The organism is Pseudarthrobacter sp. MDT1-56, assembly GCF_059383555.1.
This window is the reverse complement of record NZ_JBWZCK010000011.1, coordinates 54,488-168,049: the sequence shown is the minus strand read 5'-3', so window position 1 is coordinate 168,049 and position 113,562 is coordinate 54,488. Positions and strand designations below refer to the sequence as shown.

Here is a 113,562-nt window from a genome sequence, read left to right as displayed (position 1 = left end):
ACTCGACGCCGCACCACTTGACGACGCCGGAGCGGCCGGCGCCGCACCCGCGGACGCCGGAGCGGACGGCGGTGCCGCCGCGGCGCAGCCGGTACACAGCACGACGCCCAGCAGAAGAGCCCCAATCTTGAACATCGCCCCAGCGTAGCCGGACCCCTGCCCGGTGTGAGTCATTTCACGCGTAACCGGGGACCGGCCCCTGCCGGGCCGCCGCTAGACTGGATGGTGAACGTAGAAGTTCTGCCGCCGGGTCTGCGTTCGCAACCGGTGGCTTTTCTTTGCTCGACACAGGCGCCCGGGGTGGACCGAATCCCCGCCGGCGCCGAGGTTCCGGACACCCTCCGGCAGCCGACTTCCGCATACGACGCCGTATGTGGTGGATTCTAGGAAGGTATTTCTGTGAGCCAGACATCAGATTCTTGTCTTGATACGTGGATGGGCCGGGAGGCGCTCGCCGAGGCCATGATCCCGGTGATCGGCCGGCTGTACCGTGAGAACAACGTGGTCACGTCCATCCACGGCCGCAGCCTGATCAACAAGTCCACCATGAACATCCTCAAGGCACACCGCTTCGCCCGCCGGATGAGCAAGGAAGAACTGCGGCTCGAAGAGACCGCCCCGCTGCTGGATGCCCTGACCAAACTCGAGCTCGGCGCCGCGGCCATCGACATTGCCCGTCTCACCGAGAAGTACCGCGTCGAGGGCAACGGTGCCACCCTGGATGAGTTCCTGCGCAGGGAACTCGCGGAGGTTGTTGGCAAGCGCGGCGGCGACGACCGCACCAGCACCGACGTCGTCCTCTACGGCTTCGGACGCATCGGCCGGCTCCTGGCCCGCCTTCTGATCGAAAAGGCCGGCGGCGGGCATGGCCTGCGGCTGCGCGCCATCGTGGTCCGCCGCGGTTCCGACAACGACCTCACGAAGCGCGCCAGCCTGCTGCGCCGCGACTCGGTCCACGGCTCGTTCGAAGGCACCATCAAGGTGGACCTCGAGAACGACACCATCACCGCCAACGGCGTCCAGGTCCAGGTCATCTACTCGGACAACCCCGCGACGGTCGACTACACCGCCTACGGCATCCACGACGCCCTCGTCGTCGACAACACGGGACGCTGGCGCGACGCCGAGGGCCTGTCCCAGCACCTCCAGAGCAAGGGCGTTTCCCGGGTGCTGCTCACAGCCCCGGGCAAGGGCGACCTGAAGAACATCGTGCACGGCATCAACCACGGCACCATCACCGACTCGGACAAGATCGTCTCCGCGGCCTCCTGCACCACCAACGCCATCACCCCGGTGCTCAAGGCGATCAACGACCGCTACGGCGTGGTGCACGGGCACGTCGAGACGGTCCACTCCTTCACCAACGACCAGAACCTGATCGACAACTTCCACAAGGGCGACCGCCGCGGCCGTTCCGCCGCGCTGAACATGGTCATCACCGAGACCGGTGCCGCCAAGGCCGTGGCCAAGGCCCTGCCGGAACTGCTGGGCAAGCTCACCGGCAGCTCCATCCGCGTCCCCACTCCGGACGTGTCCTTGGCCATCCTGAACCTGAGCCTGGCAAACGGCACCACCAGGGACGAGGTCAACGATTACCTGCGGGAAATGTCGCTGCACTCGGAACTGCGCAAGCAGGTCGACTACATCGATTCGCCCGAGGTTGTCTCCACGGACTTCGTCGGCTCGCGCCGCGCAGGGATCGTCGACGGCCTGGCCACCATCTCCAACGACAAGAACCTCGTGCTCTACGTCTGGTACGACAACGAGTTCGGCTACAGCTGCCAGGTGGTCCGCGTGATGGAGGAAATGGCCGGCGTCAACCCGCCGTCGTTCCCCGCCAAGGACGCAGCAGCCACCCTGGAGGCGGCCGGCCTGCCCGTCGAGGTCACGGCCTGACGCCACCTCCTTGAATCTGTTCCACGTTTCCCGGCCAATCCTCTGGAATCGGCCGGGAAACGGCACCACAATGGTGCAATGGAACAGAACTCGGCTGTGGAGCACGAAACCACCTTGGAACACGCCCTGGACGTCGCGCGGCGGAACGTCAAGGAAGCCAAACGGCTCCTCGACGATGCCCGCGCCAAACACGCGGCCGGTGAGGTCGACGAGGTACGGGTCCGGCAACTCGAATCGCTCATGGCCCTCGCCAACGAAGACCTGGTCCGCGTGACCCGGGAGAACTAGCCGGGCACCTGTCCTCCACACTGTGGACAACGCCTCCAGCGCCGGAGGCCGGGCCTAGGCTTCAGGGGTGCAAAGAATCCGCCCCGCACCGGGACGCACCGGACCCCGGCTCACTTCCCGGGGGCAGGCTTGACGCTCTCGTGGCCGGAGTTCCGGCGGGAACGACGGCGGTCCCGCCAGGCGTGGGCCCTGCTGGCCGCCGCCGCCCTCGCCGTCGTCGCCGGTCTCGGCTGGTTTTTTACGAACGGGCAGTTTGCCGCCGTCGAGCCGCCCACGGACGGACCCCGCGAGGCGCCGGTGCTGGCCGCCGGCTGGATGAATCCCGTCCCTGCGGTGCGCCCCGTTCCACGTGGCGCCGCGGCGGCGCTGCTGGACACGCTCCCGGTCAAGGGCCGGGCGGCCCAAGACAACTACGAGCGCAGCGCCTTCGGCCAGGCCTGGCTGGACGTGGACCGCAACGGCTGCGATACCCGCAACGACATCCTCCGCCGCGACCTCTCCGGGGCCGAGTTCACCGGGAACTCCACCTGCCGGGTGGCCAGCGGAACGTTCCGGGAACCGTACACCGGCCGGCAGCTCACGTTCCGCAGGGGAGCCGGCAGCAGCAAGGCGGTGCAGATCGACCACGTTGTCGCGCTGGGGGATGCCTGGCAGAAGGGTGCCCAGCAGTTGACCGCCGGACAACGCATGTCCCTGGCGAACGATCCGCTGAACCTGATCGCCGTCGACGGCCCGGCGAACCAGGACAAGAGCGCCTCCGACGCCGCCACCTGGCTTCCGCCGAACAAGGCCTTCCGCTGCCACTATGTTGCGCGGCAGATCTCCGTCAAGGCCGCCTACCGGCTGTGGGTCACTCCGGCGGAGAAGGACGCGATGCGCCGGATCCTCGCCTCCTGCCCCGGGCAGCGGACGATTGTCGCGGCCGCTCAGTAGACTTCAGCCATGGTTTGCGGGTCGATTCCCGGCGCGCCGGACCGAGGACCAGGCAGGTGTGCCGATGACCAGTGAACCCATTGCCACCTACGGCATGCTCTCTGATTGCCGCTCCGCCGCGCTCGTGAGCGCCGCCGGGTCGGTGGATTGGTTGTGTTTGCCGCGTTTTGACAGCCCCTCGGTCTTCGGCCGGGTCCTGGGCGAGGATGCGGGGTTCTGGTCGATCCGGCCGGTGGGCGGGCACTCCTCGACCCGGCGCTACCTGGGCCCCACGATGGTGCTCGAGACGGTCCACACCACGGCCGGAGGCACCGTAGCGGTCACCGACGCCCTGGTGCTGGGGGAGGGGAACCGGGGCCACGAGCTCGGTGCCGGCGCCCCCGGAACCCTGCTGCGGCAGGTGGCATGCCTCGAAGGAGAGGTTGACGTCGAGATCATTCTCGAGCCCAGGCCGGAATACGGCCTGATCGTTCCTCTGCTCCACGGAACCGCAGAGGGGATCCTGGTCAGCGGCGGAGCCGACGTGCTGGCTTTCTCCACGCCGGTTCCGTTCGAGCTTGTCGGCGATGCCGCACGTGCCAGAGTGGTGCTCCGCGCCGGTGACGTTCTCGGGTTCGCCCTGCACCACCAGCACAGTTGGCGGGGGGAACCGTCATTCTGGAGCCAGGAGGAGATCGCCCGTCGGCTTGAGGACACGCTGGAGGGCTGGGGCAGCTGGTCACGGATGCACCAGAAGTACGTGGGTCCGTGGCAGGACCTGGTCGCGACCAGCGGCCGGATCCTGCAGGCGCTGACCTTTTATCCGACGGGCGCGATCGTCGCCGCCCCGACCACGTCCCTGCCCGAGGTGGCCGGCGGCACCCGGAACTGGGATTACCGGTACACGTGGATCCGGGACGCCAGCATGACCCTACAGGCGCTGTGGGTGGCCGCGTGCCCGGACGAGGCCGGCAAATTCTTCCAGTTCCTCGCGAGGGCGGCCGCCAGCCGGCTCAGCACCGGTGCCGAGCTGCAGATCATGTACGGCATCGGCGGTGAACGGGACCTGTCAGAACGCGAACTGGGCCACCTCCCGGGCTGGCGCCACAGCAGGCCGGTGCGGGTCGGCAACGGCGCCTGGAACCAGCGGCAGCTTGACGTCTACGGCGAACTCCTCGACGCTGCCGCCACCCTCCCGGATTATCTCAACGACATGGAACCCGGTACGCGGGTGTTCCTGGCCGACGCAGCTGACACCGCCGCATCGCGCTGGCAGTCCCAGGATCAAGGCATCTGGGAAGTTCGTGGCGCACCCCGGCACTACCTGCACTCAAAGCTGATGTGCTGGGTGGCCGTGGACCGGGCCATCGGCCTGGCCGGCGTCCTGGAAGCCAAAGACAGGGTTCCACACTGGACTCAGGCCCGGGCGCAGCTGGCCGAATCGATCCGGACGAACGGCTGGAACGACACCGCCGGCGCCTATACCCAGGCCTACGGCTCCGAGGACCTGGACGCGTCCGCGCTGATGCTTTCCATCGCCGGATGTATCCCGGCCGATGATCCCCGCATGCTGGCAACGATCGACGCCATCGAACACCGGCTCACCGACAGCCGGGGACTGGTGTACCGGTACCAGACCGACGACGGCCTTAGCGGGGAGGAGGGAACGTTCCTGCTGTGCACCTTCTGGCTGGCCCATGCCCTGGCCCTATCCGGACAGACCCGGCGCGCCCGCACCGTCTTCGAACGGGCCGCGGGATTCGCCACCGATCTGGGCCTGCTGGCCGAAGAAGTCGCCCCGGACAGCAGCGAGCTGCTCGGCAACTTCCCGCAGGCCTTCAGCCACATCGGCCTCGTCAACGCCGCCTGGGCAATCCGCACGGCCGAGGACAAGGGCCGGCCCCCTGGCGCCGGCGACGAGGACTCACCGTGACGGGTCCGGTTCCGGTGCGGCCAGCGCCGCGGGTAGTTCGGTCAGGGCGGTGATAGTGAACTCCGGAGCCTCGAAGTAACCCGGGTAAGCCGCTCCCGTCCGGTTCAGCCATGCCGTGCGCAACCCGGCACGGGCGGCGCCGTGGATGTCCCACGGATGGACGGCGACCAGCAGCAGGCCGGCCGGGTCTGCCCCGGAAGCGGCGGCGGCATATTCGTAGGATGCCCGGGCAGGCTTCCAGACGGGCGCGTCGTCAACCGAAAGCAACATCTCCAACTCGTCACGGATCCCCGCTTCGCGGAACAGCTTTTCCGCGATCTGGGCCGAGCCGTTGCTGAGTGTCATCAGCCGGAACCCGGCGGCGGAGAGTGCGCGGACCCCGGCCGGGACGTCCGGATGCACCCCGAGGCCAGCCAGGCCGGACATGACATGGTCGATCGCTGCGTCCAGAGGGCGGTCAATCTTCATCCCGGTCAGAAGCTGCCGGAGTACGTCCGCTCCGATGGCGGCGAATGATCCGTTATCCCCGCTGGCCGTGAGCGCGAAACCGTCGCGCAACAGCGTCGCGAACCACAGCTTCGCCAGTCCAGCCGGCGCTCCGATCTCGCTGAAGCGTTCCCCCATGGGGGACATATCGGAGAGGGTCTCGTTAACATCAAAGACAATGATGGGCAAAGCGGTGGTCATAGGTTCTCCCGGTGTCGGTGTGCAGGTCTCCCGTCCCAGTCTGCCGCCTCCGGCGGGGGCAGTATGTCGTCCCCCGGGAACCGGAACCGTGCCCGCTTAGATGACGAGCCTGACGGGGCCGGCGGTCTCCGGGCCGCCGCAGGCCTCGCTGCCACCCACCCGGGTCCAGCGCAGCTCCACTTCGCGCCGGGCCAGGACGCTTCCGTCGGCTGAATACGCCTTGATGGTCGCCGTCTTCGGGGACCTCATCATCAGGCTGACCTGCCACGTGCGGTCGTCGACCCGGGCCACGGTGAAGGGACTGTAGGGCCGCCCCGGGGGAGCCGGCTCAGCGGTGACCGCCAGGGTTGTGGCCGGCGCAGGCACGGCGCCCGGGCTGACCGAGGTCTCAGGAACGCGCACCGGGCCATCCGCGCGGACCGAGCAGACGCTTTCCGCGCAAAACTCGACCAGGCTGACCTGCTCAACGGCGCCGTCAAGCGAAACCGTGAGGGAGTTGAACCACGCAATGGCAGGGCAGGCGATGGGTACGGAACCGGAACAGCCCGCGGTTGACACTGCCAGCAGCAGCGCAACAGCCAGCCTGGCCGGTACCGCCTTCACCGTCCGGCACCCTCGTCCAGGGCCTGGGCCGTGAGCTGCGCTTCCAGCCGCTCCACGTCCTCGCGGTGGCAGAGCTCGGTGGCCAGGGTCGTCACCGTGGCGCTTCCGGCGGCGACGGCGGCCCGGAGCGCCTCTTCGAGGGTGCGGCCCTGGGCCATGCGGAGCACGAAGGCGGCCAGGAAGCTGTCGCCGGCTCCGACGGTGCTTCGTACCTGTACCTGCGGTACGGCCAGCCGCATAATCCCGGAGTTCGAGGCGAGCACGGCACCTTCCCCGCCCAGGGTCAGGGCGACATGTTCCGCGGAGCCGTCCGCAACCAGCGCGGCGGCGGCCTCGACCTGGCTTTCATCGCTCTCCAGAGTCGTCCCAAAGTGCAGCCCCAGCTCCCGTCGGCTCGGCTTCACCAGGAACACCCCTTCGGCGAGGGCCTCGGACAGTGCCGGCCCGGAGGCATCCACGATGCAGCGCGCATCATGGAGCCGTGCCAGCCGGGCCACCTGGGCGTAGAAGTCCTCCGGAACCCCCGGCGGAAGGCTTCCGCTGGCCACAACGTACCCGCCCACCGGAATCGAATCCGCTACCAGCGCCAGGCACAAACGCCACTCAGGCTCACTCAGCTCGGGGCCCTGGAGCACGAAGCGGAACTGCTTGCCCGTCGACGTCTCATCGACCGTGAAGTCCTCTCGGGTACTCCCTTGGATCGGCACGGCCAGGGTGGGCACGCGTTCGGCCTCGATGAGCCGGCGGTACGCTTCGCCGGTGGGTCCACCGGCGGTGTAGACCGCCAGGGTCCGGCCACCGAGTCGCTGCACCACCCGTGACACGTTGACTCCTCCGCCGCCCGGGTCGAGGCGGCTGGTGCCGCAGCGCAGCTTGTGGCCGCTGATGACCTGCTCGGTTGCGGTGCTGACGTCCAGGGCGGGGTTTACGGTGAGCGTAAGGATGGGCTGCATCGCCATCGGTCTGGGGGCTTCCATGGCCCAAGCATAGGAGCATGGCGTTGCCGGTGTCCCCGGGCAGGACGTCCCCTTGTCTGCAGTCGGCCGCTCCGCAAGAATGGGCGCGGCAGGACTGGCGACACGAATGTCCGCCGCTACGAGTGGAACGGGAACCATGGCACATCGCAAGGACGGCGCCGGCAAGGACGGCGCCGGCAAGGACGGCGCCGGCAAGGTAAAGACAGGCCGGAAGGGCGGCAAGGGGCGCGCCTCGAGACGCCCAGGGCGGTTGCCCCTGAGCGTTTACGAGGCCGAACTCTTCCGGCTCCAGGCCGAGCTCGTCGCGCTGCAGGAATGGGTCCGCAGCACGGGGGCGCGGGTGCTGGTGATCTTTGAGGGACGCGATGCCGCCGGCAAGGGCAGTGCGATCAAGAGGCTCACGGAGTACCTGAATCCGCGCGTCGCCCGCATCGTCGCGTTGCCGTCCCCGACGGAGCGGCAGCGGGGTGAATGGTATTTCCAGCGCTACGTGCAGCATCTGCCCGCTGCGGGGGAGATCGTGCTGATGGACCGCTCCTGGTACAACCGGGCCGGCGTCGAACATGTGATGGGCTTCTGCACACCCGCGGAGCACAAGCGCTTCATGGCCCAGTGCCCGGTCTTTGAGCGCCTCCTGGTCCAGGACGGCATCCTGCTCTTCAAATACTGGTTCTCGATCAGCCACGCGGAACAGGAACGGCGCTTCAAGTCCCGGCTGGATGATCCGATGCGGCAATGGAAACTTTCGCCGATGGACCGGGAAGCGATCCTCCGCTGGGAGGACTACTCCCGGGCCAAGGACGACATGTTTATGCAGACCGATACAGCCGAATCGCCCTGGTACGTGGTTGAGGCGGAGGACAAACGACGGGCCCGGATCAACATGATCGCCCATCTGCTCTCCAGCATCGACTACACCGAAGTCCGGACGGAGCAGGTGACTTTGCCGGAACGGCCCAAGGCCGTCAACTACACGCGCCCGCCGCGGGAGTTGTTCCGGTACGTCCCGGATCACGCCTCGATCCTGCAGAAATCCAGCGACGAATAGCCCGGCGGGCGAAAAATCCTCTGCCGGAGCGGTGCCGCCCGCGGTCCGGGCGGGTAGGGTACCGGCATGGACATCATCCTGGTTCCCGGATTCTGGTTGGACGCCTCCTCGTGGGAGGAGGTGACTCCGCCGCTCGCCGCCGCCGGGCATCAGGTCCACCCGCTGACCCTGCCCGGGCTGGAATCGGCCCACGCGCCCCGGGCCGGCATTGGCCTGCGCACCCACATCGACGCCGTCGTGGCCAAGATCGACACGTTCGATGACCCGGTGGTCCTGGTCGGCCATTCGGGCGGCGGTGCCGTCATTCATGGCGCCGTCGACGCCCGCCCGGACCGGGTGGCCCGGGCCATCTACGTTGACAGCGGTCCGCTCGGCGAGGGCGGCGTCATCAACGACGAACTTCCGGAGGACGGCGACGACGTGCCGCTCCCGCCCTGGGAGCTGTTCGAGGATGAAGACCTTACCGACCTCAACGAGGAGCTGCGGGCCATGTTCAGGGCCCGCGCCGTCCCGCAGCCCAAGGGCGTGGCCCAGGACCAGCAGCGGCTGCACGACGAGGCCCGCTTCGACGTCCCGGCCACCGTCATCGCCTGCGAGTTCCCGTCCGCCATGCTGATCGAAATGATCGGGGCCGGGCACCCGTACGTCGCGGAGCTCGGCCGCGTCCGCGAGGTCGACTACGTGGACCTGCCCACCGGGCACTGGCCGCAGTTCACCAAGCCGGCCGAACTCGGGGCGGCGATCCTCGCCGCCGTCGACCGGGAGAGGTGAGCCCGGACCCTAGTGTCCGAAGGGGTCCGGGTCCACGCCCGGCATCCACGTCAGGCCGGGGACGCCCCAGCCGCTCTTCTTGGCCTGTTTCATGGCCTTGCGGCCGTAACGGTCGATCAGCCGGTTGACGTAGAGCTTGCCGTCCAAGTGGTCGGATTCGTGTTGGATCACCCGGGCGAACCAGCCCGTCGCCTCGAAATCGACCGGGTTGCCGTCCCCGTCGAAGCCCTGCACCCGGGCCCACTCCGCGCGTTTGAGCGGGTACTGCCCGCCGGGGAAGGACAGGCAGCCTTCCTCTTCCTCGTCCGGATCCGGCAGCGCCCCGGAAATCTTCGAGAGGGTCAGCACCGGGTTGACCACGACGCCGGACGGCGGGGCGCCGTCGTCGTTGTCGTATTTGTAGATAAACAGCCGTTTGCCCACCCCGACCTGGGGCGCAGCGAGACCGACGCCGTTGGCGGCGTCGTTGGTCTCGAACATGTCGGCGATCAGGGCCCGGAGCTCGTCGTCGAAGACTTCAACCTCGGCAGCCCGACGGTGCAGTACGGGCTCGCCCCAGATTGTGATGGGCAGAACGGTCATGTCAGTGAAGTTCCTCTGGTGCTGTGTTGAGCGGCGGGTCAGTCGGCGATGGTGCGGCCGACGACGTCGCGCATGATTTCGTTGGTGCCGCCGAAGATGGTCAGCAGCCGGGCCGCCAGGAAGGCCTGCGCCACGGGGTATTCCAGGATGTACCCGTAGCCGCCGTGCAGCTGGAGGCAGCGGTCCGTGACGGACTTGGCGCGCTCGGACGCCCACAGCTTGGCGCGGGCGGCGGAGGCGGCGTCGAGCTCTCCGGCGTTGAAGGCGCGGATGGCCTGGTCGACGTAGGTCTCGGTGACCTCGACCTCGGTCAGGATGTCGGCCAGTTCGAAACGGCTGTTCTGGAAGTCGATGATCCGCTCCCCGAAGGCGTTGCGGTCCTTCGTGTAGCGGACGGTCTCCTCGTAGATGGCGCGGACGACGGCAGAGCTTGCCACCGCGATCGCGAGCCGGCCCTGGGGGAGCTGCTCGGCCGCGTACTGCAGGCCTTTGCCCTCCTCGCCGACGAGGTCGGCATGCGGAACCCGGACGTTGTCGAAGAACAGTTCCGCGGTATCCGAGGCCTTGAGGCCCATCTTGTCCAGCTGCTTGCCGGTGTTGTAGCCCTCGCCCTTTTGGACCATGAACAGGGAGAAGGAGTTGGTGTTTCCGCGGCCGCTGCCGCCGTCGGTGCGGGCCAGGACCAGGGACGCGTCGCCGGAGATGCCGTTGCCGATGAAGGTCTTCTGGCCGCTGATCAGCCAGTCGTCACCGTCACGCACCGCCTTGGTGCGGATGCCGCGGAGGTCCGAACCCGCGCCCGGCTCGGTCCAGGCGATCGAGGTGACCTTCTCACCGGAAACCATGCCGGGAAGCCAGCGGCCCTTGAGGTCCTCTGATCCGTACGCCAGAACGTGGGGGAGGACCATGTCATCGTGCAGGTGGAAGGCCAGGCCCACCGCGAGGTGGTTGCTCCGGGCGAACTCCTCGTCCAGCACGGCGCGGAAGCGGTAGTCGTTCATGCCCATGCCGCCGAAGTCCTCCGGAACGGCCAGGCCCAGCAGGCCCTGCTCGCCGGCCGCCGTCCACAGCCCGCGGGACATCAGATGGTCCTGGTCCCACTGGGCGTAGTGCGGTGCCACGGCGCGGGTGTTGAACTCGGCAGCCATCGCACGGAACATCTCGTGGTCTTCTTCAAAAAGCGTGCGCTTCATTGCGGTTCCTTCCGCTGACGGTTCCATGGACAGACAACAAAGGCCGCACCGGATATCCGGTACGGCCTTCGTCTAAGGTCGGACAATTACTGCCGTCCTTCATGAGGGTGAGCGACGGGGGTTGAACCCGCGACCTCCTGGACCACAACCAGGCGCTCTGCCAACTGAGCTACGCCCACCATGTGCCCTGTCATGCCTTCCGGCGAACCGGCTGGCTGAAAAGGCAACGACAAATAGCTTACCTGCTCTTCGGGGCTGCTTTTGCCACTTTTCGGGTTTTCGCCAAAATTTTCCGCAAACGTGGCGCAGATTACTCCCCAAGGTCCTGCGAGGTCAGCTGCCAGGCAGCCCGGGCGCTACTGCGCCGGGGTCCCGGAGGGAGCCTCGGCCGCCGCCGGTTCGTCCGCCGTTCCCATGACTTTTTTGGCGATCCGCTGCGCCGTGGCACTGTCCGGCCCCGGTGCGGGGACAAAGACGGCCTCGCGGTAGTAGCGGAGCTCGTCGATGGAGTCCTGAATGTCGCCGAGGGCCCGGTGGCCGCCGAGCTTGGCGGGAGACTGGAAGTAGGCCCGCGCGTACCAGCGCCGGGAAAGTTCCTTGATGGTGCTCACGTCGATGACCCGGTAGTGCAGGTGCTCCACGAGTTCCGGCATGTCACGGACCAGGAAGACCCGGTCGGTTCCCACCGAGTTGCCGCCAAGTGGTGCCTTCTTGGGGTCCGGGACCCACTTCTTGATGTAGTCCAGGACGATGCTCTGGGCCTCCGCCATGGTCTTGCCGTGGGGGAGTTCCGCCAGCAGGCCGGAGCGGGTGTGCATGTCGCGGACGAAGTCGTTCATCTGCGCCAGCGCGGCGTCATCGGGCTTGATGACGACGTCGACCCCGTCGCCGAGGATATTGAGCTCCGAGTCCGTCACCAGCGCCGCCACCTCAATGAGGGCGTCGTTAATGGTGTCCAGGCCGGTCATTTCGCAGTCGATCCAGACGATGCGTTCATTAGATATAGGCACGCGCCCAGCCTACCGTTTCGTCGCCGCTGGGCGGTCCGATGCTAGGATTTCGGGTACGCGGCCGGCGATTTTTTTCGTCATCGCGGCGTGCCCCGGGCCGGTTCACACGGCCGGCAAAGGGCGGCAGAAGAGCCCCACAACAGATTGGACGATCCTGAGATGACGGTGCCTGTGCCTGTGGCGGGTAAGACGGCTGCCGGCACGTCCCCGGCGGCAACTGCTGCTGAGGTGGACAATGCCCGTTCACCGCTGCTGGCGGGATTCATCGGCTCTCTCCTGATGGCGATCGGTTCCCTCGGCGTGGGCTGGCTCGCGCCGGCCTCAGAACTCCGCCGCATCCCACTGTTCATCTGGATGCGTACCGAAGCCGTCGGCGTCGCCCTGTGCATTGTGCTGCTGGCCGTCGGCGGGATGCTGCTCGTCCGCGCCTGGCTCAGGCTCGGCCAGCGCGTGCGGGTCTGGGGAGCAGAGGCCCGCAAGGCCACCCTGCAGGCGGTTGTCCTGTGGGGGCTGCCGCTGATGTTCTCCGTGCCGCTGTTCAGCCGCGACGTCTATGCCTATATCGGGCAGGGGCGCCTGATGGTGGAGGGCTTCAACCCCTACGAGAACGGCATCTCCGCGCTGTCGAACTATTTCCAGCTTGGTGCCGACAAGATGTGGACCGAGGCGCCCGTGCCCTACGGACAGCTCTTCCTCTGGATCGAGCAGTTCGTCGTCTGGTCCACGAACGTGCACCCCGAAGCCAGCATCATGCTGTTCCGCCTCGCCGCGCTGGTGGGAATCGTGCTGTGCATCGTCTACGTGCCCAAGCTCGCCGAACTGCACGGCGTCAACCCGCACCGCGCCCTGTGGCTGACCGCCGCCAACCCGCTCTTCCTCACCAACTTCATCGCCAGCGTCCACAATGACGCCCTGATGATCGGCCTGGCCCTGGCCGGGCTGTACTACTGCGCCACCCGGCGGGTCATCCTCGGCCTGGTCCTGGTGACACTGTCCATCTCGGTTAAACCCATTACGATCGTCTTCCTGCCCTTCATCGGCCTGCTGTGGGCAGGAAAAAACGCCAGCTGGCCGCGGAAGTTCGTTTTCTGGGGGCTCACCGCCGGGATCAGCCTGGCCCTGCTCTACGCCATGAGCATGGTCAACGGTTTCGGCTTCGGCTGGATCAACGGCCTCTCCGCCCCGGGCAGCATCTGGATCTGGTACGCCCCGGTGGGGCTGCTGGGCCTGGTGGTCGCTTCCATCTTCAACGCTTTCGGACTCGACGGCTGGGGGCTGGCGAAGTGGGTGTACGACGCCGGCAAGCTGCTGGCGCTCGGCATCATCGCGTGGCAGATCTTCCGCGGCGACTACGACCGGCTGATCCGCCGTCTCACGCTGGCGTTCGCCGCCGTCGTCGTCCTGGCCCCGATGATCCAGTCCTGGTACGTCGTTTGGCTCATCCCGCTCTTCGCCGTCACCGGCATCCGGGACGACTGGCAGGTCAAGGCCCTCTACTTCATCGTGTCGTTCTTCATGGTGTACGCGATCTCGGACCAGCTGGAAGTGTTCCCCTACCTGCAGACCGCTGATCTCGGCCTGGCCCTGGCCCTGGCCCGCAACGCCGCCGCGATCATTGCCCTGCTCTTCGCCCTCTACCTGATCTTCCTCGACCCCAAGACCAAGCTGCTCTTCAGCAAGTCCGAGGAACCCGTCACCACCCGCCCGGTTATCTGAGTTTCCGCAGGGCTTCCCGGCGGGAGAGCGTACTTGGTGCCTCGCCGTGCCGCGCCGCGAAGTTCCGGACCCAGTCCGGATCCGTGGCGGCGTAGTCACGCAGGGCCCAGCCGATCGCCTTCCTGATAAAGAACTCGCTGTCGGCCAGGTTGGGTTCGATGACGGCAGCGAGCAGGGCAGGGTCCGTCGCGGACTTGGCGCCCAGCTGGGCGGTGATGGCGGCCCTCCGGATCCAGAAATCCGCGTCGGTGCTCCAGCGGCGGAGCACGGTGGACATGTCCTCCCGGTGCGCCTGCAGCAGCCCGCAGAGCCGGTGCGAGACCCCGTCCACCACGTCCCACCAGGCGCCGCTGCGGATGATCTCCTCGTACAGCGGCAGCATGCCCATCTCACCGCGTGCCAGATTCAGGCCCGTGAGGTCGATGGCCGCATAGCGTTCCTCCCGCCAGCTTGCGCCGCGCCACAGCTCCAGCACGGTGGACTGCAAGTCGTTGAGCGAACCGGGAGGCAACTCTGTGGCGGCGGCCTTGACGATCCGCCGGACCTGGGGAACCCGGACGCCCAGCGATGGCATCACGGACTTCAGGTAGGCCTGCGCCCCCGCGGCCCGGGCAGGATCGGTGGCGGCCTGCAGCCCAGACCGGATCGCGGATATCAGTTCAGCGTTGGCCATGGGGCAACTTTAGCCACGCTCCGGCTGGCCCTAGAGTTGAAGGCATGTCGATGATCAAGAGTCCCGCCGAAATTGCCCTGATGCGCGAAGCCGGCAGGGTGGTGGCAAACACGCTGGAACGTGTCCGGGCGGCCGCCGCCGTCGACGTGTCCCTGAAGGAACTGGACGAGCTGGCCGCGGCGACGATTTCCGCCGCCGGAGCGACGCCGGCCTTCCTGAACTACAAGCCGCGGTGGGCTTCGGTGCCATTTCCCGGGGTGATCTGCACGTCCGTCAATGACGCCGTGGTGCACGGCATTCCCAATGACTACCGGCTCCAGGACGGCGACCTGCTTAGCGTGGACTGCGGCGCGTTCCTCGAAGGCTGGTGCGGGGACGCAGCGATCAGCTTCATCGTGGGGACTGCCGACCCGGTGGACCAGGCCCTGATCGACGCCACCGACGCCGCGCTGGCCCGCGGCATCGAGGCTGCCCGGATCGGGAACAAGATGGGGGACCTGGGGTACGCGATCGGCGGGGCATCACGCCGCGCCGGCTACGCGCTGCTGGCGGACCACGGCGGCCACGGGATCGGCAAAACCATGCACGCCGAACCGCACGTCCCCAACGACGGCCGGCCCGGCCGCGGCATCAAGCTGACGGAGGGGCTGGTCATCGCGATCGAGCCAATGCTTATCCTGGGCGGCAAGGACGACTACTTCCACGACGACGACGAATGGACCCTCCGCTCGGCCAGCGGCCGCCGCGCGGCCCACAGTGAGCACACCGTGGCCATCACGAAGGACGGGCCGGTCATCCTGACCCTGCCGTAGGGGCCCGTGGCGGCGCCCGGCCGGACTGCGTTTGGGGGACGGCACTGAACGGACGGCACTAGGCGGACGGCTTAGTGCCGCCCTTCCGGGTCGCCGTCAGGCGGACGACGGCCCGGCCGGGCACCGCATCGCTGACCACGTCGAAGCCGGCCGCGAGCAGCGCCCGGGCCACGCCGGTGCGGCGCTGGCCGGGGGAGACCACAAAACAACTCACGGACCACACCCGGTCCGTGCCGGGATCCCGGACGGCCTCAGGAGCCGCCGCCGACAGAACCTTTGAGCGCAGGATCCTGGGATAGCAGCTGCGGGGCTCGACGGCGCACCAGCCCACCGGATTCCCGCCGCGGAAGGCCAGCACCCCCGGCGCCGAGTCGCCGCCGTCGAACTTGGCCCGCAACTGGGCCTTGCGCTGCTCCGGGGACGACGCCGCCCAGTCCGTTCCGGTCAGGGCGAAGAACCGGCACCAGCAGCGCGATGGCTCGCCCCGGACGCCGAAGAGGCGCTCGACGTCGGGCCAGTCCGCCGCGGCGGTCGTGAGGGCTGCCTGCGCCCGGGGTTCTGATTCGACCATGGCAAGAGATCAGCGCCCGCCGGCTTCAGCGCGTGCGGGTTCCGTTTCCTGCTGTCCGGCTGACGCGCTGACGATGAGCGGCGAGCCGCAGCTGAATGATGCGGGCGGCCCCGGCGATGGCGACGAGCACCCCGCCCCCGACGGCGGCGATGAACAGTGCAATGCCCAGCGGCACGGAACCTTCGAGGCCAAAGAATTTCACCAGCACATAATCCTGGTTCTGCAGGATGAAGGCGATGAGCAGGATCAGCACCACCAGTCCGCCGGCAACCGCGACCCAGACCATACCGGCACGGGTCACCTGGCGCGGCTCCGCGGCGGGCGCGGGCGTTTCTGGCGCCTCGGCACGGGGAGTTTCCTCGCCCGGCGCCGGCGCCGGCGTTGCGGCCGCCGGAGCCCTGGACACTAAATCGGTGCTGCCTACCGGGACTGCGTTCTGGTGGTCCCCCTCGGCGGACCCGGACGGGACGTCGGCCGCTCCCGGGTACTGGCCTGCCGTCCCAGGGTGCTGGGTGGGGGACGCGTCGTTGGGATCCTGGGGGTCAAATCCGCGGGGTGTCTGGGTCATGGCGGCCGTACCTTTCAGTTGCGGGCAGGGCGCACGGGATGTCCTCGGTGTCCTGCCTGTCCACTCCATACTAAGTGTGCTGACGGCTGACGGGTGGTGACGCGCGCGGAAGGTGCTGCAGCAACACTCATGACCAGGGAAAAGGTTGAGTTCGGCGGCATCCGTGCCCTTCGCGGGTCAGGCTTCGAGCCGATGCCCGTCGTGGCCGCGGCTCTGGTCTGCGGAATAATCCGGCAGACCAGAGCCGGACTCTGGTGCCCCAGGAGGGAATCGAACCCCCGACCGGCGGATTAGAAGGCCGCTGCTCTATCCCCTGAGCTACTGGGGCATACCGGCGTACCTGCCCGGCTGCTGCCGGGGGACGCCTCAAAAAGCTTACCGTGCCCTGCGGCTGTCCGGCGTCAGGAACGCCCGCCTGCCCTCCCGCGGTTGCCCGGGGCCGGTTATCCACATGGCGCACCTGGCCCGTCGCGGAAGGCCGTCCCTGACGCGAAGCTGAAAGAGCCTGCTAGGGCACGACATTTCGAGACAGGACATGAGCATGAGTGACAACATCACGGTCCGTGGCTTCGTCGCCACGGAGCCCACGAGTTCGACGACGCCCGGCGGTGTGGCGACGGCGACCTTCCGGCTGGGTTCCACCGAACGGCGCTTCGACCGCGCCACGAACGCCTGGATTGACGGGAACACTAATTGGTTCAGGGTCCAGGGCTACCGGCAATTGGCCGGAAACATCAGTTGCAGCGTCAAGAAGGGCCAGAAGGTCATCGTCGTCGGACGGCTCAAGTTGAGGAGCTGGGAACATGACGGCCGGACCTATTACGCGGCTGAAATCGAGGCCGGCTCTGTTGGCCACGACCTCAGGTGGGGTTCCGCCAATTACATCCGCACGGCCGGCAACGGGCCCCAGGCTGCTGCCAGTCCAGACGGCTCGGGAGCGGCCTCCCCGGACGGAAACCGCGAGGGGGACCAGGAGGACGAGCCGCTCCACGAGGAGCCCGACGACAACGAAGGCGACGAGCCCACAGTCCACACTGTCTTCATTGATGACATCAGCGGCGAGGCGGAGGAGCTCGACGAGGAGACGGGCGAGCTGAAAGGGGCGGCCGCCTGAGGGGCCGCGGGATTTCTGAACCGCCCGGCGTCGGCGTCGCACCTCGCGGGGCCGGCTCCGGGCCGTGGCAGGTGGTGGATGCCGACGGCAAGAATGTGAGTTATCCCGGCGGAACCACTAGATTTGTAGGCATGGCGGAATTTATCTACACAATGACCAAGGCCCGCAAGGCCGTTGGCGAAAAACTTATCCTCGACGACGTAAGCATGTCCTTCTTCCCGGGGGCCAAGATTGGCGTTGTCGGCCCGAATGGTGCAGGTAAGTCCACCATTCTCAAGATCATGGCCGGACTGGACACGCCCTCAAACGGTGAGGCCCGGCTCAGCCCCGGCTACACGGTCGGCATCCTGCTGCAGGAACCGCCGCTGAACGAGGACAAGACCGTCCTGGGCAATGTCCAGGAAGGCGTCGGTGAGATCATCGGCAAGATCCAGCGCTTCAATGAAATTTCCGAAGAGATGGCCAGCCCTGACGCTGACTACGATGTCCTCCTTGAGGAAATGGGCCAGCTGCAGGAAGCGATCGACGCCGCCGATGCCTGGGACCTCGATTCCCAGCTCGAGCAGGCCATGGACGCCCTCCGCTGCCCGCCGCCGGAAGCCGATGTCACCCTGCTCTCCGGTGGTGAGCGACGCCGCGTCGCACTCTGCAAGCTCCTGCTCCAGAAGCCGGACCTGCTGCTCCTCGACGAGCCCACCAACCACCTCGACGCCGAGAGCGTGCTTTGGCTCGAGCAGCACCTCTCCAGCTACCCGGGCGCTGTCCTCGCCGTCACCCACGACCGGTACTTCCTCGACCACGTTGCCGAGTGGATCGCCGAAGTGGACCGCGGCCACCTGTACCCGTATGAGGGCAACTACTCCACGTACCTCGAGAAGAAGCGCGCCCGCCTGGAAGTCCAGGGCAAGAAGGACGCCAAGCAGGCCAAGCGCCTCACCGAGGAACTCGAATGGGTCCGTTCCAACGCCAAGGGCCGCCAGACCAAGTCCAAGGCCCGTCTGGCCCGCTACGAGGAAATGGCTGCCGAAGCCGACCGCACCCGCAAGCTGGACTTCGAAGAGATCCAGATCCCGCCGGGACCGCGCCTGGGCGGCCTCGTCCTCGAGGCAAAGAACCTGCAGAAGGGCTTCGAGGACCGCACCCTGATCGACGGGCTGTCCTTCACCCTGCCGCGCAACGGCATCGTCGGTGTCATCGGCCCGAACGGCGTCGGCAAGACCACCTTGTTCAAGACCATCGTCGGGCTCGAGCCCCTCGACGGCGGCGAGCTCAAGATCGGTGACTCCGTCAAGATTTCCTACGCGGACCAGAGCCGCGGCGGCATCGACCCGAACAAAACCCTGTGGGAGGTTGTCTCCGACGGCCTCGACTACATCCAGGTCGGCCACGTCGAAATGCCGTCCCGTGCCTACGTCGCCGCCTTCGGCTTCAAGGGCCCAGACCAGCAGAAGAAAGCCGGGGTGCTCTCCGGTGGTGAGCGCAACCGCCTGAACCTCGCCTTGACCCTCAAACAGGGCGGAAACCTGCTGCTCCTCGATGAGCCGACTAACGACCTCGACGTCGAGACCCTCAGCAGCCTCGAAAACGCCCTGCTCGAATTCCCGGGCTGCGCCGTTGTGGTCTCGCACGACCGCTGGTTCCTGGACCGGGTGGCCACCCACATCCTCGCCTACGAAGGCGACGAGGAGAACCCCTCGAAGTGGTACTGGTTCGAGGGCAACTTCGAATCCTACGAGGAGAACAAGGTCGAGCGCCTGGGACCGGATGCCGCCAAACCGCACCGCGTGACCCACCGCCGCCTCACCCGCGACTAAGCCCGCGAGGCGCAGAGCGGAAAAGTGAAGGCCGGCTCCCCACAGGGGAGCCGGCCTTCTCGCATGTAACCAGCCACCACGCTCAAGAGCGCGGAGGATCAGCCGCGTTCGGCCTTGCGCATCTGGTGCTGCAGAACCTTGGACTGGACGGCGCCCTTGACCTTGTTCTTGAGGTCCGTCGGGACCCGGATCATGCCTTCCTGCGCCACCGTGGCCACATGCCGGCCGTCGCGTCTGAAGATCTTGCCGGTGGCCAGGCCGCGGGCGCCCTGGGCGCTCGGGGACTCCTGCACGTAGAGCAGCCACTCGTCCACCCGGACCGGCCGATGCCACCACATGGCGTGGTCCAGGCTGGCCACCGACATGCCCGGGGTAATCCAGCTCATCCCGTGCTTGCGGAGGATGGATTCGAGCAGGGTGTAGTCGCTGGCATAGGCCAGGGCGGCGCGGTGCAGGTCCGGATCGTCTGGCATGGGTCCGAAGGTCTTCATCCAGACGGCGTTTCGCGGTTCCTTGTTGCCCTTGGCCGAGACGTACAGTGCCGGGTCGACGTGCCGGATGTCGAAGGGCCGCTCGTAAGCCCAGTGGCGTGCCACGGGGTGGTCGAACTTCCCCAGCAGGTCAGCTGTGCTGGGCAGCGACTCCGGCGCGGGGATGCCGGCCGGCATCTCGGTCTGGTGTTCGATTCCCTCGTCCTCGTCCTGGAACGACGCGATCATGGACAGGATGGGCATGCCCTCCTGGTACGCGTGTACACGCCGTGCCGAGAACGAGCGGCCGTCCCGCAACCGCTGCACGCCGAAAGTGATCGGCTTGTTGGCGTCCCCCGGCCGTAGGAAATAGCCATGCATGGAATGCACACCCCGCCCCTCGGGAACCGTCCGGCTCCCGGCGATCAGCGACTGGGCGAGCACCTGGCCTCCGAACACGCGGTGCCGGGGCTGCTGCTGCGAGGGGCCCATAAAGATGTCCTCATCCGTCCGGGCGCCCTCCAGCTCACCGAGGTTCAACAATTGGAGGAGCGAGGAGGTGGGGTCCTGTGTCGGCGGCCCCTGCAATCCGGCTTCGGCTTCAGTCATGGTTCGACTCTAGACGTCCCTCCGGCACGGCCCCAAAGAGGCACAGCCGGTAGAGTCGATATTGTGTCTGACGTCCTAACCCTGCCCCTGCAGTTCACCGATCCCCGCGACCTCGCAGATCTGCGCACCTTCGCCACCCGCGCCAAGACGATCGACGACGGCGCCATCCGCCTTCAGGCCTCCGGCCCGGTGCTCGCCGCCTATGTGTGTGTGCTGCGGCCGCGGCTGCTGGGGGAGTCGACACCGACGATCCTCGGACTGCGGACCATGGCCCTGGCGCGGCCGGCGGACACCGATGTCACCGTCCCGATCTCCGCGGTGCTGGACCGGCTGGCACGTGCGGGGGAGAACGACGTCGAGCTGCCGCTGCCGCCGGTCACCGTCACCGAATCCTGGGCCGGCGTGGGCGCTCCCCGCACCGGGTGGGAGGCCGTGGTCACGCTCCCGGACGCCGGTCTGCGCCGGTCCGCCGAAGCCGGCATCACCGAGATCGCCGCGATAATCCCGGACAAACCCGGAGCCCTCATCGTCAACAACGCCCGCGCCACGGTCTGGGGACGGGAACTGCCGGGCGCCGGCGGGCTCCCGCTAGGCGCCGCCTTCGCGGCCCTCACCCTCGGCTTCCTCGCCGACGGCGAACAGCAGCTCTACCGGGCCGGCCGCTGGTTCCGGCTCAGCGGAGCCCGCGGGCACGTCCTGGCCCGCACCGGTACGGGACTCTAGATCCCGCCCAGAAGTGATGCGTTCCTTGGGTGGACGCGCCGGGTCAGCGCACGGTGGGGGGCCGTCCTCCTCGGCAACAAAGAACTTTCGACGGTCGGTATCCATCCGCACATGGGACGCTTGCAGCCCGGATACCCGACTGGGTATTATTGAGACAGAAAGACCCCGGAGACATTCCCCCAAGTGCCTCCGGGGTCTTTCCACGTGTTTCACCAGGCTCCGGAGACCCGGGCATCCGGCAACGCCCCTTCTTGACGGGCCCTGACATACTGAGCGCATGAGCGGCGCATCGTTACTGGATCCTCCGGTCGAGCGACACATCGGCTTCAACGATGCCCTGCATCCGGACTGCAGCTGGATCCGCATGCTGCGCTTCGCGGTCGGGGTTTTCGTGCTCGTCGCCCTCGCCCAAAAGACGTACGACGCGACGCAGCCCGGCAACGACGTGGATGCCTTCCAGCTCTACTCGGAGTTCACGGTCCAGTCCAACCTCGTTGTCGGGCTCGTGCTCATCGCGTCCGCCGCCCGGCCACGGACCCGGCTGCCGGAGTGGTGGGACCACCTGTTCGGGGCGCTGGTCTTCTACCTGGTGATGACCGGCATCATCTACGCGGTGCTGGTGGCCCCGCCGGACGAGCCGTGGTGGAGCTGGGACATGTACTGGCCCCAGCTCGCGCACCACCGGCTGGCTCCGCTGTTCGTCACGCTCGACTGGCTCCTCGTCACCAGGGCGGTGCGCGGCACATGGCGGCGGCCGATCGTGTGGCTCAGCTACCCCGTTGCCTTCCTCATCTTCTCGTGGGTGCGCGGCGCGATCGACGGCTGGTACGTCTACGATTTCCTTGATCCCACGCTCGGTGGAGGGTGGCCGGCCGCGCTAACGACGACGGCCCGGGTCCTCGTCGCCTTCCTCGTGATCGCTGTCCTGGTGCATGTCGCCGGCAACGGGCGCGCTGCGCTGGCCACAGGGCGCGACCGGCGCTGATCACAGGTCCATCAGGGACCCCACCGAACCCCCGGGGCCGGTCTCAGGCCCCGGACGGGCTGTTCACCATGGAGAGGGCCGCCCGCTCCATGTAGTCCCAGAGGGTCCCCTCGTACAGCGGCGGCAGCTCCAGGGCATCCACCGCGGTGCGCATGTGGAACAGCCACCGTTCCTTGGCTTCCGGGGTGACCCGGAAGGGCATGTGGCGCATCCTCAGCCGGGGGTGCCCGCGCTCCTCGCCGTACGTCGTCGGGCCGCCCCAATACTGCTCGAGGAACATCAGGAAACGCCGCTTGGCGGGGCCCAGATCCTCCTCCGGATACATCGGCCGCAGCAGCGGGTCAGTCGCCACGCCGTCGTAGAACACATCGACGAGCTTCACGAAGGTTTCGTGGCCGCCCACGGCGTCGTAAAAGTTGTCCGTGTAGCCGGGCTGGCTGAACGGATCGTTCTGGAGCAGCTGCTTGGGCTGGCGGGGTTCGCCGGCGATGGGAATCGTCATGGTTCTATTCTCCGGCCTTCTGCTGGGGTGTGCTGTCGGCCTCGTCAGCCGGCGGCGTGACAGGGGGAAGGTAGGTGCCCTGGGAGCGGTTGCCCACGCGCAGGATTTCGCCGTTGCGCAGGTACCAGATGGTGCCGTCCTCCGCCCGGACCCGGGTGATCCGCAGGTTCATGGCCTCAACCGTGCCCACCACTTCGGAGGTCTCGATGATGTCGCCGATCCCGTACTGGTCCTCCATGGTGATGAAGATGCCGGCCAGGAAATCGCGGATCAGCTGCTGGGCGCCGAAACCGATGGCGATACCGAGGATGCCGACGCTGGTCAGGATCGGCGCAACGTCGACGTTCAGGTTCTTGAGCACGTACACGCTGGTGAGGATGGACACCAGTACGCCCACCACGCTGCTGAGCAGCGCACCGACGGTGTTGGCCCGCTGGACCCGGCGCTCGTGGTCCAGGGCGCGGAAGGCGGGGGCCACCCAGCGGAAGTGCGGCTTCTTGAACAGGGTGCTGCCCGCGGCGACACGCTTGGTGATTCCGGCGATCACGAAGGACGCCACCAGCCACACGGCGACGCCGACACCCAGGCTGATGATGACACCCGGCACGTTGATGGCCGAGATGTCCGGAGGGGTGATGGGTTCGGTCGTGGTCATGCTGTACATCGGCGGGGGTACTCCTCGTTGCTGCGTTCCTGCGGCCGGCCGGTATCGCCGGGCTGGGCGTCCAGAGAGGCGGACGGCGTTCGCCGGGCGCATAACGCTCTGGTCCCATTCAACATTAGCGCCGTACCGTGGCCCCATGCGCATCCTGGTCCTCGGCGGGACGGTCTTCTGTCAGCAGAAATAGTCCGGCAGGCCCTGGCCGCGGGCCACGACGTTACGTCCCTGGCGCGCGGGACCGTTTCGCCACCCCCGGACGGCGCCACCTGGCTACGGGCGGACCGCTCGGAGGGCGCCGCCGCGTACCCGGCCGCCTGCAAGGGGGCCGCCTCCGACGGCGCGTGGGACGCCGTCGTCGACGTCTCGCGGGACCCCGGGCAGCCTTGGGGAAGCACTTGAGGCGCCGGGAATTACGGCGAAGCCAAGGCCGCCATCGAGCACTGGACCATGGAACTCGCCTGGGACAGGGCCCATATCTGCCGGGCCGGGCTCATCGGCGGCCCGGGCCTGCCGGCGCCGGCTGGGCCGTTCAGCCCGCCTGCCCCTCGAGCACCACACTCGGCTCGTGCAGCACCGGGAAGTTGACGCTCCGGGCGATGAAGCAGACCCTGTTCGCCCCGGTGTGCAGTTCCTCCATGAGTTCCTCCGCCACCGGCGCAGCGACGGTTACCCGGGGCTTGAGCGTGACCGATTCAAACTGTCCGCTGCCGTCCCGGTTGGTCCGCATCAGTCCCTCGGCCCGGTCCTCATACGCCGTGACCACCACGCCGTGCTTCACGGCCACGTGCAGGAAGGACAGCATGTGGCACTGGGACAGGGCGGCCAGCAGCAGCTGCTCCGGGTTGTAGCGGGTCCGGTCGCCGTGGAACGTGGGGTCCGCTGAACCCCGCAGGACGGGCAGCCCGGGGATCTCGACGTCGTGATCCCGTGAATAGCCGCGGTAGGACGCCGTCCCCTCGCCAAGGTTCCCGGTCCAGCGGACTGTCAGCGCATAGCGGTGCTCATCGAGGCTCATGCGGCCAGTCTAGAACGACGGAACCCCGGCGCCGCACGGGGCAGCGCCGGGGTTCCCGGAGTCCTGGGGTCAGGTGGCTACCCGACGTCGGCCTCGCGGGCCCGCAGCGCGCGTGCCACACCGTCGCGGTTCTCCAGCATCATCCGCCGGAGGGCCGCGCTGTCCTCCGGCAGCGAGGCCAGGAACTCATCCGTGCGGTCCACGGTCGCCTGGGTGGTCAGCTGCGCCGGGTAGAGCCCGACGACGATCTGCTGGGCCAGCGCGTGCGTGCGCTCCCTGACGATGCCCGGGACCGCGTCGAAGTACTTCTCGGCGTACGGCTCCAGCAGGGAGGTGTCCAGCACCCGGGTGAAGCCGCTGACGGCTGAACCCTGGAGTGCGTTGGACAGCTCGCCCTTGACCACTATCGAGTCCCAGGCCGCGGCCTTCGCCTCAGGAGTCGGAATGGCCGCCTTGGCGAGGGCTGCCGCGTTCTGCCCGGTGGCGGTGTTGTCGTGCCCGAGTTCGGCGTCGATCGTCTCCTGCCCGGCGCGGCCGCCGGCGACGAGGGAGGTGATCAATTCCCAGCGGAGGTCCTGGTCCACGGTGAGACCCTCCAGCGTCAGGCTGCCCTCCAGCAGACCGGCGACAGTGTCCAGTTGTCCGGTGCTGCGGGCCAGCAGGGCATAGGACTTGACGAACTGCAGCTGGGCGTCGGAGCCCGCCGGGACACCGGAAGCCAGCGCCCAGAGCCGGTCGGCGGCGGCAACCGCGGTGGCTTCCTTGTGTTCCGGAGCCACATAGAAATTCAGTGTCGTGGCCAGCTGGCGCAGCTGGACCAGGATCACCGAGGAGTCGGATTCCTCGGCGATGTTGGCCAGGATGAGTTCCACGTAGCCGCGGGCGGGCGTTTCGCCGTCGCGGGCCGCATCCCAGGCCGACCCCCACACCAGGGTCCGGGGAAGGCTCTGGCTGAAGTCCTTGAGGTGGGCCGTGGCCGTGGCGAGGGACTTCGGATCGAGGCGGACCTTGGCGTAGGCGAGGTCGTCGTCGTTGAGCAGGATCAGGTCCGGACGGGCCAATCCGGCCAGCGACGGAACTTCGGTGCGCCCGCCGTCGACGTCGAGCTCCTCGCGGTGGACGCGTTCCAGCTTCCCGGCGGCGGTGAGGTTGTAGAAGCCGACGGCGAGCCGGTGCGGGCGGATGGTGGGCTGGGCCTCCGTAGCGGACTGCAGGATCGCGAACGAGGAGATCGTCCCGTCCTCACCCACGGCGAGCTCGGGCTTGAGCGTGTTGACGCCGGCAGTCTCCAGCCAGAGCTGCCCCCACTGGTCCAGGTCACGGCCGCTGGCCTTCTCGAGCTCAGCCATCAGGTCGCTGAGCTCGGTGTTCCGCCAGGCATGCTTGCGGAAGTACTCGCGGACACCGGCCATGAACTCCTCCGGGCCCACCCACGCCACCAGCTGGCGGAGCACCGAGGCCCCCTTGGCATAGGTGATGCCGTCGAAGTTCACCTCGACGTCCTCCAGGTCATTGATCTCGGCGAAGATCGGGTGGGTAGTGGGGAGTTGGTCCTGGCGGTAGGCCCAGGACTTCTCCACTGAGGCGAAGGTGGTCCACGCGCGGTCGAACCGGGTGTTTTCCACGGCGGCCAGGTGGGACATGTACTCGGCGAAGGACTCGTTGAGCCAGAGGTCGTTCCACCAGCGCATCGTCACGAGGTCCCCGAACCACATGTGGGCGAGCTCGTGGAGCACGGTTATGGCACGGCGCTCCACCTGTGCGTCCGTGACCTTGCTCCGGAAGACATAGCCTTCCAGGATGGTCACGGCCCCGGCGTTTTCCATGGCTCCGGCGTTGAACTCCGGCACGAAGAGCTGGTCGTACTTCTCGAACGGGTACGGGCAGCCGAACTGCGCCTCGAAGAACTCGAAGCCCTGGCGGGTGAGTTCGAAGATGTTGTCCGCATCGAGGTACTGCATCAGGGATTTGCGCGCGAAGACCCCCAGCGGGGTGACCTTCCCGTCAGCGGAGACCACTTCACTGCGGACGCACTGGTACGGCCCCGCGATCAGGGCCGTGACGTAGGAGGAGAGCCGCGGCGTGGGGGTGAACTCCCAGACCGAGCGGGCTCCGCCGTCGGTGCCGGGGATGGTCTCGACCGGCTCCGGGGTGGGGGAATTGGACACGATGTCCCAGTGCGAGGGGGCAATCACCGTGAAGGTGAAGCTGGCCTTGAGGTCGGGCTGTTCAAACACGGCGAACACCCGCCGGGAATCCGGAACCTCGAACTGGGTGTAGAGGTACACCTCATGGTCCACCGGATCAACGAAGCGGTGCAGGCCTTCGCCCGTGTTCATGTACGGGGCCTCGGCGACGACCAGCAGCTCGTTGTCCGCCGCCAGATCCGGCAGCTGGATGCGGATGCCGTCAGACACCTCGGCCGGGTCGAGCTCGCGCCCGTTCAGGGTCACACTCTGCACGGCGTCGGTGACGGCGTCGATGAACGTCGAGGACCCCGGCTTGGCCGTGAACTTCACGGCGGTGGTGGTGCCGAAGACTTTCTCCCCGCGGGTCAGGTCAAGCTCGACCTCGTAGGAGTCGACGGCGATCAGTTCGGCGCGCTCGCGTGCTTCGGCGCGCGTCAGGTTCATTCCGGGCAAAGTTGGGCCTCCAGGGATGCGTGGGGATGGGAGAACTCGTTACTGTGAAATTATTCTTTCACTTCTGCGGCGCTTGGCAAGTTGCCTGGGTCACACCAAGGTACCTAAGGCCGAATCGCCGGGAGTAGCGTTGGGGATATGGGAAAGTTTCGGGATTCCGTTGACGTTAGGGCGCTGCGCTTCGCCGTGGGGTTTCCGCTGGTGCTGGCCGCAGCGTTTGTAGTGTGTGCCCTCCTCCTCCGGTCCGATCTGCCCGAGCCGCTGGCCGTCCGTTGGGCCGAGGGCGTTGCCGCGGACTTCGCGCCGTTCGGGGCGGTCGTTGGCGTCGGTGCGGCCATGATCGTCCTGTTCGGCGGGGCCGTGCTGGTGCAGGCCGTGCCGCTGTCCCGTCCGGCCATCATGCGCCGGATCATGATGGGCACCGGGCTGTTCGTGAGCCTGTTCATCACCACCGTCCTCGCCGCCGTGCTGGTTGGACAGCTCGGCCTGGCGGATGCGGGGGAGGCGCAGGTGGATGTCGCCGTGCTCGCCATGGGCAGCGGGGCCGCCCTGGGCCTGGGCGTGGTTATGGGCTTCGTCTTCAAAGCCGACGAACGCTGGTCCACGGACGACGACCGGGCCATGGCCGAAGCCCTGGCCCGCGAGCTCGACCCCGACCTGGCTCGGGACTCGGTTAGCCTGTGGGTCCACGCCCGCAGTTCGGTCTTTGTGATGCTCGGGATCGCCACCTTGCTTCCCGCCGCGCTCCTCACCATCGCCGTACCCTGGCTCGCTGCGCTCCTCGTCGCCGTGGCCCTGCTGGCTGCCGCGTGCCTGTTCGCCCGCATCCGGGTGGACCGGAGCGGGCTGCGGGTCTTTGCCGCCGGATTCGTCAGGGTGATGGACGTGCCGGCCGCTGCCATCGAGGCGGCGACGCCGAAAGAGGTCAAGGCAGCCGACTACGGCGGCTGGGGATACCGCAGCCACGGCACCACGACGGCGCTGCTCGTCAGCAGCGGACCGGCAGTCGTCGTCGACCGTTCCGACGGCCGGACCCTGACCGTCAGCGGCGGGAGTGCCACGACGGCGGACAACGTCGCGCAGGTGATCTCACGGGTGGCGGCTCGGGCGCACCGGCCCGGCGGGGCGGCCGGTGTGTGAAGTCGTCCCCGGCGGCCGAACAGGCCCGCCGGCCCGTGCCCTAGTAGGCTGGGAACAGCCTCTTTCTCCGCACCCGCAGGCCATGTGACTCCACTGATCTGCCGAACTGAACGGATACGCCGTGACCCCCTCTGACCTCCCGCGCGTGCACATCGCCACGGACCACGCCGGCATGGAACTCAGCGCCCACCTCGTCAGCCACCTCGGCGCGAAGGGCTACGAGGTCCTCGACCACGGACCCGACGTCTACGACGCCCTCGACGACTACCCCTCGTTCTGCATCAATGCCGCGCTCGCGGTGGTGGCGGACCAGGAAGCCGGCACCAACGCCCTTGGAATTGTCCTCGGCGGGTCCGGCAACGGCGAGCAGATCGCGGCCAACAAGGTCAAGGGCGTCCGCGCCGCGCTGGCCTGGAACCTGTCCACCGCGAAGCTGGCCCGCGAGCACAACGACGCCAACGTCGTCGCCGTCGGCGGCCGCCAGCACAGCGTCGGCGAGGCCACGGAAATCATCGAGGCCTTCCTGGCCGAGCCCTTCAGCAACGACGAGCGCCACGTCCGCCGGATCGGCAAGATTGCCGCCTACGAGCGCACCGGCGAGGTCATCGCCTAGTGCCGGAAGGGCATTCCGTCCACCGGCTGGCCCGCCAGTTCGGGGACGTCTTCACGGGGGAGAGGCTCGCCGTGTCCAGCCCGCAGGGGCGCTTCGTTCACGGCGCGGCGCTGTTGGACGGCCACACCCTCACAGGCTCCGCGGCGCACGGGAAACACCTCTTCCTGGAGTTCGAGCACGGACTGCTGCTGCACGTCCACCTGGGCCTCTACGGCGCCTGGGACTTCGGCGGCGACGCCGGCTTCCGGGGCGCGTCCAGCATCGGCGCGCCCCGCAAAGTGGGGGAGCGGGAGGTCTACGACGACGGCGCAGCGGCCGGGCCCGCCGGGTACGGGGGCCCGCCCGCCCCGATCGGTGCCGTCCGCGTCCGACTCGCCAGCGCCCACGGCTGGGCCGACCTCCGCGGCGCGACAACCTGCGAGACGGTCACGGAAGCGGAGGCGGCAGCTGTCCTGGCACGGCTCGGCCCCGACCCGCTGCGGAACCTTCCGGGCGACAGGGACTCCTTCGCCGCAGGGCTGGCCAAACGCACGCCGCTCGCGGCCCTGCTGATGGACCAGAAGGTCATTGCCGGCGTCGGCAACGTGTACCGCGCCGAGCTGCTCTTCCGCCAGGGCCTGGACCCCTGGCTGCCGGGAAAGGAGCTGTCCGCGGAGGCGGCCGGCCGGCTCTGGGACGACACCGTCGCGATGATGTCCGACGGCGTCCGCGACGGCCGGATCATCACCACACCCCCGCGCTATTGGAGCGGGCCCGACGGTGGTGCCTCGCTGGGCGGCCCATCCCGCGGCCTCCCCGCCCCGGAAGAGTCCCACTTCGTCTACCGGCGGCAGGGTCTCGACTGCCGGAACTGCGGAACGCCGGTTGCGCTGACCGAGCTCGGCGCCCGCAAGCTCTACTGGTGCCCGTCCTGCCAGGCGTGAGCGGCGCACCCACCGGCACAACAAAAGCCCCTCCGAAGAGGGGCTTTTTCGTCATATTCTGGAGGGGACGACGGGAATCGAACCCGCGTAATCAGTTTGGAAGACTGAGGCTTTACCATTAAGCTACGTCCCCGGGACTGTGCAGGAACTTTCTGCAAATCTTCCGGGCGGCTGTTGAAGCCGGATACAACTAAACCTAATTCAGGGCCCCGGTGTCAAATGTGCAAATGGGCGCAGAATGACCGTAGACTGTTCTGTGCACTTACGGGGTGTAGCTCAGCTTGGCTAGAGCACCTGCTTTGGGAGCAGGAAGTCGCAGGTTCAAATCCTGTCACCCCGACTCTGCAGGTACAGCCAGACCCTTGGCGGTGCAGAACCCCACCCCCTAAAACCAGGAGTACTTAGACTGTGAAGAGCGCTGTCGAGAACCTCACCCCCACGCGGGTCAAGCTCAATGTTGAGGTCCCCTTTGAGGAATTGAAGCCCAGCATCGCAGAGGCATACAAGACTGTTGCTTCGCAGATCCAGGTCCCCGGCTTCCGCAAGGGCAAGGTCCCCTCCAAGCTCATTGACCAGCGCGTTGGCCGTGGCTACGTGTTGGAGACCGCCATCAACGAAGGCCTCAACGGCTGGTACCAGGCAGCAGTTCAGGAAACCGGCATCCGCCCGCTGAGCCGTCCCGAGGTCGAAATCACCGAGGTTCCGGACCCGTCCGCCACCGACGGTGAACTGAAGTTCCACGCCGAGGTTGACGTCCGCCCCGAAATCGAACTGCCCGACTACGCCGGCATCAAGGTTGAGGTTGCCGCGGCTGAGTCCACCGACGCCGACGTCGACAAGGCCCTTGACGAACTCCGCGGCCGCTTCGGCACGCTGAAGTCCGTGGACCGTCCGGCCGCCGATAAGGACTTCCTGACGATCGACATCACTGCCTCCATCGACGGCGCCGAGGTTGATTCCGCCACCGGCCTGTCCTACCAGGTCGGCGCCGGCACCATGCTCGAAGGCCTCGACGAAGCAGTCGCCGGCCTCAGCGCCGACGAGGACGCCATCTTCGACACCACCCTTGTAGGTGGCGAGCACGCCGGCGAGTCCGCCCAGGTCAAGGTTGTCGTCAAGTCCGTCAAGGAGCGCGAGCTTCCCGAGGCTGACGATGACTTCGCCCAGCTGGCCTCCGAATTTGACACCCTTGCCGAACTGCGCGAGGACCTCGCCAAGCAGGCCGCAGAGTCCAAGGTCGTCGAGCAGGGCGTTGAGGCCCGCGACAAGGTCCTCGACAAGCTCGTTGAGCTCGTAGCGGTTCCCGTTCCGGAATCCGTCGTCGAAGAGCAGCTCGAGCAGCACTTCAACGCCGAGAACGCCCACGGTGAAGGCGAGCACGACACCGAGGAGCACCGCGCCGAGGTCAAGGCCAACACCGAGCGCGCCTTCCAGAACGAGATCATCCTTGACGCCATCGCCGAAAAGGAAGAAGTCAACGTCAGCCAGAACGAGCTGATCGACTACATCGTCACCACCGCCGGCCAGTACGGCATGGACCCGAACCAGTTCGCCCAGATCATTGATCAGAGCGGCCAGGTACCCATGATGGTTTCCGAGGTCCGCCGCCGCAAGGCGCTGGCCGTAGTCCTGGGCCAGGCCGAGGTCACCGACACCGAGGGCAACAAGGTTGACCTCAGCGACTTCGTCCGCCCCGGCGGCGAAGAGGCACCGGTTGAGGCAGCAGGCGAGACCGAAGCCGACGTCGAGGACGCCGCTTCCGACGAAGCAGCAGCCGAGACCGCGAAGAACGATGATCCGGCAGCAGTGAAGTTCTAAGACTTTTCTGTTCCCGCAGTTCCTGCCGCACCCCCGGATCCTCAATCCGGGGGTGCGGCCTTTTAAGCCGGGGATGAACCCTCCCGGGCAATCGTGCGCCGTCAGCGAACAGCCCGGCGCCTGAGCACACTGGTGCCGGGAAAACCGTTAGTGTCCATGTAGGAAAGTTCAGTGATGTCGTCCAGTGGCGTCACCGTCGCCAGCGAGAGGTAAGTACATATGTCACAGCAAGCAGGGGCACCCCGGATGGCTACTGTCGATCCGGCAGCCCAGGATAACTACATTTACAACCGCCTGCTGAAAGAGCGCATCATCTGGCTCGGCTCCGAGGTCCGCGACGAGAACGCCAACGCGATCTGCTCGCAGCTGCTGCTGCTCTCGGCCGAGAACCCCGAGAAGGATATCTACCTCTACATCAACTCACCGGGCGGCTCCGTCACGGCCGGCATGGCCATCTACGACACGATGCAATTCATCCCGAACGACGTCGTCACCGTCGCCACCGGCCTCGCCGCCTCGATGGGACAGTTCCTGCTCTCCTCCGGCACCAAGGGCAAGCGCTACGCCACCCCCAACGCCCGTATCCTGATGCACCAGCCCTCCGGCGGCATCGGCGGCACGGCCTCGGACATCAAGATCCAGGCCGAGCTCATCTTGCACATGAAGAAGGTCATGGCCGAACTGACGGCCGACCAGACCGGGCAGTCGGTCGAGACCATCCTCAGGGACAACGACCGCGACAAGTGGTTCACGGCCAAGGAAGCCCTTGAATACGGCTTCTTCGACAAGATCGCGGCGCACGCGGGATCCGTGGCCGGCGGCGGCGGAACCAACGCCGACTCCAATGGCTCAGTCACCGACTCAACCGACGATGCCCCCGAGAACTGACCGGCACGTAGACAGCAATGAATTCAGGAGCAATGAACATGAACTACAACTTCGGTTCGACTGCCGGTAACCTCCCGAGCAGCCGCTATGTGCTGCCGCAGTTCGAAGAGCGCACCCCCTATGGCTTCAAGCGCCAGGACCCGTACACCAAGCTGTTCGAGGATCGCATCATCTTCCTCGGCGTCCAGGTGGACGACGCGTCGGCCGATGACGTGATGGCGCAGCTGCTCGTGCTCGAGTCCACCGACCCGGACCGCGACATCACGCTCTACATCAACTCCCCGGGCGGCTCCTTCACCGCCATGACGGCGATCTACGACACCATGACGTACATCCGCCCGGAGATCCAGACCGTCTGCCTCGGCCAGGCCGCCAGTGCCGCTGCCGTGCTCCTCGCGGCCGGTACGCCGGGCAAGCGCCTGGCCTTGCCGAACGCCCGGGTCCTGATCCACCAGCCCTCGCTGTCCGGTGGCCAGGGTGGCCAGGCTTCCGACCTGGAGATCCAGGCTGCTGAGGTCATGCGCATGCGGGCCTGGCTCGAGGACACGCTGGCGAAGCACTCCGGCCGGACGCCGGAGCAGGTCAACAACGATATCGAGCGCGACAAGATCCTCACCGCCGCCGAGGCCATGCAGTACGGCCTGATTGACCAGGTGCTGGATTCCCGCAAGATGAAGCCCCAGGCAATCACCAAGTAGCAGGGCATCAGGTAACAAGCAGTACCCGACGCCGGTGCGGCCCATTTTAAGTGGCCGCACCGGCGTCGGCTTTCCACCCAACAGGCCCAAAGTGACCTAGAGTGGAACATGTCACGGCTGGCGTCTCCCAAGGCACGCCCGTGATTCCAGTAACGGGTGCAGCGCTGCGCAGGAGAAGAACACGGCCAGCAGCAAGATTCTAAAAGGGGTTCACATATGGCTCGGATTGGCGAGAGCACGGATCTGCTGAAGTGTTCTTTCTGCGGAAAGAGCCAGAAGCAGGTTCGGAAGCTCATTGCCGGGCCCGGCGTCTACATCTGCGACGAGTGCATTGAACTCTGCAACGAGATCATTGAAGAAGAACTCGCCGAAGTAGCTGACCTGGGCAGTTTCGAACTGCCCAAGCCCCGCGAGATCTTTGATTTCCTTCAGGAATATGTCATTGGCCAGGAGCCCGCCAAACGCTCGCTCGCCGTCGCGGTCTACAACCACTACAAGCGCATCCAGGCCGGGCACGCGCCCAAGAGCGGCAGCCTCGCCGAAGGCGTCCATCACGACGACGTCGAGATCGCCAAGTCCAACATCCTGCTCATCGGCCCGACCGGCTGCGGCAAGACCTACCTCGCGCAGACCCTGGCCCGCCGCCTCAACGTCCCCTTCGCCGTCGCCGACGCCACCGCGCTGACTGAAGCCGGCTATGTCGGCGAGGACGTCGAGAACATCCTGCTGAAGCTCATCCAGGCCGCCGACTACGACGTCAAGAAGGCCGAGCAGGGCATCATCTACATCGATGAGATCGACAAAATCTCGCGTAAGAGCGAGAACCCCTCCATCACCCGTGACGTCTCGGGCGAGGGGGTGCAGCAGGCCCTGCTGAAGATCCTCGAGGGCACCGTCGCCTCGGTACCGCCGCAGGGCGGCCGCAAGCACCCGCACCAGGAATTCATCCAGATCGACACCACGAATGTGCTCTTCATCGTCGCCGGCGCCTTTGCCGGCCTCGAGGAAATCATCGGTTCGCGGTCCGGGCGCAAGGGCATCGGGTTCGGCGCTCCGCTCAATGAGGTCAAAAACAACACCGATTCCTACGGCGAGGTCATGCCCGAGGACCTGCTGAAGTTCGGGCTCATTCCGGAATTCATTGGCCGCCTCCCGGTCATCACCACGGTCTCCAACCTGGACCGGGCTGCGCTCATCCAGATCCTGTCCACGCCGAAGAACGCGCTGGTAAAGCAGTACCAGAAGATGTTCCAGCTCGACGGTGTCGAGTTGGTCTTCGACGAGGAGGCGCTGAACACGATCGCGGACCAGGCGCTCGAACGCGGCACCGGCGCCCGCGGGCTCCGCGCCATCATGGAGGAAGTCCTGCTCCCGGTGATGTTCGACCTGCCCAGCCGCGACGACATCGCCACGGTCGTCATCACGGAAGACGTCGTCTCCAAGAAGGCCGCGCCGACGATGATCGCCCACGACGTCAAGCGACGCAAGTCCGCCTGATCCGGAATAAACAAGCCGCACCGTTCGCTGTCGCCTGTGACGCGTCCAGTCTTTGGGCTGGCGCCGTGCACCCTTTTCCCCCGCAGACTTCCCAAGGAGAACACCTGTGCCTGAAACCAACAAAGCTGACTTCTGGTTTGACCCGATGTGCCCGTTTGCCTGGGTGACCTCCCGCTGGATCAGCGAGGTGGAAGACGTCCGCGACATCAGCACCGAATGGCACGTCATGAGCCTGGCCATGCTCAACGACGGCCGCGAGGAGCTCCCGGAGGAGTACAAGGCGTTCCTGGTCAAGGCCTGGGCGCCGGTGCGGGTCATCACGGCTGCCGCCGAGCAGCATGGCACCGAGCACATCAAGGCCCTTTACGACGCCATGGGCACCAAGATCCACAACGAGGGCAACAAGGACATCGCCGAGGTCATCTCGAAGTCCCTCGCCGAAGTCGGCCTGCCCGCGGAACTGGCAGCAGCCGGCCAGGACGATGCCTTCGACGCCGCGCTGCGGACGAGCCACGAAGCTGGAATCTCGCTGGTGGGCCAGGACGTGGGCACACCCATCGTTGCGTTCAACGGAACCGCCTTCTTCGGTCCCGTGCTCACGCGCATCCCGCGGGGCGAGGAAGCCGGGCGCCTGTGGGATGCCTCGGTGGCCCTGGCCTCGTTCCCGTACTTCTTTGAAATCAAGCGCAGCCGCACCGAAGACCCGGTCTTCAACTAAGGCCCGGACGGGCAAGGAACGCCGCCCGGAGGGCAGCAAAGAGCCCCGGAAGAACTACTCTGATGTAGTTCTTCCGGGGCTCTTGTGCATCCGCCAGGACCGGATCACAATAGAACTTACCCACTCCGAAAGAAGCGGGACGCAGGAACCAAAGATTCAGTGACACTTTCGACGCAGCCTTCGGCAAAGTCAGATGATGGCTACCAGTGACGAGGTAGGAAGACCTGAAAATCCAAGGATTCTGCCAGATTGTCTAAGACGTCACGTGACAATCGAAAAGTCGAAGCCCCACCAACGGCAAAACGCTGATGGGGCTTCCCCTTTGCCCAAAAACCGGCCCGCTGAGCAGATCCGAAGGAACAAGCCCGGCGGCGCCGCTACGGCGGCCCTTATGCCTGGGCGGGCGCCTCCGCCGGCGCCAGGACCACGTCGCTGACGGTCAGTTCGCCGTTGCCGCCCACCAGGGTCAGCTCCCGCGCGTTGGCCGCGGCCTTGAGATCCGCCAGGCCGGCTTTCAGCTGCATGGTGAGGGAATCCGGAGCCGTGATGGTCGCGGACAGCACCTCGGTGCGCTGCTTGACCTTGGCCTCCGACTTGGCCTTGCGGATGCCGCTGAGCGCGGTCCCGACGGTGGCCAGCAGGTTGGTGTCCCCGTCGATCTCGACGGCGGCCGGCCACTGGGCGCGGTGCACCGAACCGGTGCGCCACCAGCTCCAGACTTCTTCCGTGGCGAAGGGCAGGAACGGGGCGAAGAGGCGCAGCAGCGTGTCCAGGCTCGTCGCCAGCGCCGCGAGGACGGAGGCCTGTTCGGCTTCGCCGGCGGCACCGTAGGCGCGGTCCTTGATGAGCTCCACGTAGTCATCGGTGAAGTGCCAGAAGAAGCTCTCCGTGATCTGCAGGGCCCGGGCGTAGTCGTAGTTTTCGAACGCCTTCGTGGCCTGCTGGACCACATCGGAGAGCTGCGCGAGCACGGCCCGGTCCAGGGGGTTGCCCAGCACGGACAGGTCAGCGGAAACCACCGAGTCCTCCGTGGCGCCCAGGTTCAGGACGAACTTGGAGGCGTTGAGCAGCTTGATCGCCAGCCGGCGGCCGATCTTCATCTGCGCGATCTCGTAGGCCGTGTCCGCGCCGAGCTTGGCCGAGGCCGCCCAGTAGCGGACGGCGTCGGAGCCGTACTCCTCCAGCACATCGGTGGGGACGATCACGTTGCCCTTGGACTTGGACATCTTCTTGCGGTCCGGATCCAGGATCCAGCCGGAGATGGCGGCGTGCTTCCACGGCGCGGAGTCCTGCAGGGCGTCGGCGCGCACCGCGGAGGAGAACAGCCAGGTCCGGATGATGTCGTGACCCTGCGGGCGCACATCGAAGGGATAGACCTTGGCGAAGAGCGCCTCGTCGGTGCTCCAGCCGCCCACGATCTGCGGGGTCAGCGAGGACGTGGCCCAGGTGTCGAGCACATCGGCGTCGCCGGTGAAGCCGCCGGGCACATCGCGCTGGGCTTCCTCATAACCGGGGGCCGCGTCCGCGGCGGGGTCCACCGGCAGTTGCGCGTCGGACGGGACGACGGGAGCTGCGAAGTCCGGGTTGCCGTCGGCGTCCAGCGGGTACCAGACGGGTACGGGCACGCCGAAGAACCGCTGGCGCGAAACGAGCCAGTCGCCGTTCAGCCCGGAGATCCAGTTCTCGTAGCGTGAGCGCATGAAGGCCGGGTGGAAATCGATCTCGTGGCCGCGGGCAATGAGCTGCTCACGGCGTTCCGCGTCCCGTCCGCCGTTGCGGATGTACCACTGGCGGGAGGTCACGACCTCCAGGGGCTTGTCGCCCTTTTCGAAGAAGTTCACCGGGTGCATGATCTTCTTCGGCTCCCCGTCGAGGAGGCCGGCAGCGGCCAGGAGCTCCACCACGCCTTCCTTGGCGCTGAAGACCGTCTTGCCGGCAATCGCCTCGAAACTGGCGCGGCCTTCGGCGGTGGTGATCCACTCCGGGGTCTCGCCGATGATGCGGCCGTCGCGGCCCACGATCGCGCGGGTGGGCAGCTGGAGTTCGCGCCACCAGGTGACGTCGGTGAGGTCGCCGAAGGTGCAGACCATGGCGATGCCGGAGCCCTTGTCGGCCTTGGCGAGCGGATGGGCCTTGACCTCCACCTCAACCCCGAACAGGGGGGAGGTGACCTTCTTGCCGAACAGCGGCTGGTACCGTTCGTCGTCGGGATTCGCGACCAGGGCGGCACACGCGCCCAGCAGTTCCGGGCGGGTGGTCTCGATGTAGATCTTCTCGCCGTCTTCGGTGAAGAAGGGGTAGCGGTAGTACGCGCCAGCGACCTCGCGGTCCTCGAGTTCGGCCTGGGCCACCGCCGTGCGGAAGGTGACATCCCACAGGGTGGGTGCCTCGGCCATGTAGGCGTCGCCGGCGGCGAGGTTCGCCAGGAAGGCGCGCTGGGAGATGGCGCGGGACTTGTCATCGATGGTGCGGTAGGTCAGGTCCCAGTCCACGGACAGGCCGAGCTTCTGGAACAGGTTCTCGAAGACCAACTCGTCCTCGACGGCGAGTTCCTCGCAGAGTTCGATGAAGTTCCGGCGCGAGACGACGTCGAAGTCGCGCTGGTTCTTGGCGGGCTCGGCCGGGGGCCGGTAGCCGGCGTCGTAGGCGGTGGTCGGATCGCAGCGCACACCGTAGTAGTTCTGCACCCGGCGCTCGGTGGGCAGGCCGTTGTCGTCCCAGCCCATGGGGTAGAAGACGTTCTTGCCGGTCATGCGCTGATAGCGCGCCAGGACGTCGGTCTGGGTGTACGAGAACATGTGACCGACGTGCAGTGACCCCGACGCCGTGGGCGGGGGAGTGTCGATCGAGTACACCTGCTCCCGTGTGGTGTCCGGGTTGAACTTGTAGGTCCCGGCGTCAAGCCAGCGCCGGGTGAGGGCGTCTTCCAGCCCTTCCAGGGCGGGCTTGTCCGGAACATTGATGGGGGCGGTGGTGGGCGTGTCTGTACCCTGCGTGTCTTCAGCCATGGGCCCAATTCTTTCACGGCCGGCGGACCCCGCCGCGCAGGGACGGCGGGGAGGCCGCGAACCGCACCCGCGCGGCCTCCGGGGGACCGATGCACAATTCCGTCAAAACTGCCCATGGAGGAACCCTCCAGAGCGGGGCCCCTGCGTCTGTAGGGTATTCGCTGTGTGATTGCCATCACGTCCCTTGGACGCTCTAGTAGGGATGTCTATCTACCTAGCGATGCCAGCCCAAGCCGCTTCCGACGAGATTGGCTGGCTGGCCGCCGTCGAAAACGCCGCCGATACGGTCGTCCAGCCCGTCGCCGAAATCTTTTCAAGCATTGTCTTTTTTCCCATCACCATCGGCGAGGTGAGCTTTCCGGCCGTCGTGGCCTGGCTCATCGCCGCCGGTGTGATCTTCACGATCTACTTCGGCTTCATTCAGTTCCGCGGCCTCAAGACCTCCCACGAGGTAATCCGCGGACACTACTCGTCCAAATCAGACCCCGGTGAGGTGCCGCACTTCCATGCGTTGACCTCAGCGCTGTCCGGTACGGTCGGGCTGGGCAACATCGCCGGCGTCGGCGCCGCCATGGCGCTCGGTGGCCCCGGTGCCACGTTCTGGATGATCCTGGCCGGTCTGCTCGGCATGGCCACGAAGTTCGCCGAGTGCACCCTCGGGGTGAAGTACCGGGAAGTCCACGCCGACGGGACGGTGACCGGCGGTCCGTTCAAGTACCTGCCCGTCGCGTTCAAAAAGTTCGGTCGGATCCCGGCGAAGACACTCACCGGCATCTTCGCCGTCTCCATCCTGATCTTCGGTATTGCCGGCGGCAACATGTTCCAGGCGAACCAGACGTTCGCCCAGGTGCAAAACGTCACGGGAGGCGAGGACGGTCCTCTCGGCAGCGCCGGAGCCGCGGTGATCTTCGGGGTCATCCTGGCCGCGCTCGTGGCCGCCGTGATCCTTGGCGGGATCAAGTCGATCGGTGCCACCACCAGCAAGCTCGACCCGGCCATGGGAATCATCTACGTGGCTGCCTGCCTGTTCGTTATCCTCGCCAACCTGGACCACGTGCCCGCGGCCCTGGCATCGATCATGGCCGGGGCCTTCCAGGCGGAAGGCCTGACCGGCGGCGTCGTTGGTGTCATGATCGTGGGCTTCCAGCGTGCGGCGTTCTCCAACGAGGCGGGCCTGGGTTCAGCCGCCATTGCGCACGCGGCCGTCAAGACCCACCGGCCCGTGAGCGAGGGTTTCGTGGCCATGTTCGAGCCCCTCATCGACACGTGGTCATCTGCACCATGACAGCGCTCGCGATCATCATCGCCGGTGCGCCGAGCCTGCAGGCCGGCATTGACTCAGTGCAGGCCGGGAGCGGCGCCCCCGACGGCGTCATCCTGACCTCCGATGCCTTCGCCACGGTGCTCCCGTGGTTCCCGGCGGTGCTGGCCGTGGCCGTCTCGCTGTTCGCCTTCTCCAGTGGTCGGAACCGTCCTGACCTTCACCCAGGTGTTGAGCTTCGCCGATGCGGCCCTGTTCGTCTGCGCGTTCGTGAACCTGCTCGGCGTCTACCTGCTGCTGCCGGTGATCAAACGGGAAATGCAGGAGTACCTGGCCGACCGGAAGAGCGGCAAGCTCAAGGTCCTGGGTCTCGAAGACGAGGATCTGGAACCGAGCACCCTGCCCTGATCCACTAGGGTGGTGCCATGAATGAGGGAATGCAGCACAAGGCAGCAGTAGTTACGGGCGCCAGCACCGGAATCGGCGAGGCCACCGTGCGTGCGCTCCGGACCGAAGGGTGGACCGTGTACGCCGTCGCCCGCCGCGCGGACCGGCTGGAGGCGCTCGCCGCGGAAACCGGCGCCGTCGCGCTGCCAGCCGACGTGACCGACGACGGCGATGTCGCCCGGCTCCTGGACGAGGTGACCCGTGCCGGCGGCATCGACACGCTCATCAACGTCGCCGGCGGCGCCCGCGGCGCGGACAAGGTGGCCGAGGCCAAGACCGAGGACTGGGAATGGATGTTCGAGGTCAACGTCCTGGGCACCATGAAGCTCACCCGGGCGTTCCTGCCCATGCTGCGCGCCTGCGGTGAGGGCACCGTCCTGAACCTGACGTCGACGGCGGGGCTGTCCGCCTATGAGGGCGGCGGCGGCTACAACGCGGCGAAGTTCGCGCAGCACGCGCTCACCGGCGCCCTGCGCCTCGAAGAGGCGGAGCACAACCTCCGCGTGATCGAGGTGGCTCCAGGCCTGGTCCAGACGGAGGAGTTCGCGCTGAACCGCCTCGGCGACCAGTCGGCCGCCGCCAAGGTGTACCAGGGCGTCGAGAAGCCCCTCACCGCCGCGGATGTCGCCGACGTCGTCCGGTACGCCGTTGTGGCACCGCACCACGTCAACCTGGACCAGATCGTGATCCGCCCGGTGGCGCAGGCCGCCAACTACAAGCTGATCCGCAAGGGCTAAAGGCACCGGGCCGACGGCTCAGGGCCAGGCGTTACGGGCTGGCTGCTGCACCGGCGGCCGGGACGGTCAGCGTCGCCAGGATAGCGGCGTGGTCCGTCCCGGCCACGCGGTGCACGGCGTAGTCCGCGCTGCGCACCGACGGGCTGGTCACCAGGTGGTCAATCGTGATGCCGGGGAGGAACATGTCCTCCATCGGCCAGGTGGGGACCAGGCGCGAGCCCTGGGCCAGACCCACATCCACCAGTTTCCGGCCGTCGCCCTGCAGGAACTCCCGGTACTCGGCATGGTCGTAGCTGGCGTTGAAGTCACCGGCCAGCACCATGGTCCCGGGCCGAGATGCCAGCCGGCCAAGTGCCGCGAGGTCGCTGCGCCACTTCGGCAGGCCAACGCCCACAGGCGCACGTGCGTGGACGTTGGTCACTTCGACGACGGCCCGCTGCCCGTAGGCCTCGGCGGTGAGCCGGATCACGGGCATCGGGAAATGGGAGTCGGGGACTTCACCGGTGGCCGCCAGCTCGTGGATCGAGAAGACAGCATTCCCGGTGGCGCGGCCCGCGGGATCGCTGATCCGGTTCGGCAGCAGGGTGGCCAGGCCGGCAGCAGCCAGCCGGTCTTCGAGCGACTGGGTGTACTCCTGGATCGTCAGCAGGGCGACGCGGTGCTCGCGGACCAGCCTGACGATGTCCGCGGCGTCCGCTTTGCCGAGTTTGGCGTTGATGCTCATCGTCCGCAGCGCCACAGTACCCGTGCCGGAATCCGCCACGGAATCCGGCGCGGAGCCCTCCGCGGCGACGGGCGCGGCCCGGGCGTAATCCAGCGGGACCAGCCAGAAGAGCTGCACGGCCACGAGGCCGGCTGCGGCGCCCGCCATCCATCGCCGCCGGCCCAGCACCGCGAACAGCAGCGAGGCGCTGGCAGGCAGGACCAGCCACGGTGTAAAGGACACCAGCTGGACCGCGGTGGTGGGCCATTCCCGCGGTACGGCCCGGAAGACGGAGACCACCACAACGGGTGCGGCCGCCAGCCCTGCCAGCCACCGCCAGCCGGAGGCAGCCCGGCCCGCAGGCGTTCGCGGGGCGGCGCGGCCCCGGGTCCGGAACATCATGGGATTCAGTGTAGGCATTGCGGAGCCGTCATAGTTGTTAGACTTCTGGTAGCAGCTATGACCCGGCCATCACCGGTGAGCTTCCGGAAGAACGCCCCGGCGCCACGACTTTCCTGCAACATGGTGCGCCAGGGCCGGTAGAACCGGACGGGTAAGCCCGTCACAGCAGTAATGAGCGGCCGACGCCGGTGCTTCCCCACGGGGGAGCGGTACCGGTGCCGGTAAGTGAGGTGGTACCGCGGTGCCGGTGTTGTCGACAAGACAGTGCAGGTGCCGTCCTCGCATCCTGAATGAATCCATTTGTTCACTAGCTCAACCCAGGATGTCGAGATGACTTATTACCCGAAGGCCTCCGCCGCACCCTCCGGCGCAGGCGCCACCCGCTCCGGCGTGACCGCCTCCGTGAAGTTCCCGGAGATCGAAGAACGCATCCTCAAGTACTGGGACGCGGACGGCACCTTCCAGGCCAGCATTGACCAGCGCCCCTCTGATCTTCCCGGGGGAAAGCGTGGCAGCAACGAATTCGTCTTCTACGACGGTCCCCCCTTCGCCAACGGCCTGCCGCACTACGGCCACCTGCTGACCGGCTACGCCAAGGACCTCGTGGGCCGCTACCAGACACAGCGCGGACGCCGCGTCGAGCGCCGCTTCGGCTGGGACACCCACGGGCTGCCCGCCGAGCTGGAAGCCATGAAGCAGCTGGGCATGACGGACAAGACCCAGATCGAGGCCATGGGCATCGACAAGTTCAACGACGCCTGCCGGGCCTCCGTGATGAAGTACGCCGACGAGTGGCAGAGCTACGTCACCCGCCAGGCGCGCTGGGTCGACTTCGAGAACGACTACAAGACGCTCAACGTCGAATACATGGAGTCCGTGCTCTGGGCCTTCAAGCAGCTGCATGAGAAGGGCCTCACCTACAACGGCTACCGCGTGCTGCCGTACTGCTGGAAGGACGAGACGCCGCTGTCCAACCATGAACTGCGCATGGATGACGACGTGTACAAGAACCGCCAGGACCAGACCGTCACCGTCACCTTCCCGATCACGGCAGGGGAGACGGAACTGTCCCGGCAGCTCGCCGGCGTGCAGGCGCTCGCCTGGACCACCACCCCCTGGACGCTGCCCACCAACCTGGCGCTCGCCGTCGGGCCCGCCATCACCTACGTTGTCCTGCCGGCCGGCCCCCACGGAATCAAGGCGGCCTCGGCCGAGGCACCCGTCACCGGCAGCTTCCTGCTCGCCGCGGACCTCCTGGGCGCCTACGCCAAGGACCTCGGCTATGGCGACGGCGCCGAGGGCGCAGCGGCCGCCGAAGCCGCAGTGACGTCCCGCCACACCGGCGCCGAGCTTGAGGGCCTCAGCTACGAGCCGCTCTGGGACTACTTCCACGACGTCGAAAAGTACGGAACCGAGAACGCCTGGCGTTTCCTCGCGGCCGACTACGTCACCACCACCGACGGCACCGGCATCGTCCACCAGGCCCCCGCCTACGGTGAAGACGACCAGAAGGTCTGTGAAGAAGCCGGCATCCCCGTCGTCCTCTCGGTGGACGAAGGCGCCAGGTTCCTGCCCCTGTTCGGCCATGGCGACCTCGCCGAAATCGCCGGGCTGCAGGTCTTCGATGCGAACAAGCCGATCACCCAGGTGCTCCGCGCCCAGGGCCGCCTGGTCCGCCAGGCCAGCTACGAGCACAGCTACCCGCACTGCTGGCGCTGCCGGAACCCGCTGATCTACCGCGCCGTGTCCTCCTGGTACGTCGAGGTCACCAAGTTCAAGGACCGCATGTCCGAGCTCAACCAGGACATCAACTGGATCCCGGGCAACGTCAAGGACGGCCAGTTCGGCAAGTGGCTCGCCAACGCCCGCGACTGGTCGATCAGCCGGAACCGTTACTGGGGCAGCCCCATCCCGGTCTGGCAGTCCAGCGACCCGGACTACCCGCGGACCGACGTCTACGGTTCGCTCGCCGAGATCGAGGCCGACTTCGGCCGCCTGCCGCTGAACAAGGCCGGCGAGGTGGACCTGCACCGGCCGTTCATCGACGAACTGACCCGCCCGAACCCGGACGACCCCCGCACCCCGGCGGAAGGACAGTCCGTCATGCGCCGCGTCGAGGACGTCCTGGACGTCTGGTTCGATTCGGGCTCCATGCCGTATGGCCAGGTCCACTACCCTTTCCAGAACGAGGAATGGTTCGACACGCACAACCCGGCGGACTTCATCGTCGAGTACATCGGCCAGACCCGCGGCTGGTTCTACATGCTGCACATCCTGTCCACCGCGCTGTTCGACCGGCCGGCCTTCCGGAATGTCATCAGCCACGGCATCGTCCTGGGCTCGGATGGGCAGAAGATGTCCAAGAGCCTGCGCAACTACCCGGACGTCTCCGAAGTCCTGGACCGTGACGGCTCCGACGCGATGCGCTGGTTCCTGATGTCCAGCCCGATCCTGCGCGGCGGCAACCTCGTGGTCACCGAGCAGGGAATCCGCGACGGCGTCCGCCAGGTCATCCTGCCGCTGTGGAACGTGTACAGCTTCTTCACGCTGTACACCAACGCCTCCAACGCAGTTGACGGAACAGCTGCCGGGTATGACGCGAAGCTGCGCTACGACGGCTACGCCGACACCCTGGACCAGTACCTGATGGCCAACACCGGGGACCTGGTCCGGAACATGACCGCACAGCTGGACAGCTACGACATCTCCGGCGCCTGCGATGAGCTGCGCAGCTACCTGGACATGCTCACCAACTGGTACGTCCGCCGCAGCCGCCAGCGCTTCTTCGACGAGAACGTGGACGCTTTCGACGCGCTCTACACCGCGCTGGAGACGGTCTGCCGCGTGTCGGCCTCCCTGCTGCCGCTGGTCTCCGAGGAGATCTGGCGCGGCCTCACCGGCGGGCGCTCCGTGCACCTGGCCGACTGGCCGGACGCCGAACTGTTCCCGGCCAACCCGGGCCTGGTCGAGGCCATGGACCGGGTCCAGCAGATCTGCTCCACCGGATCCTCGCTGCGCAAGGCCGCCAACCTGCGCGTCCGCCTGCCGCTGCAGGAGCTCACCGTCGTGGCACCCGGCGCGGATGCGCTGGAAGGCTTCGCCGCCGTCGTCGCCGATGAGCTGAACCTGCGCTCCGTCCGCCTGCTCGACGCCGGGAGCGCCTCCCCGGAGGAGTTCGGCATCGAGCAGAAGCTCGTGGTGAACGCCCGGGCCGCAGGCCCGCGGCTGGGCAAGAACGTCCAGCAGGCCATCAAGGGTGCCAAGTCCGGCGACTGGTCCGTGGACGAGGCCGGCACGGTCACCGCCGGCGGCCTCGAGCTCGAACCGCAGGAGTACACCCTGGAAACCGTCGTGGCGGAAGCTGCGGAGGGTGCCGGCTCACGCGCGGCGGCCGTGCTGCCCGGCGGCGGCTTCGTGGTCCTCAACACCGAGGTCACCCCGGAGCTCGAAGCCGAAGGTGCTGCCCGCGACATGGTCCGCGCCATCCAGCAGGCCCGCAAGGACGCCGGACTCAACGTCAGCGACCGGATCCGCACCACCGTCACCGCACGGCAGGACGTCGTCGACGCCCTGCTGGCCAACGCGGAGCTCGTCAAGACCGAAACCCTGACCGTCGAGCTGGAAACTGTTGCGGCAGACGTCAAGGAACCCCAGGTCAGCGTTGTTAAGACCGCCGCAGAAAAAGTAGAGGCCTAATCCATGACCGATGAATTCTCCGTTGAAAGCGTCTACGCCGAGCTGCTGGGCCGGGCGCCGGAAAACAAGATGGAACCGCGGCTGGCCCCGCTGCGCCGGGCCATGGATATTCTGGGGGAGCCGAACAAGGCCTTCCCGATCATCCATGTCACCGGCACCAACGGCAAGACCTCCACGGCCCGCATGATCGAGGCCGGGCTGCGCGCGCACGGTCTGAGCACCGGGCGGTACACGAGCCCGCACCTGTCCAAGGTCACCGAGCGGATCAGCATCGACGGTGCCCCGGTGCCGGACGAGACCTTCGTCCGGATCTGGGACGAGATCCGCCCGTACCTGGCCATCGTGGACAGCGAACTCGAAGCCGACGGCCAGCCGCGGCTGACCTACTTCGAATGCCTCACCATCCTGGGCTTCGCCGTGTTCGCGGACCAGCCGGTCAACGTCGCGGTCATCGAGGTTGGCCTCGGCGGGATCACCGACGCGACCAACGTCGGCGACGGCCAGGTTTTTGTGGTCACCCCGATCTCGCTGGACCACACGGAGCTCCTGGGCGACACCACCGAGGACATCGCGTACGAAAAGGCCGGCATCATCAAGCCCGGCGGCTTCCTGGTCAGCGCCGCACAGCCCCGCGACGCGGCCCAGGTGCTGCTGGAAAAAGCCAAGGAAACCAGCGTCCCGTTCCGCTTCGAGGGCGTCGAATTCGGCGTCGAATCCCGCACCGTGGCCGTCGGCGGCCAGATGGTCACCATCCAGGGCATCGCGGGCCGCTACGAGGACCTGCTGGTGCCGTTGCACGGCGCGCACCAGGCCGAGAACGCCGCCGTCGCGATCGCCGCGCTGGAGGCCTTCTTCGGCGCTGAAAAGCCGCTCGACGCCGGGCTCGTGCAGGAGGCCTTCGCCTCCGTCACCTCGCCCGGCCGCCTGGAGGTGGTGCGCACCGCCCCGACCATCATCGTAGACGCCGCGCACAACCCCGAAGGCATCCGGGTCTCCGCCGAGGCCATCCACGAGGCCTTCAGCTTCACCAAGCTCGTCGTGGTGGTCGGCATCCTGCGGGAAAAGGACGCCGAGGAAATCCTCCGGCAGCTCAAGGAATCCCTCGGCGACCTGGCCGCCGAGTACTGCTTTACGCAGTCCAACTCGCCCCGCGCCGTGCCGGCCGAGGACCTCGCGGAGCTCGCGGTGGAGCTCGGGTTCGGCGAGGACAACATCCATGTGTCCGAAAAGCTCGACGACGCCCTCGAATGGGCCGTGGAACGTGCCGAAGCCAACGATGACCTCGCCGGCGGCGTCCTCGTCACCGGGTCCATCACCCTCGTCGCGGAAGCCCGGATCCTGCTCGGAAAGGCGGACGCCTAGACCATGGCGAAACTCACCAAAGCCCAGCGCGAATGGCGCCCGGGCATGCCCAAGAAGCGCCGCTCCACCAAGGTCATGTTCGCCTCGACGGTGCTGCTGCTGGAGTCCTTCGTGGTGCTTTTCGGCACCCTCACCGTCTTCGGGCTGCGGCGGGATGATTTCCCGCCGGTCCTGATCTTCTCGGTCGGGATCACGCTGAGCCTCGTATACGCCTTCACCTGCGCGGTGCTGACCAGGCCGTGGGGAGTGGGACTGGGCTGGATCCTGCAGATCGTGCTGATCCTGACCGGCATCCTCGAGCCGGCCATGTTCCTGGTCGGCGGCCTCTTCGCGGTGGCCTGGTGGTACGGGATCCGCACCGGCATCCGGATCGACCGGGAGTCCGCCCAGCGGGACCGCGAACAGGCCGCCTGGGACGCAGCGCACCCCGAAGGTCAAAGCCACTAGACTTATTTCCGAATCCGACCCCCAACACATAGGAGCAGCTGTGAGCCTTGAGCGCACCCTCGTCCTGATCAAGCCCGACGGCGTCACCCGCAACCTGACCGGCAGCATCATCGCCCGCATCGAAGCCAAGGGTTACACCCTGGCCGAACTCAAGAAGGTCGACGCGAGCCGCGAGCTGCTGGAGCAGCACTACGAGGAGCACGTGGGCAAGCCGTTCTACGAGCCGCTCGTCGAGTTCATGCTCAGCGGACCGGTCGTCGCGGCGATCTTCGAGGGCCACCGCGTGATCGAGGGCTTCCGCTCGCTCGCCGGCACCACGGACCCGACGACGGCGGCTCCCGGCACCATCCGCGGCGACTTCGGCCGCGACTGGGGCCTGAAGGTGCAGCAGAACCTGGTCCACGGCTCCGACTCCGTGGAGTCCGCGGAGCGCGAGATCAATATCTGGTTCCAGGGCTAGCCCCTGCCTCACCGAGGTGACAGCTGAGGCCAATGAGCGCATGCGCTCATTGGCCTCAGCTGTCACCTCGCGGTGCTTAGCGCGGGTTCATCTGCTCAGTAGCCGGACGTCCCGATGAAGACCTGGATGAAGGCGAAGAAAATGGTGGCGATCACGGCGACGTAGAGCAGCGCCGTGATGATCCAGCCGGAGTCGCCCAGGATCCTCGTGGCGCCCGCGGGCAGGCGGATCACGCCGTGGGTCACGTTGCGGACGGTGACCCAGACGAACAGGGGAATCATCGCAGCCCAGACGACCATGCAGAACGGGCACAGGATGTGGATGGAGTACAGCGCCTGCGACCACAGCCACACCACGAACGCGAAGCCCAGGGTCACGCCGGCCTGCAGGCCCAGCCAGTACCAGCGGGCAAACGTGGCTCCCGCGAGCATGCCCATGGCCGTGGTGATGACGACCGCGAACGCCACGATGCCCATGAACATGTTCGGGAAGCCGAACACCGAACCCTGCCAGGTCTGCATGACCTGCCCGCAGGAAATCCAGGGGTTTACATCGCACACGGTCACGTGGCTGGGATCCTTGAGGACCTCTAGCTTCTCCAGCACCAGGGCCCCGGAGGCAGCCCAGCCCACGACGCCGGTGATCAGCAGGAGCCATGCGAACGGGCGGTCGCGGGTCATCGGAGGCAAGGGCCGTTCCGCGACCGACGTGCTGGAGCCTTGCTGCTGGGCGGCTGCCTCGTTGGTAGCGCTGGAAATGGTGGGCATGGAATGAAAGTCCTTCGGGTCGGGTGCTGCTAGCCCGATTCTATCGCCGGAGGCTGGATGAAGTCCGGGAAGCGTCGTGCCGTCGCCAGTGATTCGGTCCACGGTGCGGGCCGGATGCCTCGCTTACGCCTGATTTGGCGGGTCCTGTGAGACAATGATCGTGGCTGGAACCCGATCCACATCCGGATTCCGGTCCGGCGACTTTGTTCCCAAGACCGCCAATGATGAGCAGGGAGCCACGGATCCTCTGATCCCGGCTGTCCCGCAATGCCATTGGACGGCACCTGGTTGTGACGTGTAGATCAACGGGTTTCAGAACAATTCCGCCGGCCCTCCAGGGCTGCCGCACCCCACTGCCGGTGCGAACCTGAGGGTATCCAATTGACTTCTGTCAATGCCTGCGGGTGTTGACAAATATTTGCCCCAACGGGTGCCGGATGTGGCGGCACGTCAGGGGCAGGAGTGTCGCCACATATGGATAATGACCAGGTTGTAACGGTTAATGACAACGCCCTCGGCGCCGACGATTCAGCAGAAGCCGCCTCTGTGGCAACGCCGCCGAAGCGGCCCGTCCGGACCCGCCGCAAGGCCCTTCCGAAGAAGGAAGCCCCCGCGGACGCGGCGGCCGCTCCCGAGGACGCAGCAGTCCCCGCCCTCGATGCGGTCCCCGCACAGGTGACCGACGCGGCAGAGGCTCCGGCCGCCGAAGCCAAGGCCAAAGCACCCGCCCGGCGTTCCCGTGCCCGCAAGGTCGCCGAACCCCTCCCGGTTTTCGCGGATGACGCCGCCGCCCCGGCCGCCGAGGCCGTCGCAGCTCCGGCCGAGAAGCCGGTCCGGCGCCGCGCCAAGGCTGCTGCCCCTGCCGTGGAAGCCCCCTCCGCCCAGACCCCGGCAGCCGCAACCGTCGACGAGACTCCGGCCGCGGAGGACACCGTCGTCACCGCGGAGGCAGCAGCCGCCGTCTCCGCCACCGTCGAGGCACCCGCCGCAGCCCCCGTGGCAGCAGCAGAAACGCCGGCCGAGGCACCCTCCGCCGCCTCCTCGCTTTTCCTTGAGCCGGGAGCGGTCACCTCGATGATTTTCCAGGCACCCGACCTGGCCGCCGCCGTTCGCCCGGCCCCGGCGGCCGCCGCTGTGGCAGAAGCCGACGAAGAAGAGGGCGAGGACGCTGAAGGCGAGGACGCCGGAAGCCGCCGGCGCCGCCGCAGCCGCGGACGCCGTGGACGCAGCAGCCGCGGATCCGACAGCGAGGCCGGTGCCGAAAGCGAAACCGAAGACGCCGGAGAAGAAGCAGAAGAGGGCGCCGAGGAGCAGCTCGAAGACGGCGTGACCTCGCGCCGCCGCCGTCGCCGCCGCCGTGGTGACCAGGACCTGGAACTGACCGGCGGGGACGACAACGATCCGCCCAACACGGTGACCCGCGTCCGTGCACCCCGCGCAGCCACCGAGGCGCCCGTCAACAACCGCGTCACGTCCCTGAAGGGGTCCACCCGGCTTGAAGCGAAGAAGCAGCGCCGCCGCGAATCCCGCGACACCGGCCGCCGCCGCACCGTCATCACCGAGGCCGAGTTCCTGGCCCGGCGCGAATCGGTCGACCGCCAGATGATCGTCCGCCAGCGCGACGACAGAATCCAGATCGGCGTCCTCGAGGACGGCGTCCTGGCCGAGCACTTCGTGTCGAAGACCCAGCAGGATTCCCTGATCGGCAACGTCTACCTGGGCAAGGTCCAGAATGTGCTGCCGTCCATGGAAGCAGCCTTCGTCGACATTGGACGCGGCCGCAACGCCGTGCTCTACGCCGGTGAAGTCAACTGGGAATCCGTCAACCTCGAGGGCAAGCAGCGCCGGATCGAGAACGCGCTGAAGTCCGGCGACTCCGTGCTGGTCCAGGTCACCAAGGACCCGGTCGGGCACAAGGGCGCCCGCCTCACGAGCCAGATCTCGCTGCCCGGCCGCTACCTCGTGTACGTTCCCGGCGGTTCCATGACCGGAATCTCCCGCAAGCTGCCCGACGTCGAACGCAACCGACTGAAGCGGATCCTCAAGGACCGCCTGCCGGAAGATGCGGGTGTCATCGTCCGCACCGCCGCCGAGGGTGCGTCGGAGGAAGAGCTCACGCACGACATCAACCGCCTCCGCGCCCAGTGGGAGGGCATCGAGGGACAGTCGACCTCGACCAAGATCCTCGCTCCCGAACTGCTCTACGGCGAACCCGATCTGACGATCAAGGTGGTCCGTGACGTCTTCAATGAGGACTTCTCCAAGCTGATCGTCTCCGGCGAGGAAGCCTGGGACACCATCGAGGCCTACGTCACCTACGTGGCCCCGGACCTCGTGGGCCGGCTGGAGAAGTGGACCAAGGACACTGACATCTTCGCCGCGTGGCGCATCGACGAGCAGATCCACAAGGCCCTGGACCGCAAGGTCTTCCTGCCCTCCGGCGGCTCCCTCGTGATCGACCGCACCGAAGCCATGACCGTGGTGGACGTCAACACCGGCAAATTCACCGGCAGCGGCGGCAACCTCGAAGAAACCGTCACCAAGAACAACCTCGAAGCAGCCGAGGAAGTCGTGCGGCAGCTCCGGCTCCGCGACATCGGCGGCATCATCGTGATCGACTTCATCGACATGGTGCTCGAATCGAACCGCGACCTGGTGCTGCGCCGCATGGTGGAGTGCCTGGGCCGGGACCGGACCAAGCACCAGGTCGCCGAAGTGACCTCGCTGGGCCTCGTGCAGATGACGCGCAAGCGGATGGGCACCGGGCTGCTGGAAGTCTTCGGCGAACAGTGCGAAACCTGCGCCGGCCGCGGCATCGTCACCCACGACGAGCCGGTGGAGCACCGCCGCGCCAACGTCGTGGCGGCCGAGCACCACGTTCCGCGGACTGAGCACCAGCCCGCCGCCGCGCGGACCGAACGCAAGGGCCGCCGCCGCGGCAGGGGCAGCCAGGGCACGGACGAGCAGTCCGCCCCGGCAGCAGTCCACGCCGAGCCCACCGAGGCCGAGCGCCACGCCAAGGCCGAGGCCACCCGCGCCGCGCTGGCGAACATCGCCGCAGCGGCGCACGCCGCCCACCTTCATGACGGGGAAGCAGCCACCGCTGCCGACGCCGGGACCCGCCAGGCCGCCATCGAGGCAGCCGTCGAGCTGGCCGCCACGGAGGAAGCTGCCGGTCGTCCCGCCGCCGTGCTGACGTTCGGCGGCGAGCAGGTCGCCCTGCCGTTCGTGGAACACGCCGACGAGACCAGCGCGCCCGCGCTCACCCTGGACCTCCTGACCGAGGCCTTCGCCCACCTGGGTGAAGTCGAGGCAGCACCGGCAGCCACGGCTCCGGCCGCGCAGGAACCGGCCGCCCCGACCGGGAATGCGCCGGCAACGAAGGCTCCGGCAGCCCGGACCGCAACGGCCGCTCCGGCGCGCACGGGCGGAACCGGACCGGGACGCGCCCAGGCGCCTGGTTCCCAGACCGAAGCGGAAGCCGAGGCCGGCACCTCCCGGGCACGCCGCGGACGCCGCAACCGGAGCGCCAGCCGCGCCCAGGGCGCAGCCAACGAGACCTCGGTGGAACAGCGCCAGGAAACCCGGCAGTCCGCCGCCGTTTCGGTGCATGAGGCCAAGGTCCCGGCGGCCACCACGCCGGCGGCCAAGCCTGCCGCGAGCGAACCGATCATCCTCGGAGTCGGGGTTCCGGCCTCGGAGCTCTAGCACCGGAACAGTTCAGCAGGGCCGCGGGTGCGGTCCGGACGGCGTAGCAATACGACCAGGTCCGGGCCGCACCCGCGACTTCGTTAAGGGATGCGGCTAGGCTGGATCCCTGACACGGGGTGCCGCGCATCGAGCCGGCTGAGATCCAGACCCGTTGAACCTGTCCGGTTAGCACCGGCGAAGGGATGTCTCTCTTGACCACCACCTCCACGTTTCTTCCGTGTGTCCCTGCCCCTTCGGCGCCCCGGATCCCGCGGGTGCTCGCGATCGCCGGTTCCGACCCCTCCGGCGGCGCCGGGATCCAGGCCGACCTGAAAAGCATCGCCGCGCACGGCGGCTACGGCATGGCGGCCATCACCGCCCTGACCGCGCAGAACACCCGAGGCGTCAGCGCCGTCCATGTCCCGCCGGCAGCGTTCCTCACGGCACAGCTGGACGCCGTCAGCCAGGACATCGGCATCGACGCCGTTAAAATCGGGATGCTGGGGGATGCGGCCGTGATCGACGCCGTCCGCAGCTGGCTGGAGAAGGTCCGGCCCGCCGTCGTCGTCCTGGACCCGGTGATGGTGGCGACGAGCGGCGACCGGCTGCTCCAGGAGTCCGCCGAGACGGCGTTGCAGGAGCTGCTGCCGTACGCGGACCTGGTCACCCCCAACCTTGCCGAACTCGCCCTCCTGCTCCACGAGCCCGTCGCCGGGAACTGGACCGTGGCCCTGCAGCAGGGCAAACGGCTTGCGGCCCAGACCGGAGCGACGGTCCTGGTGAAGGGCGGCCACCTCGACGGCGGCAGCGGCGCCGGGGACAGCCAGGGCGATCCGGGCAACGAGGGCCATCCGGACGTCGTCTTCGGCTGTCCGGATGCGCTGGTGAACACCGGAGGACTGCTGGTCCAGGACGTCGTTGTGGTGCCGGGGGAGCGGGTGCCTACCCGCAACAGCCACGGCACCGGATGCTCGTTGTCCTCGGCGATGGCGACCGTGCAGGCCAGAATCATGGGACAAGCCGGGCCGGGGGACTGGGAGGCCGCGCTCCGCCAGGTCAAGCCCTGGCTGCAGGAGGCCCTGCGCAGCTCGGCGGACCTCGACGTCGGAACCGGCAACGGCCCGGTCCATCATTTCCACCACGTCCAGCAGCACACCCAGGACCATGGCAGGACCGGGCGCGTCCTGGCCGCGGGTACCTTCGCCGCCGCGCTCCGGGAAGCGGCCACCGGGGACCTGGCGGCGATCTACGGACTGGACTTCATCAAGGCCCTGGCCGACGGGTCGCTGCCGGAGAAGGAGTTTGCCTACTACCTCGCCCAGGACGCCCTGTACCTGAACGGCTACTCCCGCGTCCTGGCCCGCGCCGCGGCGATCGCGCCCACGGAGGCCGAGCAGCTCTTCTGGGCCCGTTCCGCACAGAACTGCCTCGAAGTCGAGTCCGAGCTGCACCGCACCTGGCTGGGCACCCGCTCGGCCGGGGTGACGCCGGGGCCGGTCACGAAGACCTATGTGGACCATCTGCTGGCGGCCTCGGTCTCCGGCAGCTACGGGGTCCTGGTGGCCGCTGTACTGCCGTGCTTCTGGCTCTACGCCGAGGTAGGGGAGACCCTGCACGCACAGTTCCTCGCCACCGGCGCCCCGGACGCGCACCCCTATGCGGCGTGGCTGCGCACCTACGCGGATGAGGAGTTCGCCGCCGCCACCCGGCAGGCGGTCGCCTACGCCGACGCGGCGGGACTGGCGGCCTCGGAGAGCGAACGGCAGGCCATGACGACGGCCTTCCGGCAGTCCGCCCGGTATGAGGTCGAATTCTTCGACGCGCCGCGGCTGCACGCCTGACCTAGGGCGCCGGGCGGAGCCTGTACGATAGGTGGGCACGGTTCCGGAAGTCGTTGCGGCAACACCCTGTCCATACAGAGTGGCGCCTACCACGTACCTCCCTTCGGAACCAGCCTCATTTGCGGCCGAAGGCAAAATTAGCGTAGTCTAGATCTTCGGTGCTTACGCCAACACTTGGGTTATGACCTTGAGGACGCTCCACTTGAATTCCGAGTGCGATTGTCCACGGGATAGCTCATGGGTCCCCCCGGGGAACCCACCGGCGTAGAGGCACAGCGTGAGCCGGACCAAAAACTTTGGACCCAGGTTCCGCACGCAAATCTAGTAATAAACGTCGAGAGAAGTGAGTTCCCCAGTGGTGTACGCGATTGTCCGCGCAGGCGGCCGCCAAGAGAAGGTTTCCGTTGGAGACTTCGTTACCCTGAACCGCGTCCCCGGTGGAGCCGGCAGCACCTTTGAGTTGCCCGCACTGCTCCTGGTAGACGGTGACAAGGTCACGTCTGCAGCTTCGGACCTGGCCAAGGTAAAGGTTACGGCTGAGATCCTTGAGGACCTTCGCGGTCCCAAGATCGTCATCCAGAAGTTCAAGAACAAGACCGGTTACAAGAAGCGCCAGGGTCACCGTCAGGAATTGACCAAGGTCAAGATCACCGGTATCAAGTAACTAATCGTTACTGTTCAGGTTTTCAGCAGATTCCCCAGAATTTTAAGGCAGGCATTTCCAAATGGCACATAAAAAAGGCGCGAGTTCCACTCGCAACGGTCGTGACTCGAACGCCCAGTACCTCGGCGTCAAGCGCTTCGGCGGCCAGGTAGTTTCCGCAGGCGAGATCATCGTCCGCCAGCGTGGCACCCACTTCCACCCGGGCGCCGGCGTTGGCCGTGGCGGCGACGACACCCTGTTCGCCCTGACCCCCGGCGCTGTCGAGTTCGGCACCCGCCGCGGTCGTCGCGTTGTGAACATTGTGGCTGCAGCAGCTGCAGAGTAACAACAAGTCTTAAGTCGGTGGGGCGGACCATTAGGTCCGCTCCACCGGTGTTTTAACCGCATTACAATCATCTTGGGAGTCTTTGGACACCCGGGGAACAGCACTGAGGAGATCCACGTGGCTAGCTTTGTAGACCGGGTAGTACTGCACGTATCCGGCGGTACCGGCGGCCACGGCTGTGTCTCCGTTCACCGCGAGAAGTTCAAGCCGCTCGGTGGTCCCGACGGCGGCAACGGCGGCAACGGCGGGGACGTCATCCTGCGCGTCGACCCCCAGACCACCACCCTGCTTGACTACCACCACGCCCCGCACCGCCACGCCACCAACGGCGGCCCCGGCATGGGCGACTGGCGCGCCGGCAAACACGGCGAAACCCTGATCCTCCCGGTCCCCGAGGGCACCGTGGTCAAGTCCAAGGACGGCACGGTCCTCGCGGACCTCGTCGGCGAAGGCACGGAATACATCGCGGCCGCCGGCGGCATAGGCGGCCTGGGCAATGCCTCGCTCTCCTCGCAGAAGCGCCGCGCCCCCGGCTTCGCGCTGCTCGGCATCGAAGGCGAATCCAGCGACGTCGTCCTGGAACTGAAGTCCATCGCCGACATCGCCCTCGTCGGCTTCCCCTCCGCCGGTAAGTCCAGCCTGATCGCCGCCATGTCCGCCGCGCGGCCCAAGATCGCCGATTACCCCTTCACCACCCTGATCCCGAACCTCGGTGTGGTCCAGGCCGGCGAGGTCCGCTTCACCATCGCCGATGTCCCGGGACTCATCGAAGGCGCCAGCGAAGGCAAGGGCCTCGGCCACCACTTCCTGCGCCACGTCGAGCGCTGCGCCGCCCTGGTGCACGTCCTGGACTGCGGCACGCTCGAATCGGACCGCGACCCGCTCTCGGACCTCGCCGTCATCGAAGCCGAGCTGGAAAAGTACGCCGTGGACATGAGCTTCGCCGGTTCCGACGGTGAAGTCGTCCCGCTGAACCACCGCCCGCGCCTGATCGCCCTGAACAAGGTGGACCTGCCCGACGGCAAGGACATGGCCGAATTCGTCCGCCCTGAACTCGAATCCCGGGGCTACAGGGTCTTCGAAATCTCGGCGACCAGCCACGAGGGCCTCCGCCAGCTTGGCTTCGCCATGGCCGAAATCGTCAAGGCCGCCCGCGACGCCGTCGCCGCCGCCCCGCCGAAGGTCCACGCCCCGGTGCTCAAGCCCCGCGCCGTCAACGAATCAGGCTTCAAGATCCGCCGCGAGGAGAAGAACCTCGAGCCGCTGTTCCGCGTCCTGGGTGACAAGCCGGTGCGTTGGGTCAAGCAGACCGACTTCACCAACGAGGAAGCCATCGGCTACCTCGCCGACCGCCTGGCCAAGCTCGGCGTCGAAAACGAACTCTTCAAGCAGGGCGCCAAGCCCGGCGACATGGTCGTCATCGGCGAGGACGACGGCGTTGTCTTCGACTGGGAGCCGACCATGATGGCCGGCGCCGAACTGCTGGCCGCGCCGCGCGGCACGGACGTGCGCTTCGCCGACATCGGCGACCGCCCCACCCGCGGACAGAAGCGCGACGAGCAGGTCGAACGCCGCGAGGCCAAGGCCGCGGCCCGCGCAGAGCTCGAAGCCGAGCGCAAGGCCGGGATCTGGACCGAGTCCGTCAGCGGACGCCGGCCCAAGCCGCTCAAGGAGAGTGGACTGGGCGAAGAAAATGGGGAGTGAACCCGCAGACGTGAGTGCCAGTTCCGCAGTACTAATCGAGGAACCCTGCGATGACAGGAGCGTGCTTGCCAGGGCGCGTCGCATCGTGGTCAAGGTGGGATCGTCCTCGCTCACCAGCATCAAGGGCGGCATTTCCGAAGAAGCGCTCATCTCACTCTCGGATGCCCTTGCCGTCAAGAGCAATGCGGGTATGGAAATCATCCTGGTGTCGTCCGGGGCCATCGCTGCCGGCCTGGCGCCGCTGGGACTGGCCAAGCGTCCCCGGGACCTGGCTACCCAGCAGGCAGCGGCCAGTGTGGGTCAGGGACTCTTGATGGCGCGCTACACGCAGGCGTTTGGAGCCCACGGCGTGACTGTCAGCCAGGTGTTGCTCACGGCCGACGACCTCATGAGGCGCAGCCACCATACGAACGCCTTTCGCGCCCTGAACAGGCTGCTTAACCTTGGGGTGGTGCCGGTGGTCAACGAAAACGACACCGTGGCCACGCACAAGATCCGCTTCGGCGACAACGATCGCCTGTCGGCCCTGGTGGCCCATCTGGTCCGTGCGGATGCGCTCGTGCTGCTGTCCGACGTTGATTCGCTCTATGACGGCCCTCCGGCGAAGGGCGCCAAGCGGATTCCCCGTGTCGACGGCCCCCAGGACCTCAAGGGCGTGACGATTGGCGCGCCCGGCAAGGCCGGAGTCGGTACCGGCGGAATGCAGACCAAGGTCGAGGCGGCCATTATGGCGGCCGACTCCGGTATCCCCGCGATGGTCACGTCGACCGCGAATGTGCTGGCAGCCTTGGCTGGCGAGGACGTTGGAACCTGGTTCACCGTGAACGGGGCACGTAAGCCGGTTCGGATGATGTGGCTCGCCCACCTCGCGCACGTGGAGGGCCGGCTGATCCTCGACGACGGCGCGGTCAAGGCCGTGCGCGACCGCCACACCTCGCTGCTCCCGGCCGGGATCTCGGCGGTTGAAGGTCATTTCGAAGCAGGCGACGCCGTCGAAATGGTCGCTGCCGACGGAACCGTCATTGCGCGCGGTCTGGTCAACTATTCAGCGGCTGAGTTGCCGCAGATGCTGGGCCGTTCCACGGTGGAGCTCGGTGAGTCCCTGGGACGTGGATTTGACCGCGAGGTTGTTCACGTTGACGATCTGGTTCTGGTTTAGCGAGCGGGCCCGCCTAGACTTGAAGGATGACTGAGGCACTGATTCCCAAAGCCGCTGAGAAATCCAACGATGCCCGGCAGGCAACCCCGAGCCCCGCAACAGAGAAGGCGCGTCCCTCGTCGGCCGACGTCGAGGCAGCCGTCCACGCCATCGCCGACCGTTCGCGCCAGGCCGCCCGCAGAATGGCCCGCGCCAACCGGGCCTGGAAGGACCGCGGACTCCGCGCCATCGCGGCCGCATTGCTGGAAAGTCAGCCCCGGATCCTCGCCGCCAACACCAAGGATGTAGCCGCCGGCAAAGCCAACGGCACCTCCGCTGCACTGCTGGACCGGCTCACCCTCACGGACGCCCGCATCCAGGGCCTCGCCGCCGCGCTGGAGAACCTCGCCACCCTGCCCGATCCTGTCGGCAACGTGGTCCGCGGACAGACCCTGCCCAACGGGCTCCGGCTGCGCCAGGTCAACGTTCCCATGGGCGTCGTCGCCGCCATTTACGAAGCCCGCCCCAACGTCACCGTGGACATCGCCGGACTGGGCCTGAAAAGCGGCAACGCCGTCATCCTGCGCGGCGGGACCGCCGCTGCGGCCACCAACGCCGCCCTCGTCGCCGTGCTCCGGGACGCCCTCGAATCGGTCGGCCTGCCCGCCGACGCCGTGCAGAGCGTCGACGAGTATGGCCGTGAAGGCGCCAACGTCCTGATGCGCGCCCGCGGCCGCGTCGACGTCCTCATTCCCCGCGGCGGACGGGAATTGATCCAGTCCGTCGTGACCAACGCCAAGGTCCCCGTGATCGAGACCGGCGAAGGCAACGTGCACATCTTCCTGGACGCCTCCGCCAACGAGGAGATGGCCGTAGAGATCCTGCTGAACGCCAAGACCCAGCGGCCCAGCGTGTGCAACACCGTGGAAACCCTGCTGGTCCACTCGGCGTCGACCGTGCTGCCCGCCGTCGCCGGGGCCCTCCGCGCCGCCGGTGTCACCCTGCACGCCGACGAACGGATCCGCGCCGCGCTGCCGGCCACGGTCGACTCGGTCCCAGCCACCGAGGAGGACTGGGCCACCGAGTACATGGACCTGGACCTCGCCGTGGCCATGGTGGACAGCCTGGACGACGCCGTCAAGCACATCCGCACCTGGTCCACCGGCCACACCGAAGCCATCCTGACCAATGACCTCGGCAACGCCGAACGATTCATCGCGGAGGTGGATTCGGCCGCCGTGATCGTCAACGCGTCCACCCGCTTCACGGACGGCGGCGAACTGGGCCTGGGCGCCGAGGTCGGCATTTCCACCCAGAAGCTGCACGCCCGCGGGCCGATGGGACTGACGGAACTGACGACCACCAAGTGGATCGTCCAGGGCGAGGGCCAGATCAGGGCCTAGCAACGCTGTAACATGGAACAGAAGTCCGGAATGGCGGGGATACCCGCCGTCGTCAAATCTTGAACTCACTAGGGGAGAACATGCTGTTGCAGCAGATCGCCACAATCGTCACCGCCGCTGGCGAATCGGGCCACGAGGAACTCGCGCCGCTCATTGCTCCGCCGCTGGTCGTTGGCGCCGTGATGTTCGCCCTGCTCATGGTCATGCTGTTCGTCACGCTGTCCTACTCCAACCTGGGCAGGCGCCACGAAGCCGTCGAGGAGCACGCGGACCCGCACCGCCAGCACCCGAACAAGCACGATCACGGCCAAGGGCACTAATATTTCCGCCATCGGGGAGCAGCGCGGCGCCAAGCGCCGCCTGCGTCTGGGTGTGATGGGCGGCACGTTCGATCCCATCCACCACGGGCACCTTGTCGCGGCCAGTGAGGTCGCGGCCAAGTTCGACTTGGACGAAGTGGTCTTCGTGCCCACGGGCCAGCCGTGGCAGAAGATGAACAAGTTGGTCAGCGAGGCCGAGCACCGCTACCTGATGACCGTCATCGCCACGGCCTCGAACCCGCGCTTCACCGTCAGCCGGGTGGACGTGGACCGGCCCGGACCCACGTACACGATCGACACGCTTCGGGACCTGCACACCCTGCGTCCGGACGCGGACCTCTTCTTCATCACCGGCGCCGACGCCCTGGCCCAGATTCTGTCCTGGAAGGACATCGACGAACTCTGGTCCCTCGCGCACTTCGTCGGCGTCACCCGGCCCGGCCATGTCCTGGACGGGATGGGCCGCAAGGACGTCAGCCTGCTCGAGGTTCCCGCCATGGCGATCTCCTCGACCGACTGCCGCACCAGGGTCGCGGCAGGGAACCCCGTGTGGTACCTCGTCCCCGACGGCGTGGTCCAGTACATCGCCAAGTACGGACTGTACGGCGGGGACCCGGACACCGGGGACACCTCCGCCGGCAATGGCGCCGCCCGCTATGACCGAAGCACCGAGATAGCCCAACCCGCCAGCACCGAATGAGTTTGCAATGAGTCAGGAACAGCCACCAATCCGCAGCCGCCGCGAACTGCGGCAGGCCAGAGATGAACGCCTGGAAGCGAACCAGGAGCCCGGTACCCCAGGTCCCGGAGCGGTTTCCCCTGCCTCAAAGATCCCTGGCTCGAATAGCCCCGCCACCCCGAGGCCTGGCAATGCTGTTGCCCCCGGCGGTGTTGCCCCCGGCGGTGTTGCCCCCGGCGGTGCTGCCCCCGGCGAGCCCACGGAGGCGGAGGTCACCGGCCGCCGCCGGAATCCTGGCCCCGTGGACTCAGTCCGCACGTCCGCCGGCTCGGAGCGGTCCTCGCAGGTCCGCGCCCGGGACCGCGCCACCCTGCGCACCATCAAGGAACTCGCCGAAAAAGAAGGCAATCTCGCCGGTGGCGGGCCGCCCACGCGGCGCCAGCTCCGGCTGCTGCAGCTGGCGGCCGAAACAGCCCCGGCAACTTCCGCCAACCTGATTGTCCCCGCCTCGCCACGGACCCGGGCGACCCCGGTCGTCCGTCAGCCCGGCGCCGCGGGTGCACAGGAAGCCGATGCCGCACCGGAAACCCCTGCCGGACCGGAAACGGCGGGTGCGCAGCCCGGCGTTGACCGCTCTGTCGCTGATGGCGCCAAAGCCCCCGGGCAGAAGACCGACGACGCCGGCGCTGCCGGCCGGGGCGGCCAAGGGCCCGCGGGCATGACCGTGGAACAGGCCCTCGCCGCGCGGGAGCTCCTGGCCCAGCAGGCACAAAACCAGCTGGCCAAAATGGAACACATCAACGCCACCGACCCGGACGCCGTCGACCCTGATGTGCTGGCGGAGCAAATTGCCCTGGCTGAGCGGGCCGCCGTGCTGAACCGCCGGGCGGCCGCGAAACTAAAACTGGCCGAGCAGAACAGCAAGCCCGAACCGGTGCGGAATGACCCGACCACGGCCAACAACCTGGCTATGGTCACACCCCTGGAATTTGTCCAGGTCCCCGGCGTGGAGCGGCCAGTCTTGAAGCGCCCTGCCACGTCCCACGTGCCGGTCGTCACCAACCCGGGTTCGCGGGTTGAGCAGCCCCGGAAGTCCGGCAATCGCCGTCCGGGTCCTTCCCGCCAACGGAGTGCGGGCAGCACAACCAGCCGCGCCGGAGTGCTGGCCCGAGCCGAGGCCGCCGCCCAGGCTGCCTCCTCACCTCAGGCATCGTCCCCCGTAGCCGGAATCCCTGCCCCACCCCAGTCTGACGGGGACTTCGCCGGCGGCTCGCCCGTCGCCGCGAACACCGCATACGGGCTCGACCCCCTCGACGCGGACACGGCCGGCCTTGGCCGGGCCCGGCGTCTGCGCCTCGTGCAGCTCGCGGTGCTGGTCCTTGGCGTCATGGCGCTGATCGCCGGCATCATGCTGATCATCACCGGCCTCTCCGGCTAGCCACCTTCGTTCCTGGCCCCACCGTTCCAACTGGCGGCCCCGCGCATTTCCGCTATACACGCTTTTTCACCCAACAAGCTTTCTCATAACAAGCTTTTCGCCAACAAGGAGTCCCGTGACTGCAACAGATTCAGCCATCACCACAGCCCGCCACGCAGCCCGAGCTGCCGCGGAGAAACTCGCCGAGGACATTATCGCAATGGACGTCAGCGAACGGCTGGCCCTGGCCGATATCTTCCTGATCGCCTCCGCGCCGTCCGAGCGCCAGGTCAACGCCATCGTGGACGGCATTGAAGACGAACTTTCCAAGTTCGAGCTCAAGCCGATCCGCCGTGAAGGACGCTCCGGCGGCCGCTGGGTCCTGCTGGACTACGGCGACATCGTCATCCACGTCCAGCACGAGGAAGACCGGGTGTTCTACGCCCTGGAGCGTCTCTGGAAGGACTGCCCTGTCGTGGACCTGCAGCTCGGGGACGACGCCTCCGCCAAGGCCGCTGCAGCCTCCGAAGCGGAGTAGCTGCGGGAGTACAACGGAATATGCCCGATTTGGAATTTTCCGAAAGGCTGTTCTAAGATATTTGAGTTGCTTCGGAGAGATCCGGACCAAACATCCGGAACCCAAAGTCTTGCTGACGGGTCCGGGGCAACGAAAATTCGGGGCTGTGGCGCAGCTGGTAGCGCACCTGCATGGCATGCAGGGGGTCAGGGGTTCGAGTCCCCTCAGCTCCACCGGATAATCCGCCGGGATCGCCAGATCCCGGCGGATTTTTTTATCCGCTGATCTGGTGGCCGGGCCTGCGGCACGGCAGGCCATCGGAAGTTTCCGGGAGCAGGCACCGGCGGCGTGTCGATTCGCGTGAACCGGAAATGTGGTTTAAGATAATCAGGTTGCTTCAGGGAAGATGGTCCTTCGCGGGAACGGTTTTCCAGGCAATTTCGGGGCTGTGGCGCAGCTGGTAGCGCACCTGCATGGCATGCAGGGGGTCAGGGGTTCGAGTCCCCTCAGCTCCACCGAAGTGGTCCTGCTCATTGAGCAGGGCCTCCTTTGTTTTGCGGAATGCCGACAAGTGGATTGCGTGGATGGCGGGAACCGTCCGCGTGCTCAGCCGTTGTGCTTGCCGGAGTTCCGGCTCTCCCGCCAGGCCCGCCAGGCGCCCGTGGACCACAGGGCCCACAGCACCAGAAGAGGCTGGAACAGCAGGCGGATTCCCCGGCTCAGGTCCGAATTGAGTCCGAACGAATCGGTGCCCGTGGCGAACTGGGAGATGTTGCCCGGGAAGACCGCGACGAAGAAGGCTGCGACTATCCAGCCGAGAGCCAGCCGCCAACGACTGAGCAGCAGCAGGCCCAGCCCCAGACCGATCTCCAGCAGGCCGGAAGCGACCACGACGAAGTCCACGTCCAGCGGCAGCCAGGGGGGCACCTGGGCGTAGAACGACTCACGGCTCCAACCCAGATGGCTGACACCGGCCAGGACCAGGAACCCGCCCAGCAGCAGCCTGCCGGCGCTCCGCAGCCCCGAGTGCAGCCGGGAATCCGCGGCCCGGGGCGGCACCGGATGGTGCGGTGGAACCGGACCGGGGGACTGAACTGGATTGTTGGCCATGCGGCGCCACCTTCACTCTGGGAGAATTAGCTTAGCAATCCGGCCTGGGCGGCCTTCGTTCCGCCTGCTCGACTAAAGTTGCGCACGTGAATGAGACCCTGCCTCCCTGCCCTGAGTGCTCCAGCGAATACACGTATGAGATGGGGGCGCTCCTGGTCTGCCCGGAGTGCGCGCATGAGTGGTCCCCGGCGGCGGAGCCGGAGCCGGAAGACCAGGAACCCCAGCCGATCAAGGACGCCGTCGGCAACATCCTCGCCGACGGGGACACCGTCACGGTCATCAAGGACCTCAAAATCAAGGGCAGTTCCACCGTGATCAAGGTCGGCACCAAGGTCCGCGGAATCCGGCTTGTGAACGGCGTGGGCGACCACGACATCGACTGCAAGGTGGACGGCGTTGGTCCCATGCAGCTCAAATCCAGCGTGGTCAAGAAGATCTGACCGGGTCCTGGCCGGCACGTCCGCTGGCATGGCCGGGTCTCATGTGCCACGGGCGGTCGTTTGGCCTCGGGTGCGGAGCGTGTTAGACATGGCTCAGACCCAGTCCTCCCACGCGAGTAGGAACTTATGGCTGAAACGCCTTGGATGCCCCCCGGCTGCAGCCGATGAACGGGCGTGCCGCACGATGGAAAGATGCGCTGCGCACCCAGCTATGGCCCCTCCCGGCGGCAGCAGTCGCCCTGGCCGTTGCCCTGGGAACGATGGTGCCCGCGTTGGATGCGGCTGTTGACGGCCAGTTGCCTGAGGGTATCGCCGTACTCCTCTTCAGCGGTGGACCCGAGGCGGCCAGGGCGGTCCTGCAGGCCATCGCCGGCTCGCTCATCACCGTTACGTCCCTGACGTTCTCCCTGACAGTGGTCACGCTGCAGCTGGCCAGCAGCCAGTTCTCGCCACGGTTGCTGCGGACCTTCACCTCGGACCGGTTCGTCCACGTTACGCTGGCCCTGTTTTTGGCTGCGTTCTCGTTCTCCCTGACCGTCCTTCGAAGCGTCCGGGATGAGGGCACCGGGGACGAGGCATTTGTCCCTGAAATCTCCGTCACCATAGCATTCGTGCTGGCCATTGCCAGCGTTATCGGCCTGGTGCTCTTCCTGGCACACCTCACCCGGGAAATCCGTGTGGAGACCATGATGCGTCGGGTCAACGTCGAAACGCAGGACACCATGGACCGCGTCTTTCCCCAGGACCGCCCGGGCCCGGGGGCAGAACCGGAACCTGTTCCAGCGGCGATCCTTATCGAGTCCGCCCACTCCGGATTCCTGACGTCAGTGGACAAAGCATCGCTCGTGAAGGCGGCAGCCGACGCGGGGGCAGTCATTCGGCTGGACCGTGAACCGGGAAGCTCCCTGGTCAAAGGCGTACCCTTCGCGACCGCATGGCCGGACACGGCCGGGGCAACCTTCACACCTGCCATCCGGGACGATCTGGGCACCAGCGTCAACGCCGCCGTCGCCACCGGGTTTGAACGCACCAACGTCCAGGATGTCGGATTCGGTTTCCGCCAACTGGTCGACGTCGCCGCGCGGGCACTTTCCCCGGGCATCAACGACCCCACCACGGCAGTGCACATCATCGGGCACCTCTCCGCGCTGCTCTGCCGGCTGGCGGAGAGAAACCCCGGCCCCGAGCACCTTGCCGACGACGAGGGGCGGGTAAGGGTGGTCCTCGCACTGCCCAGGTTCGAGGACCTCCTGGATATGGCCATGAACCAGCCCCGGCTCTACGGTGCAGCGGACCCCGACGTCGCCGCGCGTCTCCTGGGTCTTCTTCAGGAGCTTTCCTGGTGCGACCGGAACGGCCGGTACCGGACGGAAATCCTGGAGCACCGGGGACGGATGCGCGCGGCCATATACGCTGGAAAATATTCACCAGCCGAACGGCAGCATCTGCTGGACCTGGCATCTGCAGTGGGCTCCACCCGGCCCTCCGGCTGAGTTTCCTCGGCGTGTCTCTCGCCGGCACGAACCATTGGGCGGCCGATACGCCGGCTTTCTGGCGTTCCGCCACGATGGGGCGCAGCCGTGTTTCGAAGGACGTGAGGGCGCTGCTGATCCCGGAGTGTTGTTTCAGTTCCTCAGCAAGGAGATAGCCAGCGGCCATCCCCAGGGAAGCGCCCTGGCCCGCCAGGAGGGACACCGCTGCGGCGGCATCGCCGAGCAGGACCACCCGGCCCGTGTGCCAGCGGGGCATCCTGATCTGGGCGACCTGGTCGTAGTAGACATCGTCGGGGCAGCGGTCAAGTGCAGCGGGACAGATCCAGCCGAGGTCGCGGTATCTGGATCTCAGCAGGGCCCGAGGGTCATCCGGGAGGGCGGGGTCGTCTGTGCGGTGCACGGCCATCACGGTGATTCTGCCGTCACGCAGCCGGTAGAAGAACATGGCCTCATTGCGGGTGTCGGTGACGGCGAACCGTGCTCCGATGCGCTCGGCGAGTTCCGGGTCGCTGAAGGAGTAGGCGCCAACCTGGAAGCCAAGGTAGTGGAAGAACTCTTCCTCCGGGCCGAAAACGATCGCCCGGACTGCGGAGTGGATACCGTCCGCGCCGATGAGCAGATCCACGTCCTGGACCTGTCCGTCATCGAAGGCTACTGTCACCGCGTCACGGCTCTGCCGGACGGCGGCAACGGTACGGCCGTAGTGAAGATCGACGGCGGCGGGCAGTTTTTCGCGGATGGCCAGTTCCAGGTCCGGGCGGAGGATGCTGGTCAGCTCGCCCCTGACAACCTCGGCGAACCGGGAGAACGGCAGGCTCGCCCGAGCCTCACCATTCCGGCCAACGTAGTCCAGCCTCTGGATCTGGTAGCCAAGTTCACGGAGCCGGGGGATGATGCCCAGGCTGACCGCTGCCTGCCACCCGGGGCCGAAGAAATCGATCATGAATCCCTGCGGGCGCGGCCCCTCCGCCTGGTCCACCACGAGCACCTCCCATTCGTACCAGGGGTGTCATAGCCTCAGTGTTCCCGTGCCCAGGCAATCCGGCAAGCGACCCCGGGGATGCGGGGCTCCTTGTTCTTCTCGCAACCGGGACGCCCCCTGGCCCCTGCACAGCCGCAAGACGGGCCTATGGATAGTGTCCGGGAACAGGCAGATAATAAAGGCAAGCACCGTGCCGTACCCGGCCGGTGCCCATGGCCGGGGAATCGGCGCCCTTACCGGTTCGGGGTTCCCTGCCGCACTTCCGGGGGAGGAAAAGGTCCTGTGCCACTGTCCGACGAAGAGCGCAGACGCCTTGAAATGCTCGAACAGGACCTGGCCGCCAGCGATCCGGACCTGAACCTCGAACTGCAGTCCGGACACCCCCGCGGTATGGATGCGCGCGCGGTGTTCGGTATTTTGGCCGCGTTGGCCGGTTTCGCGCTGATCATCGCGGGGATCATCACGCAGTTCACGATCATAGGCGTTGTCGGCTTCGCGCTGATGGGCGCGGGTGCTCACTGGTTCCTCAGCGGCCGCCGCCCGCGCGATGGTTCCGGCTACCCGTTTTTGACCTCAGGAGGGCCATGAATAAGTCACCGTCCCCAGGACCGGGCAGGCGGGGACACCGGCGGCGGCTGTGGGGAGCGCTCGGCGGCATTACCGGATGGATGGTAGCAGCCCCCGGCCGCGCTATAGAGGAAGATGGCTAGCTGGAGGCAAGAGCAGCGAGGCTCAAGGAATCCCAGAACGCTGAATAGACTCGGCCGCTGCACCGATCCTCCTTTCCGGCCCCGCAGCGGCACCGGGATTCAGTGCGGATCAGGATAAGTTTGCAGGGGTCTTCATTTCCGAGGTCCGAACAACCTGACTCACAAAAGGCGGCAGCTCGCGCGTGGCGGACACCAATCTTGATTCCCTCTTCTCCCGGCTGGGCAGGTACCCGGACGTGGAGGCGGCCAACCTGCAGGCCTGGGACGCCACGGACAGGCTCCTCCTGGACACCGCCGCCGACCTGCTGGCTGCCGGTGTCCTGCATCCCGGAAGCCGCCTGGCCGTTGTGGGGGACCGTTACGGTGCGCTGACCCTTGGCGCCCTCGCACTCGGCGACGCCAGCCCCGGGGCGCCGTCACTCGGCGACGCCGCCTCTGACGGCTCCGTCGCTGGCGGCTCCGTCAGCTGGGCCGCTCCGGTCCGGGTGCACCAGGACCTCATCACCGGTGAGCACGCCCTCCGCCGCAACGCCGGGATGATCGGCGTCGCCGGCGGCTTCGAACAGCTCCCCCTGGGAGCCGGGCTCCTGTCCGGGGCCGGTGTGGTGCTCCTTCAGCTGCCCAAGTCGCTGGCGGAGCTGGAGGAGATTGCCGACGCCATCGCCCGCCACGCCGCACCCGACGTTGTGCTGCTGGCCGGTGGCCGGGTCAAGCACATGAGCCTGGGCATGAACACCGTGCTGGAGCGCCACTTCAGCGAGGTCCAGCCCCAGCGGGCCCGGCAAAAGTCCCGGATCCTGCTGGTCCGTGGACCCAGGCCCGCCACCGGCGCCCCGCCGTTCCCGGTCACCGGGGTCAACGCCGAGCTGGGCTTGACCGTGTGCGCCCGCGGCGCCGTGTTTGCCGGCACCGGGCTGGACATCGGCACCCGGTTCCTGCTGGAGTTCCTGCCCCGGATGCCTTCGGCGCGGCACGCGATCGACCTCGGCTGCGGCACCGGGATCCTCGCCGCCATGTACGCCCGCGGCAACCCCGGGTCCCGGGTCACGGCCACCGACCAGTCAGCGGCCGCCGTCGACTCCGCCAGGGCGACAGCGGAAGCCAACGGCCTCGCGGGCCAGGTCAGCGTCCTCCAGGACGATGCCATGGCCGCGCTGCCGGATGCCAGTGCCGATCTGATCCTGCTCAACCCGCCCTTCCACGTCGGAGCCGCGGTGCACGCCGGGGCCGGCCTGAAACTGATCGAGGCGGCGGGGCGGGTCCTCGCGCCGGGCGGGGAACTCTGGACGGTGTTCAACAGCCACCTGCACTACCAGCCCGCGCTGCAGCGGTTGATCGGCCCGACCCGCGAGGTCGGCCGAAACCCGAAATTCACGGTGACCGCCAGCATCCGAAAAACCCACGAAGTGTGAAGCGGGGCGTGTGGGCGGTCACAGGAGCGTAACGTACGATTCTGAGATAAGCAGTGCAGCCAAAGACGTTTAGGGGTATCAGTGACTGAGATCCGCCAGCCATCGCCGAGGCGCGGAACCAATTTGCCCCGTATGGGGGACTTCAACCTCACGGTAATCCTCGATGCCATCCGGCGTTCCCCGGCCGGCCTCAGCCGGGTGGAGCTGGCCCAGATCGTCGGGCTGTCCCCGCAGACGATCTCCAATATCTCCCGCCGGCTTCTGGACCAGGACCTGATCTATGAGGCCGGCAAGGAAGGCACCGGACCGGGCAAGCCGCGGACCATGCTCAGGCTCAAGTCCTCCGGAATGTACGCCGTGGGCGTCCACCTGGATCCGGCCGTGACAACGTTCGTGGTGCTGGACCTGGTTGGAGCCGTGGTGAGGCATACCCGGATCAAGACCCCGGGAGGCAGCGATCCAGGGGCCGTCATCGACACCATCGCCGCCGAAATCAAGCAACTCGTTTCGGAGTCCGGCGTGGACCCGGCCCGGATCGCCGGCCTGGGGATCGCCTCGCCCGGACCGATCGACCTCGAGGAGGGCACCGTCGTCGACCCTCCGCTGCTGCTCGGCTGGGACCGCGTGCCGCTCCGCGACGCCCTGGCCGCGGCCACCGGGCTGTCCACCATCGTGGACAAGGACGTGACGAGTGCCGCCGTGGCGGAGACCTGGGCGGGCGGTCCGAGCGGCGCCGGCAGTTTCGTTTTTATGTACATGGGCACCGGAATCGGCTGCGGGATCGTGCTCAACGACGAGGTGGTGCGCGGCACCTCGGGCAACGCCGGGGAGATCGGGCATATTATCGTTGATCCGGACGGCGCACCCTGCGACTGCGGGCTGCGCGGCTGCGTCAAATCCACCTGCATTCCCCAGGTGCTGGTGGCCCGGGCCGTCGAAGCCGGGGTCCTGGACGGCCCCGTCGAAGCAGCGACGGGGCCCGCCATCCAGGAGAGCTTCGCCGCACTGTGTGCCGCCGCCTCCGCCGGCGACGCGAGGGCGGAGGAGATCATCGACCACTCCGCCGTTCTCGTTGCCCGCGCCGTCTCGACCGTCACCAATGCCCTGGACGTGGACCGTGTGGTGTTCGGCGGACCGTTCTGGACCTGCCTCTCGCAGCGGTATCTCGAACGGATCCCGGAGCTGGTGCGGGAAGGCAGCGCCACCCGGAAGATCCATGAAATCGAGGTGGTCGGCACCGGTGTCGGCGAGGATGTCGGCGCGATCGGGGCCGCCTGCCTCGTGCTGGAACACACGCTGGCACCCCGCTCACAGCGCCTCCTGCTGGAGGGCTAGAGCCGGCCGGCGGGCCGGTCCCGGGGCCAAGGCGTCAGTCGATGTCCTCGATGACTGTGCCGAACGGGATCGACTCGTCCAGGTGCGCCTGGTGGTCATGAGGGTGCACCACCACCCGGACACCGTGCGACTTGTCTGCTGCGGACTGCATCAGTATGGGCCGGACGGTGTTGATGAAACTCTCGCTTTTGCCGGCGAGATACTCCTGGTAGCTGGCTGGAAGCTGGATCATGGCAAAAGGATAGTCCTGCGCGGGAACAATGGGGAGTGCTCGCCGTTGCCGGGTTTCCCGGCGCGGGCTTGGATAGGATGGCCGTTGGCTGCCGCTGAGGCAGGCCGCCGCCGCAGACCAGCTATAGGGGGATTTTGAGTGCTTCAGACTATGGCCGCCGCACGGCTTGAACCGGCGGAACTGGCGCGGGCGCAGCAGACCCTGGCGGCCATCTCCCGCAGCTTCGACGCCAAGGTGGTGGGCCAGGCCAGGCTCCGCGAATCCCTCCTGATCGGACTCATGACCGGCGGGCACATCCTGCTGGAAAGCGTCCCCGGGCTGGCGAAAACCACCGCCGCACAGACCGTGGCCGAGGCCATCAGCGCGGACTTCCGCCGGATCCAGTGCACCCCGGACCTGCTCCCGAGCGACATCGTCGGGACCCAGCTCTACGACGCCGCGAAGGGTATCTTCGTAACCCAGCTTGGCCCGGTCCACGCCAACATCGTCCTCCTGGACGAGATCAACCGCTCCAGCGCGAAGACCCAGAGCGCCATGCTCGAGGCCATGCAGGAACGCCAGACTTCCATCGGGGGAGTGGTGCACCCGCTGCCCGCCCCATTCCTGGTGCTGGCCACGCAGAACCCGATCGAGCAGGAAGGGACCTATCTGCTGCCCGAGGCCCAGATGGACCGCTTTATGCTCAAGGACGTGCTGGATTACCCCACCCCGGACGAAGAAGCGGAGATCATCCGCCGGATCGACGCCGGCGTGTTCACTCCGGAGCAAAAACCCGCCGCGGCTGCCTCGCTCCACGACGTCAGTGAACTTCAGGGCGCCGTCCGGCGGGTCTACCTCGACCCGGCGATCGTCCGCTACATCGTGGGCCTGGCCCTCGCCACCCGCAACGCCGCCGAGTACATCGACGCGCGGCTGGCCGGCTTCATCGAGTTCGGCGCCAGCCCCCGCGCCAGCATCGCCTTCAGCCAGGCGGCCCGCGCGGTGGCACTGCTGCAAGGACGGGACCACGTGATCCCCGAGGACGTGAAATCGCTGGCCCACCGCGTCCTGCGCCACCGGCTCATCCTCGGCTTCGAGGCCGTCGCCGAGCAGGTTCCGGTGGAGACCGTGATTGACGCCATCGTCGGCGCCGTCCAGACTCCCTGAGAATGGCGAGCCACCTCCAGCGCGTAAAGTCCAAGCTGTCGATCTTCGCCCACCGCAAGGCCCGCGGCCTGCTCGAGGGCCAGTACGGCTCCGTCTCCCACGGCCGCAGCCTGGACTTCGAGGACCTCCGCGCCTATGTGCCCGGCGACGAGGTCCGCGACATCGACTGGAAGGCAACCGCCCGGCATGGTTCGCCCTTGGTCCGGCGCTACCTCGCGGTCCGCCGGCAGACCCTGCTGCTGGTCACCGACACCGGCCGCAACATGGCCGCCGAGTCCCGGGACGGCGAGCCGAAAAAGGACATCGCAGTGCTCGCCCTGGGCGTCGTTGGTTATCTCGCGCACCGCCATGGCGACGCCGTCGGGCTGGTCTGCGGCGACTCCGGCGGATCCCGTGCGCTGCCGGGCAAGGCCGGCGAAGCGCACCTGGAACGGCTGCTCAGCGAAGTCCATGACACCACCTCCCTGGACGCAGCGCCGAGCCGGCTCGAAACCCAGCTGGACTACGTGGCCCGGAACTTCTCCCGGCGGATGCTGCTCCTGGTGGTGGCCGATGAACTCCTGCCGGATGCGGAGACGGACCGGCTGCTCCGCCGGCTGCGTGCCCAGCACGAGATCCTGTGGCTGACGGTCCGTGACGCCGAACTGCTCGGCGCCACCGCCCGCGCCGACTCCTACGACGTCGCCGGCACCCCTGCGGAACCGCGCGCGGGGAATCCCGCGGGAGCGCGGTCCGGGCTGCTGCCGGGCGGGCTGGCGGAGTCCGCGGCCATCGCCGGGGCGTACGCGCGGGCCCGGGACGAACGCGACGCGGCGCGGCAATCGATGCTGCGCCGGTTGGGGATTGCCGAAGCCGACGCCGGCAGCACCCGCGACGTGATCCCCGCCGTCTTCGCCCTCCTGGCACGGCACCGGCGGGGCCGGTGACTGGGATGGACGGTGACTTCTTCGGGCCGCTGGAGTACAGCGTCTGGTTCCCGTGGGCGGCCCTGGGACTGCTGGTCCTCGTCGCGGCCTGGTACGGCTACGTCTTCCGCAGCACCCGGCGCCGGCCCGCCGGACGGCAGGCCGTGGAAGCCCCGGCGCCTCCCGCCGCCGTTGCCGCGCCGGATCTGGCCCGGCTCCGGCGGGAGTACCTGGAGCGCATCGACGCCGTCGACCGTGAGGCCGCGGCCGGCGCCCGTTCCAGCCGTTCCGCGCACCAGGAACTCAGTTTGCTGATCCGCAGCTTCGTCCGCGACGCCTCCGGGATGGACGCGACGCGGATGACCCTGGCCGAGCTCCGGGCGGCGGGCGCGATGGTCCCGGTAGGCGCGGCAGGCACGGCGGCGCACGGCGTCCCGGCCGCGGCCGACGCCATCGCGGCCCTGTACCCGGCGGCGTTCGCCGCCGGACCGGCGTCGGGCGCTACAGATGCAGCGCGGACCGCGCGGGAAGTGGTCCGTTCATGGAACTGATCTTCTGGTGGATCCTGCCGGCCGCCGCCGTGGCGGTCCCCGCGGTCTGGTTCCTCGGGCGGCGGCGCCACCTGGCCCGCGCTGCCCGGCGCCGTCCGGTCGCCCACAGCGACCGCCTTACGGCGCTGCCGGAGTACCAGGCGGCGCTGCGGAATCACCGGAACCGGCTGCGGCTGCTCGCTGCCGCCGGCACCGTGCTGATGGTGGCCGCGGTCGTCGCCGCCGCCCGCCCGGCAGAACGCAGCACCGTCCGGCCCGAACAACACAAACGGGACATCATCTTGTGCCTGGACGCCTCCGGCTCCATGAACAGCGCCGATGCCGCCGTGGTGGACGTCTTCGGCCGGCTCGCCCAGGAGTTCGACGGCGAGCGGATCGGCCTCACGGTCTTCGACAGCAGTGCCGTCCAGGTGTTCCCGCTGACCGACGACTACGCCTATGTCCAGGACCAGCTGCAGCAGGCCAAGAGCGCCTTCGACGGAGCCGGCAGCGGCAGCTTCCTCGACGGGACGTGGAACGGCGAGGGCTCCTCGCTGATCGGCGACGGCCTGACATCCTGCCTCCAGGGCTTCCCGGCGGCGCGCGAAGGGGAGGAAGCCGGGCACCGCGCCCGTTCGGTCATCCTGGCCACGGACAACTTCCTGTCCGGCACCCCGCTCGTCACCCTCCCAGAAGCCGGGGCCCTGGCTAAGGACCGGGACGTGCGGGTCTTCGCCTTGAACCCGGGGGACTACGACTTCGGCCCGGACGCCGGCGCGGAACAACCCGGCGCCCGGCTGCGCAGCCTGGCGGAGGGCAGCGGCGGCGCGTACTACGCCCTCGACAGCCCGGACGCGGTTCCCGGCATTGTCACCGGGATCGAGGCCACCCAGGCCGCGGCGTTCCGGGGCGCACCCCGGGCCGTGGTGTCCGACCGCGCCGAGGTTCCGCTCGCCGTGGCCCTGCTGGCGGGACTGGTCCTCGCCGGAGCATCGTGGAGGCCCCGGCGATGACGTTCAACCCCATACTGTCCTGGTGGGTCATGGGCCCGCTGGCCGCCGCCATCGTCCTGGGCCTCGGCTGGGTCCTGTTCCGCGCCCGGCAGCAGCACGCGCCTTCCGGGGACGCAGGGATCCGCGGCTGGCTCTTCCGCGGCGGCCTCGTGCTGCTACTGCTCCTCGCCGCCTGCCGGCCCGGCATTCCCGGCGGCACCGTGCAGGCCGCTGCCACGGACCTGAACGTGTTTTTTGTGGTGGACACGAGCAGCAGCATCGCCGCCGAGGACCACACGTCCGCCGGGGGCCAGACAGGAGCGGGCCAGGCAGCCGGCGTGCCACGGCTCGACGGCGTCCGGGAGGACGTCCGGGCCATCGCCCGGGAACTCGGCGGTGCCCGCTATTCGCTCATCAGTTTCGATTCCGGCGCCACAGTGCGGATGCCCCTGACCGCCGACACGTCCGCGCTGGAGACCGCGGTTGCCGTGCTGGGTCCCGAGGTCACCGACTACTCGCAGGGCAGCAGCGTCACTGCGGCCCGGCTGGTCCTCGCCGAACGGCTCGCGACCGCCCGGGACCGCCACCCGGAACGCCCCCGGCTGGTGTTCTACTTCGGCGACGGCGAACAGACCAGCGCCGCCCCACCCCAGGCCCTGGGGATTGACGGCGCCCTCGTGAGCGGCGGCGCCGTCCTCGGCTACGGCACGCCGGACGGCGGCCGGATGAAGGAAAACAGCGGAGACCCCAGCCGGCCTGCCGGGACGTACATCCGGGACCCGACCACCGGCGCCGATGCCGTCTCCCGCCTGGACGAGGACCGCCTGCGGGACCTGGCACGCCAGCTCGCGGTGCCCTATCTGCACCGCGCGGCCGGGGATGCGGCGGCCCCGATGCTCCAGCAGGCCACGCCCGGCACCCTGGTGCGCACAGGTGTTGCACTGGACGGCAGGACCGAACTCTACTGGCTGCCGGCCTTCGCCGCGTTCCTGCTGGCGCTGCGCGAAACCCTGCTGGTGTCCGGCCAGCTCAGGGAGCTCCGGCCCGCCAGCCGGCCCGTCCTTCGCCCCGTCCGCCGGGCATCCCCCAAGGCGCCACCGGAGGCACTACCGGAGGCGCTGCCGGCCGCCCGCCGGGGGCAAGGCACATGAGCGTCCGACGCCGGAGCCGGCTGCTGCTGTGGTCCGCGCTTCCCGTGCTGCTGGCACTGTTGCTCGCCGCGAAACTGCTCAGCGCCGCCTGGTTTTCCGGTCAGGCGGGCGGCGCCTTTGCCCGGGGTGACGCCCCGGCAGTGGAGTCGGCCGCCGCGGTCCTGGGCATCGCGAACTTCCTCGAGCCGCACAAGGCACCGTTCGCGGCCGGGGACGCCCTGGCGCTCCGCGGCGACTACACCGCCGCGCGCACCGCATTCGAGGCGGCCCTCGATGTGGCCCCGCCGGCCGACGAATGCCGGGTGCGGGCCAACCTGGCGCTCAGCATCGAACGGCTGGGCGACACCGGCAGCGGCGGAGTCACAGCTGGCACCGACGGCGACGGCGACGGCAGCGGCGGTGACGGCGCGGGCGAGGGCGTCCGCCTGCTGGAGGAAGCCCTGGCCGTGGTCAGGGCCGCGCCCGCCGGCTGCTTCGGCGCCGACAGCGCCGACAGCGAAGCGGGGGAGAGGCTGCAGCAGGCCGGGCAGCGGCTGGAGGAAAAAATCGAGCGGTTGCGCGGCGAGGCTGAACCGGGCGACGCCGCCGAACCCGGACCGGAAGCCGGACCCGAAGAAGAGGGCGGCGACGAGTCGGGGAACGCTCTCGACCCGAAGCTGGAGCAACTCCGCGAGGCCGCACTGTCCGCCCAGCGGGAGCGCAACCGCGGCCTGCAACGGGAGGAGTATCTCAACGGCACCAGCTCCGGACCGCTCACGGACAGGCCCTGGTGACCAGCCGGGCGAAGAATATTCTGTGCCGGAATGAAATATGCCGTAAAGCTGCGTCTTAATTCGGGGGACAACTTGAACCGCCTCCCGGGTGGACCGTAGAGTTCTATCCAAGTTACCTCAGTAACGTGTCAGCGATCCTCCGTTCACGGCCAGCCCCACGGCGGCCCAGGAGGGTGTGGGTGCCCCCATGTGGGCCTGACATTTGCTCACGGACAACTTCGTATCAGGCGTAACAGTCGCGGCTGCGTCCTGCTGGAGTTTCCTCCGTGTTCCCCAAACTCAATTCACCGACGGCCTCCGTTTTCGGGCACAGCTGTCAGTGTTCACAGCCAAGGACGCAAATGTCTCCACCAAGCCTTATTGACACCCATCCAAATCTTGCCGGCACGGCCCCTGTCGCGCTGTCCTATGAACTGTTCCCGCCGCGGTCGCCCGCTGCCGCCGAATCGCTGTGGACCACCATCGGCGAACTGGAAGCCACAGACCCGGACTACGTGTCCGTGACCTACGGCGCCAGCGGCTCCAACCGGAACACCGCCGTCGAGCTCATCAACCGCCTCGTCCAGGAAACCACCCTGCGGCCGCTGGCGCACCTGACCTGCGTGGGGAACTCCCCGGAGGAACTCGCCGAGATCATCGGCGAGCTGCTCGACGTCGGCGTGCGCGGCATCCTGGCCCTGCGCGGCGACCAGCCCAAGGACGGTGTGGCCCCTCCCGAGGGTTCGCTGCGCTACGCCCAGGATCTGATCGAGCTCATCCGCCGCGTCGAACAGCGCCGCTCGGCGCTGCTCTGCGCCGGCAAGGTCGCGGTCGGCGTCGCCGCCTACCCCACCCGGCACCCGGAATCCCCGAGTGAGGCGCACGACGTCGAGGTGCTGCTGGCCAAGCAGCGCTCCGGCGCCGACTTCGCCATCACCCAGGTCTTCTTCCACACCGAGCAGTACGCGGACCTGCTGACCCGGGCACGCCGGGCCGGGGTCACCATCCCGATCATCCCGGGCGTTATGCCGCTCACCAGCCTCCGCCGGCTCGCCCGGCTCAGCGAGCTGACCGGCGTCGAACCGGACCCGGTCCTGATCGAACGGCTCGCCGCCGCGGAGACCGACGCCGACCGCACCCGGATCGGGATCAGCGCCACCGTGGACCTGGCCAACGCGGCCCTGGACGCCGGCGCCCCGGGACTGCACCTCTACACCTTCAACGAACACAGCGCCGCCCTCGACGTACTGGACAAGCTCGCCCTGCCCCGACCGCGCCGCAGCCATCAGCGCTCGGCCGGCCGCCGCCAGCTCGCCAGCTAACCACCCACGAAACGCTTAGGACTTTCCCATGACTGTAAAGAACACCCCCTTCCCGGCTGCCTCGATCCTCGGCTACCCGCGCATCGGCCGCCGCCGCGAACTCAAGAAGGCCGTGGAGGCCTACTGGGCCGGCAAGATCGACGCCGCCGCCCTCGACGCCGCCGCCAAGGAGATCCAGCTCGGCACCGCCCGCCGCCTCCAGGGCCTGGGCCTGACCGAAGCCGCCGCCGTTCCCGGCACGTTCTCCTTCTACGACCAGGTGCTCGACGCCGCCGCCCACCTCGGCGCCGTGCCCGCCCGCTTCGGCAACCTCCTGAACGCTGAGGGCCAGCTCGACATCGACGGCTACTTCACCCTGGCCCGCGGCACCAAGGACCAGCAACCGCTGGAAATGACCAAGTGGTTCGACACCAACTACCACTACCTCGTCCCCGAAATCGGCCCGGAGACCAGCTTCTCGCTGACCTCCAACCGCATCGTCGAGGAGTTCGACTACGCCCTCGCCAACGGGGTCCAGACCCGCCCGTACATCGTCGGCCCCGTCACTTTCCTGCTGCTGAGCAAGGCCTCCGACGACGCCCCGGCCGGGTTCAGCCCGCTGTCCCGCCTCGAGGACGTGCTGCCGGTCTACACCGCACTGCTGGAGAAACTGGCCGCCGCCGGCGCCGGCTGGGTCCAGCTCGACGAGCCCGCCCTCGTGGTGGACCAGGACACCCCCGCCGCCCAGATCCAGGCCGCCGTCGCCCGCTCCTACGAGGTGCTCTCCGCCGCCGCCAACCGCCCGCAACTGTTCGTCTCCACCCCCTACGGTGCGCTCAACGGCCAGCTCGGCACGCTCGCCGCGACGGACATCGACGCGCTGCACCTGGACGTCTTCAAGGGCGCGGTTCCGTCCGCACCGGCGCTGGCCGCCCTGGGCAACAAGACCCTGGTTGCCGGCGTCGTGGACGGCCACAACATCTGGCGCAACGATCTCGCCGCCTCCGCGGAGAAGATCGCCGAGCTGCAGAAGTCGGTTGCCAAGCTGGCGGTCAGCACCTCCACCACCACCGCGCACGTCCCGCACGACGTCGATGAGGAGACCCAGCTCTCCGCGCAGCTGCGCAGCTGGCTGGCCTTCGCCGACCAGAAGGCCACCGAGGTCGTTACCCTCGCCGGCCTCCTGACGGACCGGGCGGCCGTCCAGCCGGCCATCGATGAGGCCACGCGCATCATCGCCGACCGCGCCGCAGCCGACGGCGTCCGCCGCGCCGAGGTCCGGAACCGCACCGCCGCCCTCACCGCCGCCGACTTCAGCCGCTCCGACTACGGAGTCCGCGAAGCCGCGCAGACCGAGGCCCTGCACCTGCCGCCGCTGCCCACCACCACCATCGGCTCCTTCCCGCAGACCGGCGAAATCCGCACCGCCCGGGCCCGCGCCAACAAGGGCGAGCTCAGCACCGAACAGTACGGACAGCTCATGAAGGATGAGATCAAGCGCGTTGTGGAGCTGCAGGAAGAGCTCGGCTTCGACGTCCTCGTCCACGGCGAGCCCGAGCGCAACGACATGGTCCAGTACTTCGCCGAGAACCTCGAAGGCTTCGACGTCACGGTGCACGGCTGGGTCCAGTCCTACGGCTCCCGCTGCACCCGCCCCTCGATCCTCTGGGGCGACGTCACCCGCAGCGCCCCCATCACGGTGGAATGGGCCAGGTACGCGCAGTCCCTGACCAACAAGCCGATGAAGGGCATGCTCACCGGCCCGGTCACGATCCTCGCCTGGTCCTTCGTCCGCGATGACCAGCCGCTCGGCGAGACCGCCAACCAGGTGGCCCTGGCCCTCCGCGACGAAATCGCCGACCTCGAAGCTGCCGGCATCAAGGTCATCCAGGTGGACGAGCCTGCCCTGCGCGAGCTCCTTCCGCTGCGCAAAGCCGACCAGGCCGCGTACCTGGACTGGTCCGTGAAGTCCTTCCGCCTTGCCACCGCCGGCGCCGGGGACGCCACGCAGGTCCACACGCACCTGTGCTACTCCGAGTTCGGCGCCATCATCGATGCGATCGACGGCCTCGACGCAGACGTCACCTCGATCGAGGCCGCCCGCTCCCGCATGGAGGTCGTCCACGACCTGGAATCCCACGGCTTCGGCCGCGGCGTGGGCCCGGGCGTCTACGACATCCACTCCCCGCGCGTCCCGGGGGAGCAGGAAGTCACCGAACTGCTCAGCACCGCCGTCAAGCACGTCCCGTCCCGCCAGCTCTGGGTCAACCCGGACTGCGGACTGAAGACCCGCGGCTACGCCGAGACCGAAGAGTCCCTGCGCAACCTGGTCCACGCCACGAAGACGGTCCGCGCCGAACTGCTGGAAGCGGCCAAGTAGCCCACAGCTGACCTGAGGATCAGCTCAGCCAACGAGCTGCACCAACGACGGCGGCCGGCCCCCCTCAAGGGTGACCGGCCGCCGTCGTGCGTTCTACTCACCGATTGCTGAGCAGCGGCCCTTTTGAACGCTCAGAAGGGCCGTTGCGGAGCAGTCGATTCAGGATTCCCAGAGAATCTCGTCGTCCACGACGCCGTCCTCGTCCGCGGACGCCACCAGGACCTCGTCGGAGAAATGCTGGCCGAGCGTGAAGTCCAGGACGAAGTAGCGCTCCGGCTGGCCGGGGAAGATGCCCACGTGGCCCAGCTTCAGCGCCTTGAGGAAGACCGCGTCGGTGAGCTGGCTCTTGTCCTCGACGCCGAAGACTTTCTTCAGGTGTTCGTCCTTGATCGCGTTGCAGTGGAAGTGCCGGTACTCCTGCGGGCTGGTGCCGTCCTGCTCCAGTTCCTCGGCGATCATTTCCCTGACCTGGTCCACGAGTTCGGGCAGGAAGCGCAGCCGGTAGTCAACTTTGTGCATAGCCGCTTCGTCGAAGTGGTCATGCGCGTTGACATTCAGGTCAAGCTCCACGGTCTGGCCCGCCAGTTCATGCTTGGCGGTGAAACTGTGGTCCCTTCCGTGGTTGAGTTCAACCTCTCCGAAGTGCTTGCTCGCTACCTTGTTCATACCTTCAACATAGTCCTCAAAACCGGCCCATTCCAGCATTCCGGCGGTCTTTGTCTGGCTGGCTTACCACCGGCTCGGCGTTGTGTCGCCGCGATCCGGGACGTCCTGGACGTCCTGGGACGCCCGGGGATCATGGTCCACAACGTTGTCAACGTCGGCGATCAAGACGCCGTCCGCTTCAGCGTTCTCAACCTGCAGCGCCCGCTCGGAGGCGTGCCTGGGCCTGTGCGCGGAGGCCATGACGGTGTCCACCGCGGCGGTGGACGGCTCGGGGCTTGGCATGAACTCCTCGGGTACGGCGGTACCGGTCGGGGCGCCCCGGCGGCGGAGCATCTGCATCCAGCGGGGACTGCTGCCAAGGATGCCGTGGTCGGCGAGCTCCTCAACCTCCAGGTTGTAGAAGTCGCCGATGTGATCGACCAACTGGGCGCGTCGGGCCCGTTCGTAGGCCCGGCGCTCCCTGCTGAAGGCGATGATGGTGGCCCAGCAAATCAGCAGCATGATGACGCTGAACGGCAGGGCGATGATGATCGCCGCCGTCTGGAGCGCCACCAGCCCACCGGATATCAGCAGCGAAATGGCCAGTATGGCGGTGATGAGGACAAAGAACGTACGTACCCGCTTCTTCGGGTTGACCTGCCCGCCGGTGGCGATCATGCCCATCACCAGGGCGCCGGAATCCGAGGAAGTGATGAAGAAGACGGCAATCAGCAGGATCACGCCGACGGTCAGGACCGGGGTGCCCGGCACATAGGAGAGCATGCTGAACAATGCGCTGGACACGTTGACGCTGCCGTCGGGTTCCAGGAGGTTGCCGCTCCCGCTGAGCTGCACGGCCAGGGCCGTTCCGCCGAGCACGCTGAACCAGAGAACGCCGATCAGGGTGGGCACCAGGATGACTCCTGCGACGAACTGGCGCACCGTCCGGCCGCGGGAAATCCGCGCGATGAAGATGCCCACAAACGGGGCCCATGAGATCCACCAACCCCAATAGAAGGACGTCCAGGAGGCCTGCCAGGCCTCCCCGGCTTCTCCGCTGAACGCATTGACATTGAAGGAAAGACTGACGAAGTTCTGGATGTACGCGCCCATGGACTGCACGAATTCGCGGAGCAGGAACGTGGACGGTCCGAAGACCAGCAGGTACATCACCAGCATTCCGGCGAGCACCAAGTTGATGCTGGAAAGCCATTTCATGCCTTTGGTCACTCCCGAGAGCACAGAGAGCAGCACGAAGAAGGAAATCACGATGATGATGATGATTTCGGACCCCTGGCTGGGCTGCAGCAGGTTGATGCTCTCCAGCCCGGCGCTGATTTGCAGGACGCCCAGGCCCAGGGATGTTGCCACGCCAAAAAGGGTGCCGACGAGGGCGATAACATCGATCACGTTGCCCCACGCGCCCTGTACGCGTTTGCCCAGGAGCGGTTCCAGGGCCCAGCGGATGGACACCGGGCGCTTGCGCCGGTGGATGGCGTAGGCGAGGGCGAGTCCGATCACCACGTAAATCGACCACGCATGCACGCCCCAGTGCAGGTAGGTCTGGCTCAGCGCCTGCTGCGCGAGCTGCGCGGGAGTCCCGGAGACCCCCGGGCGCGGAGAGGCGAAGTGGCTGAGCGGCTCGCCGACGCCATAGAAGACGAGGCCGATTCCCATGCCGGCGGCAAACAGCAGCGCGAACCAGGCCATCAGCGAGAACTCGGGCCTGTCGTCGTCATGGCCCAGTTTGATGTCTCCGAAACGGCTGAATCCCAGAAACAGACTGAAGGCCACGAAAAAGGTGGTGATGAGGACGTAATACCAGTTGAAGGAATTGACGATGTTGGCCTGGATGGCACCAAACATCGCTTCGGCGGTTGCGGGAGCCACAAGGGCAAACGCCGCAAAGAGCGTCACAGTCACGGCTGCCGGCCAAAAGACCCAGGCTTGGACTATGCGTGTCTTTGTGTGGTCAGCCATTCCTCAAGGCTACGCGCCGAAGCGAAGGGGCAGCGGACAGTCTTTTTCAGACTGTCGGATATCGGGCCCGGTGCCGGTACATTAAGCGGATGCAAACTGTTGCCCCCGCCGTCGCCCGCGCCCGAGCATTTTTCGACAGCGGCGCCACCCGCCCGCTGGCCTGGCGGCTGGAGCGCCTCGGCAGCCTGCGCCGGATGCTGGCCGAGCGCCGGACGGAATTCGCCGAAGCGCTGGCCAGCGACCTGGGCAAGCACGCCACGGAATCCCTGCTGACAGAAATCGGCTTTGTCACCGCCGAAGCCGCGCACCTGGAGAAGAACCTCGAGGCGTGGCTGCGGCCGCGCCCCGTCGCCGTGCCGCTCGCCGTCCAGCCCGCCAAAGCCTGGACCGAACTCACACCGCTCGGGGTGGTGCTGGTCATCGGCCCGTGGAACTATCCGCTGCAGCTGTTGCTCGCCCCGCTGGCCGGCGCCCTCGCCGCCGGCAACACCGTGGTGCTCAAACCGAGCGAACACGCCCCCGCCACCTCGGCGGCGCTGGCCCGCTGGATCCCGGAATACCTGGCCGGCGCGGCGGAGGTGGTCGAAGGCGGCATCCCGGAAACCACGGCCCTGCTGGCAATGCGCTTCGACCACATCTTCTTCACCGGAGGGGAAGCGGCCGCCAAGGTGGTGCTGCGCGCCGCGGCGGAGCACCTGACGCCGGTGACCCTGGAACTGGGCGGCAAGTCCCCGGCCTACGTCGACTCCACCACCGACCTGGCGAAGGCGGCCAAGCGGCTCGCGTGGGGCCGGTTCATGAACGCCGGTCAGACCTGCGTGGCGCCGGACTACATTCTGGCGACCGAGGACGTGCTGGTTCCACTGGAGCGCGAGCTGGTCACGGCCATCGGCGGGCTCTTCGGCACGGACTCCTCCCGCAGCGAGTCTTACGGCCGGATTGTCAACGACCGGCACTTCGCCCGGATCGCGGCGCTCGCCGACGGCAGCACGGTCGTGCACGGTGGCGAACGGGACGCCGCCAGCCGGCACTTCGCCCCGACCCTGCTGCGCCCCGCCCCCGGAGACACCGTGATGGGGGAGGAGATCTTCGGCCCGCTGCTGCCGCTGGTTCCGGTCGCCGGGCGGGATGAGGCCATCCGGATGATCAACGACGGCGCCAAGCCACTGGCGCTGTACGTGTTCAGCAACGACGCCGGCACCCGCCGGGCGTTCGCCGAACGCACCTCCTCGGGGGCGCTGTGCTTCGATGTCCCGGCGGCGCACCTGATGGTTCCGGGGCTGCCCTTCGGCGGTGTCGGCGGCAGCGGCATGGGCGCCTACCACGGGGAGCATTCGCTGCGGACGTTCTCGCACGATCGGTCCACCCTGGCCAAAACGTTCCGGCCGGACACCCTGGAGCTGATCTACCCGCCGTACACAAAGACCAAGCACCGGATCATCAGCGCCCTCGCCGGCATGGGGACCGGGCTCCGCAGGCGTTTCCGCCAGCGCTGACTCAGCCCTGCCTCAGCCCTGCCTCAGCCCTGGCGCGGGACCGCCCGCTTCAGGGCCGGGGAGTTGAAGGTGTCGGCCAGCAGTTCGACGAAGAGCTGGACCTGGGCGGTCTGCTTCTCATTGATCAGCAGGGCAAAGACGTTGCGGGCCAGCCGGATCTCGGGAACGTCCAGCACCACCACCCCGGCCGGGCGGTGCAGCAGGGCAAGCTCGGGAACCAGCGCCGCGCCCAGCCCGGCCGCGGCCATCTCGAGGCTCGCATGGAAGTCATCGCTGTACGCCACCACCCGGGGGTGCAGGTTGCAGCTGGCGAAGAGCCGCTCGATCACCGTGGCGTCGGACGTGCCCGGGTGGTGCACAATCCACGGCATGTCGGAGAGGTGGTCCGCCGCGACCTTCGACTCCGTGCCGATGCCCCAGGCCGCCGGCAGCACCACCCGGAAGTCGTCGTCGCCGATCCACTGCCGGTTCACGGTGTGCGGCCACGCGAGGCCTGACTGCCCCACCTGGTAGACCAGGGCGACGTCGAGTTCACCGCCGGTGCGCAGGCCCTGGATGGTCTGGGCGGGCTCGGCCACGGAGACCCGCAGGTCGATGCCGAGTTTCTTCCAGGCCGGGTTCGCCAGGATCCGCGGCAGCACAAAGGTCGCCAGGCTGGGGAAGATGCCCAGCCGGAGCTCCTGCCGGGTGGTGTCCCCGGTGCGGGAGGCCGCCGCCATGAGCGCGTCGATGTCCGTGAGGACCTTGGCCGCGTGCCGGGTCATGACCAGGGCCGCTTCGGTGGGCTGGATGCTGCGGGCCGAGCGCTGGAACAGTTCGACGCCGGTGTCACGTTCCAGCGCGGACATCTGCTGGGAAACGGCCGACGCCGTGTAGCCCAGCCGGGTGGCGGCCGCCGCGAAGGATCCCAGCCGGGTCACTTCGACGAGGGTCCGCAGATGGACGGGGTTAATCAAGGGGCTGCCCTTCGCAGTTTCCGGTGAGGCGGGACCGCAATCCCGCTTCATTCTGGCACATTGGTTCGAAGCGAAAAGCTGGAAAGTCGCACTCATCCGTCCGCCCTTCGGCGACGAATTGCCCATAAGACGATTCACCCGGACGATCCAAGCAATCGATGTACCAGCTAACAGGAGCAGATCAGTGTCAGATGCAGCAGGGATTCCCGAGGGCCGGCGAGTAGCCGTGATTGGCAGCGGTGTGGCGGGACTGACCGCCGCGTACGTCCTGAACCGGCAGGACACTGTGACCCTCTTCGAAGCCGACTCCAGGCTCGGCGGCCACGCCCACACCCACGAAGTGCCGCAGTCCGGCGGGCCCATGCTGGAGATCGACACCGGCTTCATCGTCCACAACGAACGCACCTACCCCACGCTGCTGCGGCTCTTCGCGGAACTGGGCATCGAGACCCAGGACTCGGAAATGAGCATGTCCGTCCGCTGCGACGGCTGCGGCCTGGAATACGCCGGCGCCCGGGCCAAGGGCCGCGGCATCCTTCCCCGCCCGTCCACCCTGCTGCGCGGACGCTACCTGCTGATGCTGCTCGAGGTGATGCGCTTCTACCGCAAGGCCCGCGCCCTGCTCGCCGAGGAGAATGGTCCAGGCGGGCCGGAGCTGACCCTGGGTGAGTTCCTGGCGCGGGAGAAGTTCAGCAGCTACTTCATCTCGCACTTCATGACCCCGATCGTCAGCGCGGTCTGGTCCTGCGACCCCACCACCGCGCTGGCCTACCCGGCCCGCTACCTCTTCACCTTCCTGGGCCACCACGGCCTGCTCGGCGTCTCGGGCTCACCGCAGTGGCGTACCGTCACCGGCGGCTCGCGCACGTACGTGGACCAGCTCGCGGCGACACTGCCGGACATCCGCCTCTCCAGCCCGGTCACCGGAGTGCGCCGCCACGGTCAGGGCGTGGAACTGACCGTCACGCGCGGCAACGGCACGGTCAGCACCGAGACCTTCGACGCCGTCGTGATCGCCACCCACCCGGCCCAGGCACTGGGCATGCTCACCGACGCCTCGGCTGCCGAACGGGACGCGCTCGGCGGAATGCCCTACTCGGTCAACCACACCGTCTTCCACCGCGACGCGGCCGTCCTGCCGTCCAGCGACAACGCCAGGGCGTCCTGGAACTACCGGCTGCCCTCCTGCGACGCCCGGCCGGACAAGGTCCTGGTCAGCTACGACATGACCCGGCTGCAGCGGCTGGCACCCGCGGACGGCGGGCGCTACATCGTCAGCCTGGGCGAATCCGGGCTGATCGCGGACAACACCGTGATCGAGCGCATGGTCTACGAGCACCCGCAGTACACCCCCGATTCGCTCCAGGCGCAGCAGCGGATCCTGGCACTCGGCGACGGGCGGCTGGCCTTCGCCGGCGCCTACCACGGGTGGGGTTTCCACGAGGACGGCGCCCTCTCCGGGGTCCGGGCCGCGGCGCGGCTCGGACGCGAGTGGGACGACGCCGGCGTCGCGCTTGGTACTGTCTCCCTAGACCCGGACCTGCACACCGTTCCCGCGGAGGGCTCATGAGCGCCACTGCTGCCATCTACCGCACCTCCATTGCGCATGTGCGGCGCACCCCGCTAAAGAACGCCTTCACCTACCGCAGCTACAGCTGGTATGTCGACGTCGACCGGATGCCCGCGCTGCCCCGCATGCTCCGCCCGCTCGCCGGCTTCAGCGTCGCGGACCACCTGGGCGACCCGGACGGCACACTCCGCGGCAACGTCGAGGCGTTCCTGGCCACCCGGGGGATTGACCTCAACGGCGGCCGGATCACAATGCTCGCCAGCGCCCGCGTGTTCGGGCACGTGTTCAATCCACTGAGCCTCTTCTGGTGCCACGATGCCGCCGGGGAGTTGCGCTGCGTCCTCGCCGAGGTCCACAACACCTACGGCGAACGGCACTGCTATCTCCTCGAAACGGACGACGCCGGCCGGGCCAGCGTCCCCAAGGCGTTCTACGTCTCACCCTTCAACGACGTCGAAGGCCAGTACCGGATGAAACTCCCGGAACCCGGCGAACGGCTGGCCGTCTCGATCGTCCTCGAGCGCGAGGGGCAGCAGCCCTTCGTCGCCAGCGTGGACGGCGAACGGCGCGACGCCACCGTGCGGAACATCCTCGCCACGGCGCTCGCGGTTCCGCTGGCACCCCTGCGCGTCTCGGCGCAGATCCGCTGGCAGGGAATCAAGCTTTGGGCACGTCGGCTGCCCATCATCAAACGACCACACCACCCTTCACAGGAGGCAGTTCAGTGACTATGACCGAAGCGACCGGATCAGGCGCTGCGCGCCGGACCAATGAGGCCGCCGCCCCCTACACCGTCCCGCAGCCGCCCGCGGTGGTCGACGCCGGCATCTGGCCCAGCATCGCCGCCGTCCCCTCCGGAGTGAAGGTCGCGGTGGCCGGCCGCGTTGCCGAGGCCATCTTCAAAGCCGCGGTCCGCCACCTGCCGCTGGAGGTCCGCTACCCGGACGGCACCGTCCTGGGCAAAGCGGCCAAACCCGGGCAGACCCACCCCGTCATGACCCTGAACCGTCCCGAAGCATTCGCGGCCCGGCTCGGCGACGGCGGGCTGATCGGCCTGGGTGAGTCGTTCATGGCCGGGGACTGGGACGCCGACGACCTCACCGCCGTCATGGAGGTCTTTGCCGCCCGTGTGGGCACGCTGGTGCCCGAGCCGCTGCAGAAACTCCGTGCGCTCTACCTGCCGCGCCAGCCGCGGAAGGAACGCAACACCGAGCAGAACACCCGCTCGAACATCTCCCGGCACTACGACCTCTCCAACGAACTGTTCGGCACCTTCCTGGACGAGACCATGACCTACTCCAGCGCGATCTTCCCGGAGTCCGGCGAGGCGCTGAAAGCCGTCACCTGGAAGGGCCTGGCCGGCGCGCAGCAGGCCAAGATCGACCGGCTGCTGGACAAGGCCGGCGTCGGGCAGGGCACCCGGGTGCTGGAAATCGGCACCGGCTGGGGCGAGCTCGCCCTCCGGGCCGCCCAGCGCGGCGCCACCGTCTACTCGGTCACACTCTCCAGCGAGCAGCAGGAACTGGCCCGCAAGCGCGTCGCCGACGCCGGGTACACCGACGCCGTCACGATCGAGCTCAAGGACTACCGCGCGGTCGAGGGCGAGTACGACGCCGTCGTGTCCGTGGAGATGATCGAGGCCGTGGGCTTCGAGTACTGGGCCACGTACTTCCAGACGATCGAACGGGTCCTGGCCCCGCGCGGGAAGGTCGCCATCCAGGCCATCACCATCGCGCACGACCGGTTGCTGGCCACCCGCTCCAGCTACACCTGGGTGCACAAGTACATCTTCCCGGGCGGCGTCATTCCGTCCGTGCGGGCCATCGAGGACATCACGGAGAAGCAGACCGGACTGCGGGTGCGCGAACGCCTCGCCCTGGGGGAGCACTACGCGCAGACGCTACGGCTCTGGGAGGAGCGCTTCATGGCCCGCTCCGCCGAGGTTCAGGGACTGGGCTTCGACGAGATCTTCCAGCGCATGTGGCTGTTCTACCTCTGCTACTCCCGCGCCGGCTTCGAGTCCGGCTACCTCGACGTGCAGCAGATCGTCCTGGACCGCCGTACAGTGGGCGAGGCCAGCAGGGGACCCGCCGCATGACGGCGCCGCTCGCGGCACTGATCGAGGAGGTCCTGCGCCCGCTGGCCGGCGGGGACCTCCCGGTCCGGCTCGTGGTCTGGGACGGCAGCGAGGCCGGACCGGCCGGCGCCCCGGTGGTCCGGCTGAACTCACCGGACTCCATCCGGCGGCTGCTCTGGGCGCCCGGCGAACTCGGCGCCGCCCAGGCCTACGTCACCGGGGAGCTGGACGTCGACGGCGACCTCAACTCCGCCCTCGAGCACCTCTGGAAAGTGGTCCGCGACCGGGGCCTCTCCGGCGTCCGCCCCACCCCCGCGGTGCTGGCCGGCGCCGCACGGATTGCCCGCGCCGCTGGCGCGCTCGGAGCGCCGCCCCCGCCGCCGGCCAGCCAGGCCAGGGTCAAGGGCAGGCTGCACAGCCTGATCCGGGACCGCGCCGCGATCAGCCACCACTACGACCTCAGCAACGACTTCTACGCGCTGATCCTGGATCCGCAGATGGCCTATTCCAGCGGGTACTGGACAGGCCCGTCTGCGGATAATACAGGAAGCTACGGGCTGGAGGACGCGCAGCGGGACAAGCTAGACCTGGTCTGCCGCAAGATCGGGCTCAAACCGGGGATGCGGCTGCTGGACGTCGGCTGCGGCTGGGGCTCGCTGAGCCTGCACGCCGCGCAGCACTACGGCGCCGAGGTGGTCGGCGTCACCCTGTCCGGGGAGCAGAAGGCGTTCATCGACGCCCGCGTCCGCGAGCGTGGCCTCGAAGGGCACGTGGAGATCCGGATCCAGGACTACCGGGAAATCCCGGACGGGCCGTTCGACGCCGTCGCCTCCCTGGAGATGGGCGAACACGTCGGCCAGCGGAACTACCCCGTCTACGCCGCCGCGCTGTTCCACAACGTCACGCCCGGCGGCCGGGTGCTGGTCCAGCAGATGTCCCGGCACGGCAAACACCCCGGCGGCGGACCGTTCATCGAATCCTTTATCGCCCCGGACATGCACATGCGTCCGGTGGGGGAGACGCTGGGCTTCCTGGAGGACGCCGGACTGGAGATCGAGGGCGTGCAGAGCATGCGCCGGGACTACGTCCGGACCCTCGAGGCCTGGTACGCGAAGTTCGAGGAAAACCATGCGGCCGCCGTCGCGATGATGGGCGAGGAGATCGCCCGGGTCTGGCGGCTCTACCTCGTGGGCGCGCTGCGTAGTTTCGCCGAGCGGCGGATGGGCGTGGAGCAGATCCTCTGCAGCAGGCCGGAGGCCGGCAAGTAGGCGGCGACTGCCGGGCCCATAACAACTGCTGTTAGGCGCCTCACGCTCGAAGAAGGCGGGCACCCCCGGGTGCCCGCCTTCGGCGTGTTTCCGGACACCACATCTAGTGCTTAACCGCACTCCGGACCCCCTGGGGCCGCGGCCGCGACACGCCGTCTGCCACGCGACACGCAGGGGAGTTAATTGTGCAAAGGTACTCCACAGCCTGTGGATTTCGTTCGGTAAAACGGCGGAAATCCGGACATTTTGAGGGACCCTGCCTGTGGACTGGCGGTGCATTAAATGACATACTTGTAATACATCATCTTGGGGTCCACATCGGGCTCTTGCACTACATGTAGTATCGACATACAGTTCCAGCGGAGCAGCAGTGCTCGCCAGGCAAGGCCAGCAACGGATCAGGATTCCTGTCCCGGATCGGCCCACCCGGACTACTGGCACCAAAGACGCAACAGAGACTCAGCTCAACAGCCGCAGCTCCAAAGCAGTACACATTTCGCAGTACCAAAGACTTCAACAAAGGGGACAGGGACCATGACCGTAACGGTTTACACGAAGCCGGCCTGTGTTCAGTGCAACGCGACATACCGCGCGCTGGATAAGAAGGGCATCACCTATCAGAGCGTCGACATCTCGCAGGATGCGGATGCCCTCGAGCGCCTGAAGGCCCTCGGCTACATGCAGGCCCCGGTAGTCGTCACCGACCAGGACCACTGGTCCGGTTTCCGCCCCGACAAGATCGAAGAACTGGCGCAGGCCTCCGCCGTCGCCGTAGCCTGAACCGCTTCAAACGAAGACACGTCAGATGAGGTGAGCGACTCCATGGCACTGGCAACAGCCGCTACGACGCCGACAGCCGGCGCCGGGCCGGTGACGGCAGACGCCCGGAACTCAGACGCTCCGAACTCAAATGCAGTCCGGACCACCGGCAGCCACCTCATCTACTTCTCCTCCTCCTCGGAGAACACCGCACGTTTCATCAGGAAACTCGGTGTCGACGCGGCCCGGATCCCGCTACATGCGAGGGAACCCGCACTCGTGGCAACCGAACCCTACGTGCTGGTGCTTCCCACCTACGGCGGCACCGGGGGAGAAGGATCGGTTCCGAAGCAGGTCATCCGCTTCCTGAACGATCCGCGCAACCGGCAGCAGCTCCGGGGCGTGATCGGGGCAGGCAATACGAACTTTGGGGACAACTACTGCATGGCCGGCGACATCATCGCCGCGAAATGCCAGGTCCCGCACCTATATCGATTCGAACTCATGGGGACGCCGGAAGACGTCAGCCGAGTACAACAAGGATTGGAACAATTTTGGACACGACTGTCGCAGACACCGAAGTGAACGGGCCGGGCGCACACGCGGCTGGGAACACCGCCGTCGAGAAGCACACCGTCCCCGGTGAGAAGCAGGCCATGCCGGCTGCCTTCCAGGGCCTGGGCTACCACGAGCTCAACGCCATGCTGAACCTCTACGGCCCGAACGGGGAGATCCAGTTCGAGGCAGACCGCGAGGCGGCTCACCAGTACTTCCTGCAGCACGTCAACAACAACACCGTGTTCTTCCACGACCTTGAGGAAAAGCTCGACTACCTCGTGAAGAACGAGTACTACGAGCGCGAGACCCTCGACCAGTACACGATGAACTTCATCCGCGATCTCTACAACCGCGCGTACAAGAAGAAGTTCCGCTTCGAGACGTTCCTCGGCGCGTTCAAGTTCTACACCTCCTACACGCTGAAGACGTTCGACGGAAAGCGCTTCCTGGAGCGCTACGAGGACCGTGTCTGCATGGTGGCCCTGCACCTGGCCCGCGGCGACGAGCAGCTCGCACTGCAGATGGTCGACGAGATCATCGAGGGCCGCTTCCAGCCGGCCACCCCGACCTTCCTCAACGCCGGCAAGCGCCAGCGGGGCGAGCTGGTCTCCTGCTTCCTGCTCCGCATTGAAGACAACATGGAGTCGATCGGCCGTTCCATCAACTCCGCCCTGCAGCTGTCCAAGCGCGGCGGCGGCGTGGCCTTCGCGCTGACCAACATCCGCGAGGTCGGCGCGCCGATCAAGCAGATCGAGAACCAGTCCTCCGGCGTCATCCCCGTGATGAAGCTCCTCGAGGACAGCTTCTCCTACGCCAACCAGCTCGGTGCCCGCCAGGGCGCCGGCGCGGTGTACCTGCACGCGCACCACCCGGACATCTACCGCTTCCTGGATACCAAGCGCGAGAACGCGGACGAGAAGATCCGCATCAAGACCCTCTCCCTTGGCGTCGTCATCCCGGACATCACCTTCGAGCTGGCCAAGAAGGACGAGGACATGTACCTGTTCTCGCCGTACGACGTCGAAAAGGTCTACGGCATGCCGTTCTCCGACGTCTCGGTCACCGAGAAGTACTACGAGATGGTGGACGATTCCCGGATCAAAAAGACCAAGATCAAGGCGCGCGAGTTCTTCCAGACCCTGGCCGAGATCCAGTTCGAATCCGGCTACCCGTACATCATGTTCGAGGACACCGTGAACCGGGAAAACCCGATTGACGGCAAGATCATCATGTCCAACCTGTGCTCCGAGATCCTCCAGGTCTCCCAGCCCACGACCTACCACGATGACCTGTCCTACGACCAGACCGGCAAGGACATCTCCTGCAACCTGGGCTCGCTGAACATCGCCAAGACCATGGACTCGCCGGACTTCGGCCTGACCATCGAGACGGCCATCCGCTCGCTCTCGGCCGTCTCGGACATGTCCAACATCACCTCGGTGCCCTCGATTGCCCGCGGCAACGACCAGAGCCACGCCATCGGCCTTGGCCAGATGAACCTGCACGGCTACCTGGCCCGCGAGCGGGTCCACTACGGCTCGGAAGAGGGCCTGGACTTCACCAACATCTACTTCTACTCGGTGGTGTTCCACGCGGTCCGCGCCTCCAACCGGCTGGCCATCCAGACCGGCCAGACCTTCGGCGGCTTCGAGAAGTCCAAGTACGCCTCGGGCGAGTTCTTCGACAAGTACACGGACCGGGAATGGGTCCCGCAGACCGCCAAGGTCGCCGAGCTGTTCCAGAACATCCACATCCCCACGCAGGATGACTGGCGCGAGCTGAAGGCTTCCGTCATGGAGCACGGCATCTACAACCAGAACCTGCAGGCCGTCCCGCCGACGGGCTCGATCTCCTACATCAACAACTCCACCTCCTCGATCCACCCGGTGGCGTCCAAGATCGAGATCCGCAAGGAAGGCAAGCTGGGCCGCGTGTACTACCCGGCGCCGTACCTGACGAACGACAACCTGGAGTACTACCAGGACGCGTACGAGATCGGCTACGAGAAGGTCATCGACACCTACGCCGCGGCCACGCAGCACGTGGACCAGGGCCTGTCCCTGACGCTGTTCTTCAAGGACACCGCCACCACGCGCGACATCAACAAGGCCCAGATCTACGCCTGGAAGAAGGGCATCAAGACCATCTACTACATCCGTCTCCGCCAGCTCGCGCTGGAAGGGACCGAGGTGGACGGCTGCGTCAGCTGCATGCTTTAATCTTCAACTAAATTCAACAGTACGACGGCGGGCGCCCGCCCGCCGTCGTACGCTTTAACTAAAGAACTAACCCAACTTTTAGGGGATGACATGACCGAGAAGGTCAAGCTGCTTAGCCACGTTGAAGCCATTAACTGGAACCGCATCCAGGACGACAAGGACGTGGATGTCTGGAACCGCCTGGTCAACAACTTCTGGCTGCCGGAGAAGATCCCGCTGTCCAACGACGTGCAGTCGTGGGCGACGCTGACTCCGGACGAGCAGCAGCTCACCATGCGCGTGTTCACCGGCCTGACGCTGCTGGACACCATCCAAGGCACCGTGGGCGCCGTCTCGCTGATTCCGGATGCGATCACCCCGCATGAGGAGGCTGTCTACACGAACATCGCCTTCATGGAGTCCGTGCACGCCAAAAGCTACTCCTCCATCTTCTCCACGCTGGCCTCCACCAAGGAGATCGACGAGGCATTCCGCTGGTCCACCGAGAACGTGAACCTGCAGAAGAAGGCCCAGATCGTCATGGACTACTACCAGGGCGACGATCCCCTGAAGCGCAAGGTGGCCTCCACGCTGCTGGAGAGCTTCCTGTTCTACTCGGGCTTCTACCTGCCGATGTACTGGTCCTCACGGGCCAAGCTGACGAACACCGCCGACCTGATCCGCCTGATCATCCGCGACGAAGCCGTGCACGGCTACTACATCGGCTACAAGTTCCAGAAGGGCCTGGAAGGCCTGTCCGAGGAGCGCAAGCAGGAGATCAAGGACTACACGTTCGAGCTGCTCTTCGAGCTGTACGAGAACGAAGTCCAGTACACGCATGACCTCTACGACTCCGTCGGCCTGGCCGAGGACGTCAAGAAGTTCCTGCACTACAACGCCAACAAGGCCCTGATGAACCTCGGCTACGAGGCCATGTTCCCGGCCTCCGTCACCGACGTGAACCCGGCCATCCTGTCGGCGCTGTCACCGAATGCTGACGAGAACCACGACTTCTTCTCCGGGTCCGGTTCGAGCTACGTGATTGGCAAGGCTGTTAATACTGAGGATGACGACTGGGACTTCTAGTCTTCTTCTTTTTTCTGAGCGCCAAGAGAGTGAGTGGCCCCCGTGCAGTGCACAGGGGCCACTCGTTTTGGGTGGGGCGTCTACTTTGTGGGAAGAACCGCCACCTCTTCGCCGCAGCGACCCTGCAGCCATTTAGCCGGTGGAAGTCGATCCCACTCGGTGTTAGCCCCCCGGGGAATCCGTACCGACCTTTCCCGGTTCTTTGACGTGCGCCCCTCGCCGGTATTCTCGGCACACGAGCACCGCCTGGTTATCGAGTGGTCGGCGGATACCGTGAACTGGGCCAAGTCAGGAACCCAAGCATTTGGGATGCCTGTTGTCGAGATTGCTGATCCACTGACCCAGCCATTCCCCGGATTCGATTCGCTTATTGTCAGCTTCAACGCACTTCGAGCCATTATCGCGGATGACCGCTACAGCCAGCGCGGACAGCGCTCAGTTCCGTGCAGGGCATCTACCTCATCGCCGTCACCAAAGGCGGCCAGTTGTACGTGGGCAAAGCCGACGGGGCCGAGCGCTTTCTCGGACGTTGGAGCGGTGGATGCTGCCGAAGCCCACTTCAAGAAGGCTCTGCTCACTCGACGGTTTGGCCTCAACCGCAACTAGAAGCTATGTCCTGAGACCCGTGCCCGTCGGGCTTTTTCGCCTGCTTGATCGGATCAACGAGGTGCATATCCTCTGTGGGTGGGTCCCAGCTAAACTCACTTTGACCAGCAAGGTTGGGGGAACCAAAATGAGTACGCCTATGACGCCGGCTCGCACTTCAGCTGGCCGGCTCAACAAACTCGCTGCCGCAGCCATCATTTTCGCCGTCATCGCCGCATCCGGATTCTGGGTATTCGGCGTCGCTGTCCTCGCTGTTTTGCGGTGGGAGCAGGACACGTTGCCCTCAATCAAATCCCTCTGAGAGGCGAACGGGGCCGTGGGCTAGCCATTGCAGCCCTGGTCGTTGGATATGGCATAGCTGCAGTGGCATTGATCAACACTCTTGGATTCATACCCAACGCGGTTCAACAGTTCTTGATGTAGTTGCTGCCGACGCCCGTCACCAACCGCCGCGCGTCGGCGTATGTCCCTTTCGGGCATCGTCGGGCATTGCCATTTCGGCCCGCAGGCCCAGGAGCCGGATGGGACGGCCCGCCTCGATTCCGGCTGTGAGGTCCAAGGCCCGCGCGAGGATTTCGTTCCGGTCGAATGTCTCTGGAATCTTCCTCGCATGAGTCTTGGTGAAGAACGGCGCGTACCGAACTTTGAGGGTCAGCCCAACCACGGGCCGTCCTTCGGCCACAACATCCTCAAGGACACGCGCTGTCAGCTCCCTTACGGCGTCGTCCACCTGGGCGGGCTCGGTCAGGTCCCGCTGGAAGGTGGTCTCCCGGCTATGCCCGCGGGCAACCCATGGGGTGTCGTCCACAACGCTGGCGCCGTCCCCGCGTCCGAGCTCCGCGTACCAAGGACCCATCTTGGGGCCGAACTCCGGGACCAGGTCTTGGGGGTCGGACGCGGCGAGCTCGGCGACCGTGTTGATGCCGAGTTTGGCCAGCCGGCCCGACACTTTGGTTCCGACGCCCCACAGGTCCTTGGTGGGCCGACTGCCCATGACGTCGAGCCAGTTCCCGGCAGTGAGACGGAAGACGCCGGCCGGCTTGCCGAAACCAGTGGCGACCTTGGCTCGGACCAGGGTGTCGCCGATGCCCACGCTGCAATGCAGCTGCGTTCGCTCCAGGACAGCGGCCTGCACCTGCCGGGCGTAGGCTTCCGGATTTTCTGTCTCAGTACCTACAAAGGCTTCATCCCAACCCAGCACCTGCACGGTGGCGCCGGGCTGCGCACGCAGGGTTCCCATCACCATTTCAGACGCCGCGAGGTATGCCTCCTGATCGACGGGCAGGATTACAGCATCGGGCACTTTCCGGGCCGCAATGCGTAAGGGCATTCCGGAACCCACACCAAACGCCCTCGCTTCGTAGGATGCGGTCGACACCACAGCTCGTTCCGTGGGGTCGCCCCGGCCGCCGACAATGATCGGCTTGCCCGCAAGCTCCGGCCGCCGCAGCACTTCGACCGCCGCGATGAACTGGTCGAGATCGACGTGCAGCACCCACCGGATTCCGCTCACGCCACCAGTCTGCCCTAAACATCCCTGGCAAGCATCGGCTCCCACCGAGCTGACCGCACTCTTTGAGGAGATCGCGCCTTGATGGGGCAGTCGGGTGCGTGCACGCAGCAGTACCGCGCGAGATCCTGGACCACAGCGCCGACGTGATCAGCGCGGCAGATCGTCATGCCAAGCGGTACGGGGAACAGAGGAACGCGCATTTCGAGGATTGGCAGGACCTGTTGTTGGTCGAGGCGACCCCGTTCGAAAACGGCGTGGTACTTCTGCGCTACGAGATCAAGAAACAAGCGGAAAGCCCGCGCTTTCGATCGAGAGTGGCTCGACGGGCTGCTATCCGTGGCGCTACCGTTGAAGTGGTGTCTGGGATGGACAACTACGACGGGTTGCTGGCCACAGCGCGGATGGCGTACGCCCGCGGCGACTGGCATGCCGCTTACGGGCAGCTCAACCAAGCCCGAGCATTGTCGGAACTGGAGACGGGGGACTTGAGTCTCCTGGGCAGAGCCGCGTGGTGGCTCGGGCAGGTCAAGGAATCGTTTGAGGTTTCCGAGGACGTCTACCACCGCTTCCAGGACGACGGCGATGCATCAGATGCGGCCATGAAAGCCCTGCACCTCGGGCTGCTCTGGTTTATCCGGGGAGATGTCGTCGTCGCTTCCGGTTGGGTGAGCCGGGCCCGGGGACTACTGCAGGGCCTTCCCGAAAGTCCGGAGCACGGCTATCTGCTTTACCTCGAGGCCAGCCTCACGCTTGATCTCGCGGACCTGGGCCCGGTGAGGGAGACCGCGGCCAAGTTGCAGGATTTGGGCCGGAGCCTGCGCGTCCCCGCACTCACATCCCTCGGGTTGGTGCTCGCCGGCCTGGCAGACCTCCGCAGCGGCAGCACCGCCTCCGGCTTTGCCCAGCTGGACGAGGCGATGCTTCCGGTACTCGCTGGCCGGTTGCCGCCGGAATGGGCAGGGGAAATCTACTGCACGGTGATCCACGCGTGCCACGAGCTGGCTGACCTGCACCGGATGCGTGCCTGGACTGACGCCACCGAGCAGTGGGGCGAGCAGTTCGTGGGAGACGTGGTGTATGCCGGTATCTGCCGCGTCCACCGGCTTCAGCTGCTGAGCATCGAAGGCGGCTGGGACGCGGCGGAGCATGCGATTGAGCAGAGTGGGGCGGAGCTCGTGGGCCGGAACAACTGGGTGGCGGGCGAGGCCTATTACCAGCTGGGCGAAATCCGCCGGCTTCGCGGGGACATCAGTGGCGCTGAGAAAGCTTACGCCCGGGCATGGGAACTGGGGACCGAACCGCAGCCGGGCAAGTCACTGCTCCAGCATGCCGCCGGGAAGAACGAGGCGGCGTGGGCCGGCCTGTGTGCCGCCTTGGCCGGGCGGGACCGCCTGGCATGTGCACGGCTGCTGGTGTCCGGCGTCGAAATCGCCCTCGCTCTCGGGCACTTTGATGAGGCCGAGCGGCTCTGCGCCCGGCTGGAGGAAACCGCAGCCGTGTTCGCCACCGCCGGCTTCCGCGCCTGGGCCGGGCAGGCCCGGGCCGCCCTACTGATCGCACAGTCCCAGCACGCCGAGGCGTTGCCCTTGCTGCAGGCAGTCGTCCACGAATACCGGGGCCAGCACGCCCGATACGACACAGCCAGAGCCTACGAACTGCTCGCCCAGGCGCACCGCGGGCTGGGACAGTCCAGCGTCGCCGCCGCGGATTCCGCGACAGCGCTGGCGATCTATCGTGAACTCGGTGCCCTGCCGGATGTCCGCCGGCTCGACGGCGGCCGACTTCCCGGCGGGCTGACCGAGCGCGAGGCGGACGTACTGGCGTCCACCGCTGCGGGGGCCATCAATAAGCAGACCGCCGACGCATTGTTCATCAGCCAGAAGACGGTCGGCAGGCACCTGGCAAACATCTATGCCAAGATCGGCGTCTCCTCGCGCACGGCCGCCGCAGCCTGGGCACACGAACACGGCCTGCAGCCGCGCCGCTAGTTCCCGCAACCTTCCGGCCACCGCCGGGCAGCACCTGCCGGACCGGCGTCTGCATGATTCGCCCCACGGGCTCAGAACAGAACGCATCATTTGCCCGATGCCGGCGGTACCTGCCAATTCCTACGCTGGAACCAATCAGGCACAGACGCCTGTAGCAAAGGAAGGAACAACAATGACCATCGAGCTAGAAACATCACTGGCGGAGTTCGACGCCGAGGCCTCCCAAGCTTTTGCCGGACGCTTCGTGGGCATCCTGAACGATGCCGCGACCGCCCTGCTGACCAGCGTCGGGCACCAGACCGGCCTGTTCGAGACGCTGGCCGGCTTGCCTGCCGCCACCAGCGAGCAGATAGCCGATGCCAGCGACCTCAACGAACGCTATGTGCGCGAATGGCTGGGCGGTATGACCGCGGCGCGCGTGGTCCACTACGACCCTGCAGCCGGGACGTACTGGCTGCCCCGCGAGCATGCGGCCGTCCTGACCAGCGCCGCGGGCCCGGACAATATGGCCATTCTGATGCAGCACATTTCCATGATGGGCGAAGCTGAACAGAAGATCATCGATCGTTTCCGGCACGGCAGCGGGCTGTCCTACGAGGACTACCCCCACTTCCACCGGAACATGGCCCAGACCAGCGCGGCGGTGCACGACGCAGCACTGGTGGACGTGATCCTGCCGTTGGTAGCCGGTCTGCCTGAACGGCTGAAGGCCGGGATCGACGTCGCCGACGTCGGCTGCGGCAGCGGCCATGCGGTCAACCTTATGGCCCAGGCTTTCCCCGCCAGCAGATTCGTCGGCTACGACTTCTCCGAGGGAGCCATCCGTGCCGCCCGCGGCGAGGCGGCACGGTTGGGACTGGCGAACGCCAGCTCCGAGGTCGTTGATGTGGCAGGCCTGGACGTCGAGGCCCGCTTCGACGCGGTGACGGCTTTCGACGCCATCCACGACCAGGCGCATCCGGCGGCAGTGCTGCGCAACATCCACCGGGCGCTCCGGCGGTACGGGATCTTCCTGATGGTGGATATCAAGGCCTCCAGCAAGGTGGAGGAGAACATTGAGCTCCCCTGGGGCAGCTACCTGTACGCGATTTCAACCTTCCACTGCATGAGCGTTTCGCTCGGACTCGACGGCGACGGGCTGGGCACCGTCTGGGGAGAACAGCTCGCGCAGGCGATGCTCGCCGACGCCGGCTTCGCGAACGTGGAGTCCAAGGACATCGAATCGGATCCGTTCAACGCGTACTCGATCGCCAGGAAGTAACACGCTGCCGCCAAACATACATCCGAAGAGCCCCGCCTATGCCGTGAACTGCTCCCCGGAAGTCCGACTGAGAATTCAGCTCTGACTTTCGGGGAGCCAGTTCGATGTCCGTGGAGCAATGGAAGGCCGTGGACCTCCCGACGCGACCCAGAATAAGTGTTGCTTCCTGCCAAACTCGACTTGTGCCTGGGGCTCAGCAACGCGGACAGCTGGCTAGCGCAGCGGCTGCCCTACTGTCCGAGACCCGTCGTAGGCTGAATCTCGGACCTAAACGACAGGAGGCCGCAGTGACGGAGACGACGGTGGCCGAGGTGATGGCCGAACTGGCGCAGCTTGAGGACCCGAGGGCACGTGAGGTGAACGAGAAGCACGGTGACGATCACGGTGTGAATCTGAGCAAATTGCGCGCTCTGGCTAAGAGGCTGAAGACACAACAGGAACTCGCGCACCGGCTATGGGAGACAAATGACACCCCGGCGAGACTGCTGGCGATCCTGATCTGCCGCCCGAAGGCGTTTGAGCCTGACGAATTGGACCGCATGTTGCGCGAGTCGCGAGTACCCAAGGTGCATGACTGGCTAATTAACTACGTGGTGAAGAAGAACCCTCACTCCGAAGAACTGCGCCTGGCCTGGTCCGCCGATCCGGATCCAATTGTCGCGAGTGCCGGCTGGGCGCTGACCTCCGAACGCGTGACCAAGAAGCCCGAGGGCCTCGACCTCGCCGGACTGCTCGATGTCATCGAGGCGGAGATGAAAGACTCCCCGGATCGACTGCAGTGGGCGATGAACCACTGCCTGGCTCAGATCGGGATCGAGCACGCAGAGCATTGCACTCGTGCAATCGACATCGGTGAGCGCCTGGAGGTGCTCAAGGACTACCCGACTTCCCCGGGCTGCACGTCTCCGTTCGCGCCCACTTGGATCACCGAGATGGTGCGCCGACAGCCCGACAAGTAGGAAGGTTCAGGCTCACGCGCGGGCATCATCATGAGCAGCCAAAAACGCGGCCACTAATGATTCCGCCACTGATACGGCTCCAATTCTGTCGTCGAGGGGCGTTTGCCAGAGCGGAACCTCTGTGCCTGTTACTGGAAATTCGTAGCCTCTGGTGATTAGGCGCCACTCCGTGAAGCGGTCCGGCGGCAGTTTCAAATCGGGATCCCGGCCGGGGTCCGCGGGCAGGTCCAGATCGGGATCCCAGCCCGGCTCCGCGGTCAGACTTTCGTCCAGTCCTGGGTCCGGGAGTGCGTCCGGGGCCGGGAGGTGGGGTGGCCAGTCGGGTGGTTCCCAGTCCTGCTGTTCGCTGGGATAGTGCCGCCCCGACGGTGAGGTCCACCCCGGCGGGCTGTGTTCGCTTGCCCCGGATGGTGTCCAGGCCGTGCTGTGCTTCAGGCGGTGGTGCTTGGGGCAGGGCTGGCCGAGGTTGGTGATCCCGGTGGTGCCTCCGCCGGCCCAGGCCAGGAGATGGTCTGCCTCATTGTCCAGGGAGTGGTTGTTGCAGCCGGGGAACGGACATCTGCCGTCGCGGAGCCGGAGCCAGTGGCGCTGAGCTGTCGTGAGGCGGTAGCTGGTCCGGCCGATTTCCAGCGGGGCACCGTCCCGCGGATCCGTCAGGACCCGGTAAAAGGAACCCGCACCGTCGGCGACCAGGCGGCGGGCCATCGACGGCGGGATCGGCCCGTACCCGTCCAGGACGGCCGGTTCCTCCCCGGCACCGAGGAGGGACAGGACCGGGACGGTGACCAGGACCTGCGCCCGCGGGACCGGCACACCCCCACCCAGGCCGCTGACATCCGTGCCGGTGCCGGCGCCGCCAGCCAGACCGTGTCCTCCCTCGCTTGTGCCGCCGATGGTCCCGGTGCCGCCTTCGGCCAGTCCAGTGCTGAGGAGCCAGGTGGCGGCGACGTCGGCGCGGAGCTGGGTCAGCGTGCGGGCCTCGTCCGGGCCCTGCCGGGCGCGGGCGGCGGCGGTGGTCCGCTCCCAGATTCCCGCGGCGGTGTCGGCCGGGAGGTAGGCGGAGAGCCAGGCCATCCCGTCCCGGTCCGGGCAGTATTCGACCCGCCGGTCCGCGGCACCCTTGGTGTGGCGTTCCTCGATGCTGACCGGGTGGTGGCGTTCCCGCCAAACACGGGCCTTGGCGCGGAACCGGCCCGGGACGAGGTCCCCGGCCGGGCAGCCGCGGGCCGGGTTCGGGGCGTCCGGGTCCAGGAAGTGCGCCTCCAGCGCCGCTGCCCCGGCCGGGTCAAGGTTGCTGGTTTCGTCCACCATGATCCGGGCGTGGGCCCAGGAGATTGTCCCGGCCTGCAGGGCCGCCAGGGTCAGCGGCAGCCGCGTGGTCAGGGCCTGGCACTCGGACAAGAAGGCGCATGCGGCGTGTTCGCTGACGGTCAGGACACACGCGACCTCGGCCACCAACGCCATCTCCTGGACGGCGCGGTCCTGCGGGGACGCCGCCGGGGAGGCCAGGGCCCGGGTCGCCTCCGCGTAGTCCGCGGTCAGCCAAACCTTCAGCGCGGCCATCCCGGCCTCCACCCGCGCCACGCCGGTCATACTGTCCAGGCAGCCATCCACCAGCTCCCGCAACGGATCAGCCCACAACGGATCAAACTCGGCACCCCGGAGCGGATCGGCGCCGGACCGATCAGCGCGGTCCCCGCCCGAGGCGAAAACAGCCAGCGCAGCAACGGACGCCGCGACAGCCGCCAGCGCCTCCCTGGCCTCCGCACTCCAGACCGTGCTTTCCATGAATCCAGACTAAAAGATGGCTACGACAATTCTTGATCCGCCGAACCCCGGGGATGCTTCACTGGAAATACGACGACGGCAACGCTGCGGGCGGGGGAGCCAGGTTATGGATCCACCAGCCGCAGCGGCCGCTCGCCCAGTTGCACCGTGATTTCCTGGCCCCATGATGCGGTCAGGCGGTCGTCCTCCATGCCGTCGCCGAACACCACGAGCTGGTCGGAGGCAACCGTGACGCGCAGTGTTTCGCCCGCCGCCAGCACCCCCTCGGTCAGGGAGGTTCCGGTGATGGGGGAGGGCCAGGCCTCGCGGACGAACCACGCGAGCCGGGGATCCGTTGGTGCCGGCAAGGCACGCCCTCCGCGTTCCAGGGCGATGGATGCGCACCAGCCGGTGGCGCCCGTGCCCGTCGAGATGATCAGGCCCGACGAAGAGTGGCGTTCGGCCCGGCCTCCCGGGGCCGCGAGGTGGTATCGGGCGGACTGGTGGGAGGCGTGGCCGATGAAAACTTCGTTGAGCCCCGAGAGTTCCTGCCCGTCGTCGAGCCGTGCTGTCACTGTGGCGAGTTCCCGGCAACGCAGCCGATTCACCGGGCCGGCAAGGCCCGCCTCCTGGAGCAGCTTCGCCGCGGCGTCGGGCGTGTGCCGGACCAGGACACCCGGATTCGCCCCCGGTTCCGGATCGATCCCGATGACGGGCTGGCCGTTGAGATACTTCGCCGCGTTGGCCACGAGTCCGTCCTGACCTACCACCGCGATGATGTCCTCCGGGGTGAGCAGGAACCGGCTCAGGTCGGCGCGCTCCACCTCGGCGTGACGCCACTCGGCCGGAACGGCGGCGCGGACGGCCGCCAGGGCTGCGGTGAGTCCGTCATGGCGCTCCTGCACATCCTGGAGCGTGCGGCCGCGGGTCCGGAGGAAGAATTCGGCCTGGCCTCGGGTGGCGTGCCGGTCCAGGAGTTCCTGGAGTTCGGTCCGCCGATGGACGATGACGAGACGGGGGTTTGCCATGACCGGATCCTACTTCCCGACCCGGCCACCGGCGCTAGCCGCCAGATCGGCCGCAGCGGCCGCAGCAGCTGGAACCGCGTTGCCCGCTGGCGCCCTGAACAGCCCGGCGAGAGCTCCGCTGAGCAGGTCCGGGGTGATGGTGAGGTTCCCGATGTTGGGCAGTGAGGCGGCTGCGTCGCGCAGGGCCAGTGCCAGCAGGGTGGCTTGTTCCATGTCCCGGTAAACCTCCATGGTCGCTGCCTCGCGTGCCGCGGCCGCCTCGCCGACCAGTCGGATCTGGTTCGCTTCGGCGGAGGCGTTGATGCCCTGGCGTTCGGCCGAAGCCTGCGCCTCAATGAGTCCGGCGGCGGCCTTTTCCTCGGCCTGGCGCCGTGCGTTGGCGCCTTCCTGGGTGACCAGGTGTTCGCGACGGGTGGCCAGTTCGATCTGGCTCGCCATTTCATTCTCGGAGATGGTCCGTTCGCGCTCGACGGCGACAGCCCGGCGCTCGTACACGGCCCGGTCCGCTTCGGCCTGGAGCTGTTCCCTGACCGGCGTTTGCAGTGCCCTTTCGACGTCGGATTCCGGCCGGACGGCCAGGACCTGCACCGCAAGGATCTCGATGCCCGTGGACTGAAGCCGGGTGTCCGAACGGAGGGCTTCGGTGAGAACGCTTCGAAGCTGGCTGACCCCGCGCTCCAGCGCCTCGGCAAGCGTAGTGGTGGCGATCTGGTCGATGGCATGGCTCTGGCACAGCTGGCCTATGATCGTGGCCACCTGCTCCTTGCCGGTCGCTTGGGCCGAGCCGGCCGGCTGGAGGCCGAAGTCGAGCCGCGTGGAGACGGACACCGGGTCGATGAAGCGGTAGGTGACATTGGCCTGGACGCTCACGTCCTGGTGGTCACGGGTGATGGCGTGGAACAGAGTGGGCAGTTCCTGGTCATCCACCGGAACCTCGCTCAGCACGGATTTCGCCGGCCGGAACCAGAAGGCCTGGCCCACACCCTGGTGCCTGACCTGACCTTTCTGGAGGTGGACGACGTGGCCGGTGGGGCTGCCAAGGAAGTGGCTGATCCAGGGGTAGCGCTTGATGCTGGCCATGGGATTCTCCTCAATCGTTCTTGGTTGTCGTCAAACTGACGATAACTAAACGGTAGGCCCACTAAGAGTTATTGTCAAGGTGACGATAAATCCCTACGATGGGTTCATGCCTGCATCCCACCCGTCGCCTGCGCGCTTCCCCGTGACGGTCGACGTCGTCGCCCTGACCGTGTTCGACGACGTCCTGAACGTCCTGCTTGTCACCCGCCTCATCGAGCCCTTCCGCGGCAGGCTCGCGCTGCCGGGCGGTTTCGTGCTGCCCGGCGAGGACCTGGTGACCGCGGCGAGCCGGGAACTGGCGGAGGAAACCGGCGTCGAGCAGGTCCCCGGCCATCTGGAGCAGCTGGGGAGCTACGGCCCGCGCGGGCGGGACCCGCGCGGGGATGTGCTCACAGTGGCCCACCTGCTGCTCGCACCGAACTTTCCTGTCCTGTCCGCCGGAAGCGACGCCGAGCACGCCGCCTGGTATCCGGTTGGCCAGGTTCTGGATGGCGAATTGCAGCTGGCCTTTGACCATGGGCAGATCCTCGCTGACGCCTTGGAACGGGCAAGGTCAAAGCTTGAGTACTCGCCGCTGGGGGCGGCCTTTTGCGGCGAGGAGTTCACCGTCGCCCAACTCCGGGCTGTGTATGAGGCCGTGTGGGGCACGCGCCTGGACGCCCGGAACTTCCACCGCAAGGCCACGGGGACGCCTGGATTCCTGGAGGACACAGGGCGGATGACAACGGGGGAGACAGGCCGCCCGGCGGCGCTGTTCCGGCTGGCCGGCGCCGCCCGTCCGGCCGCTGGTCATCCAACCAGGGCGGTGCTGAACCCGCCGCTTATGCGACCGCGCGACTGACGCTCTGCACCCGTGCCGGGGGTGGGCTGATAGACGTTCACAGTTGCGTCATTCCACGAGAATTTCGTGCGGGTTGGGCCAGAGACGGTGCCGCGGATCCGTCGACATCGTCCGGGCATAACGAAGGGCGCACCATTGCGATGCGCCCTTCGCCTGCGTTTGGATCAGTCCTTTTTGAAGGCGTCCTTGACCTTCTCGCCGGCCTGCTTCAAATCAGCTTTGCTCTGGTCAGTTTGGCCCTCAGCCTTCAGGCGGTCGTCGCCCGTGGCGTTGCCGGCAGCTTCCTTGCCCTTACCGCCAGCCTTCTCGGCAGCGTTCTGAATTTTGTCGCCTAGTCCCATGATGGTTCCTCCTCTGGTGGGCAGCCGATCGATCCGGCCACAACACCATACTAAGCATGCTTATGGCCAGGATTTCAAGAGGCAGTTGCCTCCGGCCTGGATAGGCTTCGCAGCCGCCACGGCTCGCCGGATGTTTCACGGGGCAAGCTGGCCACAATTGGAGTTTGAATTTGCCGCCAGAGAGCATAATCCCCGCCGAAGCCCTGAAGTCTCTTGTCGGAAGTCCGGCACCCACGTTTTGCAGGAAATTGGCCCTTGCCTTACTCCTCGGCAAGGCACTAGCTTGTGGGCTGGGGCGAACACTAAATCCCTTGCAGAATGCCGTGGTGCACCGTAAACCGCACATCGAGAAGGAAGGCGGCATCGTCAGATGCAAATTAAGGACCATTGGGACCGTTTGGACCCTGCAACGCAGAAGTGGCTCATTGACAACCCCGGATGCCAGATCCTTCCGAGGACCCTCACCGCAGTTGTGTCTAAAGAGACGGGGGAAGATCTTAGCAGCGGGCAGCACGGCGAGACGGTCCTATCCCAGGAGGACCATGAGTTCATCCGTTCGAAGGCAGGCGAAGTTTCCGGCGCCTGATCCCAGTAACAGCCGTACCGGCACTTCGACGAGTCCGGGGCGCTCACATCGGTAAGGGCAAGCTGAGCGTCTCCACCGGCGAAGGCCTCTACAAATGCGGAGTCCGCCGGGCGCCTTCCTGCTGCGCCCCATTTCACGGGCGTGGTGGTTCAGGGGGCTTGGTCATGGACTCGGGCGGCGGGGGGAATACTTCTGCGGGATAGAGTCCCGCGACCTCGAGCATGAAGTTCGCCCACTGCGGTCCGGCGAGCATGTATCCGTCAATGTTCTTATAGAACTTGCCGTTGATGGTGACGTTCTGGCCGGGCCGTTTTTGTCCTTCCAGCGCGTCGCCGAAGAAGGATGCGGTGGCCAGGCCGCTGGTGTAGCCGACCACCCAGGTGGCGCCGTTATTGTTGGATGTGCCGGTCTTGGCCGCGACCGGGAAGCGGGTGTGGACCTTGGGTTCGATGTAGATTCCGGACCCCAGTTTCATCACATCCTGGAGCACGGAGTTCACGCCGCGGGCTACCTCGGGCTTTACCGCACTGCGACAGTCGCTGATCTGGGCCGGAAGCTCCCGTCCCGCCGCATCGGTCACGTCCGTGATGGCGATCGGGGTGCAATACTTGCCGTCAGCGGCGAACGTCGCAAACGCGTTGGCCAGCACCAGCGGCGCCACACCAATGGCACCCAGCAGGTTGCCCAGCTGGTGCATGTTCACCGGGGCATTATCCACGCCACTGTGGAGTCCCACGGTATCCACCATTCGCTGGATGCCGCAGAAGTCCAGCTCGGCGGCCTCGGCGAAGGTAGCAGTGTTGATGGAGTTGTAGAGCCCGTAATTGACGGGCATTTTGCGGTAGTAGCCCTCGTCGTTGTTCTGGAGGTCATCCGCGGCGCCGAGAGCCTTTTCGGCCGTGTTGTAGGCCCCGAGGACCTTTCCACAGCTGGACTTCCACGGGAAGTCCAGCGGATAAGTCCGCCGGGCGGCGTCCACCTCGGCGACCATGGACTTGCCTTCATTGAGCCATTCCGCGAAGGTGAACGGTTTCATCGTGGACCCGGGCTGGAACCCGCCGGCTCCGTTCAGGTCGTTGCCGCCGGCGTCCTTGGAATCGACGTTGAAGTTCAGCTGGGTATCAAATTTTCCGGGAGCGGGAAGAAACACGGTGTTTTGCGCCATCGCGAGGATCTTGCCGGTGCCTGGTCCGATCGAGACCAGCGACGCGCCCCACTTGTCCGGGTTGGCCCCGGCGGTGGCGTCGACCTGCGCCTGCGCGGCCGCCTGCAGCCTGCTGTCCAGCGTAGTGGTGATGGTCAGGCCGCCGCGGTACAGCTTTTTCTCACGGGCCGTGGCATCGACGCCGTACGCCGGGTTGTTGAGGATCAGGTGGGAGACGTAGTCGCAGAAGTACGGCGCCATGTCCGCCGCCGAGCACCCCTGCTTTGCAGGCGTGATCTTCAGCTCGACACCGCTGGCGACGGCGGCGTCATGATCAGCCTGGAGGATTTTCCCATCGCTGAGCATTTTGTCCAGGACCTGGTTGCGCCGCTTGATGGAGTTTTCCGGCTGGGCGGCGGGATCGTAGAAGCTGGGGCTGTTGACCAGGCCGGCGAGCAGGGCAGCCTGCGGCAGGGTGAGGTCCTTGGCTGTGGTGCTGAAGAAATGCCGGGCTGCGGCCTCGATGCCGTACGCGTCCCGGTTGAAGAACACGATATTGAGATAGCCCTCAAGGATCTGGTCCTTGGTGAATTTCTTTTCCAGCTCGAGGGCGAGCTTCATCTCCCGCACCTTGTCGCCGATGCTCTTCTGCCCGCTGAGGATGACCTGATCGCTCCTGTCCGCCGACAACAGGGACTCATTGATCACGTTCGTTACGTACTGCTGGGTCAGGGTGGACGCGCCCTGTCTGCTGCCGCTGGTCAGGTTGGATGTGAGCGCCCGGAGGATTCCCTGCGGGTCGACGCCGGCGTGCTCGTAGAAGCGGCTGTCCTCGATGGCGACAATCGCGTCCCTGATGTAGGGGGACATCTGGTCCAGCCTGACCTTCACGCGGTTCTCCGCGAAGAAAGTGGCGATCGGCTTCCCGTCGGCGCTCAGCACCTTGGTTGACTGCGCCGGCGGATCAACCGCCAGCTCAGCCGGGAGGTTGTTGAAGAAGGTGATTGACCTGCTGACGGCAACGCCGCCAGCAGCGACGCCGGGGATCGCCAGACTGGCGACCAGAACACCGCAGATCGCGCTCAGTGTAAAGAATCCGAGGACCCTCCCAAAGGCCGCGGCCAGACGAGATCCAATTCGTTTCTTCGGCGCCATTTTCTGTCCAGCTGTCGCGCTCAAAATGTGTGCCCAGAATACGCCGGGACGCCGCCGAAGGGCCAGTGCCGGAAGTACTCAGGCGGCCAGGGGCTGTGCCGCTCGCAGAGGCAGCGTAGGTCCGATCCGGCACGTTGTTGGGGCCAAGGACTCTTCCCGCCTCAAGTCCCGTGCTGATAGACCGGACATCTCTTTGGAATTCCTTCGAGCGGCCCGGGAGGCCCTCATGGCAGAGGCAACTATTGGCACGGAACGCGGAGAGATGCCTGCCTACGTGTCAGTACCGGCCGGCGAAGGTCCGTGGCCCGGCGTCGTCGTTATCCATGACGCGCTCGGCCTGAGCCGCGACACCCGCGGACAGGCGGACTGGCTGGCCGGCGAGGGCTACCTCGCGGTGGCACCGGACCTGTTCTACTGGAGCAGCAGGGCAGGGTGCCTCTGGTCCCTGATCCGCGGCTGGCGTCCGCTTGGCCACGAGCCCTCTGCCCGGGATGCGCGCCGGCGCATCCTCGCATTTTTTCGGCAGCACCTGAGCCCTGAGGGGGAGGCGCGATGACACTCAACGCACCGAACTGGGCGTTTCCGGCCGGTGCTGCAGCCGGTGTTGTGACCGCTTACCTGGCACTTGTGCGGCCGCGCCTGCTGCACGCCGGCGCCATCGCAGAGGAAGCGAACGGGCCCTATCCGGGGGACGGGCTCATCCCGGACGGCACCCGCAGCGCAACCATGGCGGTGACCATCGACGCGCCCCGCCCGCGGGTCCGGGCGTGGCTGGTGCAGATGGGGACCGACCGCGCCGGGTGGTACAGCTGGGACCGGCTGGACAACTTTGTACGCTCACCCCGTCTGGCGGACCGCCGAGCACCGGGAAAGGAAGTCCTCAATTATTGCGGCGAACTCGTCGGGTCTTTCAATCTGTGGCATGTGTCCCGTGTTCGAGAAGACGTACGACTCGGCGCGTGGCAAGGCCGCGACCGCCGCCACCAGATGGCTGTGCGGGAGGATGTGGTCGTGGTCGCCCCAGACCACGAGCGCTGGAATGTCCGACTGCGCCAGGGCCTCGACGAGGGCAGTCCGCCATTCTGCCCTGATGCCGAAGATCGTTCCAAGATCGCGGGCGATGTCGAGGACCGTTTGGCGGTGGGTCGCCCGCTGTGACAGGGCGAATGCATGATCGACGCGGGCGTCGGTCGCCAGGTCCTTGTCGTAGAAGAGCGACTGGACAGTGCGGCGCGAAGCCGCCTCGTCGGGGCGCATCAGCAGTGCAGCAAGCGGCCTTACCGTGAGCAGGCGCAGGACCAGTGCCACCTCCTGGCCGAATCCAGCACTGTTGGCAAGAACCAGGGCTGAGACGCGGTGGGGATGGTCGGCAGCGAACCTCATGGCGACGGCACCTCCGAGCGAATTGCCGATGACGGGAAGCGGTTCGTGCACCCCCAGGACGTCCAGGACGGCGGGCAGGGCTCCGGCAAGCTTCGCCAAAGTCGCCGGTCCGGAAAGCCGTTCGGAGTCAGCGAAGCCGGGCAGGTCAACGCTGTAGACGGTGTGGCGTGCTGAGAGTCGCTGGTGTTGCTCGCTCCAGTCATCAAGGCTCTGGCCGATGCCGTGCAGGAGAAGCACGGGGTCCCCGGTGCCGGTCTTTCGGTAGCGCAGGCGTGTGCCCGCTATGGTGAGGTGTCCTGTTCCCGGGAGGTCGGGAAGATCCTGGCGGGCCTCCGGTGTTTCCCGCCCGGGCGCAATCACCTGCTGCCCACGTCGACCGAAGCGGACGTGGTCCGTCAGACTGCCGGCTCTGAGCAGGGCGAAGTCGCGCACATAGTTCTGGTGCAGCCGCCATGGCGAGCCGGTGCCCTGCCTGGGCAGGAGGCCGGCGTCGCGAAGGATGTAGCCGGCCTTGAGGTCGATCAGGGACGTCAGCTCAGTGTTTTGGACGAGTGCCGGAGCTTTGGGGGTGACCCACTGCAGGTTTCGACGGTCGAGGTACTTCAGCAGCCTGCAGATGTAGCCGGCGACCAGATCCGCTTTCAGGGTCCACGACGCGTTGGTGTAGCCGACCGTGAGCGAAAAATTGGGAACGCCGTCGAGCATCATGCCCTTGTAGGTCAGGGTCCTGCCTACGTCCACCGGCTCGCCGTCCACCGTGAGAGTCATGCCGCCGATCACGAGCAGGTTCAGCCCTGTAGCGGTCACGATCACGTCGGCAGGGATCGATCTCCCCGAGGCCAGGTCAATCCCGCTCGGTGTGATCCGCGAGATCTTGTCGGTCACGATGTCGGCAGTGCCTGCGCTGATGGCGCGGTAGAGGTCGCCATTGGGGATCGCGCAGAGCCGCTGGTCCCAAGGCTCATAGGTCGGGGTCAAATGCGTGTCGACCGCAAAGTCCTCCGGCAGCTTGGTGATGGCCGACTTGCGGAGGATTGCCTTCATCATTTCCGGCCGCCGTCGGCTGAGCTGGTACGTCAATATCGAAAAAAGAATATTCTTCACCCGGACGACGTCGTAGGCCAGTTGCGCCGGCACCTTGCCGCGAAGACGGTCGGCAAGGTGATCCCGGGACGGCACGGGGGCGATGTAGGTGGGCGAGCGCTGCAGCATCGTAACCCTCGCGGCCGAGCTCGCCATCGACGGCACAAGTGTTACCGCCGTGGCCCCGCTGCCGATGATCACAACCTGTTTGCCTTCGTAATCGAGATCAGCGGGCCAGTGCTGTGGGTGGACGATGGATCCCGCAAAGGTCTCGGCCCCGTCGATGACCGGGGTAAACCCCTCGTCATAGCGGTAATAGCCCGAACACACGGACAGGAACGAGCAGGTCAACGTGACTGACGGCCCGGCGGGCGGCGCCGAATCGTCTCCTCGATATTCGCCGCCGGACGTGAGGACTGCCGTGACGGTCCACAGCGCGGTTTCGCTTGACCACTCGGCAGATACGACCCGGTGATGCAGCCGGATCCGCGATTCGAGTTCCTCGTCTGCGACCGTCGCCTCGATGTATTCGCGAATCGAATCGCCGTCCGCGATGGCCTTGGCGCCGGCCCACGGCCGGAAAGAGTAGCCGAGCGTGTACATGTCGCTATCGGAGCGGATGCCCGGGTATCTGAAAAGATCCCAGGTGCCTCCCACCGCACCGCGGGACTCAAGGATCGTAAAGGTCCTCCCGGGTACTTCGCGTTTCAGCCGGCTGGCAAAGCCTATGCCGCTCAGGCCGGCCCCGACAATCAACACATCAACGTGCTCGATCATGGGCCGTTGTCTCCCAATCCCTGCCCGGGAACTCGTGCTGAGGAAATCTTCCGGTCAAATATCATCTGGGGTTCCCTCAGAGGCTGCTTTCCCGCACACAGAGGGTCGGTTCCAGCCTGACCGGCTCGACACTTTCGCCGTCGAGTACCCGTATCAGGAGTTGCACCGCCGTCCGCCCGATGTCCAGCATGGGCGAGCGGACCGAGGACAGGGGAATGGGAAGCTCCGCGGCCAGCGAGGTGTCATTGAAACCAACCACCGCGACGTCGCCGCCGACAGTGAGGCCATGGGACCGCAGTGCGCCCATGGCACCGATCGCCGCAAAGTCATTGACGGCGAACAGTGCGGTCGGGTCGGGGCGGCAGTGAGTCAGAATATTTTCGGCAGCTTCCCGTCCGCCGGCGGTATCGAACCGAGACCAGACGACGGAGTTACTGGGGATATTGCCGCCCAGCGAACGCCAGCGGTCCACGAAGCCTGCCGTCCGGTCAACGGCCGTGCTGGCGTAAGGCTCGCCGGCGATTACAGCGACGTTCCGGTGCCCCTTGCTCCATAGGTGGTCGGCGACAAGTTCGCCGCCAAGGAGGTCGTCGCAGGTGGCGGACGGGTAGCCCGGGACACGGCGGTTCACGAGCACGAAAGGCACCTTCCGGTCCGTCAACTCCCGCAACAGGCCACTGTCCAGGTGCGCGTCACCGATGATCAGTCCGTCCACGCGCCGGGCCAGCATGGTGTCAGTCTTCCGCCGTTGTTCCTGGGGGTCGTCGCGGGAGTTCATGACGAAGGTCGAATAGCCCAGGGCCGCGGCGGCCTCGTCGATGCCCTCGTACATGGTTGCCAGGACAAGGTCCGAAAGCCGGGGCACGATCACTCCCATGAGGCGCGTGCGCCGAGTCCGCAGGCCGGCGGCCTGGGGGTCAGGGGAGTACCCCCGTTTCCGCGCCAGATCCCGGACACGCTCGGCCGTCGCCACGGAGGCCGCCCCTCGCGCCACTTCGGAGTCCGAGTGAAGGATCCTGGACACGGTGGACGGGTGGATGCCCAGCTCGTCCGCCAGGTCCTTCAACGTGACCGTCGGGTTCCCGGCCATGGTTCCTTCCATTCGCTTACCTGCCTCAACTCAAAAAAGATGTCGCCACTAAGCCTGCCCGATGATCAAGCCGGTCTCTGATTGGGGAACCCCTTGACGTGCCGCACCTCACATTTTATAGTCAATTTACCGCCTACCCAATCGATTGGGTACCCGTGGTCCCGGATTAAGTTGATGTCTGAATACCCTCGAAGCACCAGCAGGCATACCCAGGAAACATCGCTAGAAGATTTTTCTATCCCTCAACCCAATCGATTGGGTACGCATCTCGCAGCAGTTTCAGGACAAACGGAGTGGAAATGACTTTCACAGAAATGGCTGGCCCCCATGTGGTGCTCCTGGCGACGGGAGGAACAATTTCCTCCCGTGCGTCGGAGGCCGGGGGGGCCGCCGTGGCGGCGGACTCGGGAGAGCAGGTGTTCGCCAGCTTGGGGGTGCAAACGTCGTATCCGGTCCGGGTGGCTGACGTCTTCCGGAAAGGTTCGTACCTGCTGACGGTGGACGACATGATCACAATCTGCGCCAGCATCAGGCAATCCCTGGCCGACCCGCAGGTTCTGGGGGTCGTGGTCACCCACGGTACGGACACGATGGAGGAGACCGCCTATCTCGTCGATCTCACCCACGATGATCCCCGTCCGGTGGTGTTCACCGGAGCGCAGGAGGCGGCCGACTCCCCGACGCCGGACGGTCCCGGCAATCTGTCGCGCGCGATCGCCGTTGCCAGTTCCCCGCAGGCCCTGGGAAAGGGCGTGCTGCTGGCGTTTGCCGGGACCATTTTCCCCGCTACTGGAGTTCGGAAGAGCCACACGACCCGGCCCGATGCGTTCGCCAACCCGGATTTCGGAACGGCCGGGTCAGTGTCCGGTTCCGGCGAGGTCAGCATGCATGCAGCACCATACGGGATTGCCCCGCTACCGTTACCGGGCGCCGGCGCCGGTTCACCGCGTGTGGACCTTATTGCTGTTTATCCCGGAGCGGATTCCAAGCTCCTGCAGGCTTCCCTGCAGGCCGGGGCGGCAGGGGTGGTGCTCCAGGGAACTGGAACGGGCAACGCCAACCGCTCGCTGTGCCGGGACGTCGCCGCCGCGACTGAGGCCGGAGTCGTGGTGGTGACGAGCACTCGGGTGGAAGCTGGCGCCGTCGTTGCCCGATACGGCGACGGCGGCGGTGCCGACCTCCGCGCGGCCGGTGCCATACCCTCCGGGCTGCTCAGACCATCCCAGTCGCTGGTCCTGCTCAGCCTACTTCTCAGACTTGATACCCCCCCGGCCCGCATTGCGGAAACCTTCGCCCGCAGGGGAACACTCCCGGACTAGTTCCACCCCGAGACCAAAACTGCAACAACAAAACCTCAACAGAAAAAGCGCAATGAAAGGTTGATCCCATGACTAAGGACATCCAAGTCGCATTCGGCGTCGACGTGGACGCCGTGGCC

General features: G+C 67.0%; 98 protein-coding genes, 6 tRNA genes, 3 pseudogenes and 1 riboswitch (2 of these 108 only partly in view). Of the genes and pseudogenes, 71 read left to right on the top strand and 36 right to left on the bottom strand.

Translation table 11 applies throughout. From position 1 onward, the window contains the following. On the bottom strand, positions 1–135 hold the 5' portion of the coding sequence (locus AC50YC_RS16050) for a glycerophosphodiester phosphodiesterase (RefSeq protein ID WP_494954290.1). Its footprint begins 732 nt before the window's first position; the window shows 135 of its 867 coding nt (coding positions 1–135); the start codon lies at positions 133–135; its stop codon lies off the left edge, out of view. 264 nt (positions 136–399) lie between these two features. Between AC50YC_RS16050 and AC50YC_RS16045 the strand changes: the two genes are divergently transcribed. From AC50YC_RS16045 to AC50YC_RS16030, 4 genes are all read left to right on the top strand, one after another. After that, positions 400–1,896 (top strand): glyceraldehyde-3-phosphate dehydrogenase, encoded by a 1,497-nt coding sequence (locus tag AC50YC_RS16045; protein WP_494954289.1) that lies wholly within the window; start codon positions 400–402, stop codon positions 1,894–1,896. A 78-nt stretch (positions 1,897–1,974) separates the two neighbouring features. Beyond that, positions 1,975–2,184: a hypothetical protein gene (locus tag AC50YC_RS16040; protein ID WP_494954288.1), complete on the top strand. Its 210-nt coding sequence runs from the start codon at positions 1,975–1,977 to the stop codon at positions 2,182–2,184. A 129-nt stretch (positions 2,185–2,313) separates the two neighbouring features. After that, positions 2,314–3,117, top strand: a complete 804-nt coding sequence (locus AC50YC_RS16035) for an HNH endonuclease family protein (protein WP_494954287.1) — start codon at positions 2,314–2,316, stop codon at positions 3,115–3,117. Positions 3,118–3,181: 64 nt separating this feature from the next. Next, entirely contained in the window at positions 3,182–5,029 is a 1,848-nt protein-coding gene (locus AC50YC_RS16030; RefSeq protein WP_494954286.1) for a glycoside hydrolase family 15 protein, read from the top strand. On the opposite strand, the gene AC50YC_RS16025 is transcribed toward AC50YC_RS16030, so the two are convergent. The 3 genes from AC50YC_RS16025 to AC50YC_RS16015 all read right to left on the bottom strand — a co-directional run bounded on the left by AC50YC_RS16025 (position 5,021) and on the right by AC50YC_RS16015 (position 7,296). Beyond that, a complete protein-coding gene (locus AC50YC_RS16025; protein ID WP_494954285.1) occupies positions 5,021–5,716 on the bottom strand; it encodes a haloacid dehalogenase type II in 696 nt (231 codons plus the stop codon). The two genes, AC50YC_RS16030 and AC50YC_RS16025, sit on opposite strands and share 9 nt — an antisense overlap. 96 nt (positions 5,717–5,812) lie before the next feature. Beyond that, positions 5,813–6,319, bottom strand: coding sequence for a hypothetical protein (locus AC50YC_RS16020; protein ID WP_494954284.1), 507 nt, complete (start codon positions 6,317–6,319; stop codon positions 5,813–5,815). After that, entirely contained in the window at positions 6,316–7,296 is a 981-nt protein-coding gene (locus AC50YC_RS16015) for a 1-phosphofructokinase family hexose kinase (RefSeq protein WP_494954283.1), read from the bottom strand. Before AC50YC_RS16015 ends, AC50YC_RS16020 begins: the two co-directional genes overlap by 4 nt. 136 nt (positions 7,297–7,432) lie before the next feature. Between AC50YC_RS16015 and ppk2 the strand changes: the two genes are divergently transcribed. Both ppk2 and AC50YC_RS16005 read left to right on the top strand, forming a co-directional pair. Continuing rightward, positions 7,433–8,344 (top strand): polyphosphate kinase 2, encoded by a 912-nt coding sequence (gene ppk2 / locus AC50YC_RS16010; protein ID WP_494954282.1) that lies wholly within the window; start codon positions 7,433–7,435, stop codon positions 8,342–8,344. A gap of 66 nt (positions 8,345–8,410) precedes the next feature. Beyond that, positions 8,411–9,115: an alpha/beta fold hydrolase gene (locus AC50YC_RS16005; RefSeq protein ID WP_494954281.1), complete on the top strand. Its 705-nt coding sequence runs from the start codon at positions 8,411–8,413 to the stop codon at positions 9,113–9,115. A 9-nt stretch (positions 9,116–9,124) separates the two neighbouring features. On the opposite strand, the gene def is transcribed toward AC50YC_RS16005, so the two are convergent. From def to orn, 4 genes are all read right to left on the bottom strand, one after another. Beyond that, positions 9,125–9,697, bottom strand: a complete 573-nt coding sequence (gene def, locus AC50YC_RS16000) for a peptide deformylase (protein WP_494954280.1) — start codon at positions 9,695–9,697, stop codon at positions 9,125–9,127. Between the two features lie 38 nt (positions 9,698–9,735). After that, positions 9,736–10,890 (bottom strand): acyl-CoA dehydrogenase family protein, encoded by a 1,155-nt coding sequence (locus tag AC50YC_RS15995; protein WP_494954279.1) that lies wholly within the window; start codon positions 10,888–10,890, stop codon positions 9,736–9,738. 106 nt (positions 10,891–10,996) lie between these two features. Continuing rightward, positions 10,997–11,069 (bottom strand) — tRNA-His (locus AC50YC_RS15990). A 177-nt stretch (positions 11,070–11,246) separates the two neighbouring features. Then, a complete protein-coding gene (orn, locus tag AC50YC_RS15985; protein ID WP_494954278.1) occupies positions 11,247–11,900 on the bottom strand; it encodes an oligoribonuclease in 654 nt (217 codons plus the stop codon). An 87-nt stretch (positions 11,901–11,987) separates the two neighbouring features. On the opposite strand from orn, the gene mptB reads away from it, so the two are divergent. Then, on the top strand, positions 11,988–13,616 hold the full coding sequence (mptB, locus tag AC50YC_RS15980) for a polyprenol phosphomannose-dependent alpha 1,6 mannosyltransferase MptB (protein WP_494954277.1): 1,629 nt from the start codon (positions 11,988–11,990) through the stop codon (positions 13,614–13,616). On the opposite strand, the gene AC50YC_RS15975 is transcribed toward mptB, so the two are convergent. Next, a complete protein-coding gene (locus tag AC50YC_RS15975) occupies positions 13,609–14,289 on the bottom strand; it encodes a DNA alkylation repair protein (protein WP_494954276.1) in 681 nt (226 codons plus the stop codon). The genes mptB and AC50YC_RS15975 overlap by 8 nt on opposite strands. Positions 14,290–14,333: 44 nt before the next feature. Between AC50YC_RS15975 and map the strand changes: the two genes are divergently transcribed. Then, positions 14,334–15,101 (top strand): type I methionyl aminopeptidase, encoded by a 768-nt coding sequence (map, locus tag AC50YC_RS15970; RefSeq protein WP_494954275.1) that lies wholly within the window; start codon positions 14,334–14,336, stop codon positions 15,099–15,101. Between the two features lie 58 nt (positions 15,102–15,159). Here map and AC50YC_RS15965 read toward each other — a convergent pair whose 3' ends face one another. The 3 genes from AC50YC_RS15965 to AC50YC_RS15955 all read right to left on the bottom strand — a co-directional run bounded on the left by AC50YC_RS15965 (position 15,160) and on the right by AC50YC_RS15955 (position 16,568). Continuing rightward, a complete protein-coding gene (locus tag AC50YC_RS15965) occupies positions 15,160–15,672 on the bottom strand; it encodes a GNAT family N-acetyltransferase (RefSeq protein WP_494954274.1) in 513 nt (170 codons plus the stop codon). Positions 15,673–15,697: 25 nt separating this feature from the next. After that, complete coding sequence (locus AC50YC_RS15960) at positions 15,698–16,240, bottom strand: LapA family protein (RefSeq protein ID WP_494954273.1); 543 nt, start codon at positions 16,238–16,240, stop codon at positions 15,698–15,700. A 252-nt stretch (positions 16,241–16,492) separates the two neighbouring features. After that, positions 16,493–16,568, bottom strand: a tRNA-Arg gene (locus tag AC50YC_RS15955). A gap of 213 nt (positions 16,569–16,781) precedes the next feature. On the opposite strand from AC50YC_RS15955, the gene ssb reads away from it, so the two are divergent. Beyond that, positions 16,782–17,354, top strand: a complete 573-nt coding sequence (ssb, locus tag AC50YC_RS15950; RefSeq protein WP_494954272.1) for a single-stranded DNA-binding protein — start codon at positions 16,782–16,784, stop codon at positions 17,352–17,354. 131 nt (positions 17,355–17,485) lie between these two features. Then, entirely contained in the window at positions 17,486–19,168 is a 1,683-nt protein-coding gene (gene ettA / locus AC50YC_RS15945; RefSeq protein ID WP_354174701.1) for an energy-dependent translational throttle protein EttA, read from the top strand. A gap of 98 nt (positions 19,169–19,266) precedes the next feature. Here the strand turns inward: ettA and tesB are convergent, their stop codons facing one another. Beyond that, positions 19,267–20,247, bottom strand: a complete 981-nt coding sequence (gene tesB, locus AC50YC_RS15940) for an acyl-CoA thioesterase II (protein ID WP_494954271.1) — start codon at positions 20,245–20,247, stop codon at positions 19,267–19,269. Positions 20,248–20,310: 63 nt separating this feature from the next. Between tesB and AC50YC_RS15935 the strand changes: the two genes are divergently transcribed. Continuing rightward, positions 20,311–20,970, top strand: coding sequence for a DUF8185 domain-containing protein (locus AC50YC_RS15935; RefSeq protein WP_494954270.1), 660 nt, complete (start codon positions 20,311–20,313; stop codon positions 20,968–20,970). A 277-nt stretch (positions 20,971–21,247) separates the two neighbouring features. Then, entirely contained in the window at positions 21,248–21,955 is a 708-nt protein-coding gene (locus AC50YC_RS15930) for a Pr6Pr family membrane protein (RefSeq protein WP_494954269.1), read from the top strand. A gap of 43 nt (positions 21,956–21,998) precedes the next feature. Here AC50YC_RS15930 and AC50YC_RS15925 read toward each other — a convergent pair whose 3' ends face one another. Together AC50YC_RS15925 and AC50YC_RS15920 are read right to left on the bottom strand one after the other, a co-directional pair. Further along, a complete protein-coding gene (locus AC50YC_RS15925) occupies positions 21,999–22,457 on the bottom strand; it encodes a globin (protein ID WP_494954268.1) in 459 nt (152 codons plus the stop codon). Positions 22,458–22,461: 4 nt separating this feature from the next. After that, positions 22,462–23,121 (bottom strand): mechanosensitive ion channel family protein, encoded by a 660-nt coding sequence (locus AC50YC_RS15920; RefSeq protein ID WP_494954267.1) that lies wholly within the window; start codon positions 23,119–23,121, stop codon positions 22,462–22,464. A gap of 136 nt (positions 23,122–23,257) precedes the next feature. On the opposite strand from AC50YC_RS15920, the pseudogene AC50YC_RS15915 reads away from it, so the two are divergent. Continuing rightward, a pseudogene (locus AC50YC_RS15915) lies at positions 23,258–23,625 on the top strand (Rossmann-fold NAD(P)-binding domain-containing protein); the annotation flags it as partial. Positions 23,626–23,647: 22 nt separating this feature from the next. Here AC50YC_RS15915 and AC50YC_RS15910 read toward each other — a convergent pair. Together AC50YC_RS15910 and pepN are read right to left on the bottom strand one after the other, a co-directional pair. Continuing rightward, positions 23,648–24,133, bottom strand: coding sequence for an OsmC family protein (locus AC50YC_RS15910; RefSeq protein WP_494954266.1), 486 nt, complete (start codon positions 24,131–24,133; stop codon positions 23,648–23,650). Between the two features lie 77 nt (positions 24,134–24,210). After that, a complete protein-coding gene (gene pepN / locus AC50YC_RS15905) occupies positions 24,211–26,766 on the bottom strand; it encodes an aminopeptidase N (protein WP_494954265.1) in 2,556 nt (851 codons plus the stop codon). A gap of 147 nt (positions 26,767–26,913) precedes the next feature. On the opposite strand from pepN, the gene AC50YC_RS15900 reads away from it, so the two are divergent. The 3 genes from AC50YC_RS15900 to AC50YC_RS15890 all read left to right on the top strand — a co-directional run bounded on the left by AC50YC_RS15900 (position 26,914) and on the right by AC50YC_RS15890 (position 29,451). Next, the gene (locus AC50YC_RS15900; RefSeq protein ID WP_494954264.1) at positions 26,914–27,915 is read left to right on the top strand and encodes a hypothetical protein; all 1,002 of its coding nucleotides are present in this window, start codon (positions 26,914–26,916) and stop codon (positions 27,913–27,915) included. Positions 27,916–28,036: 121 nt separating this feature from the next. Continuing rightward, a complete protein-coding gene (locus AC50YC_RS15895; protein WP_494954263.1) occupies positions 28,037–28,528 on the top strand; it encodes a ribose-5-phosphate isomerase in 492 nt (163 codons plus the stop codon). After that, complete coding sequence (locus AC50YC_RS15890; RefSeq protein WP_494954262.1) at positions 28,528–29,451, top strand: Fpg/Nei family DNA glycosylase; 924 nt, start codon at positions 28,528–28,530, stop codon at positions 29,449–29,451. Before AC50YC_RS15895 ends, AC50YC_RS15890 begins: the two co-directional genes overlap by 1 nt. A gap of 59 nt (positions 29,452–29,510) precedes the next feature. On the opposite strand, the gene AC50YC_RS15885 is transcribed toward AC50YC_RS15890, so the two are convergent. Next, positions 29,511–29,584 (bottom strand) — tRNA-Gly (locus AC50YC_RS15885). Positions 29,585–29,716: 132 nt separating this feature from the next. On the opposite strand from AC50YC_RS15885, the gene AC50YC_RS15880 reads away from it, so the two are divergent. The 6 genes from AC50YC_RS15880 to AC50YC_RS15855 all read left to right on the top strand — a co-directional run bounded on the left by AC50YC_RS15880 (position 29,717) and on the right by AC50YC_RS15855 (position 35,070). After that, positions 29,717–29,791 (top strand) — tRNA-Pro (locus AC50YC_RS15880). 68 nt (positions 29,792–29,859) lie between these two features. After that, entirely contained in the window at positions 29,860–31,269 is a 1,410-nt protein-coding gene (gene tig / locus AC50YC_RS15875) for a trigger factor (RefSeq protein WP_494954261.1), read from the top strand. 246 nt (positions 31,270–31,515) lie between these two features. Then, entirely contained in the window at positions 31,516–32,157 is a 642-nt protein-coding gene (locus tag AC50YC_RS15870; RefSeq protein ID WP_494954319.1) for an ATP-dependent Clp protease proteolytic subunit, read from the top strand. Positions 32,158–32,195: 38 nt separating this feature from the next. Continuing rightward, positions 32,196–32,855: an ATP-dependent Clp protease proteolytic subunit gene (locus AC50YC_RS15865; protein ID WP_282380489.1), complete on the top strand. Its 660-nt coding sequence runs from the start codon at positions 32,196–32,198 to the stop codon at positions 32,853–32,855. A gap of 216 nt (positions 32,856–33,071) precedes the next feature. Further along, complete coding sequence (gene clpX / locus AC50YC_RS15860; protein WP_494954260.1) at positions 33,072–34,352, top strand: ATP-dependent Clp protease ATP-binding subunit ClpX; 1,281 nt, start codon at positions 33,072–33,074, stop codon at positions 34,350–34,352. 106 nt (positions 34,353–34,458) lie between these two features. Beyond that, the gene (locus tag AC50YC_RS15855; RefSeq protein ID WP_494954259.1) at positions 34,459–35,070 is read left to right on the top strand and encodes a mycothiol-dependent nitroreductase Rv2466c family protein; all 612 of its coding nucleotides are present in this window, start codon (positions 34,459–34,461) and stop codon (positions 35,068–35,070) included. 389 nt (positions 35,071–35,459) lie between these two features. Here AC50YC_RS15855 and valS read toward each other — a convergent pair whose 3' ends face one another. Beyond that, on the bottom strand, positions 35,460–38,078 hold the full coding sequence (gene valS, locus AC50YC_RS15850) for a valine--tRNA ligase (protein WP_494954258.1): 2,619 nt from the start codon (positions 38,076–38,078) through the stop codon (positions 35,460–35,462). 202 nt (positions 38,079–38,280) lie between these two features. On the opposite strand from valS, the pseudogene AC50YC_RS15845 reads away from it, so the two are divergent. After that, positions 38,281–39,747: pseudogene (locus AC50YC_RS15845) on the top strand (alanine/glycine:cation symporter family protein). A 17-nt stretch (positions 39,748–39,764) separates the two neighbouring features. Further along, on the top strand, positions 39,765–40,523 hold the full coding sequence (locus tag AC50YC_RS15840; protein ID WP_494954257.1) for an SDR family oxidoreductase: 759 nt from the start codon (positions 39,765–39,767) through the stop codon (positions 40,521–40,523). Positions 40,524–40,554: 31 nt separating this feature from the next. On the opposite strand, the gene AC50YC_RS15835 is transcribed toward AC50YC_RS15840, so the two are convergent. After that, complete coding sequence (locus AC50YC_RS15835) at positions 40,555–41,628, bottom strand: endonuclease/exonuclease/phosphatase family protein (RefSeq protein WP_494954256.1); 1,074 nt, start codon at positions 41,626–41,628, stop codon at positions 40,555–40,557. A 330-nt stretch (positions 41,629–41,958) separates the two neighbouring features. Between AC50YC_RS15835 and ileS the strand changes: the two genes are divergently transcribed. The 4 genes from ileS to ndk are packed head-to-tail and all read left to right on the top strand — an operon-like array spanning position 41,959 to position 47,593. Next, a complete protein-coding gene (ileS, locus tag AC50YC_RS15830; RefSeq protein ID WP_494954255.1) occupies positions 41,959–45,324 on the top strand; it encodes an isoleucine--tRNA ligase in 3,366 nt (1,121 codons plus the stop codon). 3 nt (positions 45,325–45,327) lie between these two features. Next, a complete protein-coding gene (locus AC50YC_RS15825; RefSeq protein WP_494954254.1) occupies positions 45,328–46,686 on the top strand; it encodes a bifunctional folylpolyglutamate synthase/dihydrofolate synthase in 1,359 nt (452 codons plus the stop codon). Between the two features lie 3 nt (positions 46,687–46,689). Further along, positions 46,690–47,133: a DUF4233 domain-containing protein gene (locus tag AC50YC_RS15820; protein ID WP_494954253.1), complete on the top strand. Its 444-nt coding sequence runs from the start codon at positions 46,690–46,692 to the stop codon at positions 47,131–47,133. A 40-nt stretch (positions 47,134–47,173) separates the two neighbouring features. Next, positions 47,174–47,593, top strand: coding sequence for a nucleoside-diphosphate kinase (gene ndk / locus AC50YC_RS15815; RefSeq protein ID WP_494954252.1), 420 nt, complete (start codon positions 47,174–47,176; stop codon positions 47,591–47,593). A 95-nt stretch (positions 47,594–47,688) separates the two neighbouring features. On the opposite strand, the gene AC50YC_RS15810 is transcribed toward ndk, so the two are convergent. After that, positions 47,689–48,360, bottom strand: coding sequence for a vitamin K epoxide reductase family protein (locus AC50YC_RS15810; protein ID WP_494954251.1), 672 nt, complete (start codon positions 48,358–48,360; stop codon positions 47,689–47,691). Positions 48,361–48,834: 474 nt separating this feature from the next. On the opposite strand from AC50YC_RS15810, the gene AC50YC_RS15805 reads away from it, so the two are divergent. The 13 genes from AC50YC_RS15805 to AC50YC_RS15745 all read left to right on the top strand — a co-directional run bounded on the left by AC50YC_RS15805 (position 48,835) and on the right by AC50YC_RS15745 (position 62,573). Next, positions 48,835–52,068 (top strand): Rne/Rng family ribonuclease, encoded by a 3,234-nt coding sequence (locus AC50YC_RS15805; RefSeq protein ID WP_494954250.1) that lies wholly within the window; start codon positions 48,835–48,837, stop codon positions 52,066–52,068. 105 nt (positions 52,069–52,173) lie between these two features. Then, positions 52,174–52,271: riboswitch (TPP riboswitch) on the top strand. Continuing rightward, positions 52,254–53,891: a bifunctional hydroxymethylpyrimidine kinase/phosphomethylpyrimidine kinase gene (locus AC50YC_RS15800; protein WP_494954249.1), complete on the top strand. Its 1,638-nt coding sequence runs from the start codon at positions 52,254–52,256 to the stop codon at positions 53,889–53,891. (Overlaps the previous riboswitch by 18 nt.) A 355-nt stretch (positions 53,892–54,246) precedes the next feature. After that, positions 54,247–54,555 carry a 50S ribosomal protein L21 gene (rplU, locus tag AC50YC_RS15795; RefSeq protein ID WP_024368343.1) on the top strand — a complete coding sequence of 103 codons (309 nt, stop codon included), beginning with the start codon at positions 54,247–54,249 and terminating at the stop codon, positions 54,553–54,555. A gap of 61 nt (positions 54,556–54,616) precedes the next feature. Beyond that, positions 54,617–54,880 (top strand): 50S ribosomal protein L27, encoded by a 264-nt coding sequence (rpmA, locus tag AC50YC_RS15790; protein ID WP_009372867.1) that lies wholly within the window; start codon positions 54,617–54,619, stop codon positions 54,878–54,880. 117 nt (positions 54,881–54,997) lie between these two features. Continuing rightward, positions 54,998–56,584: a GTPase ObgE gene (obgE, locus tag AC50YC_RS15785; protein ID WP_494954248.1), complete on the top strand. Its 1,587-nt coding sequence runs from the start codon at positions 54,998–55,000 to the stop codon at positions 56,582–56,584. Further along, the gene (gene proB / locus AC50YC_RS15780) at positions 56,574–57,743 is read left to right on the top strand and encodes a glutamate 5-kinase (RefSeq protein ID WP_494954247.1); all 1,170 of its coding nucleotides are present in this window, start codon (positions 56,574–56,576) and stop codon (positions 57,741–57,743) included. Before obgE ends, proB begins: the two co-directional genes overlap by 11 nt. Positions 57,744–57,769: 26 nt before the next feature. Further along, the gene (locus AC50YC_RS15775) at positions 57,770–59,125 is read left to right on the top strand and encodes a glutamate-5-semialdehyde dehydrogenase (protein WP_494954246.1); all 1,356 of its coding nucleotides are present in this window, start codon (positions 57,770–57,772) and stop codon (positions 59,123–59,125) included. Positions 59,126–59,205: 80 nt separating this feature from the next. Next, positions 59,206–59,445: a hypothetical protein gene (locus AC50YC_RS15770; RefSeq protein ID WP_494954245.1), complete on the top strand. Its 240-nt coding sequence runs from the start codon at positions 59,206–59,208 to the stop codon at positions 59,443–59,445. Positions 59,446–59,500: 55 nt separating this feature from the next. After that, the gene (gene nadD, locus AC50YC_RS15765) at positions 59,501–60,145 is read left to right on the top strand and encodes a nicotinate-nucleotide adenylyltransferase (protein WP_494954244.1); all 645 of its coding nucleotides are present in this window, start codon (positions 59,501–59,503) and stop codon (positions 60,143–60,145) included. Between the two features lie 7 nt (positions 60,146–60,152). Continuing rightward, positions 60,153–61,562: a hypothetical protein gene (locus tag AC50YC_RS15760; protein WP_494954243.1), complete on the top strand. Its 1,410-nt coding sequence runs from the start codon at positions 60,153–60,155 to the stop codon at positions 61,560–61,562. 115 nt (positions 61,563–61,677) lie between these two features. Beyond that, entirely contained in the window at positions 61,678–62,079 is a 402-nt protein-coding gene (rsfS, locus tag AC50YC_RS15755) for a ribosome silencing factor (RefSeq protein WP_354171040.1), read from the top strand. A 139-nt stretch (positions 62,080–62,218) separates the two neighbouring features. Then, a tRNA-Ala gene (locus AC50YC_RS15750) sits at positions 62,219–62,291 on the top strand. Positions 62,292–62,500: 209 nt separating this feature from the next. Further along, a tRNA-Ala gene (locus tag AC50YC_RS15745) sits at positions 62,501–62,573 on the top strand. Between the two features lie 91 nt (positions 62,574–62,664). Here AC50YC_RS15745 and AC50YC_RS15740 read toward each other — a convergent pair. Beyond that, complete coding sequence (locus tag AC50YC_RS15740; protein ID WP_494954242.1) at positions 62,665–63,168, bottom strand: DoxX family protein; 504 nt, start codon at positions 63,166–63,168, stop codon at positions 62,665–62,667. An 86-nt stretch (positions 63,169–63,254) separates the two neighbouring features. Between AC50YC_RS15740 and AC50YC_RS15735 the strand changes: the two genes are divergently transcribed. Together AC50YC_RS15735 and AC50YC_RS15730 are read left to right on the top strand one after the other, a co-directional pair. Then, the gene (locus AC50YC_RS15735; protein WP_494954241.1) at positions 63,255–63,608 is read left to right on the top strand and encodes a zinc ribbon domain-containing protein YjdM; all 354 of its coding nucleotides are present in this window, start codon (positions 63,255–63,257) and stop codon (positions 63,606–63,608) included. A gap of 164 nt (positions 63,609–63,772) precedes the next feature. Beyond that, positions 63,773–65,101, top strand: a complete 1,329-nt coding sequence (locus tag AC50YC_RS15730) for a DUF2254 domain-containing protein (protein WP_494954318.1) — start codon at positions 63,773–63,775, stop codon at positions 65,099–65,101. A gap of 184 nt (positions 65,102–65,285) precedes the next feature. On the opposite strand, the pseudogene AC50YC_RS15725 reads toward AC50YC_RS15730, so the two are convergent. Beyond that, positions 65,286–66,044 (bottom strand): annotated as a pseudogene (locus AC50YC_RS15725) (FAD-dependent monooxygenase); the annotation flags it as partial. A 321-nt stretch (positions 66,045–66,365) separates the two neighbouring features. Between AC50YC_RS15725 and AC50YC_RS15720 the strand changes: the two are divergent. The 3 genes from AC50YC_RS15720 to AC50YC_RS15710 all read left to right on the top strand — a co-directional run bounded on the left by AC50YC_RS15720 (position 66,366) and on the right by AC50YC_RS15710 (position 69,540). Next, a complete protein-coding gene (locus AC50YC_RS15720) occupies positions 66,366–66,671 on the top strand; it encodes a DUF3040 domain-containing protein (protein ID WP_494954240.1) in 306 nt (101 codons plus the stop codon). A gap of 304 nt (positions 66,672–66,975) precedes the next feature. Beyond that, the gene (locus tag AC50YC_RS15715) at positions 66,976–68,205 is read left to right on the top strand and encodes a class I SAM-dependent methyltransferase (protein ID WP_494954239.1); all 1,230 of its coding nucleotides are present in this window, start codon (positions 66,976–66,978) and stop codon (positions 68,203–68,205) included. Positions 68,206–68,337: 132 nt separating this feature from the next. Next, positions 68,338–69,540 (top strand): ROK family transcriptional regulator, encoded by a 1,203-nt coding sequence (locus tag AC50YC_RS15710; protein ID WP_494954238.1) that lies wholly within the window; start codon positions 68,338–68,340, stop codon positions 69,538–69,540. A 34-nt stretch (positions 69,541–69,574) separates the two neighbouring features. Here the strand turns inward: AC50YC_RS15710 and AC50YC_RS15705 are convergent, their stop codons facing one another. Further along, positions 69,575–69,772, bottom strand: a complete 198-nt coding sequence (locus AC50YC_RS15705; protein ID WP_494954237.1) for a hypothetical protein — start codon at positions 69,770–69,772, stop codon at positions 69,575–69,577. Positions 69,773–69,922: 150 nt separating this feature from the next. On the opposite strand from AC50YC_RS15705, the gene AC50YC_RS15700 reads away from it, so the two are divergent. The 8 genes from AC50YC_RS15700 (at position 69,923) to metE (ending at position 78,929) form a co-directional block, all read left to right on the top strand. After that, positions 69,923–70,918 (top strand): AAA family ATPase, encoded by a 996-nt coding sequence (locus tag AC50YC_RS15700; protein WP_494954317.1) that lies wholly within the window; start codon positions 69,923–69,925, stop codon positions 70,916–70,918. A 2-nt stretch (positions 70,919–70,920) separates the two neighbouring features. Further along, entirely contained in the window at positions 70,921–71,844 is a 924-nt protein-coding gene (locus AC50YC_RS15695; RefSeq protein WP_494954236.1) for a DUF58 domain-containing protein, read from the top strand. A 5-nt stretch (positions 71,845–71,849) separates the two neighbouring features. Next, positions 71,850–72,374: a hypothetical protein gene (locus tag AC50YC_RS15690; RefSeq protein WP_494954316.1), complete on the top strand. Its 525-nt coding sequence runs from the start codon at positions 71,850–71,852 to the stop codon at positions 72,372–72,374. After that, on the top strand, positions 72,365–73,366 hold the full coding sequence (locus tag AC50YC_RS15685; protein ID WP_494954235.1) for a vWA domain-containing protein: 1,002 nt from the start codon (positions 72,365–72,367) through the stop codon (positions 73,364–73,366). The genes AC50YC_RS15690 and AC50YC_RS15685 overlap by 10 nt, the downstream gene beginning before the upstream one ends. Continuing rightward, a complete protein-coding gene (locus AC50YC_RS15680) occupies positions 73,363–74,496 on the top strand; it encodes a vWA domain-containing protein (RefSeq protein ID WP_494954234.1) in 1,134 nt (377 codons plus the stop codon). The genes AC50YC_RS15685 and AC50YC_RS15680 overlap by 4 nt, the downstream gene beginning before the upstream one ends. Then, positions 74,493–75,269: a hypothetical protein gene (locus tag AC50YC_RS15675; protein WP_494954233.1), complete on the top strand. Its 777-nt coding sequence runs from the start codon at positions 74,493–74,495 to the stop codon at positions 75,267–75,269. The genes AC50YC_RS15680 and AC50YC_RS15675 overlap by 4 nt, the downstream gene beginning before the upstream one ends. A 341-nt stretch (positions 75,270–75,610) precedes the next feature. Continuing rightward, entirely contained in the window at positions 75,611–76,570 is a 960-nt protein-coding gene (locus tag AC50YC_RS15670; RefSeq protein WP_494954232.1) for a methylenetetrahydrofolate reductase, read from the top strand. A gap of 28 nt (positions 76,571–76,598) precedes the next feature. Continuing rightward, positions 76,599–78,929: a 5-methyltetrahydropteroyltriglutamate--homocysteine S-methyltransferase gene (metE, locus tag AC50YC_RS15665; RefSeq protein ID WP_494954231.1), complete on the top strand. Its 2,331-nt coding sequence runs from the start codon at positions 76,599–76,601 to the stop codon at positions 78,927–78,929. A gap of 159 nt (positions 78,930–79,088) precedes the next feature. Here metE and AC50YC_RS15660 read toward each other — a convergent pair whose 3' ends face one another. Beyond that, positions 79,089–79,595 carry a DUF2004 domain-containing protein gene (locus AC50YC_RS15660; protein WP_494954230.1) on the bottom strand — a complete coding sequence of 169 codons (507 nt, stop codon included), beginning with the start codon at positions 79,593–79,595 and terminating at the stop codon, positions 79,089–79,091. Positions 79,596–79,658: 63 nt separating this feature from the next. Continuing rightward, positions 79,659–81,554, bottom strand: coding sequence for a BCCT family transporter (locus tag AC50YC_RS15655; RefSeq protein ID WP_494954229.1), 1,896 nt, complete (start codon positions 81,552–81,554; stop codon positions 79,659–79,661). 89 nt (positions 81,555–81,643) lie between these two features. Between AC50YC_RS15655 and AC50YC_RS15650 the strand changes: the two genes are divergently transcribed. Continuing rightward, positions 81,644–83,050: an aldehyde dehydrogenase family protein gene (locus AC50YC_RS15650; protein ID WP_494954228.1), complete on the top strand. Its 1,407-nt coding sequence runs from the start codon at positions 81,644–81,646 to the stop codon at positions 83,048–83,050. Positions 83,051–83,073: 23 nt separating this feature from the next. Here the strand turns inward: AC50YC_RS15650 and AC50YC_RS15645 are convergent, their stop codons facing one another. Further along, on the bottom strand, positions 83,074–84,006 hold the full coding sequence (locus AC50YC_RS15645; protein ID WP_494954227.1) for a LysR family transcriptional regulator: 933 nt from the start codon (positions 84,004–84,006) through the stop codon (positions 83,074–83,076). Positions 84,007–84,190: 184 nt separating this feature from the next. Between AC50YC_RS15645 and AC50YC_RS15640 the strand changes: the two genes are divergently transcribed. The 9 genes from AC50YC_RS15640 (at position 84,191) to AC50YC_RS15600 (ending at position 94,429) form a co-directional block, all read left to right on the top strand. Further along, complete coding sequence (locus tag AC50YC_RS15640; protein WP_494954226.1) at positions 84,191–85,576, top strand: NAD(P)/FAD-dependent oxidoreductase; 1,386 nt, start codon at positions 84,191–84,193, stop codon at positions 85,574–85,576. Further along, positions 85,573–86,304 carry a DUF1365 domain-containing protein gene (locus tag AC50YC_RS15635; RefSeq protein WP_494954225.1) on the top strand — a complete coding sequence of 244 codons (732 nt, stop codon included), beginning with the start codon at positions 85,573–85,575 and terminating at the stop codon, positions 86,302–86,304. The genes AC50YC_RS15640 and AC50YC_RS15635 overlap by 4 nt, the downstream gene beginning before the upstream one ends. Before the next feature lie 2 nt (positions 86,305–86,306). Continuing rightward, a complete protein-coding gene (locus tag AC50YC_RS15630) occupies positions 86,307–87,674 on the top strand; it encodes a class I SAM-dependent methyltransferase (RefSeq protein ID WP_494954315.1) in 1,368 nt (455 codons plus the stop codon). After that, positions 87,671–88,921, top strand: coding sequence for a class I SAM-dependent methyltransferase (locus AC50YC_RS15625; RefSeq protein WP_494954224.1), 1,251 nt, complete (start codon positions 87,671–87,673; stop codon positions 88,919–88,921). Before AC50YC_RS15630 ends, AC50YC_RS15625 begins: the two co-directional genes overlap by 4 nt. A 534-nt stretch (positions 88,922–89,455) precedes the next feature. Then, the gene (gene nrdH / locus AC50YC_RS15620; RefSeq protein WP_056429759.1) at positions 89,456–89,701 is read left to right on the top strand and encodes a glutaredoxin-like protein NrdH; all 246 of its coding nucleotides are present in this window, start codon (positions 89,456–89,458) and stop codon (positions 89,699–89,701) included. A 42-nt stretch (positions 89,702–89,743) separates the two neighbouring features. After that, a complete protein-coding gene (gene nrdI, locus AC50YC_RS15615; RefSeq protein WP_494954223.1) occupies positions 89,744–90,265 on the top strand; it encodes a class Ib ribonucleoside-diphosphate reductase assembly flavoprotein NrdI in 522 nt (173 codons plus the stop codon). A 71-nt stretch (positions 90,266–90,336) separates the two neighbouring features. Beyond that, positions 90,337–92,457: a class 1b ribonucleoside-diphosphate reductase subunit alpha gene (gene nrdE / locus AC50YC_RS15610; RefSeq protein ID WP_494954314.1), complete on the top strand. Its 2,121-nt coding sequence runs from the start codon at positions 90,337–90,339 to the stop codon at positions 92,455–92,457. A 90-nt stretch (positions 92,458–92,547) separates the two neighbouring features. Further along, the gene (nrdF, locus tag AC50YC_RS15605; RefSeq protein WP_024368367.1) at positions 92,548–93,522 is read left to right on the top strand and encodes a class 1b ribonucleoside-diphosphate reductase subunit beta; all 975 of its coding nucleotides are present in this window, start codon (positions 92,548–92,550) and stop codon (positions 93,520–93,522) included. 745 nt (positions 93,523–94,267) lie between these two features. Beyond that, positions 94,268–94,429, top strand: coding sequence for a hypothetical protein (locus tag AC50YC_RS15600; RefSeq protein WP_494954222.1), 162 nt, complete (start codon positions 94,268–94,270; stop codon positions 94,427–94,429). 138 nt (positions 94,430–94,567) lie between these two features. On the opposite strand, the gene AC50YC_RS15595 is transcribed toward AC50YC_RS15600, so the two are convergent. Beyond that, positions 94,568–95,641 (bottom strand): DNA polymerase IV, encoded by a 1,074-nt coding sequence (locus tag AC50YC_RS15595; protein ID WP_494954221.1) that lies wholly within the window; start codon positions 95,639–95,641, stop codon positions 94,568–94,570. Between the two features lie 98 nt (positions 95,642–95,739). Between AC50YC_RS15595 and AC50YC_RS15590 the strand changes: the two genes are divergently transcribed. The 3 genes from AC50YC_RS15590 to AC50YC_RS15580 all read left to right on the top strand — a co-directional run bounded on the left by AC50YC_RS15590 (position 95,740) and on the right by AC50YC_RS15580 (position 99,849). Then, the gene (locus AC50YC_RS15590; protein ID WP_494954220.1) at positions 95,740–97,629 is read left to right on the top strand and encodes a LuxR C-terminal-related transcriptional regulator; all 1,890 of its coding nucleotides are present in this window, start codon (positions 95,740–95,742) and stop codon (positions 97,627–97,629) included. Positions 97,630–97,801: 172 nt separating this feature from the next. Next, positions 97,802–98,890, top strand: a complete 1,089-nt coding sequence (locus AC50YC_RS15585; protein ID WP_494954219.1) for a class I SAM-dependent methyltransferase — start codon at positions 97,802–97,804, stop codon at positions 98,888–98,890. A 287-nt stretch (positions 98,891–99,177) separates the two neighbouring features. Continuing rightward, the gene (locus AC50YC_RS15580) at positions 99,178–99,849 is read left to right on the top strand and encodes a DNA alkylation repair protein (RefSeq protein WP_494954218.1); all 672 of its coding nucleotides are present in this window, start codon (positions 99,178–99,180) and stop codon (positions 99,847–99,849) included. Positions 99,850–99,861: 12 nt separating this feature from the next. Here the strand turns inward: AC50YC_RS15580 and AC50YC_RS15575 are convergent, their stop codons facing one another. From AC50YC_RS15575 to AC50YC_RS15565, 3 genes are all read right to left on the bottom strand, one after another. Continuing rightward, positions 99,862–101,637 (bottom strand): HNH endonuclease signature motif containing protein, encoded by a 1,776-nt coding sequence (locus AC50YC_RS15575; RefSeq protein ID WP_494954217.1) that lies wholly within the window; start codon positions 101,635–101,637, stop codon positions 99,862–99,864. A 104-nt stretch (positions 101,638–101,741) separates the two neighbouring features. Beyond that, positions 101,742–102,644 carry a diacylglycerol kinase catalytic domain-containing protein gene (locus AC50YC_RS15570; RefSeq protein WP_494954216.1) on the bottom strand — a complete coding sequence of 301 codons (903 nt, stop codon included), beginning with the start codon at positions 102,642–102,644 and terminating at the stop codon, positions 101,742–101,744. A gap of 9 nt (positions 102,645–102,653) precedes the next feature. Next, positions 102,654–103,724, bottom strand: coding sequence for an SPFH domain-containing protein (locus AC50YC_RS15565; protein WP_494954215.1), 1,071 nt, complete (start codon positions 103,722–103,724; stop codon positions 102,654–102,656). A 106-nt stretch (positions 103,725–103,830) separates the two neighbouring features. Here AC50YC_RS15565 and AC50YC_RS15560 point away from each other — a divergent pair, with 106 nt between their 5' ends. Further along, positions 103,831–104,565 (top strand): NUDIX hydrolase, encoded by a 735-nt coding sequence (locus AC50YC_RS15560; RefSeq protein ID WP_494954214.1) that lies wholly within the window; start codon positions 103,831–103,833, stop codon positions 104,563–104,565. 164 nt (positions 104,566–104,729) lie between these two features. Here the strand turns inward: AC50YC_RS15560 and AC50YC_RS15555 are convergent, their stop codons facing one another. After that, positions 104,730–104,906 carry a CsbD family protein gene (locus AC50YC_RS15555; RefSeq protein ID WP_494954213.1) on the bottom strand — a complete coding sequence of 59 codons (177 nt, stop codon included), beginning with the start codon at positions 104,904–104,906 and terminating at the stop codon, positions 104,730–104,732. A gap of 719 nt (positions 104,907–105,625) precedes the next feature. Further along, positions 105,626–107,791 (bottom strand): transglycosylase domain-containing protein, encoded by a 2,166-nt coding sequence (locus AC50YC_RS15550; RefSeq protein WP_494954212.1) that lies wholly within the window; start codon positions 107,789–107,791, stop codon positions 105,626–105,628. A gap of 226 nt (positions 107,792–108,017) precedes the next feature. Between AC50YC_RS15550 and AC50YC_RS15545 the strand changes: the two genes are divergently transcribed. Then, the gene (locus tag AC50YC_RS15545) at positions 108,018–108,347 is read left to right on the top strand and encodes a dienelactone hydrolase family protein (protein ID WP_494954211.1); all 330 of its coding nucleotides are present in this window, start codon (positions 108,018–108,020) and stop codon (positions 108,345–108,347) included. A gap of 124 nt (positions 108,348–108,471) precedes the next feature. Here AC50YC_RS15545 and AC50YC_RS15540 read toward each other — a convergent pair whose 3' ends face one another. The 3 genes from AC50YC_RS15540 to AC50YC_RS15530 all read right to left on the bottom strand — a co-directional run bounded on the left by AC50YC_RS15540 (position 108,472) and on the right by AC50YC_RS15530 (position 112,136). Further along, positions 108,472–108,618 (bottom strand): hypothetical protein, encoded by a 147-nt coding sequence (locus AC50YC_RS15540; protein ID WP_494954210.1) that lies wholly within the window; start codon positions 108,616–108,618, stop codon positions 108,472–108,474. Between the two features lie 10 nt (positions 108,619–108,628). Continuing rightward, positions 108,629–111,034, bottom strand: a complete 2,406-nt coding sequence (locus AC50YC_RS15535) for an alpha/beta fold hydrolase (RefSeq protein ID WP_494954209.1) — start codon at positions 111,032–111,034, stop codon at positions 108,629–108,631. A gap of 76 nt (positions 111,035–111,110) precedes the next feature. Then, positions 111,111–112,136 carry a LacI family DNA-binding transcriptional regulator gene (locus AC50YC_RS15530; protein ID WP_494954208.1) on the bottom strand — a complete coding sequence of 342 codons (1,026 nt, stop codon included), beginning with the start codon at positions 112,134–112,136 and terminating at the stop codon, positions 111,111–111,113. Between the two features lie 287 nt (positions 112,137–112,423). Here AC50YC_RS15530 and AC50YC_RS15525 point away from each other — a divergent pair, with 287 nt between their 5' ends. Together AC50YC_RS15525 and AC50YC_RS15520 are read left to right on the top strand one after the other, a co-directional pair. Next, positions 112,424–113,443, top strand: a complete 1,020-nt coding sequence (locus AC50YC_RS15525) for an asparaginase (RefSeq protein ID WP_494954207.1) — start codon at positions 112,424–112,426, stop codon at positions 113,441–113,443. A 68-nt stretch (positions 113,444–113,511) separates the two neighbouring features. After that, on the top strand, positions 113,512–113,562 hold the beginning of the coding sequence (locus tag AC50YC_RS15520) for a polysaccharide deacetylase family protein (RefSeq protein WP_144671353.1). The gene runs 837 nt beyond the window's last position; 51 of the gene's 888 nt are visible here — the first part of the coding sequence; the start codon lies at positions 113,512–113,514; its stop codon lies off the right edge, out of view.

What these genes read in the sequence shown, in the direction of transcription:
- AC50YC_RS15550 (WP_494954212.1), bottom strand. Translation starts at nt 107,791, where the DNA reads ATGGCGCCGAAGAAACGAATTGGATCTCGTCTGGCCGCGGCCTTTGGG.
- AC50YC_RS15700 (WP_494954317.1), top strand. Translation starts at nt 69,923, where the DNA reads ATGGCCGCCGCACGGCTTGAACCGGCGGAACTGGCGCGGGCGCAGCAG.
- AC50YC_RS15805 (WP_494954250.1), top strand. Translation starts at nt 48,835, where the DNA reads ATGGATAATGACCAGGTTGTAACGGTTAATGACAACGCCCTCGGCGCC.
- AC50YC_RS15730 (WP_494954318.1), top strand. Translation starts at nt 63,773, where the DNA reads ATGAACGGGCGTGCCGCACGATGGAAAGATGCGCTGCGCACCCAGCTA.
- AC50YC_RS15685 (WP_494954235.1), top strand. Translation starts at nt 72,365, where the DNA reads ATGGAACTGATCTTCTGGTGGATCCTGCCGGCCGCCGCCGTGGCGGTC.
- map (WP_494954275.1), top strand. Translation starts at nt 14,334, where the DNA reads ATGTCGATGATCAAGAGTCCCGCCGAAATTGCCCTGATGCGCGAAGCC.
- AC50YC_RS15705 (WP_494954237.1), bottom strand. Translation starts at nt 69,772, where the DNA reads ATGATCCAGCTTCCAGCCAGCTACCAGGAGTATCTCGCCGGCAAAAGC.
- AC50YC_RS15565 (WP_494954215.1), bottom strand. Translation starts at nt 103,724, where the DNA reads ATGGCCAGCATCAAGCGCTACCCCTGGATCAGCCACTTCCTTGGCAGC.
- nadD (WP_494954244.1), top strand. Translation starts at nt 59,501, where the DNA reads ATGGGCGGCACGTTCGATCCCATCCACCACGGGCACCTTGTCGCGGCC.
- AC50YC_RS15740 (WP_494954242.1), bottom strand. Translation starts at nt 63,168, where the DNA reads ATGGCCAACAATCCAGTTCAGTCCCCCGGTCCGGTTCCACCGCACCAT.
- proB (WP_494954247.1), top strand. Translation starts at nt 56,574, where the DNA reads ATGGGGAGTGAACCCGCAGACGTGAGTGCCAGTTCCGCAGTACTAATC.
- AC50YC_RS15655 (WP_494954229.1), bottom strand. Translation starts at nt 81,554, where the DNA reads ATGGCTGACCACACAAAGACACGCATAGTCCAAGCCTGGGTCTTTTGG.
- AC50YC_RS15535 (WP_494954209.1), bottom strand. Translation starts at nt 111,034, where the DNA reads ATGATCGAGCACGTTGATGTGTTGATTGTCGGGGCCGGCCTGAGCGGC.
- AC50YC_RS15995 (WP_494954279.1), bottom strand. Translation starts at nt 10,890, where the DNA reads ATGAAGCGCACGCTTTTTGAAGAAGACCACGAGATGTTCCGTGCGATG.
- AC50YC_RS15680 (WP_494954234.1), top strand. Translation starts at nt 73,363, where the DNA reads ATGACGTTCAACCCCATACTGTCCTGGTGGGTCATGGGCCCGCTGGCC.
- AC50YC_RS16005 (WP_494954281.1), top strand. Translation starts at nt 8,411, where the DNA reads ATGGACATCATCCTGGTTCCCGGATTCTGGTTGGACGCCTCCTCGTGG.
- AC50YC_RS15575 (WP_494954217.1), bottom strand. Translation starts at nt 101,637, where the DNA reads ATGGAAAGCACGGTCTGGAGTGCGGAGGCCAGGGAGGCGCTGGCGGCT.
- AC50YC_RS15900 (WP_494954264.1), top strand. Translation starts at nt 26,914, where the DNA reads ATGGGAAAGTTTCGGGATTCCGTTGACGTTAGGGCGCTGCGCTTCGCC.
- AC50YC_RS15525 (WP_494954207.1), top strand. Translation starts at nt 112,424, where the DNA reads ATGACTTTCACAGAAATGGCTGGCCCCCATGTGGTGCTCCTGGCGACG.
- AC50YC_RS15555 (WP_494954213.1), bottom strand. Translation starts at nt 104,906, where the DNA reads ATGGGACTAGGCGACAAAATTCAGAACGCTGCCGAGAAGGCTGGCGGT.
- AC50YC_RS15675 (WP_494954233.1), top strand. Translation starts at nt 74,493, where the DNA reads ATGAGCGTCCGACGCCGGAGCCGGCTGCTGCTGTGGTCCGCGCTTCCC.
- AC50YC_RS16015 (WP_494954283.1), bottom strand. Translation starts at nt 7,296, where the DNA reads ATGGAAGCCCCCAGACCGATGGCGATGCAGCCCATCCTTACGCTCACC.
- AC50YC_RS16040 (WP_494954288.1), top strand. Translation starts at nt 1,975, where the DNA reads ATGGAACAGAACTCGGCTGTGGAGCACGAAACCACCTTGGAACACGCC.
- AC50YC_RS15870 (WP_494954319.1), top strand. Translation starts at nt 31,516, where the DNA reads ATGGCTACTGTCGATCCGGCAGCCCAGGATAACTACATTTACAACCGC.
- AC50YC_RS15760 (WP_494954243.1), top strand. Translation starts at nt 60,153, where the DNA reads ATGAGTCAGGAACAGCCACCAATCCGCAGCCGCCGCGAACTGCGGCAG.
- ssb (WP_494954272.1), top strand. Translation starts at nt 16,782, where the DNA reads ATGAGTGACAACATCACGGTCCGTGGCTTCGTCGCCACGGAGCCCACG.
- valS (WP_494954258.1), bottom strand. Translation starts at nt 38,078, where the DNA reads ATGGCTGAAGACACGCAGGGTACAGACACGCCCACCACCGCCCCCATC.
- AC50YC_RS15835 (WP_494954256.1), bottom strand. Translation starts at nt 41,628, where the DNA reads ATGATGTTCCGGACCCGGGGCCGCGCCGCCCCGCGAACGCCTGCGGGC.
- AC50YC_RS15965 (WP_494954274.1), bottom strand. Translation starts at nt 15,672, where the DNA reads ATGGTCGAATCAGAACCCCGGGCGCAGGCAGCCCTCACGACCGCCGCG.
- ettA (WP_354174701.1), top strand. Translation starts at nt 17,486, where the DNA reads ATGGCGGAATTTATCTACACAATGACCAAGGCCCGCAAGGCCGTTGGC.
- AC50YC_RS15930 (WP_494954269.1), top strand. Translation starts at nt 21,248, where the DNA reads ATGAGCGGCGCATCGTTACTGGATCCTCCGGTCGAGCGACACATCGGC.
- AC50YC_RS15545 (WP_494954211.1), top strand. Translation starts at nt 108,018, where the DNA reads ATGGCAGAGGCAACTATTGGCACGGAACGCGGAGAGATGCCTGCCTAC.
- AC50YC_RS15960 (WP_494954273.1), bottom strand. Translation starts at nt 16,240, where the DNA reads ATGACCCAGACACCCCGCGGATTTGACCCCCAGGATCCCAACGACGCG.
- def (WP_494954280.1), bottom strand. Translation starts at nt 9,697, where the DNA reads ATGACCGTTCTGCCCATCACAATCTGGGGCGAGCCCGTACTGCACCGT.
- AC50YC_RS15660 (WP_494954230.1), bottom strand. Translation starts at nt 79,595, where the DNA reads ATGAACAAGGTAGCGAGCAAGCACTTCGGAGAGGTTGAACTCAACCAC.
- AC50YC_RS15630 (WP_494954315.1), top strand. Translation starts at nt 86,307, where the DNA reads ATGACCGAAGCGACCGGATCAGGCGCTGCGCGCCGGACCAATGAGGCC.
- AC50YC_RS15770 (WP_494954245.1), top strand. Translation starts at nt 59,206, where the DNA reads ATGCTGTTGCAGCAGATCGCCACAATCGTCACCGCCGCTGGCGAATCG.
- clpX (WP_494954260.1), top strand. Translation starts at nt 33,072, where the DNA reads ATGGCTCGGATTGGCGAGAGCACGGATCTGCTGAAGTGTTCTTTCTGC.
- AC50YC_RS15600 (WP_494954222.1), top strand. Translation starts at nt 94,268, where the DNA reads ATGACGCCGGCTCGCACTTCAGCTGGCCGGCTCAACAAACTCGCTGCC.
- AC50YC_RS15810 (WP_494954251.1), bottom strand. Translation starts at nt 48,360, where the DNA reads ATGCCCACCATTTCCAGCGCTACCAACGAGGCAGCCGCCCAGCAGCAA.
- AC50YC_RS15820 (WP_494954253.1), top strand. Translation starts at nt 46,690, where the DNA reads ATGGCGAAACTCACCAAAGCCCAGCGCGAATGGCGCCCGGGCATGCCC.
- AC50YC_RS15910 (WP_494954266.1), bottom strand. Translation starts at nt 24,133, where the DNA reads ATGAGCCTCGATGAGCACCGCTATGCGCTGACAGTCCGCTGGACCGGG.
- AC50YC_RS15690 (WP_494954316.1), top strand. Translation starts at nt 71,850, where the DNA reads ATGGACGGTGACTTCTTCGGGCCGCTGGAGTACAGCGTCTGGTTCCCG.
- tesB (WP_494954271.1), bottom strand. Translation starts at nt 20,247, where the DNA reads ATGACTGAAGCCGAAGCCGGATTGCAGGGGCCGCCGACACAGGACCCC.
- AC50YC_RS15650 (WP_494954228.1), top strand. Translation starts at nt 81,644, where the DNA reads ATGCAAACTGTTGCCCCCGCCGTCGCCCGCGCCCGAGCATTTTTCGAC.
- nrdH (WP_056429759.1), top strand. Translation starts at nt 89,456, where the DNA reads ATGACCGTAACGGTTTACACGAAGCCGGCCTGTGTTCAGTGCAACGCG.
- nrdF (WP_024368367.1), top strand. Translation starts at nt 92,548, where the DNA reads ATGACCGAGAAGGTCAAGCTGCTTAGCCACGTTGAAGCCATTAACTGG.
- AC50YC_RS15585 (WP_494954219.1), top strand. Translation starts at nt 97,802, where the DNA reads ATGACCATCGAGCTAGAAACATCACTGGCGGAGTTCGACGCCGAGGCC.
- pepN (WP_494954265.1), bottom strand. Translation starts at nt 26,766, where the DNA reads ATGAACCTGACGCGCGCCGAAGCACGCGAGCGCGCCGAACTGATCGCC.
- AC50YC_RS15925 (WP_494954268.1), bottom strand. Translation starts at nt 22,457, where the DNA reads ATGACGATTCCCATCGCCGGCGAACCCCGCCAGCCCAAGCAGCTGCTC.
- AC50YC_RS15920 (WP_494954267.1), bottom strand. Translation starts at nt 23,121, where the DNA reads ATGTACAGCATGACCACGACCGAACCCATCACCCCTCCGGACATCTCG.
- AC50YC_RS15865 (WP_282380489.1), top strand. Translation starts at nt 32,196, where the DNA reads ATGAACTACAACTTCGGTTCGACTGCCGGTAACCTCCCGAGCAGCCGC.
- AC50YC_RS15570 (WP_494954216.1), bottom strand. Translation starts at nt 102,644, where the DNA reads ATGGCAAACCCCCGTCTCGTCATCGTCCATCGGCGGACCGAACTCCAG.
- AC50YC_RS15840 (WP_494954257.1), top strand. Translation starts at nt 39,765, where the DNA reads ATGAATGAGGGAATGCAGCACAAGGCAGCAGTAGTTACGGGCGCCAGC.
- ppk2 (WP_494954282.1), top strand. Translation starts at nt 7,433, where the DNA reads ATGGCACATCGCAAGGACGGCGCCGGCAAGGACGGCGCCGGCAAGGAC.
- nrdI (WP_494954223.1), top strand. Translation starts at nt 89,744, where the DNA reads ATGGCACTGGCAACAGCCGCTACGACGCCGACAGCCGGCGCCGGGCCG.
- AC50YC_RS15695 (WP_494954236.1), top strand. Translation starts at nt 70,921, where the DNA reads ATGGCGAGCCACCTCCAGCGCGTAAAGTCCAAGCTGTCGATCTTCGCC.
- ileS (WP_494954255.1), top strand. Translation starts at nt 41,959, where the DNA reads ATGACTTATTACCCGAAGGCCTCCGCCGCACCCTCCGGCGCAGGCGCC.
- metE (WP_494954231.1), top strand. Translation starts at nt 76,599, where the DNA reads ATGACTGTAAAGAACACCCCCTTCCCGGCTGCCTCGATCCTCGGCTAC.
- AC50YC_RS15825 (WP_494954254.1), top strand. Translation starts at nt 45,328, where the DNA reads ATGACCGATGAATTCTCCGTTGAAAGCGTCTACGCCGAGCTGCTGGGC.
- AC50YC_RS15530 (WP_494954208.1), bottom strand. Translation starts at nt 112,136, where the DNA reads ATGGAAGGAACCATGGCCGGGAACCCGACGGTCACGTTGAAGGACCTG.
- AC50YC_RS15800 (WP_494954249.1), top strand. Translation starts at nt 52,254, where the DNA reads ATGTCTCTCTTGACCACCACCTCCACGTTTCTTCCGTGTGTCCCTGCC.
- AC50YC_RS16025 (WP_494954285.1), bottom strand. Translation starts at nt 5,716, where the DNA reads ATGACCACCGCTTTGCCCATCATTGTCTTTGATGTTAACGAGACCCTC.
- AC50YC_RS16030 (WP_494954286.1), top strand. Translation starts at nt 3,182, where the DNA reads ATGACCAGTGAACCCATTGCCACCTACGGCATGCTCTCTGATTGCCGC.
- AC50YC_RS15625 (WP_494954224.1), top strand. Translation starts at nt 87,671, where the DNA reads ATGACGGCGCCGCTCGCGGCACTGATCGAGGAGGTCCTGCGCCCGCTG.
- AC50YC_RS15775 (WP_494954246.1), top strand. Translation starts at nt 57,770, where the DNA reads ATGACTGAGGCACTGATTCCCAAAGCCGCTGAGAAATCCAACGATGCC.
- nrdE (WP_494954314.1), top strand. Translation starts at nt 90,337, where the DNA reads ATGCCGGCTGCCTTCCAGGGCCTGGGCTACCACGAGCTCAACGCCATG.
- AC50YC_RS15635 (WP_494954225.1), top strand. Translation starts at nt 85,573, where the DNA reads ATGAGCGCCACTGCTGCCATCTACCGCACCTCCATTGCGCATGTGCGG.
- AC50YC_RS15975 (WP_494954276.1), bottom strand. Translation starts at nt 14,289, where the DNA reads ATGGCCAACGCTGAACTGATATCCGCGATCCGGTCTGGGCTGCAGGCC.
- AC50YC_RS15670 (WP_494954232.1), top strand. Translation starts at nt 75,611, where the DNA reads ATGTCTCCACCAAGCCTTATTGACACCCATCCAAATCTTGCCGGCACG.
- rpmA (WP_009372867.1), top strand. Translation starts at nt 54,617, where the DNA reads ATGGCACATAAAAAAGGCGCGAGTTCCACTCGCAACGGTCGTGACTCG.
- AC50YC_RS15560 (WP_494954214.1), top strand. Translation starts at nt 103,831, where the DNA reads ATGCCTGCATCCCACCCGTCGCCTGCGCGCTTCCCCGTGACGGTCGAC.
- AC50YC_RS15710 (WP_494954238.1), top strand. Translation starts at nt 68,338, where the DNA reads ATGGGGGACTTCAACCTCACGGTAATCCTCGATGCCATCCGGCGTTCC.